This is a genomic window from Stenotrophomonas sp. MYb238 (assembly GCF_009496535.1).
Lineage (GTDB): Bacteria > Pseudomonadota > Gammaproteobacteria > Xanthomonadales > Xanthomonadaceae > Stenotrophomonas.
Genome location: NZ_WIDL01000007.1, coordinates 1 through 115,343, shown reverse-complemented (window position 1 = coordinate 115,343; position 115,343 = coordinate 1). Strand labels below are relative to the sequence as shown.

At 70.2% G+C, this 115,343-nt stretch carries 82 protein-coding genes, 1 tRNA gene and 2 pseudogenes (1 of these 85 running past the window's edge); 43 read left to right on the top strand and 42 right to left on the bottom strand.

The window, feature by feature from the left end:
- From queE to CQ393_RS06795, 5 genes are all read left to right on the top strand, one after another.
- Positions 1 to 286, top strand: partial view of a 7-carboxy-7-deazaguanine synthase QueE gene (gene queE / locus CQ393_RS06815; protein ID WP_153190804.1) — the 3' end only. 416 nt of this gene lie to the left of the window's left edge; 286 of the gene's 702 nt are visible here — the last part of the coding sequence; its start codon lies beyond the left edge, outside the window; it ends in the stop codon at positions 284 to 286.
- 192 nt (positions 287 to 478) lie between these two features.
- On the top strand, positions 479 to 1,144 hold the full coding sequence (gene queC / locus CQ393_RS06810; RefSeq protein WP_153190803.1) for a 7-cyano-7-deazaguanine synthase QueC: 666 nt from the start codon (positions 479 to 481) through the stop codon (positions 1,142 to 1,144).
- Positions 1,145 to 1,359: 215 nt separating this feature from the next.
- Positions 1,360 to 1,435: transfer RNA gene (locus CQ393_RS06805), tRNA-Lys, on the top strand.
- A gap of 140 nt (positions 1,436 to 1,575) precedes the next feature.
- The gene (locus CQ393_RS06800; RefSeq protein ID WP_194269602.1) at positions 1,576 to 2,127 is read left to right on the top strand and encodes an ECF-type sigma factor; all 552 of its coding nucleotides are present in this window, start codon (positions 1,576 to 1,578) and stop codon (positions 2,125 to 2,127) included.
- Complete coding sequence (locus tag CQ393_RS06795; RefSeq protein ID WP_153190801.1) at positions 2,127 to 4,886, top strand: tetratricopeptide repeat protein; 2,760 nt, start codon at positions 2,127 to 2,129, stop codon at positions 4,884 to 4,886. The genes CQ393_RS06800 and CQ393_RS06795 overlap by 1 nt, the downstream gene beginning before the upstream one ends.
- Here CQ393_RS06795 and CQ393_RS06790 read toward each other — a convergent pair.
- The 4 genes and pseudogenes from CQ393_RS06790 to CQ393_RS06775 all read right to left on the bottom strand — a co-directional run bounded on the left by CQ393_RS06790 (position 4,883) and on the right by CQ393_RS06775 (position 11,060).
- Positions 4,883 to 5,528: pseudogene (locus CQ393_RS06790) on the bottom strand (leucine zipper domain-containing protein). The gene CQ393_RS06795 and the pseudogene CQ393_RS06790 sit on opposite strands and share 4 nt — an antisense overlap.
- 85 nt (positions 5,529 to 5,613) lie before the next feature.
- On the bottom strand, positions 5,614 to 7,419 hold the full coding sequence (recQ, locus tag CQ393_RS06785; RefSeq protein WP_153190800.1) for a DNA helicase RecQ: 1,806 nt from the start codon (positions 7,417 to 7,419) through the stop codon (positions 5,614 to 5,616).
- A gap of 345 nt (positions 7,420 to 7,764) precedes the next feature.
- Entirely contained in the window at positions 7,765 to 9,765 is a 2,001-nt protein-coding gene (locus CQ393_RS06780) for a diguanylate cyclase (RefSeq protein WP_153190799.1), read from the bottom strand.
- A 746-nt stretch (positions 9,766 to 10,511) separates the two neighbouring features.
- Complete coding sequence (locus CQ393_RS06775) at positions 10,512 to 11,060, bottom strand: Dps family protein (protein ID WP_153190798.1); 549 nt, start codon at positions 11,058 to 11,060, stop codon at positions 10,512 to 10,514.
- 87 nt (positions 11,061 to 11,147) lie between these two features.
- Here CQ393_RS06775 and hrpA point away from each other — a divergent pair, with 87 nt between their 5' ends.
- Entirely contained in the window at positions 11,148 to 15,296 is a 4,149-nt protein-coding gene (gene hrpA, locus CQ393_RS06770; RefSeq protein WP_153190797.1) for an ATP-dependent RNA helicase HrpA, read from the top strand.
- A 67-nt stretch (positions 15,297 to 15,363) separates the two neighbouring features.
- On the opposite strand, the gene CQ393_RS06765 is transcribed toward hrpA, so the two are convergent.
- Positions 15,364 to 15,873 carry a DUF4124 domain-containing protein gene (locus CQ393_RS06765; RefSeq protein WP_153190796.1) on the bottom strand — a complete coding sequence of 170 codons (510 nt, stop codon included), beginning with the start codon at positions 15,871 to 15,873 and terminating at the stop codon, positions 15,364 to 15,366.
- A gap of 118 nt (positions 15,874 to 15,991) precedes the next feature.
- Positions 15,992 to 16,504 carry a hypothetical protein gene (locus CQ393_RS06760; protein WP_153190795.1) on the bottom strand — a complete coding sequence of 171 codons (513 nt, stop codon included), beginning with the start codon at positions 16,502 to 16,504 and terminating at the stop codon, positions 15,992 to 15,994.
- 63 nt (positions 16,505 to 16,567) lie between these two features.
- Between CQ393_RS06760 and CQ393_RS06755 the strand changes: the two genes are divergently transcribed.
- Both CQ393_RS06755 and CQ393_RS06750 read left to right on the top strand, forming a co-directional pair.
- Positions 16,568 to 18,730 carry a bifunctional (p)ppGpp synthetase/guanosine-3',5'-bis(diphosphate) 3'-pyrophosphohydrolase gene (locus CQ393_RS06755; RefSeq protein WP_343199749.1) on the top strand — a complete coding sequence of 721 codons (2,163 nt, stop codon included), beginning with the start codon at positions 16,568 to 16,570 and terminating at the stop codon, positions 18,728 to 18,730.
- A 47-nt stretch (positions 18,731 to 18,777) separates the two neighbouring features.
- Positions 18,778 to 20,325: a hypothetical protein gene (locus CQ393_RS06750; protein WP_228114331.1), complete on the top strand. Its 1,548-nt coding sequence runs from the start codon at positions 18,778 to 18,780 to the stop codon at positions 20,323 to 20,325.
- A gap of 251 nt (positions 20,326 to 20,576) precedes the next feature.
- Here the strand turns inward: CQ393_RS06750 and CQ393_RS06745 are convergent, their stop codons facing one another.
- Complete coding sequence (locus CQ393_RS06745) at positions 20,577 to 22,682, bottom strand: glycosyltransferase (protein WP_153190794.1); 2,106 nt, start codon at positions 22,680 to 22,682, stop codon at positions 20,577 to 20,579.
- A 96-nt stretch (positions 22,683 to 22,778) separates the two neighbouring features.
- Here CQ393_RS06745 and mrcB point away from each other — a divergent pair, with 96 nt between their 5' ends.
- The 4 genes from mrcB (at position 22,779) to tsaB (ending at position 28,711) form a co-directional block, all read left to right on the top strand.
- Complete coding sequence (gene mrcB, locus CQ393_RS06740) at positions 22,779 to 25,184, top strand: penicillin-binding protein 1B (RefSeq protein WP_343199745.1); 2,406 nt, start codon at positions 22,779 to 22,781, stop codon at positions 25,182 to 25,184.
- A gap of 8 nt (positions 25,185 to 25,192) precedes the next feature.
- Entirely contained in the window at positions 25,193 to 25,723 is a 531-nt protein-coding gene (locus tag CQ393_RS06735) for a hypothetical protein (RefSeq protein ID WP_153190792.1), read from the top strand.
- 120 nt (positions 25,724 to 25,843) lie between these two features.
- Positions 25,844 to 27,835: an ATP-dependent DNA helicase gene (locus tag CQ393_RS06730; RefSeq protein ID WP_153190791.1), complete on the top strand. Its 1,992-nt coding sequence runs from the start codon at positions 25,844 to 25,846 to the stop codon at positions 27,833 to 27,835.
- Between the two features lie 171 nt (positions 27,836 to 28,006).
- Positions 28,007 to 28,711 (top strand): tRNA (adenosine(37)-N6)-threonylcarbamoyltransferase complex dimerization subunit type 1 TsaB, encoded by a 705-nt coding sequence (gene tsaB, locus CQ393_RS06725; RefSeq protein ID WP_153190790.1) that lies wholly within the window; start codon positions 28,007 to 28,009, stop codon positions 28,709 to 28,711.
- 67 nt (positions 28,712 to 28,778) lie between these two features.
- Here tsaB and CQ393_RS06720 read toward each other — a convergent pair whose 3' ends face one another.
- The 3 genes from CQ393_RS06720 to CQ393_RS06710 form a co-directional block, all read right to left on the bottom strand.
- Entirely contained in the window at positions 28,779 to 29,594 is an 816-nt protein-coding gene (locus CQ393_RS06720; protein ID WP_153190789.1) for a hypothetical protein, read from the bottom strand.
- Positions 29,595 to 29,665: 71 nt separating this feature from the next.
- Entirely contained in the window at positions 29,666 to 30,541 is an 876-nt protein-coding gene (locus CQ393_RS06715) for a PhzF family phenazine biosynthesis protein (protein ID WP_153190788.1), read from the bottom strand.
- A 124-nt stretch (positions 30,542 to 30,665) separates the two neighbouring features.
- Positions 30,666 to 31,526 (bottom strand): PhzF family phenazine biosynthesis protein, encoded by an 861-nt coding sequence (locus tag CQ393_RS06710; protein ID WP_153190787.1) that lies wholly within the window; start codon positions 31,524 to 31,526, stop codon positions 30,666 to 30,668.
- Positions 31,527 to 31,741: 215 nt separating this feature from the next.
- Here CQ393_RS06710 and CQ393_RS06705 point away from each other — a divergent pair, with 215 nt between their 5' ends.
- The 4 genes from CQ393_RS06705 (at position 31,742) to CQ393_RS06690 (ending at position 38,265) form a co-directional block, all read left to right on the top strand.
- On the top strand, positions 31,742 to 34,351 hold the full coding sequence (locus tag CQ393_RS06705) for a bifunctional aspartate kinase/diaminopimelate decarboxylase (RefSeq protein ID WP_153190786.1): 2,610 nt from the start codon (positions 31,742 to 31,744) through the stop codon (positions 34,349 to 34,351).
- Positions 34,352 to 34,432: 81 nt separating this feature from the next.
- The gene (murL, locus tag CQ393_RS06700; protein WP_153190785.1) at positions 34,433 to 35,785 is read left to right on the top strand and encodes a UDP-N-acetyl-alpha-D-muramoyl-L-alanyl-L-glutamate epimerase; all 1,353 of its coding nucleotides are present in this window, start codon (positions 34,433 to 34,435) and stop codon (positions 35,783 to 35,785) included.
- Positions 35,766 to 37,172: a UDP-N-acetylmuramoyl-L-alanine--D-glutamate ligase gene (murD, locus tag CQ393_RS06695; RefSeq protein ID WP_343199740.1), complete on the top strand. Its 1,407-nt coding sequence runs from the start codon at positions 35,766 to 35,768 to the stop codon at positions 37,170 to 37,172. The genes murL and murD overlap by 20 nt, the downstream gene beginning before the upstream one ends.
- A 295-nt stretch (positions 37,173 to 37,467) precedes the next feature.
- Positions 37,468 to 38,265 carry a dienelactone hydrolase family protein gene (locus CQ393_RS06690; protein WP_153190784.1) on the top strand — a complete coding sequence of 266 codons (798 nt, stop codon included), beginning with the start codon at positions 37,468 to 37,470 and terminating at the stop codon, positions 38,263 to 38,265.
- A gap of 5 nt (positions 38,266 to 38,270) precedes the next feature.
- Here the strand turns inward: CQ393_RS06690 and fes are convergent, their stop codons facing one another.
- Both fes and CQ393_RS06680 read right to left on the bottom strand, forming a co-directional pair.
- Positions 38,271 to 39,620 (bottom strand): enterochelin esterase, encoded by a 1,350-nt coding sequence (fes, locus tag CQ393_RS06685; protein ID WP_153190783.1) that lies wholly within the window; start codon positions 39,618 to 39,620, stop codon positions 38,271 to 38,273.
- A gap of 10 nt (positions 39,621 to 39,630) precedes the next feature.
- The gene (locus tag CQ393_RS06680) at positions 39,631 to 41,604 is read right to left on the bottom strand and encodes a TonB-dependent receptor (protein ID WP_153190782.1); all 1,974 of its coding nucleotides are present in this window, start codon (positions 41,602 to 41,604) and stop codon (positions 39,631 to 39,633) included.
- Between the two features lie 171 nt (positions 41,605 to 41,775).
- Between CQ393_RS06680 and CQ393_RS18390 the strand changes: the two genes are divergently transcribed.
- Positions 41,776 to 42,750, top strand: coding sequence for a helix-turn-helix transcriptional regulator (locus CQ393_RS18390; RefSeq protein ID WP_194269600.1), 975 nt, complete (start codon positions 41,776 to 41,778; stop codon positions 42,748 to 42,750).
- A gap of 212 nt (positions 42,751 to 42,962) precedes the next feature.
- On the opposite strand, the gene CQ393_RS06670 is transcribed toward CQ393_RS18390, so the two are convergent.
- Together CQ393_RS06670 and CQ393_RS06665 are read right to left on the bottom strand one after the other, a co-directional pair.
- A complete protein-coding gene (locus CQ393_RS06670) occupies positions 42,963 to 43,211 on the bottom strand; it encodes a helix-hairpin-helix domain-containing protein (protein ID WP_153190780.1) in 249 nt (82 codons plus the stop codon).
- 133 nt (positions 43,212 to 43,344) lie between these two features.
- Positions 43,345 to 44,343, bottom strand: a complete 999-nt coding sequence (locus tag CQ393_RS06665) for a polyprenyl synthetase family protein (protein ID WP_153190779.1) — start codon at positions 44,341 to 44,343, stop codon at positions 43,345 to 43,347.
- A 176-nt stretch (positions 44,344 to 44,519) separates the two neighbouring features.
- On the opposite strand from CQ393_RS06665, the gene CQ393_RS06660 reads away from it, so the two are divergent.
- Positions 44,520 to 46,145, top strand: coding sequence for an alpha-amylase family glycosyl hydrolase (locus tag CQ393_RS06660; RefSeq protein WP_153190778.1), 1,626 nt, complete (start codon positions 44,520 to 44,522; stop codon positions 46,143 to 46,145).
- Between the two features lie 1,228 nt (positions 46,146 to 47,373).
- On the opposite strand, the gene CQ393_RS06655 is transcribed toward CQ393_RS06660, so the two are convergent.
- Both CQ393_RS06655 and CQ393_RS06650 read right to left on the bottom strand, forming a co-directional pair.
- On the bottom strand, positions 47,374 to 50,133 hold the full coding sequence (locus tag CQ393_RS06655) for a TonB-dependent receptor (protein ID WP_153190777.1): 2,760 nt from the start codon (positions 50,131 to 50,133) through the stop codon (positions 47,374 to 47,376).
- Positions 50,134 to 50,430: 297 nt separating this feature from the next.
- Positions 50,431 to 52,461 (bottom strand): glycoside hydrolase family 97 protein, encoded by a 2,031-nt coding sequence (locus CQ393_RS06650; RefSeq protein ID WP_228114328.1) that lies wholly within the window; start codon positions 52,459 to 52,461, stop codon positions 50,431 to 50,433.
- 233 nt (positions 52,462 to 52,694) lie between these two features.
- Between CQ393_RS06650 and CQ393_RS06645 the strand changes: the two genes are divergently transcribed.
- The 3 genes and pseudogenes from CQ393_RS06645 (at position 52,695) to CQ393_RS06635 (ending at position 56,451) form a co-directional block, all read left to right on the top strand.
- The gene (locus CQ393_RS06645; protein ID WP_153190775.1) at positions 52,695 to 54,176 is read left to right on the top strand and encodes an MFS transporter; all 1,482 of its coding nucleotides are present in this window, start codon (positions 52,695 to 52,697) and stop codon (positions 54,174 to 54,176) included.
- Positions 54,176 to 55,893: pseudogene (locus CQ393_RS06640) on the top strand (alpha-amylase family glycosyl hydrolase). The gene CQ393_RS06645 and the pseudogene CQ393_RS06640 overlap by 1 nt, the downstream one beginning before the upstream one ends.
- 177 nt (positions 55,894 to 56,070) lie before the next feature.
- Positions 56,071 to 56,451, top strand: coding sequence for an SseB family protein (locus tag CQ393_RS06635; RefSeq protein WP_153190773.1), 381 nt, complete (start codon positions 56,071 to 56,073; stop codon positions 56,449 to 56,451).
- A gap of 64 nt (positions 56,452 to 56,515) precedes the next feature.
- Here CQ393_RS06635 and CQ393_RS06630 read toward each other — a convergent pair whose 3' ends face one another.
- From CQ393_RS06630 to CQ393_RS06605, 6 genes are all read right to left on the bottom strand, one after another.
- The gene (locus CQ393_RS06630; protein ID WP_153190772.1) at positions 56,516 to 58,087 is read right to left on the bottom strand and encodes a PepSY-associated TM helix domain-containing protein; all 1,572 of its coding nucleotides are present in this window, start codon (positions 58,085 to 58,087) and stop codon (positions 56,516 to 56,518) included.
- Between the two features lie 10 nt (positions 58,088 to 58,097).
- On the bottom strand, positions 58,098 to 58,361 hold the full coding sequence (locus tag CQ393_RS06625) for a hypothetical protein (RefSeq protein WP_153190771.1): 264 nt from the start codon (positions 58,359 to 58,361) through the stop codon (positions 58,098 to 58,100).
- Positions 58,361 to 58,654, bottom strand: coding sequence for a hypothetical protein (locus CQ393_RS06620; protein ID WP_153190770.1), 294 nt, complete (start codon positions 58,652 to 58,654; stop codon positions 58,361 to 58,363). Before CQ393_RS06620 ends, CQ393_RS06625 begins: the two co-directional genes overlap by 1 nt.
- A 16-nt stretch (positions 58,655 to 58,670) precedes the next feature.
- Positions 58,671 to 60,788 (bottom strand): TonB-dependent siderophore receptor, encoded by a 2,118-nt coding sequence (locus CQ393_RS06615; protein ID WP_153190769.1) that lies wholly within the window; start codon positions 60,786 to 60,788, stop codon positions 58,671 to 58,673.
- A gap of 108 nt (positions 60,789 to 60,896) precedes the next feature.
- Positions 60,897 to 61,928 carry a LacI family DNA-binding transcriptional regulator gene (locus CQ393_RS06610; protein WP_153190846.1) on the bottom strand — a complete coding sequence of 344 codons (1,032 nt, stop codon included), beginning with the start codon at positions 61,926 to 61,928 and terminating at the stop codon, positions 60,897 to 60,899.
- 69 nt (positions 61,929 to 61,997) lie between these two features.
- Positions 61,998 to 62,342, bottom strand: a complete 345-nt coding sequence (locus tag CQ393_RS06605) for a GIY-YIG nuclease family protein (RefSeq protein WP_153190768.1) — start codon at positions 62,340 to 62,342, stop codon at positions 61,998 to 62,000.
- An 87-nt stretch (positions 62,343 to 62,429) separates the two neighbouring features.
- On the opposite strand from CQ393_RS06605, the gene CQ393_RS06600 reads away from it, so the two are divergent.
- The 4 genes from CQ393_RS06600 to bla all read left to right on the top strand — a co-directional run bounded on the left by CQ393_RS06600 (position 62,430) and on the right by bla (position 66,158).
- Complete coding sequence (locus tag CQ393_RS06600; protein WP_153190767.1) at positions 62,430 to 62,954, top strand: DUF2239 family protein; 525 nt, start codon at positions 62,430 to 62,432, stop codon at positions 62,952 to 62,954.
- 136 nt (positions 62,955 to 63,090) lie between these two features.
- Positions 63,091 to 63,630 carry a single-stranded DNA-binding protein gene (locus CQ393_RS06595; RefSeq protein WP_153190766.1) on the top strand — a complete coding sequence of 180 codons (540 nt, stop codon included), beginning with the start codon at positions 63,091 to 63,093 and terminating at the stop codon, positions 63,628 to 63,630.
- Between the two features lie 232 nt (positions 63,631 to 63,862).
- A complete protein-coding gene (locus CQ393_RS06590) occupies positions 63,863 to 65,026 on the top strand; it encodes a P1 family peptidase (protein WP_153190765.1) in 1,164 nt (387 codons plus the stop codon).
- Between the two features lie 85 nt (positions 65,027 to 65,111).
- Entirely contained in the window at positions 65,112 to 66,158 is a 1,047-nt protein-coding gene (gene bla / locus CQ393_RS06585; RefSeq protein ID WP_153190764.1) for a class A beta-lactamase, read from the top strand.
- A 26-nt stretch (positions 66,159 to 66,184) separates the two neighbouring features.
- Here bla and CQ393_RS18180 read toward each other — a convergent pair whose 3' ends face one another.
- Positions 66,185 to 67,297 (bottom strand): helix-turn-helix transcriptional regulator, encoded by a 1,113-nt coding sequence (locus tag CQ393_RS18180; RefSeq protein ID WP_228114326.1) that lies wholly within the window; start codon positions 67,295 to 67,297, stop codon positions 66,185 to 66,187.
- A gap of 284 nt (positions 67,298 to 67,581) precedes the next feature.
- Here CQ393_RS18180 and CQ393_RS06575 point away from each other — a divergent pair, with 284 nt between their 5' ends.
- Together CQ393_RS06575 and dgcA are read left to right on the top strand one after the other, a co-directional pair.
- Positions 67,582 to 68,604 (top strand): DUF1611 domain-containing protein, encoded by a 1,023-nt coding sequence (locus CQ393_RS06575; RefSeq protein WP_194269599.1) that lies wholly within the window; start codon positions 67,582 to 67,584, stop codon positions 68,602 to 68,604.
- Between the two features lie 7 nt (positions 68,605 to 68,611).
- Complete coding sequence (gene dgcA / locus CQ393_RS06570; RefSeq protein ID WP_153190763.1) at positions 68,612 to 69,595, top strand: N-acetyl-D-Glu racemase DgcA; 984 nt, start codon at positions 68,612 to 68,614, stop codon at positions 69,593 to 69,595.
- A gap of 66 nt (positions 69,596 to 69,661) precedes the next feature.
- On the opposite strand, the gene CQ393_RS06565 is transcribed toward dgcA, so the two are convergent.
- Positions 69,662 to 71,428, bottom strand: coding sequence for a serine hydrolase domain-containing protein (locus CQ393_RS06565; RefSeq protein ID WP_153190762.1), 1,767 nt, complete (start codon positions 71,426 to 71,428; stop codon positions 69,662 to 69,664).
- Here CQ393_RS06565 and CQ393_RS06560 point away from each other — a divergent pair.
- Positions 71,381 to 74,209 carry a TonB-dependent receptor gene (locus tag CQ393_RS06560; RefSeq protein WP_194269598.1) on the top strand — a complete coding sequence of 943 codons (2,829 nt, stop codon included), beginning with the start codon at positions 71,381 to 71,383 and terminating at the stop codon, positions 74,207 to 74,209. The genes CQ393_RS06565 and CQ393_RS06560 overlap by 48 nt on opposite strands.
- 69 nt (positions 74,210 to 74,278) lie before the next feature.
- On the opposite strand, the gene CQ393_RS06555 is transcribed toward CQ393_RS06560, so the two are convergent.
- Both CQ393_RS06555 and CQ393_RS06550 read right to left on the bottom strand, forming a co-directional pair.
- A complete protein-coding gene (locus CQ393_RS06555) occupies positions 74,279 to 76,045 on the bottom strand; it encodes an oligopeptide:H+ symporter (protein ID WP_153190760.1) in 1,767 nt (588 codons plus the stop codon).
- 50 nt (positions 76,046 to 76,095) lie between these two features.
- Complete coding sequence (locus tag CQ393_RS06550) at positions 76,096 to 76,359, bottom strand: hypothetical protein (RefSeq protein WP_153190759.1); 264 nt, start codon at positions 76,357 to 76,359, stop codon at positions 76,096 to 76,098.
- Between the two features lie 213 nt (positions 76,360 to 76,572).
- Here CQ393_RS06550 and CQ393_RS06545 point away from each other — a divergent pair, with 213 nt between their 5' ends.
- The 4 genes from CQ393_RS06545 (at position 76,573) to CQ393_RS06530 (ending at position 83,673) form a co-directional block, all read left to right on the top strand.
- The gene (locus tag CQ393_RS06545; protein WP_153190758.1) at positions 76,573 to 78,534 is read left to right on the top strand and encodes an oligopeptide transporter, OPT family; all 1,962 of its coding nucleotides are present in this window, start codon (positions 76,573 to 76,575) and stop codon (positions 78,532 to 78,534) included.
- A 151-nt stretch (positions 78,535 to 78,685) separates the two neighbouring features.
- Positions 78,686 to 80,752 carry a S9 family peptidase gene (locus CQ393_RS06540; RefSeq protein WP_153190757.1) on the top strand — a complete coding sequence of 689 codons (2,067 nt, stop codon included), beginning with the start codon at positions 78,686 to 78,688 and terminating at the stop codon, positions 80,750 to 80,752.
- A 211-nt stretch (positions 80,753 to 80,963) separates the two neighbouring features.
- Entirely contained in the window at positions 80,964 to 82,217 is a 1,254-nt protein-coding gene (locus CQ393_RS06535; RefSeq protein WP_153190756.1) for a DUF819 family protein, read from the top strand.
- A 205-nt stretch (positions 82,218 to 82,422) separates the two neighbouring features.
- Positions 82,423 to 83,673: a DUF819 family protein gene (locus CQ393_RS06530; protein WP_153190755.1), complete on the top strand. Its 1,251-nt coding sequence runs from the start codon at positions 82,423 to 82,425 to the stop codon at positions 83,671 to 83,673.
- A 146-nt stretch (positions 83,674 to 83,819) separates the two neighbouring features.
- On the opposite strand, the gene CQ393_RS06525 is transcribed toward CQ393_RS06530, so the two are convergent.
- Together CQ393_RS06525 and CQ393_RS06520 are read right to left on the bottom strand one after the other, a co-directional pair.
- Complete coding sequence (locus CQ393_RS06525) at positions 83,820 to 84,044, bottom strand: CstA-like transporter-associated (seleno)protein (protein WP_153190754.1); 225 nt, start codon at positions 84,042 to 84,044, stop codon at positions 83,820 to 83,822.
- Positions 84,044 to 86,110 carry a carbon starvation CstA family protein gene (locus tag CQ393_RS06520; RefSeq protein ID WP_153190753.1) on the bottom strand — a complete coding sequence of 689 codons (2,067 nt, stop codon included), beginning with the start codon at positions 86,108 to 86,110 and terminating at the stop codon, positions 84,044 to 84,046. Before CQ393_RS06520 ends, CQ393_RS06525 begins: the two co-directional genes overlap by 1 nt.
- 232 nt (positions 86,111 to 86,342) lie before the next feature.
- On the opposite strand from CQ393_RS06520, the gene CQ393_RS06515 reads away from it, so the two are divergent.
- On the top strand, positions 86,343 to 87,194 hold the full coding sequence (locus tag CQ393_RS06515; protein ID WP_153190752.1) for a pirin family protein: 852 nt from the start codon (positions 86,343 to 86,345) through the stop codon (positions 87,192 to 87,194).
- Positions 87,195 to 87,306: 112 nt separating this feature from the next.
- On the opposite strand, the gene CQ393_RS06510 is transcribed toward CQ393_RS06515, so the two are convergent.
- From CQ393_RS06510 to nfi, 4 genes are all read right to left on the bottom strand, one after another.
- On the bottom strand, positions 87,307 to 87,756 hold the full coding sequence (locus CQ393_RS06510) for a hypothetical protein (RefSeq protein ID WP_343199775.1): 450 nt from the start codon (positions 87,754 to 87,756) through the stop codon (positions 87,307 to 87,309).
- A 233-nt stretch (positions 87,757 to 87,989) separates the two neighbouring features.
- Positions 87,990 to 88,712 (bottom strand): aquaporin Z, encoded by a 723-nt coding sequence (gene aqpZ, locus CQ393_RS06505; RefSeq protein ID WP_153190750.1) that lies wholly within the window; start codon positions 88,710 to 88,712, stop codon positions 87,990 to 87,992.
- A 90-nt stretch (positions 88,713 to 88,802) separates the two neighbouring features.
- Complete coding sequence (locus tag CQ393_RS06500) at positions 88,803 to 89,663, bottom strand: pirin family protein (protein ID WP_153190749.1); 861 nt, start codon at positions 89,661 to 89,663, stop codon at positions 88,803 to 88,805.
- An 88-nt stretch (positions 89,664 to 89,751) separates the two neighbouring features.
- Complete coding sequence (nfi, locus tag CQ393_RS06495; RefSeq protein ID WP_153190748.1) at positions 89,752 to 90,432, bottom strand: deoxyribonuclease V; 681 nt, start codon at positions 90,430 to 90,432, stop codon at positions 89,752 to 89,754.
- 108 nt (positions 90,433 to 90,540) lie between these two features.
- On the opposite strand from nfi, the gene gpmA reads away from it, so the two are divergent.
- A complete protein-coding gene (gpmA, locus tag CQ393_RS06490) occupies positions 90,541 to 91,290 on the top strand; it encodes a 2,3-diphosphoglycerate-dependent phosphoglycerate mutase (RefSeq protein ID WP_343199716.1) in 750 nt (249 codons plus the stop codon).
- Between the two features lie 145 nt (positions 91,291 to 91,435).
- Here the strand turns inward: gpmA and CQ393_RS06485 are convergent, their stop codons facing one another.
- On the bottom strand, positions 91,436 to 91,810 hold the full coding sequence (locus CQ393_RS06485) for a helix-turn-helix transcriptional regulator (RefSeq protein WP_153190747.1): 375 nt from the start codon (positions 91,808 to 91,810) through the stop codon (positions 91,436 to 91,438).
- Positions 91,811 to 92,034: 224 nt separating this feature from the next.
- Here CQ393_RS06485 and CQ393_RS06480 point away from each other — a divergent pair, with 224 nt between their 5' ends.
- From CQ393_RS06480 to CQ393_RS06470, 3 genes are all read left to right on the top strand, one after another.
- On the top strand, positions 92,035 to 92,406 hold the full coding sequence (locus tag CQ393_RS06480; protein ID WP_153190746.1) for a PilZ domain-containing protein: 372 nt from the start codon (positions 92,035 to 92,037) through the stop codon (positions 92,404 to 92,406).
- A gap of 151 nt (positions 92,407 to 92,557) precedes the next feature.
- Positions 92,558 to 93,364 (top strand): AraC family transcriptional regulator, encoded by an 807-nt coding sequence (locus CQ393_RS06475; RefSeq protein WP_153190745.1) that lies wholly within the window; start codon positions 92,558 to 92,560, stop codon positions 93,362 to 93,364.
- A 73-nt stretch (positions 93,365 to 93,437) separates the two neighbouring features.
- Positions 93,438 to 94,961: a serine hydrolase domain-containing protein gene (locus tag CQ393_RS06470; RefSeq protein ID WP_194269597.1), complete on the top strand. Its 1,524-nt coding sequence runs from the start codon at positions 93,438 to 93,440 to the stop codon at positions 94,959 to 94,961.
- A 9-nt stretch (positions 94,962 to 94,970) separates the two neighbouring features.
- Here CQ393_RS06470 and CQ393_RS06465 read toward each other — a convergent pair whose 3' ends face one another.
- A complete protein-coding gene (locus CQ393_RS06465; protein ID WP_228114324.1) occupies positions 94,971 to 95,768 on the bottom strand; it encodes a helix-turn-helix transcriptional regulator in 798 nt (265 codons plus the stop codon).
- 72 nt (positions 95,769 to 95,840) lie between these two features.
- On the opposite strand from CQ393_RS06465, the gene CQ393_RS06460 reads away from it, so the two are divergent.
- From CQ393_RS06460 to CQ393_RS06450, 3 genes are all read left to right on the top strand, one after another.
- Entirely contained in the window at positions 95,841 to 97,064 is a 1,224-nt protein-coding gene (locus CQ393_RS06460) for an MFS transporter (protein ID WP_153190742.1), read from the top strand.
- A gap of 133 nt (positions 97,065 to 97,197) precedes the next feature.
- Positions 97,198 to 97,677, top strand: coding sequence for a VOC family protein (locus CQ393_RS06455; RefSeq protein ID WP_153190741.1), 480 nt, complete (start codon positions 97,198 to 97,200; stop codon positions 97,675 to 97,677).
- A gap of 129 nt (positions 97,678 to 97,806) precedes the next feature.
- Positions 97,807 to 99,900, top strand: a complete 2,094-nt coding sequence (locus CQ393_RS06450; protein WP_153190740.1) for a M13 family metallopeptidase — start codon at positions 97,807 to 97,809, stop codon at positions 99,898 to 99,900.
- 188 nt (positions 99,901 to 100,088) lie between these two features.
- Here the strand turns inward: CQ393_RS06450 and CQ393_RS06445 are convergent, their stop codons facing one another.
- The 3 genes from CQ393_RS06445 to CQ393_RS06435 form a co-directional block, all read right to left on the bottom strand.
- Positions 100,089 to 100,418: a DUF2834 domain-containing protein gene (locus CQ393_RS06445; RefSeq protein WP_343199711.1), complete on the bottom strand. Its 330-nt coding sequence runs from the start codon at positions 100,416 to 100,418 to the stop codon at positions 100,089 to 100,091.
- A 65-nt stretch (positions 100,419 to 100,483) separates the two neighbouring features.
- Complete coding sequence (locus CQ393_RS06440) at positions 100,484 to 100,843, bottom strand: hypothetical protein (protein ID WP_153190738.1); 360 nt, start codon at positions 100,841 to 100,843, stop codon at positions 100,484 to 100,486.
- On the bottom strand, positions 100,840 to 101,292 hold the full coding sequence (locus CQ393_RS06435) for a hypothetical protein (protein WP_153190737.1): 453 nt from the start codon (positions 101,290 to 101,292) through the stop codon (positions 100,840 to 100,842). Before CQ393_RS06435 ends, CQ393_RS06440 begins: the two co-directional genes overlap by 4 nt.
- Before the next feature lie 218 nt (positions 101,293 to 101,510).
- Between CQ393_RS06435 and cls the strand changes: the two genes are divergently transcribed.
- Positions 101,511 to 103,010 carry a cardiolipin synthase gene (cls, locus tag CQ393_RS06430; RefSeq protein WP_153190736.1) on the top strand — a complete coding sequence of 500 codons (1,500 nt, stop codon included), beginning with the start codon at positions 101,511 to 101,513 and terminating at the stop codon, positions 103,008 to 103,010.
- A gap of 12 nt (positions 103,011 to 103,022) precedes the next feature.
- Here cls and CQ393_RS06425 read toward each other — a convergent pair whose 3' ends face one another.
- From CQ393_RS06425 to rlmJ, 4 genes are all read right to left on the bottom strand, one after another.
- Positions 103,023 to 103,643, bottom strand: coding sequence for an HD domain-containing phosphohydrolase (locus tag CQ393_RS06425; RefSeq protein WP_153190735.1), 621 nt, complete (start codon positions 103,641 to 103,643; stop codon positions 103,023 to 103,025).
- 90 nt (positions 103,644 to 103,733) lie between these two features.
- Positions 103,734 to 107,204, bottom strand: a complete 3,471-nt coding sequence (gene mfd, locus CQ393_RS06420) for a transcription-repair coupling factor (protein WP_153190734.1) — start codon at positions 107,202 to 107,204, stop codon at positions 103,734 to 103,736.
- Between the two features lie 139 nt (positions 107,205 to 107,343).
- On the bottom strand, positions 107,344 to 107,889 hold the full coding sequence (locus CQ393_RS06415) for a GNAT family N-acetyltransferase (protein WP_153190733.1): 546 nt from the start codon (positions 107,887 to 107,889) through the stop codon (positions 107,344 to 107,346).
- 192 nt (positions 107,890 to 108,081) lie between these two features.
- Entirely contained in the window at positions 108,082 to 108,939 is an 858-nt protein-coding gene (gene rlmJ, locus CQ393_RS06410) for a 23S rRNA (adenine(2030)-N(6))-methyltransferase RlmJ (protein ID WP_153190732.1), read from the bottom strand.
- Between the two features lie 45 nt (positions 108,940 to 108,984).
- Between rlmJ and creB the strand changes: the two genes are divergently transcribed.
- Positions 108,985 to 109,677 (top strand): two-component system response regulator CreB, encoded by a 693-nt coding sequence (creB, locus tag CQ393_RS06405; RefSeq protein ID WP_153190731.1) that lies wholly within the window; start codon positions 108,985 to 108,987, stop codon positions 109,675 to 109,677.
- Positions 109,678 to 110,612: 935 nt separating this feature from the next.
- On the top strand, positions 110,613 to 112,049 hold the full coding sequence (creC, locus tag CQ393_RS06400; protein WP_153190730.1) for a two-component system sensor histidine kinase CreC: 1,437 nt from the start codon (positions 110,613 to 110,615) through the stop codon (positions 112,047 to 112,049).
- A gap of 66 nt (positions 112,050 to 112,115) precedes the next feature.
- Here the strand turns inward: creC and CQ393_RS06395 are convergent, their stop codons facing one another.
- Positions 112,116 to 115,130 (bottom strand): EAL domain-containing protein, encoded by a 3,015-nt coding sequence (locus CQ393_RS06395; RefSeq protein WP_153190729.1) that lies wholly within the window; start codon positions 115,128 to 115,130, stop codon positions 112,116 to 112,118.
- Positions 115,131 to 115,343: the final 213 nt, after the last annotated feature.

Sequence of the window (115,343 nt, the reverse complement as noted above, 5' to 3'; positions counted from 1 at the left end):
GACCCCCGGCTCGGGAGAGATGGCGCGCAACCGGCTGGAGAACCTGCCGCTGCTGAGCGCGCGCGACCAGGTCAAGTTCGTGCTGTGCGACCGCGCCGACTACGAGTGGGCCCGGGACATGGTCGCCGACCAGCGCCTGCACGAGCGCTGCATGGTGTTGTTCTCGCCATGCAAGGACCGGCTCGGCGCGCGCGAACTGGCGGACTGGATCGTCGCCGACCGCCTGCCGGTGCGCTTCCAGATGCAGCTGCACAAGATCCTCTGGAACGACGAGCCCGGCAGGTAACGCCGGCCGGTACACGCCGCCGCATGCCCGTGGGCGTGCTCGGAATCCGCCCGCGCGCCCTGTACACTCCGGCCCGGCGCGCCGCCGACCCCCGAGCCGATGGCCGCCCGTCATGCCCCGGATCGCTTCCGTGGGCCTGTCACCGGCGCGGGACAGCGTGCTGGCATTCCTTCCCCAACCGGACTCTCATACATGAAGAAGGCAGTCGTGCTTCTTTCCGGCGGCATGGATTCGGCCGCCGTCGTCGCCATGGCCCAGGAGCAGGGCTACACCGTGCACGCGCTCAGCGTGCGCTACGGCCAGCGTCACACCTCCGAGCTGGATGCCGCCGTGCGGGTGGCGCAGGCGCTGGGCGTGGCCGCGCACAAGGTCGTGGACGTGGACCTGCGCAGCATCGGCGGTTCGGCGCTGACCGCCGACATCGAGGTACCCGACGCCGGCGGCGAAGGCATCCCGGTCACCTACGTGCCGGCGCGCAACACCATCATGCTCTCGCTCGCCCTGGGCTGGGCCGAGGTGCTGGGCGCCAGCGACATCTTCTGCGGCGTCAACGCGGTCGATTACTCCGGCTACCCGGACTGCCGCCCCGAGTTCGTCGCCGCCTTCGAGGCGCTGGCCAACCTGGCGACCAAGGCCGGGGTCGAGGGCGCGGGCATACGCGTCCACGCGCCGCTGCAGTACCTGAGCAAGGCGCAGATCGCCAGCGAAGGCGCGCGGCTGGGCGTGGATTTCGCGTTGACCGTGTCCTGCTACCGCGCCGACGCGCAGGGGCGCGCCTGCGGCCACTGCGATGCGTGCCGCCTGCGCGCGGACGGCTTCGCCGCCGCCGGCCTGGCCGATCCGACCCGCTACGCCTGAGCCGTCGTCCTGCCGTGCGCCGTTCGCATGCGCATCGCGCCTGCTGCGGCACGCGCGGCGGGTGACGGCTTCGGCGCCTCCGCCGCGGCACGCCCACCTCATCCGCGGACGCCTGCCAGGCATTGCCGGCGGCGGCCGACGGGCCGCGGCCGAATTCTGTTTTCGGGCGTGTTGCGCTAGAATGCGCACCCCGGCGCCATGCCGGGTCTTTGTTTGGGCCGTTAGCTCAGTCGGTAGAGCAGAAGACTTTTAATCTTTTGGTCGAAGGTTCGAATCCTTCACGGCCCACCATGAACGCGCAGAGGCTCCGCATCGTCCGGAGCCTTTTCGTTTGCGGGCCTCGTGCGGATTCCGTGACCTGCTGCAGGTTGGCAGGGGGCCGGGCCGGTCCTACCATGGGGCCGCCCAGTTTTCGGCAGTACGGGGGACGTTTGAGCACCCAGATCACGCAACTCCTGCGCCGTTGGCAGGGTGGCGACGCGCAGGCGCGGGAACAGCTGTTCGAAGCGTTGTATTCGGACCTGATGCTGGTCGCCCGCAACCGCCTGTTCAACAACAGCGGCGGCACGCTGCAGCCGGCCGCGCTGGTCAACGAATCGCTGCTGCGGCTGCTGGGAGCGGAAGCGGACTACAAGGACCGCGCCCATTTCATCGCGGTGGCGGCGCTGAAGATGCGTTCGGTGCTGGTCGACCACCTGCGTGCGCGCGCGGCGGACAAGCGCGGCGGCAACCTGGTGCAGCTGACGCTGTCCCACGCCAGCGACATTCCCGACGACGACGGCAGCGCCTACGACGTGATGGCGCTGCACCAGGCGTTGAACCAGCTGGCCGAACTGGAGCCCAGGGCGGCGAGCATGGTCGAACTGACCTATTTCGGGGGCATGAGCCGCGACGAGATCGCCACGGTGATGGGCGTTTCCGCGCCCACCGTGGACCGCGACCTGCGCTTCGCCCGGGCCTGGCTCAACCGACAGCTGGCCTGATGGCGGACGCGCAGGAGGCAGCGGACGCGGCGCGCTGGCGCCAGATCCGCGAACTGTTCGACGCCGTCTGCGACCTGCCGCGCGCGCAGTGGCGGCAGGAAGTGCAGGCGCGCTGCAAAGATCCCGCGCTGGTCGAGGAGGTACTGCAGCTGCTGCAGTCGCAGACCCGCGGCCTGAGCCGGGTCAGCACCCGCCTGGACACCGCGCTGGCGCGCGCGCTCACCCCGGAACTGGCGGTGGGCGGGCGGCTGGGGCCGTGGCGGCTGACCGCGCGCATCGCCAGTGGCGGCATGGGCACCGTGTTCAAGGCCGAGCGCGACGACGGCGTCTACCGGCGCACGGTGGCGATCAAGCTGCTGCATGGCCTGCCGGGGCCCGGCGAGGTCGAGCGGCTGCAGGCCGAGCGGCAGGTGCTGGCCGGCCTGAACCTGCCCGACGTGGCCCGGCTCTACGACGGCGGCACGACGCCGGACGGCTATCCGTACCTGGTGATGGAATACGTCGAGGGCCTGCCGCTGGACCGCCATTGCGCCAGCCATGCGCCCGGCCTGGAGCAGCGGCTGCGCCTGTTCCTAGACATCTGCGCGATCGTGCGTTCGGCGCACGAGCGCCTGGTGCTGCACTGCGACCTCAAGCCGGGCAATGTGCTGGTGCGGCCCGATGGCCGTCCGGTGCTGCTGGACTTCGGCCTTGCGCGCCTGCTCAACGACGCGCGCGACCGCCAGGAGGCCGGCTACTGCACGCCGGCCTACGCCAGCCCGGAGCTGATGCACGGCGAGCCGGTGGGCGTGGCCAGCGATGTCTACAGCCTGGGCGTGCTGCTGGTGGAACTGCTGTCCACGCGCCCGTGCGCGCGCGGCGTGCAGGACAGCGAGGCGGCGGTGATCCTGCCCTCGGCCAACGCGCCGGCCGGGCTGCGCTGGCGCAGGGCGTTGGCGGGCGACCTGGACGCCATTGCCGCCAAGGCCTGCGCGCTGGAGGTCGGCGGCCGCTACCGCTCGGTGGAAACGCTGATGGCTGATGTCGCCCGCTACCTGGAGCGGCAGCCGGTGACGGCGCGCCAGGCTGGGCGCATGTACCGGCTGGCGCGCGGCATGCAGCGCAACTGGCGCGGGCTCGCGGCCGGCACGACCGCTTTCGCGCTGGCCGTGCTGTTCGTGACCGGGCTGATGCAGGCGCGGCGGCAGGCCGAGGAGGAAGCGGCCGTCGCCCGCCAGGTCGGCGACTTCATGGTGGGCGTGTTCGAGACCGCCGATCCGTTCCTGCGCACCGAGCGCGGGCAGGAGGAACGTTCGTCGCGGCAGCTGCTGGACCAGGCCGCGCTGCGCGTGGCGCGCGACCTCGCCGACGCCCCGGCGCAGCTGGCCAGGATGCGCGCGGTGCTGGGCACGGCCTACCGCAACTCCGGCGTCCCGCGGCAGGCCGAGGCGCTGCTGCAGCAGGCCTACGACGGGTTCATGGAGCCGCGGGTCAACCGCCCGGTGGACGCGGCGGCGGTGCTGGCGGAACTGTCCGTGCAGAAGACCCAGGGCGGCAACGGCATGCTGGGCCAGGCGCTGGCCGAGCGCGGGATGGCGCTGCTGCCGGCCCGCGGCGCCACCGCGATCCGGGCGCGGCTGCACGGCGCGCGCGGGTTGGCGCTGGTCAACCAGCAGCATTTCGACCACGCCGAAACCGCGTTCGATGCCGCCATGGCGCTGTATGCCAGGCTGCCGACCGACAGCGTCGCCACCGAAACCCTGACCCTGTCCTACAACAAGGGACTGATGTACCTGCGCTGGGGACGGCTGGCATCGGCCGAGCGCGAGTTCCGCCACGTGCTCGGCGGCGCGCAGGGGCGCGGCACCAGCATGGCGCTGGCCACGGAAATGCGCCTGGCGCAGATCCTGCGCGAGCAGGGGCGGTTCGCGCAGGCCCTGCCGCTGCTGCAGGCGGGCCTGCGCCATGCCGAGGAACTGTATGGGCCGGAGAGCAGTTTCGTGCTGATGCAGCACGACGGGCTTGCCGACCTGTACCGCGACTCGGGCGACTACGCCGCGGCCGAACGCCAGTACCGGCAGCGCCAGCGCCTGAGCGGGATCATCGACGGCACCGATTCGGTGGAGTACTCGATGGGGTTGTACAACTACGGCGACCTGCAGGAGCTGCGCGGCGACGTCGCGCAGGCCGAGCAGCTCTACCGGCAGGCATGGACGATCCGCCGCGAGCGGCTTGGCGGGCAGTCGCCCACCAGCCTGCGCGCCGAATCGGGGCTGGGTGCGCTGCTGATGCGCCAGGGGCACATGGACGAAGCGGGGTGGCTGCTGCTGCATGCCGACGAAGGCCTGGACGCGGCGTTGCCGCCGGACGCGCCGGGGCGCATCGAGGCGCGGCTCAACCGCATCGACTGGCACATCCTGCAGGGCGACGCCACGCAGGCGCAGGCGCTGCTGGAGAAACTCGGCGGCCGCGTTCCGACCCCGCTGCAGCTGCGCCTGCTGCGCACCCGCGCGGACCTGGCCGAACGCCGCGGCGAAGGCGCCGCCGCGCTGGCGCTGCGCAGGACCGCGCTGGAGCATGCGCGCTCGCTGCATGGCGACGGCAAGGTCGAAACGGCGACCTGCCGCATCGAACTGGCCGAAACCCTGCTCTGGCTGGGACACCGGCAACCGGCGCTGGAAGCGCTGCGGCAGGCGGCGCCAACGCTCGCGCGCCTGCAGGTCGAGGGCGCGCCCTGGCGGCGCCGGCTCGACGGCTTGCTGCTGCTGGCCCGTGGCTAGCTGCGTAAACCCGGCAGGTTGTTCAGTGGTATGCGGGAGATGGGAGGCTTGTAGCCGAGGCTGGCGTGAGGTCGGTGCCAGTTGTAGTGGTGCAGCCAGTCATGGAGGGCACAGGCCCGCTGCCCGGAGTTGTCGTAGGCGCGGGCATGGGCCCATTCGCGCAGGCTGGTCTGCACCAGGCGTTCGGCCTTGCCGTTGGTGCGCGGGGTGTAGGGGCGCGTGCGCAGGTGGCGCAGGCCGAGGCGACGGACCAGACGCTGGAAGCGACGCGGCCGGCAGTGCCGGCTCCAACTCGGCCAGGCGATGCAGCCCGGCGCGGCGCAGCAGCCGGGCGATGGTGCTTGGCGCCACGGCCAGCCGTTGGGCGATCTGGCGATAGGTCTGGCGCAAGCGACGCTGCTCCATCACCTGCGCCACGATGGCCGACGGTGTGGCATGGGGACAGGCATGCGGCCGGGAACTGCGGTCAACCAAGCCAGCAGGGCCTTCCTCCCGGTATCGCTTCAGTCACTTGTAGGCCGTGCGTACGCTCACGCCAGCTGCGTGGGCGGCCTCCTCGATGCGCAGGCCCTGCACGAGGAAGCGGTCCACAAGCAGGACTCGATCGCGCGGGCTCAAACGGGCATGTTCATGCAGGTTCATCCGGGGCTCCTGGGGTGCTGGTTGGGTCGCACCTCCAGTCTTCCGGGACCACCCCGGATGAACACAACCTGCTGAGAGATCGCAGTTAGCCCTGCTCGCGCACGATCTCCACCAGCCGCTGCCCGTAGCGGGCGAGCTTGCTGCCGCCGATGCCGCCGACCCGGCCCAGTGCGTCGAGGTTGGTCGGGCGCTGCTCGGCGATGTTGCGCAGGGTGCTGTCGTGGAAGATGACGAAGGCCGGCACGTTCTGCTCGCGCGCCAGTTCGGCGCGCAGGCCGCGCAGCGCGTTGAACAGCGCCAGGTCTTCCGGCTGCACCGCCACGCCGGTGCGCGGGGTGCCGCTGCGGTCGCGCTCGCCGCGCGTGGCCGGCGGTTCGCGCCGCATCATCACCTGGCGGCGGCCCTTGAGCACGTCGCGGCTGGCGTCGGTCAGGCGCAGGCCGCCATGCGCCTCCGGGTCCACTTCCAGCAGGCTGGCGGCGACCAGTTGCCGGAACACGCCGCGCCAGTTGCGCGCGTCCAGATCCTTGCCGATGCCGAAAGTGCTGAGCTTGTCGTGGCCGAGCTGGCGCACGCGCTCGCCGTCGCTGCCGCGCAGGATGTCGATCAGGTGGCCGACGCCGAAGCGCTGGCCGCTGCGGTAGACGCAGCTCAGTGCCTTCTGCGCGGCAACGGTGGCGTCCCATGCCGCCGGCGGGGTCAGGCAGTTGTCGCAATTGCCGCAGGGCTGCGGGTAGGTTTCGCCGAAGCCGGCCAGCAGCACCTGGCGGCGGCACTGCATGGATTCGCAGTAGCCGAGCAGGTGGTCGAGCTTGGCGCGCTCCAGGTGCTTGCGCTCGGCGCTGGCCTCGCCCTGTTCGATCATCTGCTTGAGCAGCACCACGTCGCCCAGCCCGTAGCACAGCCATGCCTCGGCAGGTTCGCCATCGCGGCCGGCGCGGCCGGTCTCCTGGTAATAGCCTTCCATCGACTTGGGCAGGTCGGTGTGCGCGACGAAACGCACGTCGGGTTTGTCGATGCCCATGCCGAAGGCGATGGTGGCGCACATGACGATGCCGTCCTCGCGCAGGAAGCGGCGCTGGTTGGCCGCGCGCACCTCGGCCGGCAGGCCGGCGTGGTAGGGCAGGGCGTCCAGTCCCTCGGCGCGCAGCACGTCGGCGGTTTCCTCGACCTTGCGCCGCGACATGCAGTAGACGATGCCGGCCTCGCCGCGGTGGCCGCGCAGGAAATCCAGCAGCTGGCGTCTGGCGTTGTCCTTCTGCACCACGGTGTAGCGGATGTTGGGGCGGTCGAAGGAACTGATGAAGTGCTCGGCCTGCGCCAGGTCCAGGCGCTCGGCGATCTCGCGCTGGGTGGGCGGGTCGGCGGTGGCGGTCAGGGCGATGCGCGGGATCTGCGGCCAGCGCTCGTGCAGCACCGTCAGCTGGCGGTATTCGGGACGGAAATCGTGGCCCCACTGCGACACGCAGTGCGCCTCGTCGATCGCGAACAGGGCGATGCGGCTGCGCTCGAGCAGCGACAGGAAACGCCCGGTCAGCAGCCGCTCGGGCGCGACGTAGAGCAGGTCCAGGGTGCCGGCCAGCAGCTCGCGCTCGACCCGGCCGGCGCTCTCGGCATCGAGCGTGGAATTGAGGAACTCGGCGCGCACGCCGAGCTGGCGCAGCGCCTCCACCTGGTCCTGCATCAGCGCGATCAGCGGCGAAACCACGATGCCGCACCCCTCGCGCAGCAGCGCCGGCACCTGGTAGCACAGCGATTTGCCGCCGCCGGTGGGCATCAGGACCAGGGCATCGTTGCCGGCGGTGACGTGTTCGACGATGGCCTGCTGGTTGCCGCGGAAGGCGTCGTAGCCGAAGACGCGCTTCAGCAGTTCGTGGGCGGGGGAAGACATGCCGCCTAGGATAACTGCCCGGTCAAGCCTCGCTGTCCGCCTGCTTCCCGCGAACGGGTCGGAAAAGCCTCGGTCGGGGGCGGTTGCGCCCTTGTTTTCCGGGTCGTCCGGATGGCCGGAACGAAAGTGCCACGGTCTTCTAGACGGGGCCGGAAACGACGGTCATCCCGATCTGACCGGCCTGCTGCGCGGCGGCCAGGTCGCGCGCCAGCGCTACCGGGTCCAGGCCCTCCTGCAGCGCGGTGATGCACAGCGTGCGGTTGTGGCCCGACGCCTTGGCCCGGTACAGCGCCAGGTCGGCTAGCTGGATCAGCGCATCGGTGAAAGTGCCCCGGTCCCGGTCTTCTAGACGGGGCCGGAAACGACGGTCATCCCGATCTGACCGGCCTGCTGCGCGGCGGCCAGGTCGCGCGCCAGCGCCACCGGGTCCAGGCCCTCCTGCAGCGCGGTGATGCACAGCGCGCGGTTGCGGCCCGACGCCTTGGCCCGGTACAGCGCCAGGTCGGCCAGCTGGATCAGCGCATCGGTATCGGTGCTGCCGGCGAACGGCGCGCCGATCGCGCCGATCGACGCGGTGAGCGTGATGTCCGCGCCCGGCAGGGCGATGGGCAGCGTGCCGATGGTGCGCAGCAGGCGATCGGCCAGCGCCGGCAGGGCGGTGGCCTGGAGGCCGGGCAGCAGGAGCAGGAATTCCTCGCCACCCCAGCGCACCACCGCGTCCTGTTCGCGGAGCAGGGCGCGCAGGCGGTGCGCGACCTCCACCAGCACCTTGTCGCCGGCCGGATGGCCGTGGTTGTCGTTGACCTGTTTGAAGAAGTCGATGTCCAGCAGCATCAGCCCCAGCAAGGGCGGATTCCCGGACGGGGCGTCTTCGACGCTGCGGCCGTAGCCGGCCAGCAGGGCTTGGCCGTGGCGGCGGTTGTGGACGCGGGTCAGCGGGTCGTGGATCGACTGCTCGGCCAGGTTGGCCACGTCGCGGGACAGCCGCCGGTTCGCGCGCCGGCTGCGGTGCAGCCACTGCACCAGCACTACCGCCAGCAGCACCAGGGCCAGCGAGAACGCGGCCCACATCTGCCGCCGCACCGCCTGCGTGGCCAGTTCGGCTTCCTTGAGGCGGTTGGCCGCGGCCAGCCGTTCGATTTCCCGCTGGCGGCTTTCGGAGGCGTATTTCTCCTGCAGGTCCAGCACCGCCTTCTCGCGCGCCTGGCGGGTGATCTCCTGCTGCAGGCCTTCGACGCGGCGCAGGGTGAGGAAGGCGTTGCGGTAATCGCCGGCGTGCTCGTGGATGTTGACCAGTTCCTGCAGCATGCCGATGTGGTCGGTCCTGGCGCCGATCCGGTCGGTCAGGGCGATGGCCTGGCGGGCATCGGCGACGCCGGCCTCGGCCTGCCCCAGCCCGGCCTGCGCCGCGCCGCGGTTGATCAGGGCATAGGCCAGGGTCAGCGGGTCGTCGATGCGCCGCGCCAACTCCACCGCCTGCTCCGAATACGCCAGCGCCCTGGCGTAATCGCGCTGGCTGAGCCAGTAGTCGGCCAGGTTGGAGACGGCGGTGCTCTGGATGATGGCCAGGCCCTCGTCGTCGCGGGTCAGGGCGAGCACGTCCTCGAGCAGTTTCAGCTGCAGGTCGCGGCGGCCGTCGCGCAGATGGGCGAACCCCATGTTGAGCTTGGATTCGGCCATGACCTGGGTGAAGCCCATCCGTTCGGCGCGGGCGTAGGTGCCCTGGCTGATCTCGATGGTGCGCGGGTAGTCGCCGAGGTAGACGTTGAGCACCGCCAGCAGGTTCTGCGCCATGAGCTGGTCCGCCGTGTGCTGCCCGGCCAGTTCGATGGCGAGCAGGGCCTCGCGGATGCCCATGTCCAGTCGGCTCTGCAGCTGGTACTGGCGCGCGCGCAGGTAGTGCAACTGCTGCTGTTGCGCCGGGCTGATGCGGCCGGGCAGGGTGTCGATCCGGTCCAGCGTGGCCTGCGCGCGGTCGGCAACGCGCTGGGTCAGCGCCCAGCGCGCCTGGATCAGATGCTGGTCGATGGCGCAGGCGCGGCACTGCTCGTCGCGGGCCATCTTCTCCAGCGCGGCACTGGCCTGCTGCGCCAGCGCGGCCATGGCCGGGCGGCGTTCCTGGGCGGCATAACGGCCCACGGCGGCCTGGTAGGCATGGCGCTGCGCCAGCGGCGCGTCGTCCGCGGGCCGGTCCTCGACGGCCTGTAGCCGGGTGACCGCCGCCAGTGGCGAGGAGTAGCCGCGCGCCAGCAGGCCGTCGATGGCTGCGCCCAGGCGTTCCCCGTGCGCGAGCGACGGGCAACAGAGCAATGCGGCCAGGAGAAGGACGGACGGACGCCGGATCATCCCGGCAGTATCGGCCAGAACCGGCAAAGAGTTGAACGAGACAATCTCCGGTTCCGGAGACAGGAAACCCCGCCACCGACCGGCACCGCGCCATGAACGCGTACTACATGCGCCCGGAAAAGAGCCACGTTGGTGAAGGATGCGCCGAAGGCGCCGCAGCCGGCCCGCAGATGGAGCAAGCCCCGAAGGCTCCGCCTGCGAAACTCTGGAAAACCAGAAGGCGAACGCCCGAAGGCCAACCTCGCGAGCCGCGCCAGCCCACACGCCGCAACGATCCACCTGGAGAAGAGCCCCCTTGAGTCAAGGGGGCGCGCCGAAGGCGGGGGGATCTGGCAGGCAGATGAAGCAGGGACCAAGGTTCCGCCGAGCGGAACCCTGGAAAACCAGGAGGCGAACGCCCGAAGGCCAACCTCGCGAGCCGCGCCAGCCCACACGCCGCAACGATCCACCCGGAGAAGAGCCCCCTTGAGTCAAGGGGGCGCCGAAGGCGGGGGGATATGGCAGGCAGATGAGGCAGGGTCCAGGGTTCCGCCAAGTGGAATCTCAAAACCAGAAGGCGAACGCCCGCAGGCGAACCTCGCGAGCCGCGCCAGTCCACACGTCGCAACGATCCACCTGGAGAAGAGCCCCCTTGAGTCAAGGGGGCGCGCCGAAGGCGGGGGGATCTGGCAGGCAGATGAGGCAGGGTCCAGGGTTCCGCCAAGCGGAACCCTGGAAAACCCGCAGGGGCGCAAGCCCCAAAGGGTTTACTGCAACAGCGAACGCAGCATCCAGGCGTACTTCTCGTGGGTCTGCAGGCGCTGTGTCAGCAGGTCCTCGCTGGGTGCGTCGCCGGCCTTTTCCGCCTGTTCCAGCACCTTGCGCGCGGTGCGGCACACCGCCTCGTTGCCCTGCACCAGCTGGCGCACCATCTCGCGCCAGTCGGCGCTGTCGGTCAGGCCCGGCTCCTCGGCGATGGAGGTCAGCGTCACGAACTCGCGGTAGGAGCCCGGCGCGTTGAAGCCCAGCGCGCGGATGCGCTCGGCGATCTCGTCCAGCGCCGTCCACTGTTCGGTGTACTGCGCCTCGAACATGGTGTGCAGCGAATTGAACATCGACCCGGTGACGTTCCAGTGGAAGTTGTGGGTCTTCAGGTACAGGGTGTAGGCGTCGGCGAGGAAGTGCGACAGGCCGTCGGCCACCTTCTTGCGATCGGCATCCTTGATCCCGATATCGATACCCGGTGCCGACGGCGCGGCGGCCGCCAGCTTCTTCCTGCCGGTCTCGGGTTTGCTGCTGTTCTTGGCCTTGGCCATGCTGCGTTCTCCTTGGCGGGTTGAATGGCTTCACAATAGCGCCATCGGGACCATACCGGTATTTCAAGTTTTCTCGTTGAACGATTGATGAGCGCTATCGAAAAGGACACTGCCGCGCGCCTGCGCGAGGCCCGCGAGGCCATCGACGGAGCCATGAGCCGCGACCGCGGGCGGTTGCTCGGGCTGTGGTCGCGCTGGCAGGGCAGGCCGGCCGACGCCACCGCCGAAACGGCTTTCCGGCAACTGCTGGAACCCTCGCGCGACCGGCGCCGGCAACGCGCGGCGCAGCCGGTCGCCGTCAGCATGGACGAGGCGTTGCCGATCGCGCGTGAAGCCGAACGCATCACCGCGCTGATCCGCGACCACCAGGTGGTGGTGATCGCCGGCGAGACCGGTTCGGGCAAGACCACGCAGTTGCCCAAGCTGTGCCTGGCCGCCGGCCGCGGCCAGGCCGGCATGATCGGCTGCACCCAGCCGCGCCGCATCGCCGCCCGCGCGGTGGCCACGCGCGTGGCCGAGGAACTGGGGAGCGAATTGGGCTCGGTGGTCGGCTACCAGGTGCGCTTCACCGACAAGGTGGGCGAGGACAGCCGCATCAAGTTCATGACCGACGGCATCCTGCTGGCCGAGATCGCCTCGGACCGCTGGCTGTCGCGCTACGACACGCTGATCATCGACGAGGCGCACGAACGCAGCCTCAACATCGATTTCCTGCTCGGCTACCTCAAGCAGCTGCTGCGCAGGCGCCCGGACCTGAAGCTGGTGGTGACCTCGGCCACCATCGACACCGAGCGCTTCTCCCGCCATTTCGACGACGCACCGGTGGTCAGCGTCGAGGGCCGCACCTATCCGGTGGAGGTGCGTTACCGGCCGCTGGACGAGGCGAGGTCCGCGCCGGCCGCCGATGGCAGGGGCGGCGGCCGTGGACGCGGCGACGCCGCCGAGTCGGACCCGGTGTCGGTCAACGACGCCATCGTCGCCGCGGTCGACGAGATCACCCGCACCGACCCGCGCGGCGACGTGCTGGTGTTCCTGCCCGGCGAGCGCGAGATCCGCGATGCGCACCAGGCGCTGGAACGGCGCAAGTACCGCGAGACCGAGGTGCTGCCGCTGTACGCGCGCCTGTCGGCCAAGGACCAGGACCGGGTGTTCAACCCGGGGCCGAAGCGGCGCCTGGTGCTGACCACCAACGTCGCCGAGACCTCGCTGACGGTGCCGCGCATCCGTTACGTGGTCGATCCCGGCTACGCGCGCGTCAAGCGCTACAGCCCGCGGCAGAAACTCGACCGGCTGCATATCGAACCGGTGTCGCAGGCCAGCGCCAACCAGCGCAAGGGCCGCTGCGGGCGCATCGCCGAGGGCGTGTGCTACCGCCTGTACGCCGAGGCCGATTTCCAGTCGCGCCCGGAGTTCACCGACCCGGAAATCCGCCGCTCCTCGCTGGCCGGGGTGATCCTGCGCATGCTGCAGCTGGGCCTGGGGCGGATCGAGGATTTCCCGTTCCTGGAGCCGCCGGACGAGCGCGCGGTCGCCGACGGCTGGCAGCAGCTGGCCGAGCTGGGCGCGATCGACACGGAGCGAAAACTCACCGCCATCGGCCGGCAGATGGCGCGGCTGCCGGTGGACGTGAAGCTGGCGCGCATGCTGGTGGCCGCGCAGAAGGCCTGCTGCCTGCACGAGATGCTGGTGATCGCCTCTTTCCTCGGCATCCAGGACCCGCGCGAGCGGCCGCCGGAAGCGCGCGAGGCCGCCGACAACGCGCACGCCGCCTTCGCCGACCCGCGCTCGGAATTCCTCGGCATCCTGCGCCTGTGGGAGGGCTACCGGGTCGCGCACGAGGACCTGACGCAGTCGAAGCTGCGCGACTGGTGCGGCCGCCATTTCCTCGGCTTCCTGCGCATGCGCGAGTGGCGCGAGCTGCACCGGCAGCTGCGCCTGCTGTGCGAGGAACTGGGCTGGGACAGCGCCGGCGACGGCGCGTTCGGCAAGGCGCTGCTGGCCGCGCCGCCCGCGCTGCCGGCAGGCGGCGATGGCGAAGCCAGGCGCAAGGCCACGCGCGGCGAACTGCACAAGGCGGCGCGGCTGGCGCGCGAAGGCGCCAGGCCGGAAGCCGCGCAGGCTTCCTCCAGCAAAAACGCAGCGACCCGGCAGGGCCGGGGGAAACCCGACTCCGATGCCGCCTCCATTCCCGAGAAGGCCCGCGTCGCCGCCTACCAGGCGCTGCACCGCGCCATCCTCGCCGGCCTGCCGACGCAGATCGGCCACCGCACCGACAAGGGCGATTTCCAGGCGCCGCGCCAGCGCCGTTTCCATCTCTTCCCCGGTTCGGGGCTGTCGAAAAAGCCGCCGCCGTGGGTGCTCAGCGCGACCCTGCTCGACACCCAGCGCGTATGGGGCCTGACCAACGCTGCCATCGAGCCGGACTGGGCGATCGCCGAACTGCCGCACCTGCTGGCGCGCAAGCATTTCGACCCGCACTGGTCGCGCGCGCAGGGGCAGGTGCTGGCCGCCGAGCAGATCAGCCTGTTCGGGCTGGTGCTGGCGCCCCGCAAGCCGGTGCACTACGGCCGCATCAATCCCGGCGAGGCGCACGACATCTTCGTGCGGCAGGCGCTGGTCACCGGCGAGATAAACACCCGCGCCGGCTTCGTCGCCGACAACCTCAAGGTGCTGGAACAGGCGCGCGAGGAAGAGGCCAAGCTGCGCCGCGCCGGCATCGTCGCCGACGAGGACTGGCAGGCGCGCTGGTACCTGGACCGCATCCCGGCGGAGATCCATTCGGCCAGCGGGCTGGATGCGTGGTGGAAGGCGCTGCCGGCCGAGCAGCACCGCGCGCTGCGCTGGTCGCTGGCCGACCTGCTGCCGGGCGAAGGCAGCGAGCAGGAGCGTTATCCGAAGTACTTCGCGCTGGGCGACGCGCGGCTGGCGATGCACTACCGCTTCGAGCCCGGCGCGCAGGACGACGGCGTCACCCTCGACGTGCCGCTGCACCTGCTGGGCGCGCTGGACCCGGCGCGGCTGTCGTGGCTGGCGCCGGGCTTCGTCGCCGACAAGGCGGCGGCGCTGATCCGCAGCCTGCCCAAGGCGATGCGCCGCAACTACGTGCCGGCGCCGGACTTCGGCCGCGCCTTCGCCGAGGCCTGGCCGCAGCCGTCGGCCGACGACATCCGCGGCGAACTGGCGCGGTTCCTGTCCAAGGCCACGGGCGCGGCGGTGGCGGCCACCGATTTCGACGAGACGGCGCTGGAACCGCACCTGCGCATGAACCTGCGCCTGGCCGAGGGCGACGGCAGGCTGCTGGAGATGTCGCGCGATCTGGACGCGCTGCGCGCGCGCTACGGCGAGCGCGCCGGCCAGGCGTTCGCCGCGCGCGCCGGCAAGGCGCTGGCGGCCGAGGGCCTGCGCGAATTCCCGGCCACCGCCATCCCCGAACAGGTGCCGGGCGAAGCCGGCGTGCCGGCGTACCCGGCGCTGGTCGACACCGGCGAGGCGGCGGCGCTGCGCATCTTCGCCGACCGCAACGCCGCGCGGCTGGCGCACCCGGGCGGCGTGCGGCGGCTGCTGGAAATCGCCCTGGCCGACAAGGTCAAGCAGGCCCGCAAGCAGCTGCCGGTGTCGCCCAAGACCGGGCTGCTGTACGCGGCGATAGAGTCGCAGGAAAGGCTGCGCGGCGACCTCGTCGATGCCGCCATGAACGCGGTGCTGGCCGAAGGGCTGGGCGATATCCGTGCGCCCGATGCGTTCGAGCAGCGCCGTGCCGATGCCGGCAAGCGCCTGTTCGGCGAGGCGATGGAACGGCTGCGGCTGGCCGAGACCATCCTCGGCCTGGCCGGCGAGCTCAAACCGCTGCTGGAAGCACCGCTGATGGGCTGGGCGCGCGGCAACCTCGACGACATGGAGCGGCAGCTGGCCTCGCTGATCCACGCCGGTTTCCTGCGCGAAACGCCGGCCGATGCGCTGGCGCAGTTCCCGCGCTACCTCAAGGCGATGATCCTGCGCACCGAGCGCGCCAAGCGCGATCCGCCGCGCGACCAGGCGCGCATGCTGGAACTGACGCCCTTCGTCGATGCGCTGGAGGAAGCGCGGCTGCAGGGGCGCGCGACGCAGCCGGAGTGGTCGGCGCTGCGCTGGGACATCGAGGAACTGCGGGTGTCGCTGTTCGCGCAGGAACTGGGCTTCCGCTCCGGCGTCTCGCCGAAGAAGCTGGCGCAGCGGGTCGCCGCGCTGCGCGGCTAGGCTGCTGGCGGCCGGGCCTGCCGGCGTTGGCTTCGCCCGGCGATGCCCGCGTGCGCCGGCACCGTGTCTACGGCATCGCGCGGTGCTGGTCGACGCAGCGCCGGCGCGCGGCGTTGACCTGTTCGTGGGCGTGCGCGTGTTCGCGGCCGATGGCCTGGCGCAGGTTGGCCATGCGCGCCCGCAGCGCCTGGCTGCGCTGCGCGTCCGGCGCGTTGGCTAGCTGCTCGTTGAGCATCGCCATCTGCTGCTGGAAGGTCGCCACGCGGTCGTTGGACGGGCCATAGATCGAGGCGGTCGCGTTGGCGATGCACTCGCGTTCGGCGGTGCGGTCCAGCTCCGCGGCGGGCGCCGGCGCGGTATCGCTCTCGCGCAGCGGAGAGGTTTCCTGTATGGCCGGTTCCATCGGCGGTGGCGGCGTGGCCGGGCGCTCCTCGCGCAGCTTCATCGGTTGCGCGCCGGCATCGCAGGGGTGTTCGGAGTAGGCCGTTTCGCCGGACTTCCCCTTGCATTTGTAGACCTGCGCCGACGCGGCGGCCGGCAGCAGGAGCAGCAATATGAGCAACACGATGGCGGGCATGGTGGACGGTCGTCGGGAGCAGGCGCGGCGGCCCGGGGCGGCAGGCCGCCGCGGATCGCGCTGGCCTGCCGGTCTGCATCCGCCCGCGGCCGGTGTGGACCGGGGCGGACGGTTCCTGTTACTTGATGCGGCGGACCTTGGCGCGGGTGTTGAGCCCTTCGACCTGCAGGTACCACACGTTCAGCAGGCCGGGCGCGATCTTGACCCCCGGCGCCTGCTTGCGCACGCCGGCGACGCTGGCATCGTCGGTCTGTTCCCATACCTGCGCATTGTCCAGCGTGTACTGGCGGCCCTTGCCGAAGCCGCGGAACTCGCCTTCCAGGCGTGCCTCGATGGGGTCCTTGGAACCGAAGTCGAAGAAGCCGCGGTTCTTCACGATCACTTCCTGGCGGCCTTCCTCGCGCGCCTGTTCCACCGCGGTGGCGGTGGCCTGCTGCACCTTGCCCTGCAGCCAGGCGTTGAGCGCGGCCAGTTCGCCGGCCGAGAGCTTGTCCAGGCCGGCGGCCTTGAATTCCTCGGCCGACATCTGCTGCTGCAGGTCGCCGTCGACGACGCGCTGCGCCTGCGCGGCGAAGACCGGGGCAAGCGCCAGGGCGGCGGTGAGCAGGACGGAAAGGCGCGAGGGCTTCATGGGCGATTGTTCCCGTGGATGGTTGGGCGCTAGTGTAGGGGCATCCGCCCGCGATCGACCGCTGTGAACCGTTCCTCCCTCTCCGGCCTGGAAGCCCTGCTGCAACGCCCGTCCTGCGGCGCCCTTTCCGATCCGCTGCGGCAGGCGCTGCTGGCCGCGTGGCAGCAGCCGGAGACCGGGGCGCAGCCGCGCCTGCCGTGGCCGGTGCTGGCCGACACGCTGGACTCGCTGGCGTTGCTGTCGGCCGACGAGGCGGTGATCGTCGCCGCGCTGCTGTTCGATCTGCCGGGCCTGCGCGCGCGGCTGCCGGAGCTGCCGCTGGGCCATGCGGCCGCGGCCTTGCGCGGCCTGCTCGACGGGCAGGACGCCGCCGACCAGGTATGGGCGCTGCATGCCGGGCGCGAGGCCGGGCGCAACAGCGAAGGCCTGCGCCGGCTGCTGCTGTCCATCGTGCACGACCTGCGCGTGGTGCCGATTCTGCTGGCGCGGCAGCTGGCCTGCATGCGCGCGGCCGACAAGCTGCCAGACGAACAGCGCCGCGCGCTGGCGCAGCTGACCCGCGACATCCATGCGCCGCTGGCCAACCGCCTGGGCATCTGGCAGCTGAAGTGGGAGCTGGAGGACCTGGCGTTCCGCTTCCTCGAACCAGAGACCTACCGCCACATCGCGCGCGAGGTCGACGAGACGCGGCTGGCGCGCGAGCGCTACGTCGAGGCGGTCAAGCGCCGCCTGTCCGCGGCGCTGGGCGAGCACGGCATCCGCGCCGAGGTCAGCGGCCGGCCCAAGCACATCTACAGCATCTGGCGGAAGATGCAGAAGAAGAAGCTGGCCTTCGACCAGCTCTACGATCTGCGCGCGGTGCGGGTGATGGTGGACGACATCGGCGCCTGCTACGCCACGCTGGGCGTGGTGCATGCGCTGTGGACGCCGATCCCCAGCGAGTTCGACGACTACATCGCCCGGCCCAAGGCCAACGACTACCGCTCGCTGCACACCGCGGTGATCGGCCCTGAGGGGCGCACGATCGAGGTGCAGATCCGCACCCACGAGATGCACGCGCAGGCCGAACTGGGCGTGGCCGCGCACTGGAAGTACAAGGAAGGCGGCAAGGGCGCGGAGAAGGCCTTCGACCGCAAGATCACCTGGATGCGGCAGCTGCTGGAGCAGGCGCAGGACGCGGCCCATCCCGAGGACCTGGCCGGCGCGCTGGACGCCGAGCTGATCGAGGACCGGGTCTACGCGCTCAGTCCCAAGGGCGAGGTGATGGACCTGCCGGCCGGCGCCACGCCGCTGGATTTCGCCTACCACGTGCACACCATGGTCGGGCACCGCTGCCGCGGCGCCAAGGTCAACGGCCGCATCGTGCCGCTGACCTACCGCCTGCGCAGCGGCGACCGCGTGGAGATCATGACCGCGCGCGAAGCCGACCCGCGCCGCGACTGGCTGCTGCCGGCCAACGGCTTCCTCGCCAGCAGTCGCTCGCGCGAGAAGGTGCGCACCTGGTTCCACAAGCTCGACCGCGCGCGCAACGTGCAGGCCGGGCGCGAGCTGCTGGACCGCGAGCTCAAGCGCCTGGGGCTGCAGCAGGCCGACCTGGCGGTGGCGGCGAAGCGTTTCCACGCCGACGGCATCGACGACCTGTACATCCAGGTCGCGCTCGGCGACACCGGGCCCAGCCAGGTCAGCCGCGCACTGCTGGAGGCGGAGAAGGAGAAGAGCCAGCCGGCGCCGGCGACACCGCCGCTGCCGCGGCCGACCGCGCGCCGCGAGAGCATCGGCCGCTCCGATTTCACCGTGCAGGGCGTGGGCAACCTGCTGGTGCAGCTGGCGCGCTGCTGCCAGCCGGTGGCCGGCGAACCCATCGCCGGTTACCTCACCCGCAGCCGCGGCGTCACTGTGCACCGCGCCGACTGCCCGGCGCTGGCGCGGCTGTCGGCCGCGCACCCCGAGCGCGTGCTGCCGGTGGAGTGGGGGCGCACGGGGTCGGGCTACGAAGTGGACGTGATGGTCCGCGCGATGGACCGGCGCTGGCTGCTGAAGGACATCACCAACCTGATCGCGCAGGAAGACGCCTACGTGCTCGACATCAACAGCGACCCGCTGCGCGACAGCGGCCGCATGCAGCTGCGCCTGCGCCTGAAGGTGAGCGACTACGGCCAGCTGTCCACGCTGCTGGGCAAGCTCGACGCCCTGCCGGGCGTGGACGAGGCGCGCCGCATGGGCTGAGGGCGGCGGCGACGCGCGGCGTCATGGCGGACTGCTAGGCTGGCCGCATGCACAACGGGCACCCCCACCTCCCGCGATGGCTGGCGCTGGCCGTCGGCCGCCTGCGCCTCTACGGGCGCTGGTGGGTGGCGCGTGGCTGGGACAGCCCGCGCGCCTGGCGCTCGATCGCCATCGGGGTCGCGGCGCTGGCGGTGCTGCTGACCCTGTTCCGGCAGCCGCTGGCCAACCTGCTGTGGCCGGAAACCCGGATCCAGCAACTGCTCGACGACGGCCGGCACGCATTGCGCCAGGGCCATCTGTCCGCTGCCGACGGCAGCGGCGCGCGCGAACTGTTCGAAGCGGCCGCCGCGCTGGACCCGGACCGCGGCGACGTGCGCGATGCCCTGGCCGACACCGGGAAGAAAGCGCTGGAGCAGGCGCGGCAGCGGCTGGCGGCGGGCGACGCCAACGCCGCGCGCGAGGCGCTGGAACTGGCCGGGCAGCTGCAGGTGCCGCAGGCCGAGCTGGAGGCCATCGCCGCGCGCCTGCGCCACCAGGGGCAGGAGCACGATGCCGTCGGCGACCTGCTGCGCCGCGCCGAGGACGCGCAGGCGCAAGGGCGCCTGGACGACGGGCCGGACAGCGCGCTGCCGCTGTACCAGCGCGTGCTCGCGGTGCGGCCCGACCACCTGCGGGCGCTGCAGGGCAAGGACGATGCCCTGTCCGATTTGCTGGCCGAGGCGGTGGCGGCGGCGCAGCGGAACGAGACGGACACGGCCGCACGCCTGCTGCGGCAGGTGGAGGGCTACGACGCCGGGCATTCCGAACTGCCGGCCGCCCGCGCCGCGCTGAACGCCGCGCTGGACCGCCGCCGCGCCCAGGCCGCGCGCGATCTGGCGCGCGGTCGCCTGCACAAGGCCGCGGATGGATACCGCCAGGTGCTGGCGGCGGCCGACGATCCCGCCGCCAGGCAGGGGCTGCAGCAGGTGGCGCGCGCCTGGGCCGGCGAAGCGGCGCGGCTGGCCGGCGATTTCCATTTCGAACAGGCCGGACAGGCGCTGGAGCAGGCGCGCGCGCTGGCGCCGGACAGCCCCGAGGTGGCGGCCGCGGCGCAGGCGCTGCAGCGCGCGCAGGGCGCGCGCCAGGCGCTGGAAACCCGGTTGCCGGCCGCCGAGCGCGAACGGCGGGTGCGCGCGCTGCTGGCGCAGGTGGAGAGCGCCGCCGCGCAGGGGCAGTGGCTGCTGCCGCCGGGCGCCAGCGCCTACGACCGCTTCAAGGCCGCGCAGGCGCTGGCGCCGCGCGATGCGCGGGTGAAGCGGGCCGGCGCCCGCATCCTGCCCGCCGCGCGCGACTGCCTGGAGGTGAACCTGCAGGGCAACCGCCTGCAGGCGGCGCGCACCTGCCTGGACGCCTGGCAGGCGCTGGCGCCGGGCGATCCGCTGCTGCCGGCGGCGCGGCGCCGGCTGGCGCAGCGCTGGCTGGCGGTCGGCAGCGAGCGGTTGGGCGCGGGCGACATTGCCTTCGCCAGCCGCGCGCTGGAGCAGGCGCGCGAACTGGATGCGGCCACCCCGGAGCTGCCGGCCTTCGCCGAGCGGCTGGGCAATGCGAAGCGCTAGGCAGGGGCGTGAGGGCCCTGCGCGCAGGCAGGCACCGGGCGCGGACCTCTTACATGTACGTGCTCTGCGTAGGAGCGACTTCAGTCGCGATGGGGCTTTCCCGTTGTTCTGCCTGGAGACATGGGTAAAACCCCATCGCGACTGAAGTCGCTCCTACGCAGGACTGGGGAACGCATTGCCCCGGCAGGGCATCGGTTCTTCCTGGCTCCGGCACCCCGGGACGCGTCCCCGGCTGGACGAAGTCTCCTCGCTTACTCCTGCTCCAGGAACACCCGCGCCACGGTCGCGCGTGCGGCGTCCATGGAGAAGTGCCGGGCGATGTTGCGCAGGCCGTTGCCGGACAGCTGCCGCCACAGGGCTTCGTCGTCGTGCAGCCGCACCACCGCCTCGGCGAAGGCCTCGGCGCCGTCGGCGACCAGCACGTCCTGGCCGTCGCGCAGGTGCATGCCTTCGGCCGCGCAGGAGGTCGCCACCACCGGCTGGCCGTGGGCCATGCTCAGGTTGATCTTGCCCTTCACTCCCGCGCCGAAGCGCAGCGGCGCCACCGCGATGCGGCCGCCGGCCATCCACGGCACCACGTCGGGCACGTAGCCGTGCACCTGCACGCCCGGCTGGCCGGCGGCCAGCGCCTGCAGGCTGTCGGGCACGTCGGCGCCGATGCAGTGGAACCGGACCTGCGGCAGGCGCTGCCGGATCCGCGGGAACACCTCGCCGATGAACCACTGCATCGCATCCAGGTTCGGCGGATGGCGGAAGCCGCCGACGAACACCAGGTCGTGCCGCTGCGCCCAGTCCAGCCCCTGCCCGGCGACTTCGTGCAGGTTGGACAGCAGCTCCACCTTCACCTGCGGCGCGTCGGCGGCCAGCTGCTCCTTCTCGGCGGCGCTGACCAGCAGGGTGACGTCGGTGGCGGCCATCACCGCCAGCTCGCTGGCGCGGGTGCGTTCGGCACTGCGCGCCAGACGCGGATCGCCGGCCAGTTCGGCGCCGCGGCGTTCGCGCAGGTAGTGCAGGTCCACCGTATCGAACACGGTGCACGCCTGCGGCGCATGGCGCCGCAGCAGCGGCAGGCACACGCCGGCGACGTGGTGGCGCACCAGCATCACCACCTGGAAGCGGGGGCCGTGCGTGCGCAGCCAGCCGCCAACGCCCTTCATCCAGGGCCCATGCCACACCTCCACGCCCAGCGCCTGCAACGCCTCGGTGGCCGCGCCGCCGTGGCCGCCGCGGGTCGGCAGGAACACCACGTGCGCGCCGCCGGCCAGCAGCATGCGGATCAGGTTGAACTGGCGCAGCGAGGCCGAGTCGCGGTCCGGCCGCGGCACCGCCTCGTCGACGATCAGGATCTGCCGCTGGCCGCGGTGCAGCAGCGCGGGGCCGGGAACGCTGCCGGCCGGCAGCTGCCGCGCCAGCGCGTCGCGCCACTTGTCCGCGAACACCTGCTGGTTGCGCACCTGCCAGGCCTTGATGCCGCTGCCGGTATCGGTGCCGTTGCTGGTGCCCTCGTCGTGCACCACGCGGCTGGCCGGCTGCACCAGCACGCGGCGGCCGGCGGCGCGCACCTTGAACGCCAGGTCGGTGTCTTCGTAGTAGGCCGGCGCATAGCGCGTGTCCAGCCCACCGAGCTGCTCGAACAGCGCGCGCGGGATGGCCAGCGCCGCGCCTGAGCAGTAGTCGGCATCGCGCAGGCTGGCGTAGCGCGGGTCCTCGGCCGACTCGAAGCGGCCGTAGCTCCAGCAGCTGCCGTCGTCGAACACCACGCCGCCCGATTCCTGCAGGCGACCATCGGGGTACAGCAGCTGCGCGCCGACCAGGCCGGCCTCGGGAACATGCGCGAAGGTGTCGAGCAGGGCGTCCAGCCAGCCCGGCTGCGGCACGGTGTCGTTGTTCAGCAGCACCACGTACTGCCCGCGCGCCAGCCGCAGGCCGTCGTTGCAGGCGGCGATGAAGCCGCCGTTCTCCTCCCGGCGGTAATAGCGCAGGCCGTCGATCCGCGCCATCCAGGCGGCGGTGTCGTCGCTGCTGCCGTCGTCGATCACCAGGATCTCGCAGGGCGTCGCCGGCGGATGCGCGGCCAGCGCGCGCAGGCAGGCCAGCGTGTGCCGGGCATGGTTGTAGACCGGGATGACGATGCTGGCCACCGGCTGCGCGGCGGCGGGCACGGCGAACGGCGCGAACGGCCCACCGGCGGGCGCGAACAGCGGTTCGCGTCGCGGCGGCGGCTGCCGCCGCAGGTGCACGCCGACGCGCTGCAGGGTCGCGCGCCAGCCGCGGGTGCGCAGGCTGGCCAGGCCGCGGCGGATCAGGCCGACGATGCGATCCAGGTGGTAGCGCGCATCGGTCGGGGACATCGACATTCGGTTGCAACTCCAGCTTAAGCAGGTGCGGGCCGGCAGCCGTGCCGTGGCGCAAGGCTGCGTTAGACTCGCCTGAACCTACATTCTCGCATCCCCGTGCCGCGACGCTACGATTCCGACGAACTGGACGACGATACCGACGATCTCGGCGCGCCCTGGCGCAGCCGCTTGATCACCTGGGGCCTGGCGGCAGTGGCCCTGGGCCTGGGTTTCCTGATCCCCTACACGCTGTACCTGAACTCGCAGGTGACCCAGCGTTTCGGCGAGCTGCGCTGGCAGATTCCGACCCGCGTCTACGCGCGGCCGCTGGTGCTGGCGCCGGGGCTGGCGATGGACGCGGACACGCTCAAGACCGAGCTGGCGGCTTCCAGCTACCGCGACGACGGCACCGGCAGCCAGCCGGGCACCTACAAGCTGCAGGGCGGCCGCTTCACCATTTCCAGCCGCGGCTACATCGACGTGGACGGGCGGGTGGCGCCGCGCCAGGTGGAAGTGGCCGTGTCCGGCGGGCAGGTGGCCTCGCTGCGCGACGCTGCCGCGCGCAAGGCGCTCAAGGCCGCGCGGCTGGACCCGGCGCGCATCGCCACGCTGTACGGGCAGAAGCAGGAAGAGCGGCGGCTGGTGCGCATCGCCGAGGCGCCCGAGCTGCTCGTCACCGGCCTGCAGGCGGTGGAGGACCGGGATTTCAACAGCCACCACGGCATCGACCTGAGCGGCATCGCGCGCGCGGTGTGGGTGACGGTGCGTTCCGGCGGCAAGGTGCGGCAGGGCGCCAGCACCCTGACCCAGCAGCTGGCGCGCAGCGGCCTGCTGGGCATCGGCAAGGAACAGACCCTCACCCGCAAGTTCAACGAAGTGCTGTACGCGCTGATCATGGAGGCACGCTACGACAAGCCGGTGATCCTGGAGGCCTACCTCAACCAGGTCTACCTGGGCCAGCGCGGCAGCCAGGCCATCCATGGCGTGGCCTCGGGCGCCGAGTTCTGGTTCGGGCGCGACCTCAATTCGCTGACCACCGAGCAGGTGGCGCTGCTGATCGGGCTGGTGAAGGGGCCGTCGTACTACGACCCGCGCCGCAACCCCGAGCGCGCGCGCGATCGGCGCGATTTCGTGCTCGGCAAGCTGCACGAGAACGGGCTGATCGACCAGGCCGAGTACCAGCGCGCGCTGAAGGCGCCGCTGGGCGTGCCGAAGGTGCCTGGGCTGGTGGCGGCCAACCGGTTCCCGGCCTACATCGACCTGGTGCGCCGCCAGCTCGGCCACGATTATCCGGAGAGCACCCTGCAGGGCGCCGGCCTGAACGTCTTCACCGGCATGTCGCCCTCGGCCCAGGCCTATGCCGAAGGCGCGGTGGCGCATACCGTCAAGTCGCTGGAGAGCAAGCGCCGGCCGGAACTGCAGGCCGGCATGGTGCTGACCGACGTGCACAACGGCGATGTGCTGGCGGTGGTCGGCAGCCGCGACGTGGCCGAACCGGGCTTCAACCGCGCCATCGACGCGCAGCGCCCGGTCGGGTCGCTGCTCAAGCCGTTCGTCTACCTGCTGGCGCTGGCGCAGCCGGACCGCTGGTCGCTGGCGACCTGGGTCGAGGACACCCCGGTCACGGTGCAGCTCAGCCGCGGGCGCAACTGGACGCCGGGCAACGCCGACAACCGCAGCCACGGCACGGTGCGCCTGATCGACGCGCTGGCCCGTTCCTACAACCAGGCCACCGTGCGCGTGGGCATGCAGGTCGGGCCGGAACGGCTGACCCAGCTGATCCACGTGCTGGCCGGGCTCAAGGCCGAGGCCAACCCGGCGGTGATCCTGGGCTCGACCGACCAGAGCCCCTACGGCATGGCCCAGCTGTACCAGTTCCTCGCCTCCGGCGGCGAGATCCAGCCGCTGCACGCCGTGCGCGGCGTGGTCGACGCCCAGGGCAAGCTGCTCAAGCGCTACGACAAGACCCCGGCGCCGGCGCAGGAGGGCGATTCGATCGCCGCCAACCTGATCAGCGTGGCGCTGCAGCAGGTGGTGGCCAGCGGCACCGCGGCCGGTCTCAACGCCGACGGCCTGGGCCGGCTGCAGCCGGCCGGCAAGACCGGCACCACCAACGACGGCCGCGACAGCTGGTACGCCGGCTATACCGGCGACCACCTGGCGGTGGTGTGGATGGGCAACGACCAGAACGAGCAGGCCGGCCTGTACGGCGCCACCGCCGCGATGCGGGTGTGGGCGGGCATCTTCCGCAACCTGCCGAGCAAGCCGCTGCGGGTGAACAGCAAGGGCCTGGACTGGCAGTACGTGGCGGCCGAAGGCAACGGCAGCACCGACGAAGGCTGTCCCGGCGCGCGCCGCCTGCCGTTCGTGGCCGGCTTCGCCCCGGCCTACGTGCCCTGTGCGCCGCAGGCGGTGCCGGAAGAGCAGACGCAGGAAGGCGGCGGCTGGCGCAGCTGGTTCGGGCTGGACCGCAAGGAACCGGCGCCGGCGTCCAGCACGCCTTCAGACGCGCCTGCGCGATAATGCCGCGCATGAACAGCCCGCTTCCGATCCGCCGCGCCCTGGCCGTCCTGGCCGCTTCCCTAGCCCTGGCCGCCTGCACAAGCACGCCGCCCCCGCCGCCGCCGGCGGTCGATACCACCACGCCCGCGCAGCGCATGGCCGCGGTGCAGGCCGCCGCCGGCGCCGACGACAAGGAACTGTCGGTGCAGCCGCTGCGCGACCCGCAGGTGGACGACCTGCGCCATGTCGCCACCGAGCGCCGCGAGGCCGGCGACCTGGCCGGCGCCGCCGAGGCGCTGGACCAGGCGCTGCCGCTGGTCGAGAGCGACCCGGGCATCCTGCAGGAACGCGCCGAGATCGCGCTGCTGCAGGGCGACTGGGCGCGCGCCGAGACGCTGGCGCGCAAGGCGGTCTCGCTCGGCTCGCGCACCGGCCCGCTGTGCCGCCGCCACTGGGCCACCGTCGAGCAGGCGCACCTGGCGCGCGGCGAAAAGGAAAACGCCACCTCGGCGCACGCGCAGATCGAAGGGTGCACCGTGCCCGGGATCAAGCGGTATTGATCGAAGGCGGGGAAGGGGGAACGGGGAGCGGGGAATGGACGCCTGGCTCGTCCCGTTGTCCCCTGCGGTTGCCGGCCATTTTCCATTTCCTGACCCCTTGTCCCTGTTCCCGGCTTCCGCATGCTTTCCCTAGCCGCCGCCAGTCGTGAAGCGCTCAGCCAGGACGGCGCGCTCGCGCGGCAGCTGGACGCCTTCGCTCCGCGTGCGGCGCAGCTGCGGCTGGCCGAGGCCATCGCCGACGCCTTCCAACAGCGCGACGTGCTGCTGGCCGAGGCCGGCACCGGCACCGGCAAGACCTTCGCCTACCTGGTGCCGGCGCTGCTGTCCGGGCTGAAGACCATCGTCAGCACCGGCACCCGCGCGCTGCAGGACCAGCTCTACCAGCGCGACCTGCCGCGCGTGCGCGCCGCGCTCGGCGTCGGCCACCGCAGCGCGCTGCTCAAGGGCCGCGCCAACTACCTGTGCCGCTACCGGCTTGACCAGGCGCGCGGCGAGCCGCGCTTCGCCTCGCCCGAACAGGCCGCGCAGTTCCAGCGCATCGTCGCCTGGGCCGGGCGCACGCAGTTCGGCGACGTGGCCGAACTGGACGGGTTGGCCGACGACTCGCCGCTGCTGCCGATGGTCACTTCCACCGTCGACAACTGCCTGGGCAGCGATTGCCCGTTCTGGGGCGAGTGCTTCGTGGTGCAGGCGCGGCAGCGCGCGCAGGAAGCCGACCTGGTGGTGGTCAACCACCATCTGCTGCTGGCCGACCTGGCGCTCAAGCAGGAAGGCTTCGGCGAGATCCTGCCGGGCGCGCAGGCGTTCGTGATCGACGAGGCGCACCAGCTGCCGGAACTGGCGGCCAACTTCTTCGGCGAAGGCTTCGGCATGCGCCCGTGGCAGGAGCTGGCGCGCGACTGCCTGGCCGAATGCCGCGGCGTGGCCGGCGCGCAGCCGGCGCTGCAGCAGCCGGTGGCGACGCTGGAAATGGCGCTGCGGCAACTGCGCGCGGCGATGGAACAGCTGCCGCCGCGCGGCACGCAATGGCGCGCGCTGGCGGTGCCCGAGGTGGCCGAAGGGTTCGACGTGCTGGGCGCGGCATTGGCGCAGCTGCGCGATGCGCTGGCGGGTGTGCGCGAAGCGTCGCCGGGGCTTGATGCCTGCCATGCCCGCGCCCGCGAAGGCGCCGCGCGGCTGGCGCGCTGGTTGGGCGAGGATGCGCCGCTGCCCGATTTCGAGTCCGACGACCCCGGGCAGGCCGCGGCCGACGGCAACGATGTGCTCTGGTACGAACTCACCCCGCGCGGCTTCCGCTGCCAGCGCACGCCGATGGATGTATCCGGGCCGCTGCGCGAGCACCGCCAGCGCTCGCACGCGGCCTGGGTATTCACCTCGGCCACGCTCACCGTCGATGGCGACTTCGGCCATCTCGCCGCGCGGCTGGGGCTGGACGACCCCGACACGCTGGTCCAGCCCAGTCCGTTCGACTGGCCGGTACAGGCGCTGTGCTACCTGCCCAGGCAGCTGCCCGATCCGGCCGCGCGCGGCTTCGGCGCGGCGCTGATCGCCACCCTGCGCCCGGTGCTGGAAGCCTCGCAGGGCCGCGCCTTCCTGCTGTTCGCCTCGCACCGCGCGCTGCGCGAGGCCGCCGATGCGCTGCGCGGCGGGCCGTGGCCGCTGTTCGTGCAGGGCGAGGCGCCGCGCGCCAGCCTGCTGCAGCGGTTCCGCGAATCGGGCAACGGCGTGCTGCTCGGCTCGGCCAGTTTCCGCGAAGGCGTGGACGTGGCCGGCGACGCGCTGAGCGTGGTGGTGATCGACAAGCTGCCCTTCGCCGCGCCGGACGACCCGGTGTACGAGGCGCGGCTGGACGCGATCCGCCGCGACGGCGGCAACCCGTTCCGCGACGAACAGCTGCCGCAGGCGGTGATCGCGCTCAAGCAGGGTGTGGGCCGGCTGATCCGCAGCGAGACCGATCGCGGCGTGCTGGTGCTGTGCGACCCGCGCCTGCTCAGCCGCGGCTACGGGCGCGTATTCCTCGATTCGCTGCCGCCGTTCCGCCGCACCCGCGAGCTGGCCGATGTGCAGGCCTTCTTCGAAGCCCCTCTCCTCGCGGGAGAGGGGTCGGGGTGAGGGCTGGGGCGAAGCCTTCCTGAGGCACGATCGCATGAGGCTGCGCCCTTGCCCTCATCCGGCGCTGCGCGCCGCCTTCTCCCGATGGGAGAAGGGAAGGGACCCGTCCGATCGAAAGGTGCGCATGGGCACAGTGCTACCCTTGCTCCCTGTTTTCTTGTCCTTTGCCCCATGAAGCTGCTCGCCCTGGAAACCGCCACCGAAGCCTGCTCCGTCGCTCTGCATGTCGATGGGCAGGTGCTGGAACGTTTCGAGATCGCGCCGCGTCGGCATGCCGAACTGACGCTGCCGTGGGCGGAACAACTGCTGGCCGAAGCCGGCATCGCCCGCGCGCAGCTGGATGCCATCGCCCTCGGCCGCGGCCCCGGCGCCTTCACCGGCGTGCGCCTGGCCATCGCCATCGCCCAGGGCATCGCGCTGGCGCTGGACCGCCCGCTGCTGCCGGTATCCACGCTGCAGGTGCTGGCGCTGCAGGCGCCGGACGACGCCCGCCACGCGCTGGCCAGCATCGACGCGCGCATGGGCGAGGTCTACGCCGCGCGCTGCGTGCGCGACGCCGAAGGCGTGATGCAGGTGCAGGGCGCCGAAGTGGTGATCGCACCGGACGCGCTGCAGCTGCCCGACAACGGCAGTCGCTGGGCCGGCGTCGGCACCGGTTTCGGCGCGGCCGAAGGCCTGCTCGCCACGCGCCTGCAGGCCCGGCTGTCGTCGGTCGATGCGCAGGCGCTACCGCGCGCCGCGGACGTGCTGAAGATCGCCGTGCCGGCTTTCGCCCGTGGCGAAGGCATCGCCCCGGAGCTGGTGCAGCCGGCCTACCTGCGCGACAACGTCGCGCTCACCCTGGTCGAACAGCAGGCGCTGCGCACTTCGCGTTGACCTGTCTGCAGGTGCCGGGCTTGCCCGGCAGGGACTGTGGCGGGAATGCCTTCGTTGGGGCCGGCAATCACTGGAATCGGTACGAAGCAGGCAGGCCCTGTCTCAGGGCGGTGCACCGCTCCCTGGCTTCCCAGGCCATATGCGATCGGATATCGCGAGCAGTTGAGTTCACGCCGTCGAGCCGCTCGTGCAGGCGGGAATCCGGAGGAACGAGCGCTCGCAGCGTGGTAGTCATGGGAATGGACCAGTTCTCCGTGGTGGCTGATGGAGGCTCTTCCCGTTCGCCGATGACCCAGGGAAGCATCAACGCTTTCTGCGAGTCGGAATGGAAAACCGTCCGGGTTCCATTCCTGTGGAATATCCGCACCAGCGCCTGGGGGTCGTCGTCAGTCCAGCGGAGGGTCTCTGCATAGAAGGCATCCAGGATTTCGACGGGACCGCTGTGTTTCATGTACTGCCCGGCCAGAACCCGTTGTTCTGCTTTGCCGCAGTCGGTTGACGTGTACCAGTCGCCCTCACTTCCGGGGAGCAATTGCCTGGCACTGATCCGCATGGCCAACTGATGCATGCTCTGCCGGCGCGTCCATGCAGACGCTTTGACGGCCGCAACGAGATCGCGAACCCTGGCGGCCGGTACGGTTCGCAAGTCGCCGCGCTGCACGTGGTTTCGACCTTCATAGCTGGAACGCAATACGAACGCTTCCCCGCGCGGCACGAGCGTGTAGTGTTCTTCGATGTTGTCCCAGCCCATGTGGCGGTATTCGATCTGGACGCGCTCGATACCGTTCACGTCCACGTTCGCATCAGCGTGATTGGCCGGTGCTTTGCAGGCACATCCCGCCAACAGGCCCAGCATCGCCAGCGGCAATGACCATTGCATCATCGACGATCTCCTCATCGGAGCGGAGGCGGGGAGGTCAAATGGATATGGCATGTCCAGAGCATTGGCGGACCTTACCAGTCGATGGTTCCGCGGATCACCGTCTGCACCTGCCCGCCGGACCACACGTCGCCGTGTTCGTCGATGCGCAGTTCCAGCAGCGCGTCGTGGCCGACCTCGCGGCCTTGGCTGGCGGTGTAGCGCTTGCCGCTGCCAGGCAGGGCGTCGCGTTCGTCCAGCCACGCGGCTAGCACGGCGTTGGCGGCGCCGGAGGCGGCGTCCTCGAAACGGCGGCCGTTGCCGACGAAGGCGCGCACGGCGAGATCGTAGGCCTGGTGGTTGGTGCGGGCGTAGGCGAACACGCCCATCGCGCCGGTGGCTTCGGCCAGCGTGGCGATGGCATCCCAGTCGGGCGCAAGGGCGCGCAGCGTGGCCTCGTCGGCCAGTTCCACCAGCCACCAGCGGCGGCCGCCGTCCATCAGCACCGGCGGCAGCGCGCCCAGCGCCCAGCCGGCGATAGCCGGACGCAGGCGTGCGTCCGTGGCGTCCACGACCTCGGCCACCGAGGCGCGCGGGGTGCGGATGGCGATGCGGCGCACGCCGTCGGCCTCGTCAACGCGCAGCGGCAGCTGGCCGGCGATGCCGTCCTGCACCAGCAGGCCGCCGACCGGCGTGGCGAGGCCGCATTCCAGCACCGCGTGCGCGCTGCCGACGCTGGGATGGCCGGCGAACGGCACTTCCTTCTGCGGCGCGAACATGCGGATGCGGTAGCTGCTGCCCGGCGCGGTAGGGGCGAAGACGAAGGTGGTTTCGGGCAGGCGGGTCCAGCGGGCGATGGCCTGCATGGCGGCATCGTCCAGGCCGTCGGCGTCGAGCACCACGGCCAGCGGGTTGCCGGTGCCGGGGCGCGGGGCGAAGACGTCCAGTTGCAGGAAGCGGCGGGTGGTCATGGAGGATTCCAACGGATGTGGGAGATATGTGTGTGTAGGAGCGCACTTCAGTGCGCGACGGGCTTCACCAAGAAGGCTTCATCGCGCACTGAAGTGCGCTCCTACAGAGGCGATGCCGGGGCTGTCACCAGGCGATATGACCGTCGATGACCGGTTGCACCTCGCCGCCGATCCAGACGTGGCCCTCGGCGTCCACCTGCACATGGACCTCGCCGTTGCGGCCGCGCTCGCGGCCCTGGCTGGCGCGGTACTGCTGCCCCGGCGCGAGCCGGCCCTGCGCCAGCAGGTGCGCGGCGACCAGCGCGTTGGCGCTGCCGGTCACCGGGTCCTCGTCCACGCCCACGCCGGGGGCGAAGGCGCGCACCGCGTACTGGTAGCCCACGTCCGGCCGCGCTGCGGCGGCGAACACGGCGAGCTTGCCGTTGCCGGGCAGGGCGGCGATGGCGCCCAGTTCCGGCCTGTAGCGGCGCAGCGCGGTTTCGTCGGCCGCTTCCAGCAGCCACCAGTCCGGGCCGTTGTTCCACAGCACCGGTTCCGCGCCCGGGTGCGCCAGCGCGGCCAGGCCGGGCGGCAGCGGCGGTGCGGCGGTGTCGCGCTGCACCGCCCGCGGGCTGCGCACATGCAGCAGGCGGAAACGGCCGCCGCCCTGCACGCGCACTGGCAGCAGGCCGGCGGCGCACTGCTGGACCAGCCGGCCTTCGTCGTCGGGCGTGGCCAGGCCCCGTTCCACCGCGGCCCAGGCCGCGCCGACGCTGGGGTGGCCGGCGAAGGGCAGTTCCATCTTCGGGGTGAAGATGCGGATGCGGTAGTCCGCGCCCGGCTGCGGCGGCAGGAAGAACACCGTCTCGGACAGGTTCAGCCACGCGGCGATGGCCTGCATGGCGGCATCGTCCAGGCCGTCGGCGTCGATCACGGCGGCCAGCGGGTTGCCGGCCCCCGGGTGGGCGGCGAAGACGTCCAGTTGCAGGTAACGGCGTGCGGTCATGGCGGCAGCAGAGGCGAGGGCGGGCCAGCATAGGCCGGGTGCGCCCGCATCGCGAGCGTTGCCGGGACGTGGGCATGCGCCGGCGGGCGGCGGCAGCGCCGGCAATGCCATGCTGTCGCCCGGAACCGGCGGCTCCGCGGGGCAGGGCATGGCTATAGAATCGACGGTTCCGCCCGCCCGTCGGGTCTTTCTCCCCAACGTGAACCTCCACGCCAATGTCCTCTTCCCCCCTCGTCGATCGCTGGATCGTTCTCAAGTTCGGTGGCACCTCGGTGTCGCGTCGTCATCGTTGGAACACGATCGGGGAACTGGCGAAAAAACGTGCGGACGAGACCGGTGGCCGGGTGCTGGTGGTGGTGTCCGCGCTGTCGGGCGTGACCAATGAACTGACCGCCATCGCCGATGGCGCCGCCGACAGCCGCGAGCGGATGGCCGCGCTGGTCGCGCGCCACAACGACTTCCTCGCCGAGCTGGAACTGGGCGCCGAGGTGCTGGCCGAGCGGCTGGCGGCGCTGCAGGCGCTGCTCGACGACCCGCGCGCGGCCGGCCGTCCGCTGGACTGGCAGGCCGAGGTGCTGGGCCAGGGCGAACTGCTGTCCTCGACCATCGGCGCGGCCTACCTGCGCGGCAACGGCCTGGATTTCGGCTGGATGGACGCGCGCCAGTGGCTGCACGCGCAGCCGCCGGCGCCGAACCAGACCGAGTGGTCGCAGCGCCTGTCGGTGAACTGCCAGTGGCAGGGCGACGCCGGCTTCCAGGAGCGCTTCAACGCCCAGCCCACGCGCATGCTGATCAGCCAGGGCTTCATCGCCCGCCACGGCGACGGCGGCACGGCGATCCTCGGCCGCGGCGGCTCGGACACCTCGGCCGCGTACTTCGGCGCGCTGCTGCGCGCCAGCCGCGTGGAGATCTGGACCGACGTGCCGGGCATGTTCAGCGCCAACCCGAAGGACGTGCCAGACGCGCGCCTGCTCACCCGGCTGGACTATTACGAGGCGCAGGAAATCGCCACCACCGGCGCCAAGGTGCTGCATCCGCGCTCGATCAAGCCGTGCCGCGACGCCGGCGTGCCGATGGCCATCCTCGACACCGAGCGCCCGCACATGCCCGGCACCAGCATCGACGGCAGCGCCGAGCCGGTGCCGGGGGTCAAGGCGATCAGCCGCCGCAACGGCATCGTGCTGGTGTCGATGGAAGGCATCGGCATGTGGCAGCAGGTCGGCTTCCTGGCCGACGTGTTCGACCTGTTCCGCAGGCATGGCCTGTCGGTGGACCTGATCGGTTCGGCCGAGACCAACGTCACCGTCTCGCTCGACCCGTCCGAGAACCTGGTCAGCACCGACGTGCTGGCGGCGCTGTCGGCCGACCTGTCGGAAATCTGCAAGGTCAAGGTGATCGTGCCGTGCGCGGCCATCACCCTGGTCGGCCGCGGCATGCGCTCGCTGCTGTACAAGCTCTCCGACGTGTGGGCCACGTTCGGCAAGGAGCGCGTGCACATGATCTCGCAGTCGTCCAACGACCTGAACCTGACCTTCGTGATCGACGAGGCCGACGCCGACGGCCTGCTGCCGATCCTGCACGACGAACTGATCGACAGCGGCGCCATGCCGGTATACGAGGAGCAGGTGTTCGGCCCGCGCTGGCGCGAGATCATCGGCCATGTGCGCCCGCGCGCGACGCCGTGGTGGCGCGCGCCGCAGCAGCGCCGGCAACTGCTGGAACTGGCCGCGCAGGGCACGCCGCGCTACGTCTACCACCTGCCGACGGTGCGCGAGCGCGCCCGCCAGCTCAAGGCGGTGGCGGCGCTGGACCGGCGCTACTACGCGATCAAGGCCAACCCGCACCCGGCCATCCTGCGTGCGCTGGTGGAGGAAGGCTTCGGCCTGGAATGCGTGTCGCTGGGCGAGGTCGAGCACGTGTTCGCCGCGCTGCCGGACCTGCCGCCGTCGCGCGTGCTGTTCACCCCGAGCTTCGCGCCGGTGTCCGAGTACGCGGCCGCGCTGGCGCGCGGCGTCACCGTCACCGTCGACAACGTCGAGCTGCTGCGGCGCTGGCCGGATGTTTTCCGCGATCGCGCGCTGTGGCTGCGCATCGACCTGGGCCATGGCGACGGCCACCACAAGAAGGTCAACACCGGCGGCAAGGAGGCCAAGTTCGGCCTGTCGGCGCAGCGCGTGGACGAGTTCCTCGACGTGGCGCGCGGCCTCGGCGTGCGCATCATCGGCATCCACGCGCACCTGGGCAGCGGCGTGGAGAACAGCGGCCACTGGAAGCAGATGGTCGACGAGCTGGCCGGTTTCGCGCGCCGCATCGGCAGCGTGGAGATCCTCGACATCGGCGGCGGCCTGCCGGTGCCCTACAGCGACGACGACGAACCGTTCGACCTCGACGCCTGGGCCACCGGCCTGGCCGAGATCAAGGCGGTGCACCCGGCTTTCCAGCTGGCGGTCGAACCGGGCCGTTTCCTGGTCGCCGAAGCCGGCGTGCTGCTGGCGCGGACCACGCAGGTGGTGGAGAAGGACGGCGTGCGCCGCATCGGCCTGGATGCCGGCATGAACGCGCTGCTGCGCCCGGCCCTGTACGACGCCTGGCACGACATCGCCAACCTGTCGCGGCTGGACGACGCGCGCGACGCGGATTTCAGCGTGGTCGGCCCGATCTGCGAATCCAGCGACGTGTTCGCGCAGCGGGTGAAGCTGCCGTCCACCACCGTGCCGGACGACGTGATGCTGATCGCCGACGCCGGCGCCTACGGCTTCAGCATGGCCAGCCACTACAACCACCGCGCGCTGCCGCGCGAGGACATCATCGACGATGCGCCATGATGTCCGTACCCCGCATGCCCCTTCATTCTGCCGCGCCAGCCCGCCACCGCACGCGGCGCCCCGCTTGATTCCGGATACGCCATGACAGCTTTCGACAAAGACCAGGTTTCCCGCTTCCGTTTCGTCCGCTGCGATTTCGCCGCGGATACCGGCGTGGCGCGGCTGGTGTACGCCTTCGACGACGGCCCGGAGATGACCGAAACCGTGACCGTGCCGGGCGCGCCGTTCCAGCTGGACGGCGAACGCGCGGCGGCGGTGCAGCGCGCCCTGCGCCTGCTGCACCTGATCGCCGGCGTGAGCTACTACAAGGCGGCGGTGCCGGCGCAGGTGTCCATCGACAGTTACGCCATCGACGCCGATACCGCGGCGCTGGTGGAAATGGTCTACCTCAACGGCCTGGGCGAATTCGCCTACCGCAACGGCCTGAACCTGCGCGGCCGCTTCAGGCTGCCGGCGGACGCGCAGGCCGAGCCGGCGCAACCGCTGGGCCTGCGCGAACACGCGCTGGTCGCCATCGGCGGCGGCAAGGACTCGCTGGTCAGCATCGAAGCGCTGCGCCACGCCGGCGTTGCCGAGACCGTCACCTGGATCGGCGGCTCGCAGCTGATCCGCGCCTGCGCCGAGCGCACCGGCCTGCCGATGCTCAACATCGGCCGCACGCTGGCGCCGGAGCTGTTCGAACTGAACCGGCAGGGCGCGTGGAACGGCCACATCCCGGTGACCGCGGTGAACTCGGCGATCATGGTGCTGGCCGCGCTGGTGCAGGGCGTGGACCAGGTGGTGTTCTCCAACGAGCGTTCGGCCAGCTACGGCAGCCAGATCGCCGGTACCGGCGAGGTCAACCACCAGTGGTCCAAGGGCTGGGCGTTCGAGAAGGCGTTCGGCGAACACGTGCAGCGGCATATCGCCGCCGACCTGCACTACTACTCGCTGCTGCGCCCGCTGTCCGAGCTGGCGGTGGCGCGGCAGTTCGCCAGGACCGATTACTACGACGCGCATTTCTCCAGCTGCAACCGCAACTTCCACATCCTCGGCGAGCGCCCGGTGAACCGCTGGTGCGGCGTCTGCCCGAAGTGCCATTTCGTGTTCCTGGCGCTGGCGCCGTTCATGCCCAAGACCCGGCTGGTGCGCATCTTCGGCCGTAACCTGCTCGACGACGGCGACCAGGCCGGTGGTTTCGACGCGCTGCTGGAATTCCAGGACCACAAGCCGTTCGAGTGCGTGGGCGAGGGCAGGGAATCGCGCGCGGCGATGGCCACGCTGGCCGCGCGCCCGGAGTGGAAGGAGGACGCGCTGGTCAAGCGGTTCGCCAGCCTGATCCAGCCGACGCTGGCGACCGACGAGCTGAAGATCGACCCGCTGCTGGTGATCGACGGTGAGCACCGCATCCCGGCCGCCCTGTGGGAGCGCCTGCGTGCGGATTTCGCAGCTTGAGGGCAGGCGCGTCGCGCTGTGGGGCTGGGGCCGCGAAGGCCGCGCCGCCTTCCACGCGCTGCGCGAGCGCCTGCCGGGCCTGCCGCTGACGCTGTTCTGCCCCGAGGCCGAAGCCGAAGGCGCGCGCGCCGAGAGCGGCGGTGCGCTGCAGGTGGAAACCGACGCGACCGGCGCCGCCTTGTCGCGTTTCGACGTGGTGGTGAAATCGCCGGGCATCAGCCCGTACAAGCCCGAGGCATTGGCTGCCACCGCGTGCGGCACGCAGTTCATCGGCGGCACCTCGCTGTGGTTCGGCGAGCACGCGCGCGCCGACGGCATGCTGCCCGACACGGTGTGCGTGACCGGCACCAAGGGCAAGAGCACCACCACCTCGCTGCTGGCGCACCTGCTGCGCGCGGCCGGGCACCGTACCGGGCTGGCCGGCAACATCGGCCTGCCGCTGCTGGAAGTCCTGGACCCGCAACCGGCGCCGGAATACTGGGCGGTGGAGCTGTCCAGCTACCAGACCGGCGAAGTCGCGCGCAGCGGCGCGCGGCCGGACGTGGCCATCGTGCTGAACATCTTCCCGGAACACCTGGACTGGCACGGCAGCGAGCAGCGCTACATCGATGACAAGCTGTCGCTGGTGACCGGCGGCCATCCGCGCGTGGCGGTGCTCAATGCCGCCGACGCGCATCTGCGCGCGTTGCGGCTGCCGCACAGCCAGGTCGTGTGGTTCAACCAGCCCGAGGGCTGGCACATGGTCGGCGAGGTGGTGCACCGCGGCGCGCAGCCGGTATTCGACACCTCGGATACGCCTCTGCCGGGCCGGCATAACCGCGGCAACCTGTGCGCGGTGCTGGCGGCGCTGGAGGCGCTGGGGCTGGACGCGGTGGCGCTGGCGCCGGCGGTGCGCAGCTTCCGCCCGCTGCCCAACCGCCTGCAGCTGCTGGGCGAGCGCGACGGCCTGCGCTGGGTCAACGATTCGATCAGCACCACGCCGCACGCCTCGCTGGCGGCGCTGGACTGCTTCGCCGGGCAGCGCATCGCGCTGCTGGTCGGCGGCCACGACCGCGGCCTGGACTGGCACGACTTCGCCGAACACATGCGCGGCGACGCGCCGGTGGAAATCGTCACCATGGGCAGCAACGGCCCGCGCATCCACGCCCTGCTGCAGCCGCTGGCCGAAGAAGGCCGGTTCGACCTGCATGCCGCCGGCGACCTGCCGCATGCGGTCGCGCTGGCGCGCGCCGCGCTGGGCGCGCAGGGCGGGGTGGTGCTGCTGTCGCCGGGCGCGCCCAGCTTCGGCGCCTACCGCGACTACGTGGCGCGTGGCCGCCATTTCGCTGCGTTGGCCGGGTTCGATCCGGACAGCATCAGCGCGATCCCGGGATTGGGCATCGCCTGATGGCACCGGCCGGGGCGGCATCCCGAACCCCTGCCATGTCTGCGCCACAAGCCGCAGGTGCGGCGATCCCCGGTACGCACGGTTGCCGGGGAGTGCAGGCTCTGTAGCGCCGGGCAGCGCCCGGCGGGCGTTCCGGTAAAGCTCCAGCGGGGCGTTGCCCCGCTCTACAGAGGCCGCAGGGGTTATAGCGCCGGGCATCGCCCGGCGGGGCATTCCTGGAGAAGTCTCCGCAGCGCTGTCCCCTTCATGCCGCATGAGGCATAGACTCGCGGCATTCCCCAACCGGAGTGGCCCCATGCGAACCGTTCGGCAGTGGCAGGTGGCGTTACTGGTGGTGTGCGCGTCGGCGGCGATGCCGGCGCTGGCGAAGATGCAGCAGCGGCCGGTGGAATGGCAGCTGGACGGCACCCGCTACAGCGGCGTGCTGGTCTATGACGACAAGGGCGATGCGCGGCGCCCGGGCGTGGTGATGGTGCCGAACTGGCGTGGCGTGAATGCTTCGGCGATCGAGAAGGCCGGGCGCATCGCCGGCGACGACTACGTGGTGCTGGTGGCCGATGTCTATGGCAGCAGCGTGCGGCCGAAGGACAACACCGAGGCCGCCGCCGCGGCGCAGCCGCTGCTCAAGGACCGCGCCCGCCTGCGCGCCCGCGCCCAGGCGGCGCTGGAAGCACTGAAGGCGCAGGCCGGCAAGGCGCCGCTGGACGCCTCGCGCATCGCCGCGGTCGGCTTCTGCTTCGGGGGCAGCACGGTGCTGGAAATGGCGCGCGCGGGCATGCCGCTGGCCGGCGTGGTGAGCCTGCACGGCGGGCTGGCGTCGCCGGCGCCGGCCGCCGCGCACAGCGGCAAGGTGCCGATGCTGGTGCTCAACGGCGCCGCCGACCAGGGCGTGACGGCCGCGGACATTGCCGGTTTCGGCAGGGAAATGGACGCGGCCGGCGCCGACTGGCAGTTCGTCAATTTCAGCGGCGCGGTGCACTGCTTCGCCGAATCCGACGCCAACAGCCCGCCGGGCTGCGTGTACGACCCGCGTGCGGCGAAGCGGGCGTGGAAGATGCTGGGCAACTTCCTGGAAGAACGCCTCGGCGATTGAGCGGCTCAGTCGCCGAGCAGGTCGATCAGGCCCTCGGCGATGCCCTCGCGCCAGATGGCGAAGTCGTGGCCGCCGGCGTATTCGTCCAGCTGCACGCGGTAGCCGCGCGCCCGCAGCGTGCGCGCCAGCGTGCGGGTGGATTCGAGGATGCCGTCGGTCGCGTCGCCGGGCAGGCGGGTTTCCAGCACGCCTGCCTGGAGGTGGAAGGCCAGTTCGCTGCGCGGGGAGTGCGCGAATTGCCGTGCCAGCCAGCCGCCGTCGTTCTTCGCCGGGTCCGGGTCGAAGGCGTTCGGTCCCCACCAGAACGAACCGGATTGCGCCAGCACGCGGCCGAATTCCTTCGGGTGTCGCCAGGCGGTGCAGGCGGCGGCCAGGCCGCCGTAGCTGCTGCCGGCAAGCACCACCTGCCGCGGGTCCGTGCTCAAGGACCAACGCCGGTGCAGCCAGGTCAACAGTTCATCGGCCATGAAGTCGGCGAACACGGGGTTGCAGGGCAGCTCGCGCGAGCGGGTTTCGGCCGAGGGATTGTCGACCAGCACCGCCACCAGCGGCGGGATGGCGCCGGCGGCGATCAGGCGGTCCAGCGTGGCCGGCAGCGAGGCTTCGTGCAGGTAGGCGCCGCCATCGAACACCAGCAGCAACGGGTAACTGCGTCCGCGGGAATGGCCGGGCGGCAGGTAGACATCGAGGCGGCGGCGGTTGTGCAGGCGCTGGCTTTCGATCCAGTGCTGTTCGATGCGGCCTGCCGGCGTGGCCGGCGGGCCACTGCTCCAGCGCTGTACTGGCGCGTCGGGCAGTTCCAGCAGGGAATCGATCTCGGGCTTGCCTTCGTGCGAGGCATGCTGCCAGCGCAGTGGGTTCAGCGGGTCGGCCTGCGCGTTGTCGAGCAGCGCCTGCCGCATCAGGCTCCGGTCGCCGGCCGGTACGTTGGGGGCGATGCGGTAGGAGGCGCGGGTGGCGGCCGGGACTTCCAGCTCCAGGAACCACGCATCGGTACCGGGCACCGGTGTGAACGCCTGCAGGTGGGCCGATTGCGCCGGCCATGACAGGCGCACGTTGTGGGTATCGGCCTGCCCGCGCCACAGGAAGGTCAGGCGTGTCGTGCCGGCGGGCAGCGGCGTGCGCAGTGGCGTGCCGAGGTCGCGCAGTTCTTCCCAGAAGCGGGGCATGCGTGCCGCGCGCGCGTCCTCCGGCGTCGCCAGCAGTGCCTGCAGCCGTGGGTCGGCGGGCACGGCGCTGGCGACGGGGTAGTCCGCCGCCAGCGCGCCGGCGGCGCCCAGGCATGACAGCAAGGCCAGCAGCCAGCGGCCGGCAGGACGAACTCGGGCCGGTTGCCGTGGGTTCGATCGGGACATGGGCGGGCCGTCAGAAGTCGTAGCTCAGGCCGAGGTAGTAATTGCGGCCCAGTTCCTTGCCGTTGTAGGTCACGCCGGCACCGGCTCCCTTCTTCTCCAGATCGACGTCGGTCAGGTTGCGTACGCCGGCACTCACGGTGAATTTGTCCCGCATGACGGACATGCCGAGGTTGACGAGCGTGTAATCGGGCAGTTGCCTGCCGCCGTACACTTGGTCGTGCAGGTGGCTTGTACCGAGGGTGAAGCCGAGCCGGTCGTTGGGTCGGAAGTTGAGGCTGGCGTTGGCCTGCAGCCGCGGTCGTTCTTCCAGCCGCAGGCCGGTCTGCCGATTCTTCGCATCCAGCCAGGTGGCGTTCGCATCGAGCGACAGCGCCGGCAGGATCTCCACGCCGGCAGTGGCCTCCAGGCCGCGGATCCTCACCTTGTCGAGGTTGGCCCATTCGGCGGCGACCGGGTTGTCGTTCGCATCCCAGGTGATGGTGCGGCTGATCATGTCCTCGATCTCGTTCTGGAACACGGTGGCCCCGGCATTCCACGAGCGCTTGCGCAGGATGATGCCCAGTTCGTAGTTCTCGCTGGTCTCCGGCTTCAGCCCGGGGTTGCCCCACAGCGTGCAGCCGCCGCCGCAGCTGACGATGCCGTAGTCCCGGGTCATCTGCGCCAGCGACGGTGCCTTGAAGGCCTGGCCGTAGCCGCCCTTCACGACGATGGAAGGGCCGATTTCATGCACCAGGTAGGCCTTGGGGCTGAAATGGCCGCCGAAGACCTCGTGGTCGTCGTAGCGGCCGGCCAGCGACAGCGTCCAGCGCTCGGCCAGGTGCATGTCGTCCTGCGCGAACACCGAGGTGGTATCGACCGATGCGCTGCCCGAGTTCTGGTAGGACACCGCGTCCTTCACTTCCTGGCGGTTGGTTTCCATGCCGACGACCAGGCCGTGCATGCCGGCGTCGAGGTTGGCATGGACGCGCAGGTTGGTGTTCTTCTCACCGAGCGTGCGCTGCTGCGGCGCGTCGAAATCGGAGTCGTAGTCGTGGATGTCGCTGTCTTCCTGCTGCGCCGACACCGTGGTGTTGCCCCAGCCCCAGTGGCCGTAGTGGGTCAGGCCGTAGCTGCGGCGCTCGATGCGCTGGCTGGCGAAGGCCTGGTACAGGTAGTCCCAGGCGGGGTAGTACTGGTAGTCGGTCACGCCGTAGGGGCGTTTGTCCCTGTTGTAGCCCAGGTCGAGATCCAGGCTCTGGCGTTCGCTCGGCGCCCAGCTCAGGGTCGAGCGCAGGTTGCCGGTCTTCTTGCCTTCGATGTAATAGGCAGGACTGGCGTCCTTGCCGTGCGAGAACCAGGCGTCGCGGTCGTACTGTTCGGCCGCGACCGACAGGCCCAGCGTATCGCCCAGGGCACCGGAGGCCGCCGCGCCGATGCGGTACTGGCCCTTGCCGTCGCCGCGGTCGAGGTGGTGGTAGTCGGCGTTGAGCATGCCGTGCCACTCGCGGGTCGGCTTCCTGGTGATGATGTTGATGACGCCGCCGATGGCGTCCGAGCCGTACAGCGCGGACATCGGGCCGCGGATGATCTCCACCCGCTCGATGCTGGCGAGCGGGATGGAACTGATGTCCAGGTCCGAATCGCGCCACAGCGCGCCGGTGGAGGAAATGCGTTTCCCGTTCACCATGAGCAGGGTGTAGATGCCGTTGGATTCGCGCACCCCGCGGATGGTCAGCTTCTCGCGGCCGCCGCCGTTGTAGTTCTGCACGCCGGCGGTCCTGCCCAGCACCTCGGCCAGGCTGGTGGCCGCCGATTGCTCGATCTGCTCGCCGGTCACCACCGTGATGGAGGCCGGCGCGGTGTCGGCGCGTTCCTCGCCCAGGCTCGCGGTGACCACGACGGCGTCCAGCAACCGGGTCTGGTCGTCGCGGGATTGGGCCAGGGCGGGGGCGGTGCAGGCCAGGCAGGCCAGCGCCAGCGGGGTGAGGCGGAGGGTGTGCTTCATCGGGAGATTCGGTTGGTTTCCGGGAAAATTTCCGACATGTCCAAATGATTTTGATTCGCATTTGGTGCCGGGGCCGGCTACTCTAGCCACCGCGGGCAACCGGTGGTTTTGCCGGAAGCAGGAAATTCTTTGCGCAAGACAATGGATCGGGATGGGGACGAAGGCGACGTCGTGCGCCGCGACGACCTGCTGACAGGCATGGACCTGCTCGGCAGCGGCTACCTGTTCAGCCGCGAGCCCGAGGACGACCTGCCGCTGCTGGCCGGGCGCATGCGCACCCGCGAACTGCGCAACGGCCTGGTACTGCATTGCACCGAGGCGCACGACCTGCAGACCCTGGAGACCGAGGCGGAGAACTGGCCGGGGATCAAGATCGCGTTGCTGGTCGATGGCGCCAGCGAACTGGGCTATGGCAGCCACCGTTTCCGCCTGGGCCCCTGCGACGATGCCGGGCGGCCGCGCGGCGGCAACGCCGGGGCGCTGGTGAATTTCGCCGAGCCGGACCGATTCCGCCGCCGCTGGCAGGCGGGCAGGGCCGAGCGCAAGGTGGTCATCACGCTCAAGCCGGAGTGGATAGCGTCCAGCGGCCTGCTGTCCGCCGACGCGGGCAAGGCGCTGCAGCGTTTCCTGCGCGAGCACATGGCCACGACGCCGTGGACGCCCAGCGCCCATGCGCTGTCCGCCGCCGAGGCCATCCTGCGCCCGCCGCCGCTGCTGCCCTGCCTGCTGGACATGCACCGCGAGGCGCGCTGCCTGGACATCGTGACCGAGGCATGTTCGGTCATTGCCGGCGAGGCACCGGCCGCGGCCGCTCCCGGCCCGGGCCAGCGGCGGCGCCTGCAGGCCCTGCGCGCCCTGCTCGACAGCGGGCAAGCCGATGGCTGGAGCCTGCAGCGCATGGCGCGTCACGTCGGCAGCAATCCGACCTCGTTGCAGCAGGCGTTCCGCGCCACCTTCGGCATCACGGTGGTGGCCTACCTGCGCGAGCGCAGGTTGCAGCAGGCCCACGAGCGGTTGCTGCGGGGCAGGGACAGCCTCGCGTGGGTGGCGCAGCATGCCGGCTATACCAGCAGCGCGAATTTCTGCACGGCCTTCAAGCGGCGGTTCGGGATCACGCCCGGGCAGGTGATGCGGCAGATGGGGTGAAGTGGGTTAGGAGCGGGTTAGGAGCGGGTTAGGAGCGAGCTGACCTGCAAAGCCCGGTGCCGGAGAGCGGCGTCCGTGATGCCTTGGGCATCGGCGGATCGTTATCCCCCATCCCGATTCCTCTACCGGCAGGAGACAGGCCTCATGGCGAAAGGTTGAGCCTGCGCCGACGGGGCGCTGGCAGGCTTTTGCCGTTGCGACCGATGGCGCTCTTACCGGCAGGCGTGGCGGCGGGCGGCTTCTATCGCGCCTTCGATCGCGGCGCGCGCCTGCGGGCTGTTGCGCCAGCAGCTGCTGCCGAGCATCGCCGAGGCCTGGCTGACGATATCCGCCGCCTCGGCGCCGGCCAGCTGCGCCAGCGAGGCGAAGCCCAGTTGTTCCAGCCGGGCGACCACAGTGGCGCCGACGCCTTTCACCGCCAGCAGTACCGCACGCTCGTCGTCGCTGAAGCCATTGGACATGATCGATGCTTCCCGTGGGAGTTCCCGTAGGAGCGGCTTCAGCCGCGAAGGGGCTTTCTCGACAAAACCCGGCTCTCGGGAAGTATCCGGGGAAAGCCTCTTCGCGGCTGAAGCCGCTCCTACGGAAGCGGGGTCAGTGGCTGCGTTCGACTGCGTAGCGGGCCAGGCCGCGCAGGGCGGCGACCGCGTCGCTTTCGGGCAGGCCGTCGAGCGCGCGCTCGGCAGCATCGGCGTATTCCACCGCGCGCTGGCGGCTGTATTCCAGGCCGCCGGTCGCGCGGATCGCGGCCAGCACTTCGGGCATCGCCTCGGCATCGCCGTCCTGCACGATTTCGCGCAGGCGCCCGCGCACGGCGGCATCCGAGTGCGCCATCGCGTGGATCAGCGGCAGCGTGGCCTTGCCCTCGGCCAGGTCGTCGCCCAGGTTCTTGCCCAGCTCCTCGGCGTTGGCCGAGTAGTCCAGCACGTCGTCGGCGATCTGGAACGCATAGCCCAGGGCCATGCCGTAGTCGTACAGCTGCTGCTGCACGGCCTCGCCGGCGCCGCTGGCCAGCGCGCCCAGGCGGGTGCCGGCGGCGAACAGCACCGCGGTCTTGCGCTCGATCACGCGCAGGTAGGCGGCCTCGTCGGTGTCCGGGTTGTGGACGTGCAGCAGCTGCAGCACCTCGCCTTCGGCGATGCGGTTGGTGGTGTCGGCCAGGATGCGCATCACCGGCATGCGGTCCAGTTCGACCATCAGCTGGAAGCTGCGCGAATACAGGAAATCGCCGACCAGCACGCTGGGCGCGTTGCCCCACAGCGCGTTGGCGGTGCTGCGCCCGCGGCGCAGGTCCGACTCGTCCACCACGTCGTCGTGCAGCAGGGTGGAGGTGTGGATGAACTCGATGATCGCCGCCAGCTGGTGGTGCTCGGGGCCGGCGCCGCCGGCGGCGTGACCGGCCAGCATCACCAGCATCGGCCGCAGGCGCTTGCCGCCGGCGGAGGTGATGTGGTCGGCGATCTGGTTGATCAGCACCACGTCCGAGGACAGGCGATGGCGGATCAGGGCATCGACGGCGGCCATGTCCGGAGCGGCCAGGGTCTGGATGGCGGGCAGGCCCAGCGCGGGGCGGAGGTCTTCGGCGATGCTCATGCGGTAGCGTCGGGGGGCGTGGGGGAATTATAGGCGGTGCCGCCGACGACCGGGCGTGAGCGCCCGCGCGGCCGTGAATACGTATGCACAGCGCTCCATGGCTCCGGTGCCGCAGCTAAGCTGGCCGGGTTCATCCATGCCCCGCCGCGGGCACGCACAGCCCGGAGGGGCGCTCGATGTCGAACACTCCCTGGTGGCGGGGCGCCGTCATCTACCAGATCTACCCGCGCAGCTTCCTGGACACCGACGGCGACGGCGTCGGCGACCTGCCGGGCATCATCGACCGGCTCGACTATGTCGCCTCGCTGGGCGTGGATGCGATCTGGGTATCGCCATTCTTCCGCTCGCCGATGGCCGATTTCGGCTACGACATCGCCGACCAGCGCGACGTCGATCCGCTGTTCGGCACCCTGGACGACTTCGACCGCCTGCTGGCGAAGGCGCATGCGCTGGGCCTGAAGGTGATGATCGACCAGGTGTTCAGCCACACCTCCGACCAGCACGACTGGTTCCGCGAAAGCCGGCAGAACCGCGACAACCCCAGGGCCGACTGGTACGTGTGGGCCGACGCGCGCGCCGATGGCACGCCGCCCAACAACTGGCTGTCGATCTTCGGCGGCGTGGCCTGGAAGTGGGAGCCGCGCCGGCGCCAGTACTACCTGCACAACTTCCTGTCCTCGCAACCGGACCTGAACTTCCACAACCCGGCGGTGCAGCAGGCCACGCTGGACTACGTGACGTTCTGGCTGGACCGCGGCGTCGATGGCTTCCGCCTGGATTCGATCAACTTCTGTTTCCACGACGCGCAGCTGCGCGACAACCCGGCCAAGCCGGAGAGCGAGCGCGTCGGCCGCGGCTTCAGCCCGGACAACCCGTATGCGTTCCAGTACCACTACTACAACAACACCCGGCCGGAGAACGTCGGCTTCCTCGAGCGCCTGCGCGCGCTGCTGGACCAGTACCCCGGCGCGGTGACGCTGGGCGAGATTTCCTCGGAGGATTCGCTGGCGACCACCGCCGAATACACCGCGCCGGGCCGCCTGCACATGGGCTACAGCTTCGAGCTGCTGGTGGACGACTACAGCGCCGGCTACATCCGCGCCACGGTGGAGAAGCTGGAAGCGACGATGCGCGATGGCTGGCCGTGCTGGGCCGTGTCCAACCACGACGTGCAGCGCGCGGTGACGCGCTGGGGCAACCGCCCGGCCGGCACCTCGGCCGAGCCGGCGATGGCCAAGATGCTGGCCGCGCTGGTGTGCTCGTTGCGCGGTTCGGTCTGCATCTACCAGGGCGAGGAACTGGGCCTGGGTGAAGCCGACGTGCCGTTCGAGGCGCTGCGCGATCCCTACGGCATCACCTTCTGGCCGAACTTCAAGGGCCGCGACGGCTGCCGCACGCCGATGCCATGGACCGGCGACGAACTGGCCGGTTTCAGCAGCGGCCGGCCATGGCTGCCGATCCCGGCCGAGCACCGCGCGCTGTCGGTTCAGGCGCAGGAAGCCGACCCGGATTCGGTGCTCAATGCCTTCCGCGCGTTCCTGGCCTGGCGCCACACGCAGCCCGCCCTAACGGGCGGCGCGATCCGTTTCCTCGACAGCGCAGAACCGGTGCTGCTGTTCGAGCGCTCGCTGGACGGCGAGACCCTGCTGCTGGCCTTCAACCTGTCGTCCGCACCGGTGCGGCACGCGCTGCCGGCCGGCCGATGGCAGGCGCTGCACGTGCCCGGCCCCGTCTCTGGTCGTGCCGATGGCGGCGAACTGGTGTTGCCGGCGCACGCGGTGTACTGCGCACGGCGAGGCTGACCGGTTCGATAGACGACGCGGTGGAGCAGGGCGAAGAGCGATCTCCGCCCATTTTGCTGGGCGTCGCTTGGAACGCACGTGGGTGCACGGATGGCACGCTCTTCGTAGGAGCGACTTAAGTCGCGACCGGGGATTGTGTGGAAGGCTCCTTCGCGACTGAAGTCGCTCCTACGAACGCAGGAAGGGCGAAGCCGGGCGCTGCTCTGTCTGCCGCGTCTTGTCGTTGGATATTGCGGTGTTAAGTCCAAGACACTCTCCGTGCCCAGCACCCCACGCACGAAAGGCCTGCTGCCTTCATGGCAGTCACGAATAGGGCCAGTGCAGGTGATTGCGCTCTTCGTAGGAGCGACTTCAGTCGCGACCGAGGATTGCGCGGAAGGCCCCTTCGCGACTGAAGTCGCTCCTACGAGAGCAGGGAGGGTGAGCCGGGTGCTGCTCTGTGTGCCGCATCTTGTCGTTGGATATCGCGGTGTCCAATCCAAGGCATTCTCCGCATCCAGCACTCCACGCACGAAAGGTCTGCTGCCTGCGCGTCGGTCACGGATAAGACCCGTGCAGGCGATGGCGCTCTTCGTAGGAGCGACTTCAGTCGCGACCGGGGGATTGCGCGGAAGGCTCCTTCGCGACTGAAGTCGCTCCTACGAGGGCAGGGAGGGTGAGCCGGTTGCTGCTCTATCTGATGGCATCTTCGTTGGAAATTGCGGTGTCCAATCCAAGGTACTCTCCGTACCCAGCACCCACGCACGAATGGTCTACTGCCTGCGCGTCGGCCATGGATAGGAGCGGTGCAGGCGGTGGCGCTCTTCGTAGGAGCGACTTCAGTCGCGACCAAGGCATTGCGTGGAAGGCTCCTTCGCGACTGAAGTCGTTCCTACGAGGGCAGGGAAGGTGAGCCAGTTGCTGCTCTATCTGCTGGCATCTTCGTTGGATATTGCGGCGTCCAATCCAAGGCATTCTCCGCATCCAGCACTCCACGCACAAAAGGTCTGCTGCCTGCGCGTCGGCCACGGATAGGACCCGTGCAGGCAATGGTGCTCTTCGTAGGAGCGACTTCAGTCGCGACCGGGGCATCGCGCGGAAGGCTCTTTCGCGACTGAAGTCGCTCCTACGGAAGAACATGGGGCGACGGTTCGCATCCGTTCGATGGCTCGATGGCACACACACCGGGCACGAAAAAGCCCGCTGCTTGCGCAGCGGGCCGTGGTGTCGCGGAACAGCCGGCGGCGGATCAGAACTTGTAGTTCACGCCGATCTGGTAGCTGCGGCCCCATTCCACGGTTTCCAGCGGGCGGTCCTTGCTGCCGGCATAGGTCTCGTATCTGGAGTTGGTCAGGTTGCTGGCCTGCAGGAACAGGCTCAGGCCCCTGAACATCGTGCCGTCGCCGAAGCTGTAGCCGATCTGCGCGTCCAGCACGTTCTCGCCCTTGACGTAGCGCAGGGTGCGGTTGCCGTTGAAGTTGCCGATCTCGCCGATGAAGTCCGAGCGCCTGCGCTGGTTCAGGCGCACTTCGAAGCCGTCGTTCTCGTAGTAGGCGGTGAAGTTGTACACGCGCTTGGACAGGCCCGGCAGCATGATCGGATCGCTGCCGACGCTGGAGACTGTGCCCGGATCCGGCGGGATGGTGATGTCGCTGTCGTTGAAGCTGGCGCTGGCCACCATGCCGAAGCCGCGCAGGGCATCGGTGAACAGGTCCAGCGGCAGCGAAGCGGTCAGTTCCGCGCCGCGCAGGCTGCCGCCGCTGCCGTTGAACGGCGCGGTGTAGTAGCCGGTCTTGTCCACCACGATGCCCGGCGGCAGGGTGACGCCGTTGGCTTCCAGCCACGCGTCGACCTGCTGGGTGAAGTCGTAGCCGTCGCGTTTCTCGGTGTAGATGTAGGTCTTCAGGTCCTTGTAGAACACCGCGGCGGCCACATAGGCCTTGTTGCCGAAGTATTTTTCCCAGGACAGGTCGACCGCGTTGGCCACCCACGGGTCCAGGTTGGGGTTGCCGCCGCTGGCGCCAGGCTTGCCGGTGTTGGTATCCACGCCGAATTCCATCGACGCGCGCAGTTCGTCCACGCGCGGGCGCGCGACCTGGCGGGCCATCGCGAAGCGGACCGTGTTCTCGGCCGGCAGCTCGAAGGCAAGGTTCAGGCTGGGCAGGAAGTCGAGGTAGCTCTTGCCTTCGTTGATCGGGATGACCTGGCTGCCGACCGGCTGCCCGCCATCCCAGTAGTTCGAGCTGGACGACTGGCGCACGTGCTGCGCCTGGATGCCGATGTTGCCGCGCACCGGGACCGAGCCGATCTGCGTGCTGATGTTGGCGCGCAGGAAGGTGGTGGTGATCTCCTCGTCCACCGTCCACTGCTTGGGAATCAGGTAGCTCTCGGTGGTGGTCGGATTGAACACCATGTATTTGGCGACGGCGGCCGGTACGTTCCAGGCCGGAATGTAGCCGGCGCCGGCGAAGCCCAGGTTGACCGGCTTGTACTGGAATTCGGATGCGATGCTGGTCACGCCCTGCGCGCCGAGGTTGATGTTGCCCTCGGCCTGGGTCTTGTCCTTGCTGCGGTCGGCGTAATTGACGCCTGCATCGACGTCGGTGAACCAGCTCAAGCCTGCCGGTGCCGGGAAGTTGACCGCCAGCTTGAAGCCCTTCAGTTCGTCGTCCACATGCGGTGTCTTGCCATAGCCCGAACCGTAGATGGTGTTGGTCAGGTACAGCTTGCTGGCGTCGGAATAGTCCAGGCCCGGGGTGAACTGCGGGAAGCTGCCGCCGGCGAAGTTCAGCTTCACCGAATCCAGCTGTGGCGCCGGCAGCAACTGCAGGTTGTTTTCCAGGTTGATCTCGTCGCGCTCGGCCTTGGACCAGCTGACATCGGCCACCAGGCGCACCTCGCCGAAGGTGAATTCGTTGTTCCAGCCGAAGGCCTTGATGCTGTCCTCGCGGTGGTTGTACATGCCGCGCACCAGCGGATAGACGTTGTGCGCGGTGCCGCCGACGAAGGTGCCGTCCTTGATCAGGGCGTCGCTGACCTGCAGGCGGTCATAGCCGCCGTTGTAGTCGCCCAGGTGGATTTCCATCTGGTTGGCGGTGTCGTATTCCTTGGCCTTGGTGTAGAAGGCGTCGAGCGTGCTGGTCCAGGCGTTGTTCGGGCGGAACTGCACGGTGGCCATCACCCCGTCGCGCCTGGCGTTGCCGGTGCGGCGCAGCGCCTTGATGCCGTCGGAATAGAACGTGCCGGCAGCCACGCCCGGACGCCAGTTGTCGCCAATGGCCTGCCAGGGCTCGTACAGGCCGACCTGGTTCTCCTGCTTGGCCATGTCCGAATGCGAATAGCCGACGGCCAGTCCGAGGGTGTCGTCGGCGAACTTGTCCACGAAGCTGACGTTGAAGCGGTTGCCGTAAGGGTCGACGCCGGCGGCTTTGCCCAGCGAGTTCTTCTGGTAGCGGCCGCTGACGGCGATCACGCGCTCGCCGTAGCTGAGCGGGCGCACGGTCTGCATGTCCAGCGTGCCGGACAGGCCCTGGCCGACCAGGCCGGCGTCGGGGGTCTTGTACACGGTGACGCCGCTGATCAGCTCGGACGGGTACTGGTCGAATTCGACGCTGCGGTTGTCGCCGGTGCTGACCATCTCGCGGCCGTTGAGCAGGGTGGTGGCGAAGTCCGGCGACAGGCCGCGCACGCTGATCACCTGGGCGCGGCCGGCCACGCGCTGGGCGGCCAGGCCGGGCAGGCGGGCGATGGACTCGGCGATGCTCACGTCCGGCAGCTTGCCGATGTCCTCGGCCGAGACGGCCTCGACGATCGAGGTGGAATCGCGCTTGACCGAGATCGCGCTCTCGATGCCGCGGCGGATGCCGGTAACGGTGACGGTGTCCAGGTCGACGGCGTCGGCCTTCTTCTGGCCATCGTCGGTGGTGCTCTGCGCGTAGGCGCCGCTGGCCTGCAGGGCCAGCGCGGACGCGAGCGCCACGCTCAGCAGGTTGCGCTTGGTGTTCAACATTCTCCCCTCTCCCAGGTGATGTCGTTTGGTTGTTGCGTGCGTGCGCCGGATTGGATTCCGGTCGTTCGTCGCCGATGCGATGCGGCCTGATTGCGACTGTCATGCATGGTAATCAGCAGGCAACGGCGTGGAATCGGCCTGCATACGTATTCAATGCGCCGGTCTGCGCCGCATGCGCCGGGTTTTCGCATGACAACGATGGCAACGGCGCCTCGAGGGCGCCGTTGGTGGTGGGACGGTCATGGGATTGGTGTGTTTAGGAGCGCGCCGACGTGCGCTCCTGCGCGGCAGTGCGCATCAGTCCAGCGGCACGAAGCGGATCGCGGCGCCGCCGCCGGGCGCGAGGTTCAAGGTGATGCGGTCGCCGCTGGCGACTTCCCGGGTCTCGCGCACGAAGGCGAACGGCTTGTCGCGCCAGTTGGCGCCGTCGCCGTCGCGGTAGATCTCGGCACGGTAGCGGCGGCCCGGTTCGAGGAAGGACAGCGGCGTGTCCAGTGTGTGCGGGTGATCGTCGCCGACGCTGCCGATGAACCATTCGCCGCTGCCGCGCGCCTTGCGCGCGAAGGTCACGTACTGGCCGACCTCGCCGTCCAGTACATGGCTTTCCTCCCAGTCCACCGCCACATCCCTGATGAACCGGAAGGCGTCCGGGTGCTGCGCGTAGTGCTCGGGCAGGTCGGCCACCATCTGGATCGGGCTGTACAGCACCACGTACAGCGCCAGCTGCTTGGCCAGGGTGCTGCGCAGCGGCAGGCCGTTGCGGCCCTTCAGGCTGAGGATGCCGGGGGTGTAGTCCATCGGCCCGGCCAGCATGCGGGTGAACGCCAGCGTGGCCTCGTGGCCCGGCGGATTCGGCGGATCGCCCCAGGCGTTGAACTCCATGCCGCGCGCGCCCTCGCGCGACACCCAGTTCGGCCAGGTGCGGCGCAGGCCGGTGTCCTTGATCGGCTCGTGCGCGTTGATGGCGATGTGCCGCTGCGCCGCCTGCTGGACCACGCGCAGGTGGTGGTTGCTCATCCACTGGCCTTCGTGCCACTCGCGCACGACCGGGCCGCCTGCGCGGTCCTGGCGCTGGATGTCGCCGGCATCGCAGACATAGCCGGTCTTGACCACGTCCACGCCGTTGCGCGCGTACAGGTCGAGCGCGGCCGGCAGCTGGCGCTCGTAATGGCTCACCGCGCAGGCGGTTTCGTGGTGGCCGATCAGGTGCACGCCCTTGCCGGCGGCGTACGTCGCCAGCCCCGGCAGGTCGAAGTCGGCGGTGGGGCGGGTGAAGTCGAAGCCCCAGCCATTGGCGAACCAGTTGCCGTCCCAGCCGGGGTTCCAGCCTTCCACCAGCACGCCGCGGAAGCCATTGGCGGCGGCGAAGTCGATGTAGCGCCGGGTGTTGGCGGTGGTGGCGCCGTGTTTCGGGCCGGTCGCCCAGGTCTCGGTCTCCAGGTGCAGCGACCACCACACGCCCACATACTTGGCCGGCGTGAACCAGCTCACGTCGCCGATGGCATTGGGCTCGTTGAGGTTGAGGATCAGGCTGGATTCGGCCAGGTCGCCGGCGCGTTCGCCGATCTGGATCGTGCGCCATGGGGTTTCGAACGGCAGCGCACGCACCACCGCTGCATCGCCGCTGCCGGGCGTGAGCGCGGCGCGCAGCACGTCGCCATCGCCGCGGGCCAGGTTCATGCCGGCGTAGTCCACCAGCGCCGCTTCGTGCAGGGAGACGTGCAGGCCGCTGTCGTCGCGCAGGGTGAGCGGCGTCTGCGCCGTGCCCACTTCCTTCAACGGCGTGCGCTGGTACAGGTATTCCTCGCGGTTCCACTCGAAGGCGGGAATCCACCAGGCGGTGGCCGGGCGGGCGAGCGCGAACTCAGTCAACTCCGCGCGGATGTGCGCTTCCCGCATCGCCGGCTGCTGCGGGAATTCGTAGCGGAAGCCGACGCCGTCGTCGTAGACGCGGAACACCACGTCGAAGCGGCGCCCGGGATGGGCCGCATCCAGCGGCTTCTCGGCGAAGCGGGCGCGCAGTTCGTTGTAGTGGTTGCGGGTCAGGCGGCGCTCGCCCCAGGGCTGTTCCCAGGTTTCGTCGACGCTGCGGCGGGATTGCCCGACCAGTTCGAGGTTGCGCTCCAGCCGCCCGTCGCCGAGCAGGAAGCCCAGCCGCGACGGCGCGATCACCGCCTGGCCCCTGCGTTCGACGCGGTAGGCGATGCGCCCTTCGTGCTGCGATTCGAGCGCGACCGCGAGCACCTCCCCGGGCGAACCGACGCGGGCCAGATCGGCTGCATGCGCGGCGGGAAGGCCGGCCAGCAGCAGGACGGAGGCGAGTTTCATGCGGAAAAGACGGGAGGACGGGCTTGGCGCGGCCATGACGGGTAGCGACTCCGGAATGCAGGAACGGGAAGCAGGTGCCGCCACTATTCCAGTTGGTGCGGAGCGTCATTGACGGTAGCGGCACTGAATACGTATGCACCGGCAGTGCGCATCCGCCGGGCGGCCTCTACCATGGCCCGGGCGCATCGGCGCCGCACATCGCATCCGTGATTCCCGGAGGGGGGAAGCGCTTGATGAAAAGCAAACCGCAGCTGTCGTTCTGGCAGATCTGGAACATGTGTTTCGGGTTCCTCGGCATCCAGTTCGGCTTCGCGCTGCAGAACGCCAATGCCAGCCGCATCTTCGAAACGCTGGGCGCATCGATGGAGGCGGTGCCGGGACTGTGGATCGCCGCGCCGCTGACCGGGTTGCTGGTGCAGCCGGTGGTCGGCTACCTGTCCGACCGCACCTGGACCCGCTGGGGTCGGCGCCGGCCGTTCTTCATGGCCGGCGCGGTGTTGACCACGCTGGCGCTGCTGCTGATGCCCAATTCGCCGACGCTGTGGATCGCCGCCGGCACGCTGTGGGTGCTGGACGCCTCGATCAACGTGTCGATGGAGCCGTTCCGCGCCTTCGTCGGCGACCAGCTGGCGCCGCGCCAGCGCCCGGCCGGCTATGCGATGCAGAGCTTCTTCATCGGCGTCGGCGCCATCGTCGCCAGCCTGCTGCCCTACCTGCTGGCGCACCGGGGCGTGGCCAACACCGCCGCGCCGGGCGAAGTGCCGGACACGGTGCGCTACGCGTTCTACTTCGGCTCGGCGGTACTGCTGGCGGCGATCGCGTGGACGGTGTTCAGCACGCGCGAATATTCGCCGGCCGAGCTGGCCGCGTTCGACGATGCCGAGCCTGCCGCCGAACACCGCGCGGTTGCCGCGGAGGGCGTACCGTCGTGGGTACAGGCCGGTTTCTGGCTGCTGCTGGGCGTGGTGCTGGCAGTGCTGATCGCATGGCGGCAGGGCGACAGGATGCTCTACGTGCTGGCTGGCCTGTGCGCCGCCTACGGCGTGCTGCTGATGCTGGCGCGGGTGCTGCCGGGCACGCACATGCTGGCGGCCATCGTCGGCGACCTGCGCGCGATGCCGCTGACGATGCGGCGGCTGGCATGGGTGCAGTTCTTCTCGTGGTTCGCGCTGTTCGCGATGTGGATCTACACCACCGCTGCGGTGGCCGGCACCCACTTCGGTTCCATCGATCCGCAGTCGGCGGCCTACAACGAGGGCGCCAACTGGGTGGGCGTGCTGTTCGGTGCCTACAACGGTTTTGCCGCGCTGGCGGCGCTGCTGATTCCGCTGATGGTGCGGGCGCTTGGCTTGCGCTGGAGCCACCTGCTCAACCTGTGGCTGGGCGGCATCGGGCTGGTGTCGCTGATGTTCATCCGTGATCCGCAGTGGCTGCTGCTGTCGATGCTCGGCGTCGGTTTCGCCTGGGCCTCGATCCTGTCGCTGCCGTATGCACTGCTGTCCGACAGCGTGCCGGCGAAGAAGATGGGCGTGTACATGGGCATCTTCAATTTCTTCATCGTGATCCCGCAGCTGGTGGCCGCCAGTGCGCTTGGCTTCGCGCTGCGCGCGTGGCTGGGCGGCGTGCCGATGCACGTGCTGGTGCTGGGCGGGTGCAGCCTGTTCGTCGCCGGCCTGTGCGTGCTGCGGGTTCCGTCGCGTCCGGAGGTGGTGTGATGCGTGTGCGTCTGTCCGTTGCAGTCTCCCTTGCGTTGCTCGCCGGCTCGACCTTCGCCGGCCAGCGCCCCGATTACGTCGGCACCACCGAGCCGTTCGCCGGCGACGCGGTGTATTTTGTCGTCACCGACCGCTTCGTCAATGGCGACGAAAGCAACGATCATCGCGACCAGGGCGGCGAACACCGCACCTTCGACATCCCGGTGCATTGCGCGGACGGCATCGACGGCAACATCGGCTACCTCGGCGGCGATTTCAAAGGCGTGCTCGACAACGCCGCCTATATTCGCAAGCTCGGCTTCGGCGCGGTGTGGATCACGCCGATCATCGACAATCCGGACGAGGCGTTCACCGGCAGCAAGGAGATCAGCTGCAACAGCAGCCTGACCGATCGCGGCAAGACCGGCTACCACGGTTACTGGGGCATCAATTTCTATAAGCTCGACGAACACCTGCCGAGCAGGGATCTGGATTTTTCCGGTCTCACCCGCGGCCTGCACGCGACCGGGCTGAAGGTGGTGCTGGACATCGTCGGCAACCACGGCTCGCCGGCGTGGACGATGCCGGTCGCCCAGCCGCAGTTCGGCCAGCTGTTCGACAAGGATGGCAAATTGGTGGCCGACCATCAGAACCTGCCGCCGCAGCAGCTGGACCCACAGCACAACCCGCTGCACGCCTTCTACAACACCATCGGCCCGGTCGATGGCGAAAAAGGCTCGATCTTCGACGGCAACCTCGCCGAGCTGTCCGACTTCAACCAGCACAACCCGGCGGTGATGGATTACCTGGTCAGTGCCTACCTGCAATGGACCGCGCAGGGCGTGGACGCGCTGCGCATCGACACCATCGGCTGGCTGCCGCACCCGTGGTGGCACGAGTTCGTCGGCCGTATCCGCGCCGAGCATCCGGGCATGTTCATGTTCGGCGAGGCCTTCGACTACGACGCCGGCAGGATCGCCGAGCACACCTGGCCGGCCAACGCCAACGTCAGCGTGCTGGATTTCCCGCTGCGTGGCGCATTGTCGGCGGCGTTCGGCAAGGAACAGAAGGGCTTCGAGACGCTGGCCGAACCGTTGCACCTGAGCGGCGGCCCGTATGCCAACCCGTACGAACTGATGACGTTCTACGACAACCACGACATGGCGCGGCTGGACGCCAGCGACACCGGCTTCATCGACGCGCACAACTGGCTGTTCACCGCACGCGGCATTCCGGTGATCTACTACGGCTCGGAAACCGGCTTCATGCGCGGCCGCGCCGAGCACGCCGGCAACCGCGCCTACTTCGGCCAGCAACGCATCGACGCGGCGCCGCGCAGTCCGGTCTTCGCGCCGCTGCAGCGTATCGCCCGCCTGCGCGAGGCCACCCCGGCGCTGCAGCGCGGCCTGCAGGTCAACGAGCGCCTGCACGGCGACCAGGCGGTGTTCTACCGCGTGCTGCAGCATGGCGGCACCGCGCAGACCGCGCTGGTGCTGCTGAACAAGGGCGACGCGGCGCGGACCTTCGAGGTGCGCCGCTACCTGCAGCCCGGTACCTGGCGCGACGCGCTGGATGGCGGCTCGCGTACGGTGCGCGACGTGCTGACGGCGACGGTGCCCGCGCATGGCGCGAAGGTGTTCGTGCTCGACGCCGACGTGCGGCAGCCGGCGCTGCAGGCGCAGCTGGACGCGGTGCGATGGCCGGCCAGGCGGCCCGCGCCGCGCGCCTGCAGCGCTGACGCACCGGCTTGGTAGGAGCGGCTTCAGCCGCGAAGGGGCCTGCCCGCGGATCCTCCCGGCCCGCATGTCCACGCGTGGGGATTCAGATGGGAAAGCCCCATCGCGGCTGAAGCCGCTCCTACGGTTGCCGTGCGGCACCGACGGTACAATCCTCGCCCCGCCGGATACCGCACGCCATGGATACGCTTCCCCCGCAGACCCCGCTCGAAACGCTGCTGAAGGCGGCCATGGACGGTGCGGTGCCGATCAAGGCCTTCATGCAGGCCTTCGTCGCCTCCGAGGTGGTGCTGCTGACCGGCAGCCTGGTCACGCCCGACGGCAGCGGTTTCGACCCGCTGCTGTTCGACAAGCGGGGCGTGCTGCACGTGGCGGTGTTCACCGACAGGGCGCGTGTCGGCTTCCACACCCAGCAGGCGCCGCACACGCTGCGCTGGCCGATGCTGGACGTATTGCGCCGCGTACCGGGCGGTTACGGCGTGGCGGTCAACCCCGGCACCACGTTGGGGTTTGAAATTTCACCGTCGGGTGTGGGCGAAATCCTCAAGGACTTCACCTGAAATCCGCGCTCCCGGAAAAAAACTCCGGGCAGGCGGACCGGAAGCGGACCGACGTGGTGCGGTCTCAGCCCGGCCTCACCCGGTCGGCCCAGACGCTATGCGGATCGCCCATGTGCGCCCGTCGCGCGGTGGCCCGCGCCAGCGCGGCAAAGCCCAGCGCCATCGCCAGGGCCACGCCATCCACCCAGAACAATGCCCACTGGCCGGATGCGGCGGTAGCCCATAGCCAGCGCCCGGTCATCAGCCCGTGGCCGAGCGGCACCAGTGCAGTGACCGCCGCCGCGAGCCACAGCAGTTCGCGCGCAGCCTGCGCAGGCGTGCGCAGTGCCGCCCACAACACGCAGCCGCCCCAGACCAGGAAGCAGGCCCAGCGCGTGCCGCGGTCGGCCAGTTCCGGCGCATAGGTCTTCAACACCTGCGCAGCAACGAACGCTGCCGACACCGCCACGCACAGGCCGATGCACACGCCGACCGTGGCCAGCGCCATGTTCACCTGCGCGCGTCCCTGCTGGACCTGCCGGCGCTTGCGCCGCGACTCGATCCACAGCAGGTTGCCCGAATAGAACAGGAAGCTGCCGCCCAGACCGAGCAGGAAATACAGCCACGGCACCAGCGCGTTGCCGTATTCGCCGAAGTGCAGGGCATAGGCGGCAGTGAGCGTGGCGTGGTTGGCGTCGCGCCGGCCCGGCAACTGGCTGGCGAGCACGTCCCCGGTGTTGGCGTCCAGCGCCACCGCGCCCAGCGGCCCCAGCGCGCGCGGCGATTCTCCGGTGATTTCGACGATAGCGTTGGTGTCCCCGGCATTGGCCAGTTTCAGGTAGGCCGGCTCGAAGGAGGCGATGCCCTGTTCGGCGGCTGCCTCGGCCGCGCGTTGGTGCCACATCGCCAGCGAACCGGAGATGGCCGGGGTGCCGGTGCCGGCGCGTACCGGGGCCGTGTCCAGCGCGGCCGGCAATGCCTGCATCAGCCGGTTGTCGAACACCAAAGGGTTGAGCACGGCCAGTTGCAGCGACAGCAGGCACAGCAGCGCGCCGGTGACGGCGAACAGCAGGTGGAACGGCAGGCTGAGTACGCCGACGAGGTTGTGCGCGTCCTGCCACAGCTGTTTGGTGTTGCGGCCCGGCCGCAGCGCGAACAGGTCCTTGAACAGGCGCGGCAGGTGGATCACCAGCCCGGACAGGATCGCCACGCCGTACAGCAGGCTGACCAGCCCCATCAGCTGGATACCGGCTACCGGCAGGCCCAGCGAGTAGTGCAGTTCGTTGACCAGTTCGGCCAGTCCGGCCTGCGGTGGCGTCGGGCTGCCTTCGAGCTGGCCGCTCCAGGCGTAGCGCCAGCCACCGCCGGCGTCCTGCCAGTAGGCCAGCGCCTGCGGCATTTCCGCGCCGGGGAAGGTCATGCCGAGGTGGTTGCGCGCTTCGGGATGACGCGCGAGCACGCCGTCGAGCAGGTGCTGCGCATCGTCCAGCGATTGCGGCGCGGCATCGGCCTGCGTGCCCTGCCACGCCGGCAGGTCGTGGTGGAACACGGTGATCGCGCCGGCGTAGAACGCCACGAACAGCGCCAGCCCGGCCACCAGCCCGACCCAAGTGTGCAGCGTGGTGAAGGTGCGCAGCGTCTGCGAACTGAACTTCATCGGAGTGTGCTCACTGTGCCAGCCCGCTGCCGCGCAGCAGCCACAGCAGCGCGAAACCGGTCACGGCCGCCAGCCCCAACCCGGCCCAGGCGCGACGCCCATTGCCGAACGCAAACGCAGCCGTGGCCGCGGCTATCCACAGCGGGATGAAGGCGACCAGCGAAGGCACCAGTGCCTGCTGCCACGGGCCGGGGGCCAGCCAGCAGCCCAGCCCGGTCAGCGCGGCGGCGAGGAAAAAGCCGGCGACGATCCCGGCCAGCGCCCGCGCCCACATCAGCCTTTCCCTTCCGGCAGGCGGGCCGGCGCACCGCCCAGCACGGCCAGCGCCGGCAGGGCGATGGCCGCCAGCGACCAACTGGCCAGCATCACGCACAGCCCGGCACCGACGCCGAGCGCGCCGATCCACAGCGCCAGTGCCGCTGCGGCGACCAGCAGGCCGAGGCCGGTGCCGGCCCTGTGCAGTGGGAGCGGCAACGACCAGCGGCAGTGGCGCGAGCCGGCGTACAGCAGCGCCGCCGAAAGCAGCGACGCGGCCGTGCCGAACAGGCCGGGCAGGAACGGACTCATGCGGTGCGCTCGTGGCTCACCACTGGTAACGCGCGCTGGCGGTGATCGAACGCGGGTAACCGTAGTAGCACCAGAACGCCGAATCGCAGGTGCTGACATATTCCTTGTCGGCCAGGTTCTGCGCGTTCAGCTGCAAGCGCCAGTTGCCGAGGTCGTAGTGCACCGCGGCGTCGAACAGGGTGTAGGACGGCGTGCGCCACAGGTTGGCGCTGTCGCCGTAGTGCGCGCCGACGTAGCGCACGCCCAGCCCAAAGCCCAGCCCGGCCAGCGCGCCGGCGGTGACGGTGTAGTCGCCGCCCAGCGAGGCGGTGTGTTTGGGCTGCAGCGGGATTTCCCGGCCCAGCGTGGCCGCGTCGGTGGTGCGGGTCACTTCCGAGTCGATGTAGGCGTAGGCACCGTGCACGCTGAAGTTGCGGGCGATGTTCCAGCGGCCTTCCAGCTCGACGCCGCGCGAGCGGACCTCGCCCTGCTGGATCGAATACAGGGTGTGGTCGGGATCAACCACCAGCACGTTGTTCTGGGTGATCTCGTAGGCGGCCAGCGTGACCAGCACATTGCCGTTGGCCGGCTGGTACTTGATGCCGGCCTCGACCTGCTCGCCGGTGGTCGGGTCGAAGGCGCGGCCGCCGCGGTCCGGGTGCTCGCTGCCGACCGCGGCCTGGAACGACTGCGACCAGCTCACGTACGGCGCGAAGCCGTTGTCGAACACGTAGTTGACGCCGACACGGCCGGACAGCTTGTCGTCGCTCTGGTGCGCGCCATTGGTGTCGGTGCCGACCCAGTCCTGGCGTCCGCCGAGGGTGAACACCCAGCGGTCCAGCTTGATCTGGTCCTGCATGTACAGGCCCAGCTGCGACTGCCGCTGGTCGGTGAAGCTGGTGAACGCCGGCCGCAGATTTGGCATGCTGCCGTACACAGGTGCGTAAGCATCCAGCGAGGTGGCGGTGAAGGCGAAGTCAGAGGCGTAGTCGCGGTTGGAGCGGCGGTAGTCCAGGCCGGCCAGCAGCACGTGCTCGGCGCGGCCGGCGTCGAAGCGCCATTGCAGGTTGTTGTCGATGCCGAAGGTCTTCTCGTCCTCGCGGGTGGAGAACAGGTAGCGGGTCAGCGTGCGCTTGTCGGCCTGCAGGCCGAAGGTGCCGACCACCACGTTTGGCTCCAGCGTGGCATCGACCACGCGCGCGCTCTGCCGGAACGAGGTGCCGCCGCCGAAGTCGTGGCTGAACTCGTAGCCCAGCGAGGCGACGGTCTTGACGTAGTCGTTGGAGTTCGGCTCGCCGGTGTAGAGGCTGGGCGAAATCCTGCCGTTGGGGTTGGGCAGCAGCGTGCCTTCCGGCGGCAGGAAGCCGGCACCGGCCTTGGTGTCGGCCTTCTGCCAGCGCGCCAGCACGGTCAGCTCGTTGGCCTCGTCCGGCTTCCAGGTCAGCGCCGGGGCGAAGTAGTAGCGGTCGTCGTGGATCTGATCGACGAAGGTGTCGCTGTTGCGCGCCAGGCCGGTGAGGCGGTACAGCAGCGTGCCTTCATCGTTGAGCTTGCCGCCCAGGTCGAACGCGGCCTGCTTCAGGTTGTCGCTGCCGACCTGCACCTCGACCTCGCGCAGCATGTCTTCGCGCGGGCGCTTGCTGACGTAGTTGAGCAGGCCGCCGGGCGGCATCGCACCGTAGTTGACCGAGGCCGGCCCCTTCAGCACTTCGATGCGCTCCAGCCCGTACGGCTCGACGCGGGTGGCGCCGGTCCAGGTACCTTCCGGCAGCGCCAGCCCGTCGAGGTAGCGCGCCGGGGTGAAGCCGCGCACCAGCAGCCAGTCGCTGCGGGTGTCCGGCCCGTAGCCGCCGCCCTGGGTGCCGGCGGTGTACCACACCGCTTCTTCGACGCCGTGCTGGCCGCGGTCCTGGATGTCGCGTGCGGTCACGATCGAGATCGACTGCGGCACCTCGACCAGCGGCGTGGCGGTCTTGGTCGCGGTGCCGGTGGCCTTGGGAATGGGCGCGGTGACCTGCACCGCGTCCAGGGTGCGGGCGTCCTGCTGGGCCAGGGCCAGGCCCGGGGCGGCCAGCAGGGCCAGATGGACGGCGACGGCAAGGCGGTGGCCGGGGCCGCGGGTGGGCCGGCGCAGGGAGCGGGGAAGGGCGTGCATGGGGTTTCTCTGGGAATGGGGTCGGCGGGCGCGGAAGCCGCCCGTCATGGCGCGTAGATGGTAATCATTCCCGTTTGAGGGCGCCATGCCGCCGTTGCCGGCCCGGGGTCAGGCCGCGACCGAGGAGCCGCGGATGGCCAGCCGGACCGGAATGCTGTGGCTCTCTGCCGGCTGGCCGTGGATCAGCGCGATCAGGCTGTCCACCAGCATCGCCCCGGCCAGCTTGGTGTCCTGCTGCACCGTGGACAGCGGCGGCACCGCCGAGCCGGCGATGGGGATGTCGTCGAAGCCGGCCACCGCCACGTCCTGCGGGATGCGCAGGCCATGCTCGCGCAAGGCCCGCATCGCGCCGATGGCGATCAGGTCGCTGGCCGCGAACACCGCATCGAACTGCCCGGCGCGCTGCAGCAACGCGTTGGCCGCCTCGTGGCCGGATTGCTCGGTGGTGATGGCATCGGCCTGCAGTGCCGTGACGGGCTCGATCCCGGCCTGGCGCAGCGCCTGCGCGTGGCCGCGGTAGCGTTCCAGGAATTCGGGGTAATGCTCCGAGGCGTGGCCGAGGAAGGCGATCCGCCGCCGTCCCTGCTCGAGCAGGTGGGTGGTGATGTCGAACCCGCCCTGGAAGTTGTCGCAGCCGATCGACACCCCCGGTTGGCCGGGCAGCGCCGCGCCCCAGCGCACGAAGTGGGTGCCCTGTTCGACCAGCCGCTGCAGCCGCTGCTCGGCCTCGAGGTAGTCGCCGTAGCCCAGCAGGATCAGCCCATCGGCCTTGTTGCTGTCCTCGAAATCGGCATGCCAGTCGCTGGACAGCTGCTGGAACGACACCAGCAGGTCGTAGCCCTTCAGCGCGCAGGCGCGGGTGATCGAGCCGAGCATCGAGTGGAAGAACGGGTTGATCAGCGAGTCGTCCGGGGTCGGGTCCTCGAAGAACAGCAGCGCCAGCGTGCCGGACTGCTGGCAGCGCAGGCTGGAGGCGTTCTTGTCGACCTTGTAGTTCAGCTGCCGCGCGATCTCGAGGATGCGCTTGCGGGTTTCGGCGTTGACCATCGGGCTGCCGCGCAGCGCGCGCGACACCGTCGGCTGCGAAACGCCGGCCATGTGCGCGATGTCCAGTGACGTGGCTTTGCCCTTGATGACCATCATGACCGGCAGCGTGAAGGTGCCGGCCATCATGCCACGCGGCGGCAGCGAGGGCGCCGGCCCGTGGGGTCAGCGCAGCGGCGTGGCGCCGGTCTGCCGGCACACCTCGGCCAGTGCGTCCTGCAGCAGGCGCGCGCGCTCGAAGTCGTGCAGCTCCGGGTCGTGCTCCAGCACGCGCGCGTCGTGGCACTCGAACGCATCGGCGCCGTGCAGGTTCCAGGCCTGCTGCAGTTGCCGGTGCGGGTGGTTGCCCAGGCGCAGGGTGAACCACAGCCGGTTGCCGATGGTGGACAGGTCGCTGGCCGGCCCGGCCCAACTCTCGCCGCTGGCGGTGCAGCGCACGCGGTAGATGCCGCTGCGGATCGCGCGGCGCTTGTAGTCGGCGATCTGCTGCCGGCGTTGATGCTTGTCCATGGGAAGACGGTCCTGAAAGGAAAGTTACATATTGCCCGGGTAAAAATATGATGGCAATATTACCCGGGTCAAATATGGAGCCGATGCATGAACGATCCCCTGAAGGCGCCCCACGCCCTGTTCGATGGCAGCCGCCTGCTGGCCCGCGGCGAACTGCGGGAGGTGGTACGGGAAGCCGCCGTGCGCGCGGGCGTGGCCGCGGACGGGCGTCCCCTGCTGTTGCTGGACGACCGCACCGGGCAGAGCCTGGACCTGGACCTGCGCGGCGATGCCGCGCAGGTGCTGCAGCGGCTGGGCGTGGTGGCGCGCGAGGTGACCCTGTTGCCGCGCCACTGGGAATGGCTGGCGGCGCAGCCCGGTGGGGCCTCGTCGGCCCTGCGCAGGCTGGTGGAGGAGGCGCGCCGGCGCGATGGCGGGGCCGGCGACCTGCGCCAGCGCCGCGAGGCGCAGTACCGGGCGATGCTGGCGCTGGCCGGCGACCTGCCGGGCTTCGAGGAGGCCAGCCGCGCCCTGTTTGCCGGCGACGCGGCCGGCTTCGCCGAGCGCCTCCGGCAATGGCCGGCCGACGTGAGGGATTACCTCGCCAGCCTGTCGGCGCACGACGCGGGTTGAAGGCGGGCAGCGGGCATCGCGGAGGGCGATGCTACTATCTCCCGTCCCGTCCTCTGGCGCCTGCGCCGGGGACCACGGGCGCCGGTCCGCAGCGGAGCCGGCGCATTCCCGGCACACAACGCAAAGAGCGAATCCCATGGCCCGCGGCATCAACAAAGTCATCCTGGTCGGCAACCTCGGCAACGATCCGGACGTGAAGTACACCCAGAGCGGCATGGCCGTGACCCGCATCAGCCTGGCCACCACCAGCGTGCGCAAGGACCGCGACGGCAACAACCAGGAGCGCACCGAATGGCACCGCGTGGTATTCTTCGGCAAGCTCGGCGAGATCGCCGGCGAGTACCTGCGCAAGGGCTCGCAGGTCTACGTGGAAGGCGAGATCCGCTACGACAAGTTCACCGGCCAGGACGGCGTGGAGAAGTACACCACCGACATCGTCGCCAACGAGATGCAGATGCTCGGCGGCCGTGGCGAGGGTGGCGGCGGTGGTGGCGGTTACGGCGGCGGCGAGCGCCCGCAGCGCCAGTCGGCACCGCGCCCGCAGGGCGGTGGCGGCGGCTACGGCAACCAGGACCAGGGCGGCGGCTACGGCCAGCGCCCGCAGCGCCAGGCGCCCGCCCAGCAGCCGGCCGCGCCGCCGATGGACGACTTCGCCGACGACGACATCCCGTTCTGACGGACAGCGCCTTCAGTCTCGACGTCCAGGAGCCCCGATTCTTCGGGGCTCTTTGTTTTTGCGTTGATCACCGAGGCAGGAATGGGGATTTCTCCCGATGCGCCGGCAACGCATCCGCGGCAGCATCGCAGGCGATGGGGCCGGCGCGCCGGGCCCGTATCGCGCTGTGGGGCGGGAAGAGCTTCCTGTACCTTGCCGCCATGTCCCGTGCCCTGCTGGAGGTCGTCGAATGATGAAGCGCTGGTCCATCCTGCTGTTCGCCCTGGTTGCCGGTGGCGCGGCGTCGGCCACGGTCGCGGCCGAGCAGCGGCCGCGCGCGCGCGAGGCCGGCGTGGTGATCGGCACGCTGCCGACCGGGCCGCGCAATGCGATCACCGACGTGGCCGGGGTTGGCGTCGGCCATGCCACGCTGCGCGAGGGCACGCGCCTGCATACGGGCGTCACCGCGATCCTGCCGCATGCCGGCAACCTGTACCGGCAGCGGGTGCCGGCCGCGATCGTCGTCGGCAACGGCTACGGCAAGCTGGCCGGCATCACCCAGGTGCAGGAACTGGGCGAACTGGAAACGCCGATCCTGCTGACCGGGACGCTGAGCACCTGGAAGGTCGCCGACGCGACGGTGGACTGGCTGCTGCGCCAGTCGGGCATGGAGCAGGTGCGTTCGATCAATCCGGTGGTCGGCGAGACCAACGACGGCTATCTCAGCGACATCCGCGCGCGTCCGCTGACGCCGGCGCTGGTGGAGCGCGCCCTGACCACGCCGTCCTATGCCGAGGTCGAGGAAGGCGATGTCGGTGCCGGCGCGGGCACGGTCGCCTTCGGCTGGAAGGGCGGCATCGGCACCAGTTCGCGGCACCTGCCCGCGGCCGATGGCGGCTACACGGTCGGGGTGCTGGTGCAGAGCAATTTCGGCGGCGAACTCACCATCGCCGGCGTGCCGGTCTGGAAGGCGCTGCCGGAGCCGGCGGCCTACGCGCGCAGCCTGGCGGTACCGCCGCCGAGTACCGGCGACGGCAGCATCATGATGGTGGTGGCCACCGATGCCCCGCTTGACGCGGCGCAGCTGCAGCGGCTGGCGAAGCGGGCGCTGGTGGGGCTGGCGCGTACCGGTTCGGTGATGTCCAACGGCTCGGGCGATTACGTCATCGCCTTCTCCACCGCGAAGGGAAACCGGCGCGATCCGGAGGTGGCGGCGCAGCCGGCGCGCAGTGTCGCCGGCGAGGCGATGTCGCCGCTGTTCCAGGCCGCCGCCGAGGCGACCGAGGAAGCCATCGTCAATTCGCTGTTCCGCGCCCATACCGTGCAGGGACACCGCGGCACCGCGGCGGCGTTGCCGCTGGAGCCGGTGCTGGAGGCGGTGCGGCGCGCGAAGGTCGCGGTACCGGCGTCGCCCTGACACCCCCGATGTACGCGGCCGCGGCGCATCGCAGGGGCGCGGCGATGCCGCCGTTACCGCGGTCGCCCCGGCCGATGGAGAAACCATGCACGTGTTGATCGCCGCCTTGCCGCCCTTCCGCCGGTTCCCGTGGGCAGCCGTCCTGTTCGCCTTCGCACTGCTGCCGGCATGCGTGGCGCCAGCCTCCGCCGCGTCCACGTCGGTGGAGGCCGGTGGCCTGCAGCGGGAACTGGAGCGCCTCGTCGCGCCGTTTGATGGAAAGGTCGGCGCCTACGTGCTGGACCTGCGCAGTGGCCGCCACGCGCAGGTGAACGGCGATGCCGGTTTCCCGATGGCCAGCACGGTCAAGGTCCCGGTGGCGGTGCACATCCTCGCCGTGGTCGACGAGGGCCGGCTCGACCTGCGCCAGCAGGTCGTGCTGCAGGCGTCCGACATCTACCCGGCGATGGGCGGGCCGATGGATACCCATCTGACCGCGGGTTCGGCCATCACCGTGCGCGACCTGCTGCACATGATGCTGGCCGTCAGCGACAACAACGCCACCGACATCCTGATCCGCCTCGGCGGCGGCCCGGCCGCGGTGGACGCACGCATGCGCGCGCTGGGCATCGACGGCATCCGCGTCGACCGCTACATCTGGGAGATGCTCGCGCACTCCATGGGCGAGCTCGAGGTGTCGGCCGACAGGCCGATCAGCCACGCCGGCTATGCCGCCCTCGACGCGACCGTCAGGAGCGTCGAGGAACAACGGCGCTTCACCCGCCTGTACAACGCGGACCCGCGCGACACCAGCACGCCGGCGGGCATGGCCGCGCTGCTGCGGCGCATCTGGGAGGGCAGGGCATTGCGCCCGGATACCACCGCCGTGCTCAAGGCGATCCTGCTGGACTGCCGCACCGGGCAGGCACGGCTCAAGGGCATGCTGCCCGACGCCACGCCGGTCGCGCACAAGACCGGCACGGTCGACGAGGTGATCAACGACGTGGGGGTGATCGTGTTGCCGGGCGGCAGGGGCGAGGTGGTCGTGGCGGTGTACCTCGTCTCCGGCGCCAGCGACCAGGCCCGGGACCGGATGATCGCGCAGGTCGCGCGCGCGGCCTACGACTACTTCCTGTTCGTTCCGCAGGAGTGAGGCGAACGTCCGCGCGCCTCATGCGCTCAGTTCAGCAGCCGCGCCAGCTGCGTGCGGTTGGCCACGTTCAACTTGCGGAAGATCGAGCTGATCTGGGATTCGATGGTCTTGCGCGAACGGCACAGGCGTTCGGCGATGGCGTCATTGCGCAGTCCGGACGCGACCAGCCCGGCGACCTTGCGTTCGCTGGGCGAGAGGCACTGGAGCAGCGGCAGGGCGCGTGCCGGGAGGGCGTCGGCCGCGTCCTGCGCCTCGCCGTCGGGCACGAGGATCAGCAGGTGCTGCGCATGGCGGAACGAATTGCCCGGCGCCGAGCTGATCTCCACCCGCAACGTTTCGCCCGGGCGCTGCGGGTGCGCGATGGCGAAGGTGGCGCGGTTGCCGGGAGACGGGGCCGCGCCGGCCGCATCGGCCATCCAGCGGCGCAACGGCGCCTCGATCGCGTGCGGCAGCCGCCCGCTGCGCTCTGCATCGGCGCTCCAGCGCCGGCACAGGCGCTTGGCTTCGCGCGACATGTAGGACGGCGCCAGGGTCTGGTCCACCAGCACCGCCGCCAGCGGCAGCTCATATAGCAGGTCTTCCACGGCCTTGTGCCGCAGGCGGTCGGATTCGAGCATGCGCACGCGTTGCAGGCTGGCGTCCAGCAGGGGATACAGGTCGGCCAGGAAGGCCAGTTCGGCGTCGGACAGCTCGGCGTGCGCGGTGAGGATGCGGATGCTCAGCACCGCTTCCAGGCGCGTGCCCTCCCAGAACGCCAGGTGGATGAACTCACGCCAGCCCGGCGTGGGGTTCTGCGCCTTGAGCCGTTCCGGCGCGTGCGCGTCCTGCGAGGCGATCTGCGAGAACGTATACCAGCGGATCCGCGGGTTCGCGTCCAGGTAGGGCGCCGCCACCTCGAGGCTGGTGACCAGGCGGCTGCCGTCGTCGCCGCCGTCGGCCAGGTGATGGCGGCCCTGCAGCGGCTGGTAGCCGTCGATGTCGAACAGCAGGCTGCACGAGTGGCAGGGCAGGGCCTTGTTGATCAGCGCCGCGCAGGCCTGCCACAGCGATGCCATGTCCAGCGCCTTGACCACGGCCGCGCGTTCGACGGCCAGGCCGTCCGACGCGGCGGATGCGCAGGTGGCATCGAGCATCAACATGGGCATCTCCCGGAAGCGGCGGACATCGCGATGGACGGCATGCAGGCGACGACCCGCGTTCGCCGTTATGTAGCAGCGACCCCGCGTACTGGCAAGTAGCGCGGGCGATGACCGGCATGCCGCCGGCCGTTGCCGGCGCGGGCCGCCGATATCCGGGTTTTTCCCGATTCGCGGGCGATGCACGGTATGGTCGAATGACTTCGGTTCAGACCGGCTCGGGCAAAGGTGAGGGCAGCCATGCGACATGCGAAAGAACAGCGGCAGATGGGACCGGAGGCGAGGCCATGAGCGCAGCGGCCGGCAGGCTGGTCCTGCGCATGCCCTACCTGTTGTTCCTGGGCGAGGAGACCAACCCGCTGAAGGCCAAGACCGCCTTCGGCCTGCGCGACTGGAGCGCACCGGACTGCATCGGCCAGACGCGGCTGCCCGGCGGCAGCATCGACCTGGGCCTGCCGGAGATGGACCCCGCCGCCGCGGCCGCCGCTGGCGCGCGTTCGCTGGTGATCGGCGTCACTCCGGTCGGCGGACGCATTCCCGCACACTGGAGTCCGTTGCTGATCGCCGCGGTCGAAGCCGGCCTGGACATCGTCAGCGGCCTGCACACGCCGCTGGAATCGGTGCCCGGCCTCGCGTCGGCGGCGACGCGTTCGGGCGCGCGGCTGGTGGACGTGCGCCGTCCGCCGGACAACCTGCCGCGCGCCACCGGCAAGCGGCGCAGCGGCAAGCGCGTGGCCATGGTCGGCACCGACTGCGCGCTGGGCAAGAAATACACCGCGCTGGCGCTGGCGCGGGCGATGCGCGGGCAGGGCGTGGACGCCGATTTCCGCGCCACCGGCCAGACCGGGATCATGATCGCCGGCGCCGGCATCGCCGTTGACGCGGTGATCGCCGATTTCATCGCCGGCGCGGCCGAGTGCATCTCGCCCGATGCGGCGCCCGGGCACTGGGACCTGATCGAAGGCCAGGGCTCGCTGTTCCATCCGGCCTACGCCGGCGTCACCCTCGGCCTGCTGCACGGCTCGCAGGCCGACGGCCTGGTCCTGTGCCACGACCCGCTGCGCACGCACCTGGTCAGCTGGCCGGATTACCCGGTGCCGGGCCTGGCGGTGGCGCGCGACCTGTACCTGCAGGCGGCGCGCCTGACCAATCCCGGCGCGCGCCTGGTGGGGGTGAGCCTGAATACCTCGGCGATGGACGATGCCGCCGCGCAGGAAGCGCTGGAACGCGCCGGGCGCGAACTGGGCGTGCCCGCCTTCGATCCGATGCGCAGCCGCCTGGACCAGGTGGTCGCCTCGATCATGGGTTGAGGCGGCCATGGCGCGCACGCTGCACGCCAGGCCGCATGCCTGGAAACTGAGGGAACCGTTCGCCATCGCCCGCGGCGTGCGCAGCGAGGCGCGCGTGGTCATCGTCGAGCTGCACGAAGATGGCCTGGTCGGCCGTGGCGAGGCCGGCGGCATCGCCTACCAGGGCGAGACGCCGGAAAGCATGCTCGCGCAGATCGAGCAGGTGCGCATGGAAATGGAGCAGGGCTGCGACCGCCGTGACCTGCTGCGGCTGCTGCCGGCCGGCGGTGCGCGGCATGCGCTGGACGCGGCGCTGTGGGACCTGGAGGCCCGGCGCAGCGGCGTGCCGGCGTGGACGCTTGCCGGCATCCGCCAATGGCAGCCGGTCGACAGCGCGGTGACCATCGGCATCCGCGACATCGCCGCCTACGAAGCCACCGCGCGCGCGCATGCCGATTACCCGTGGCTCAAGGTGAAGGTGGGCACGGGCTCGCCGCTGGATGCGGTGGCCGCGGTGCGTCGCGGCGCGCCGCGGGCGCGGCTGATCGTCGATGCCAACCAGTCGTGGAGCGTGGACGAACTGCGGGCGTACGCGCCGGCCCTGCGGCCCCACGGCGTGGACCTGCTCGAACAGCCGGTGCCGGTAGCGCAGAGCGAGGGCCTGCGCGGCTACGACGGCGCGATTCCGGTCTGCGCCGACGAAGCGCTGTCTACCTTGGACGATCTTCCCGGGCTGGTCGGGTGCTACCAGTACGTCAACATCAAGCTGGACAAGACCGGCGGCCTGACCGCTGCGTTGGAACTGGCCGCGGCGGCGCGCGCGGCGGGCTTCCGGCTGATGGTGGGCTGCATGCTCGGCGGCTCGGTGTCGGTCGCGCCGGGCATGGTGCTGGCGCAGCTGTGCGAGGTCTGCGACCTGGACGGCCCCTGGCTGCAGGCCGAGGACTGGCCAGGCGGCATCGTCTACCTGCGCGGACGCATGGCGATGCCGGAACCGGCGGTATGGGGCTGAGCGCGACCTGATCGCAACGACCGGGCCGGTTGCGGCGTCTCCGCGACCGGCCTTTCGCCGGCGGCTTCAGTCCTGCGCACTGGACCAGTCGACCGCCGGGTAGCTGCCCGGGCCCATGAACATGCGCAGCACCTGCTTGTAGGCGGCCGGCCCGTTCTCGCTGTTGGTGAACAGCACCAGGCTCTCGCCGCTGGCCGGATCGAGCATGAAGAAGGCCTTGAAGCCGGGGTTGTCGCCCCAGTGCCAGACCAGCCGCCGGCCGTCGGCCTCCTGCAGGCCGACGCCCAGGCCCCAGGCGATGAACGGATCGGCCGGGCTGGGCGAGGCCGGGTCGTCGGCATCGCTGGAAGGCGCGGACATCAGCGCGTGCGTGGCCGGCGTCAGTCCTTCGCCGCGGTACAGCGCGCCCTGGATGAAGTTGTCGTAGTCGTGGGCATTGGTGACCAGCGTCCATGCGGTGTTCTCCCACGCGAACACCCGGTCCGCTTCGGGCGTGCCGTCCTTGCCGTGGCCTGACGCGTTGCGCACGTCGAAGGCGGGGTCGGTGAGGTAACTGCTGCTGGGCATGTCGAACCGCGAGAACACCTCGCGCGCGGCCAGCGCGTTCCAGCTTGACCCGGTGATGTGTTCGAGCGTGCGCTGCAGCAGGTAGAAGCCTTCGCCGGAATAAGCGTAGTGCTCGCCGGGCGCGAATCTGCTTTCCAGCGGCGTGCGGTCGATTGCCGGGTCCGATGGCGATATCTGCCAGTTGCGCAGCCCGCTGGTGTGGTTGAGCGCCATGCGAGCGGTGATCCTGCGCGCCAGCGGGTTGTCCTTCGTCCTCTGCGAATGCCAGTAGTCCCACAGCGGCGTGTCGAGATCGAGTTTTCCTTCGTCCATCAGGCGCAGCGCGATATAGGCGGCGACGACCTTGGACAGCGAAGCGGCCTGGAAAACGGTGTCGTCGCCGACCTTCGCCGCCGCGCCGTTCTTCAGTACGCCATGGCAATACGCTTCGGAGACTCCCGCGCGGGTGTGGATCAGCTGTGCGCCGGGAATGCCGTTCGCGCGCATCGCCGCATCGAACGCTTCGCGGCAGGCGCGCGCATCGCCCGTCTCCGCTGCCGCCGACGCGCTGCAGCCATGGTGGGCGATGGACATTGGAGCGGCGGGCTGCGCATGCGCCTCGCCCATGGAAAACAGCGCGAGCGCAAGAACGGCCGTGCGAGGTGCCTGGATCTTCATCTTTTCCCCGGTCTGTTCGGAAAGGCGGTGACTGGCGCGCATCGCGGCGCCTGCATGTGCGGAGCGATCCGCAGGCGCGACGCGCAGGGTGTCATGGACGAATCGCGTGACTCTGCGATGCACGCCGGCCGCGGCAACCATAGCGCATCCGCGCGTGCATGAAAGCGGTTTGAAGATGCTTTTTTCAAGCTGTTTTCCATCGTTTCCGATGTGACGGAACGGCGCCGGAAAAAGCCGCCCGCACGCACGAAGAATCGGGGTTTTTCCCGATGCGTGGCGGGTCCGGCCGCGCCTAGGATCGATGGCATGTTCCGGGAAAGCGCGCCCGCAGGGCCGCCACGCGACCGGAACGCTTCCGGGTACGGCATCACGCCCGGCGTTGCCCCGCGCACCGCCGACGGCCGTCGCCGCGCCCGGAAAAGGACAGGGCCGTCCTTCGCCACATATCGCCATCGCCGCAGTGCCATCCAGCCGATCCATGCCGAGCAACCGGGGAGACGAACCATGACGTGCCTTCGCCACCAGCAACCGCAGCGCAGCCGCCTGGGCGCGGCTCTCCTCATGGCCCTGGCGGCTGCGCTCGTGGCAACGGCGGCCGATGCCGCGCATGCGCAGGAGGCAGGACAGGCCGCGACGCGCGAGGATGGCGACGGCGGCGCTGCCGCGCGCACCCTGGACAAGGTCGAGGTCACCGGCTCGCGCATCAAGCGCGCCGAGGTCGAAGGCCCGTCGCCGGTGGTGGTGATCACCAGCGAGGACATCCGCAAGCAGGGCTACAGCACCGTGGCCGAAACCCTGCAGACCCTCACCCAGTTCAACGGCGATGTCGTCGGTGGCGAATTCAATGCCAGTTCCTCGCAACCCGACGCCGCGTTCCTCAACCTGCGCGGCCTGGGCGTGGGCTACCAGCTGATCCTGCTCAACGGCAAGCGCATGACCGAGTACGCGGCCAGTTCCGGCGCCGCCTCCACCGGCGTCAGCGTCGGCAGCATCCCGGCGGTGGTGGTCGAGCGCATCGAAGTGCTCAACGGCGGCGCGTCGGCGATCTACGGCTCCGACGCGGTCGCCGGCGTGGTCAACATCGTCACCCGCGACAACTGGGAAGGCGACCACCTGCGCGTGCGCGGCGGCACCACGACCCGCGGTGGCGGCGATACCGGGCAGTTCCAGTTCAGCGGCGGCAAGGCCTGGGACCGCGGCAGCGTCACCTATGCGTTCGAGCAGCTCAACCGCGAGCCGATCTTCTCCTGGCAGCGCGGCAACATCATCCGCACCGGCATGAACGCGCCGGGCAACGCCGGAACCAGCCGCCCCACCTTCGGGCTGGATAGCGCGCTGATGGACGCCGGCTACAACGACTACTACTGGCTGGGCCAGGACGGCCGGCTGCTTTACGCCGGCGACGTCGATGCCGATTCGGCCGCGGCGGCGCTGGAACGCACCTGCCGCACCATGGGCCGCAACTACTTCCCGATGTACGGCTCGGCCAGCGCCGAGCGGCCCTATGCCTGCGGCAACGCCAACTATTACGACGGCGACACGCTGGCCAACAAGTACGACAAGACCTCGGCCTACGTGTCGGGCAGTTTCCGCTTCAACGACGCCGTGGAGGCCTACGGGCAGCTGCTGGTGCAGCGCTCGCGCAGCGAGGCCGCGCACCGCACCAGCATGTACCTGTACAACGCAGGCAACGCGCATGACGTGGAGATCGGCCAGTTCGAATACTGGCGCGCGCTCGATCCCAACGACATCGGCGGCGCACCGATGCGGGTGTGGGACGAGACCACGATCAGCGCCAACGCCGGCGTGCGCGGCACCCTGGGCAGCCGTTTCGACTGGGATGCCAGCCTCAGCCTGTCGCGCGACGAGATGAAGAGCAGCTGGAAGCAGCTGATCACCGACCGCGTGCACCGCTACCTGTTCGGCCAGGCGCTGGGCGAGGTCGATGGCGCGCCGCTGTACCGCATCGATCCTGCGGTGCTGTTCGGGCCGATCACGCCGCAGCAGTACGCGTCGATGGTGGACACCATCCGCAACCGCAACCTGTCGCAGACCGCGCAGGCGCAGTTCGTCCTCGGTGGCGCGCTGTTCGCGCTGCCGGCCGGCGACGTGGAGATGGCCTCGGTGTTCGAAGCCTCGCACTCGAAGTACGAGCTGCGCCCGGACCGGCGCAGCCTGAGCACCTACACCGGCGCCGACAAGACCTTCAACCACACCGGCGTATCCGGTGGCGGGCCGCGCGACCGCTACGGCGCCGGCGTCGAGTTCCGCATCCCGCTGCTGCAGCGGCTGGTGGCGAACGTGGCCGGGCGCTGGGACAAGTACGACGACATCTCCGACGTGGGCGATGCGACCACCTGGCAGGCCAGCCTGGAGTGGCGGCCGTTCGACAACCTGCTGCTGCGCGCCAGCCGCCAGACCAGCTTCATGGCGCCGAACATCATGTGGCTGTACGGCGAGCCGGTGACCAACTACGACGACTACATCACCAACTACTACCTGTGCCGCGTCGACGGCCTGGACCTGACCACCACCGCCGGGCTGGCCCAGTGCGCCACCGACCACCACGAGAGCGCCTGGTACGTGGAAGGCGGCAACAACAGCCGCCTGCACGAGGAGACCGCCACCTCCAACGGCCTGGGCATCGTCTGGGACGTCACCGACAGGCTGTCGCTCAGCGCCGACTACTGGGAGATCACGCTCAAGGGCAAGAGCCAGTACCTGGACACCGCGACCCTGATGAGCGAGAACGCAAGCTGCCTGCTGGGACGGCGCGTGGACGGAACCCCGGTCGACCCCAATTCCGGCGCATGCGCGATCTACCTGAGCTATGTGCAGCGCGACGCGGCGGGCGGCGTCACCGAATACTTCCTCGACGCGATCAACCAGGCCGGCGTGCGCACCAAGGGCGTGGACGCGAGCCTGAAGTACGCCTGGAGCTGGGACAGGTTCGGCGATTTCAGCCTGAACGCCGGCTACAGCCGCACGCTGGGCTACGACGTGCAGATCGCCGCCGGCGACCCGTGGCAGGACTACATGGGCTGCTCCTACGCGGCGACCTACAGCTGCGGCGACCAGCCGCTGGCCTTCCGCTCGCGCACCAACTGGACGCTGGGCTGGAACCGCGGCGACTGGTCGGCCAGCATGTACGGCTACCGCAACGGCGCGCGGGTGAACTACCAGGCCAGCGCCCACCTGCCGGCGTACGTACAGTGGAACGCCAGCCTGTCGAAGAAGATCACCGACCACCTGCGCCTGGGCGTGGACGTGACCAACCTGTTCGACCGCTACGGGCCGAAGGACACGAGCATGACCTGGTACCCGTTCTACCAGAACATCTACGGCATCCAGGGCCGCGCGGTCTACGTGAACCTCGACGTCGATTTCTGATCCGAAGCATGGCCGGAAAAACGACGGCGCCTTCCGGCGCCGTCGTCGTTTCCACCGCTGGCCGGCGGCTCAGCGCACCCCGTGCATCATCCGCTTCAGCAGCGGCGAGGCGAGCAGGGCGATCAGGGCGCAGCCCAGGCCGATCCACATCAGCAGCCAGAACAGGTGCTCATAGCGGGCGGCGGCCTGGACGATGTCCATCGCCTCGCCTTCGGGCACGTCGATGGCGGCGAGCTTGCCGAACAGCGCGGCCAGCGTTTCCGAGAAGGCGGTGGCCAGGAACCAGGTGCCCATCATCAGGCTGACCACGCGCGGCGCGGCCAGCTGGGTGACGGCCGACAGGCCCACCGGCGACAGGCACATTTCGCCGATCTCCAGGACCAGGTAGGCCAGCACCAGCCACCACACGCTGGCCATCTGCCCGGTGGCGCCGACATGCTGCGCGGCCAGCGCCAGCGGCACGAACGACAACGCGCCGAACACCAGCCCGAACGAGGATTTGACCGGCTTGGACGGATCCAGCCCGCGCCGGTCCAGCCATGCCCACAGCGCGGCGAACAGCGGCGCCAGCAGCACCAGGAACAGCGCGCCCAGGTAGGTCAGCGAACCGGCGGTCTGCGGCAGCACCAGGCAGTCGCGCACCAGCATCACCAGCATCGCCGCGACGATGACGGCGAACAGCACGCGCGGCGCGTTCGAGGCCGCATCGCACTCGGACAGGCGCGCGGCGACCACGAAACCCAGCGGCGCCAGCAGCAGCGAGGCGATCGACCACGGCAGCGGCGTGCCTTCGCGCACCACCAGCGACGGCACCAGGTCCTTGCTCAGCAGGCGGTCGGTGAAGGTGACCCACGAGCCGTAGGTCTGCTCGTACATCGTGAAGAACACCAGCGCCATGAAGATCAGCGCCATCAGCGCGATCATCTGCTGGCGCTGCACCGGCGTGCAGCGGGTGCCGGTGAACCAGGCGAACCACAGCAGCACCCCGCCCAGCACCACGATCATCAGCATCAGCGCCAGGCTGATCTCGCCGCCCAGGGCGAACGCGCCATTGGCCGCGGCCCACATCAGCGCCGCCACCGGCAGCACGCCGGCGATGGCGACGGCGTAGATCAGCCACTCGCGCGGCAGTCCGGCCACGCGCTCGCGCAGCGCCGCCGGCTGCGGCGGTTCGGCGTGGCCCTGCAGGTATTTCTGGCCCCACAGGAACATCGCCAGGCCGACCAGCATGCCGATGCCGGCGGCGCCGAAGCCGTATTTCCAGCCGTAGGCCTCGCCGAGGAAGCCGCACACCAGCGAGGCGAACAGCGCGCCAAGGTTGATGCCGGCGTAGAACAGCGAGAAGCCCGAATCGCGGCGCGGGTCGTTCTCCGGGTAGAGCCGTCCGACGATGGTGGAGATGTTGGGCTTGAGGAAGCCCACGCCCATGACGATCAGCGCCAGCGACAGGTAGGTCGCGCCCAGCGCGGTGTCGTCGCGCACCACCTCGCCGCCGACACGGTGCGCGGCGTGGCCTTCGAAGGCCATGCCCAGGTGGCCCAGCACCAGCAGGATGCCGCCGAACACCACCGCCTTGCGCATGCCCAGCCAGCGGTCGGCGAGCAGGCCGCCGAACACCGGCACGCAGTACACCAGCCCGCCGTAGGCGCCGAGCAGGTCCAGCCCGGCCTTGTCGCCGAACAGGTGGTACTTGGTCAGGTAGAGCAGCAGCAGCGCCTTCATCCCGTAGAAGGAAAAGCGCTCCCACATCTCGGTGAAGAAGCAGACGTAGACGCCCTTGGGGTGGCCGAGGAAGTCGCTGGACGGGGAAGCCGCGGGAACGGTGGACGCGTGCATCGGGACGCCGGTTGTGAGCGGCGGCCAGTATACGGAGCGCGGTGGCGCGTTCAGTCCCCGGCGCGGGCGATCACCTTCAGCCCGTCGCCCTCGGCACGCATCCGCCAGCGCTTGCCGGCGATGGCGGTGCCGCGCGCGGTGCGGTACGCCGCCACGTCCAGTTCCCAGCTCTCGCCGGCGCGGTGCAGGGCGGCCGGCACCCGCGTGCCGTCGCTGAACTCCACCGTGCAGGGGCCGGCGGCCAGCGTCCCGGCCTCGTGCAGGCTGGCCTTCGCGCCCGGGTAGGCGTGGGTGTGGGTGAAGCCGATGATCATGGTGGTGCCCTCTTGGACAGGGGAAAGCGACCCGGCTGGCGCCCGGTAGGAGCGGCTTCAGCCGCGATGGAGCTTTCCCGGTAAAACCCCTTCGCGGCTGAAGCCGCTCCTACGGGGTCTGCCCGCGCCGCCGGCCGCATGCTGCAACATGACTGGACTTGCCGTTAAGCGGACGTTAGCGTTGCAGCGTTTTTTGCCAGCGGGAAACCTTCAATGAACAATGCTGCACCTCCGCAGCTCACCTTCCGCGCGGTGGTCCTGGCCATCGTGCTGGCGGTGGTGCTGTCCGCCGCCAACGCCTACCTGGGCCTGTTCGCGGGCCTGACCGTGGCCACGGCCATTCCCGCGGCCGTCGTCTCGATGGGCGTGCTGCGCCTGCTCGGCGGCGGCACCATCCTGGAGAACAACATCGTCCAGACCGGCGCCTCGGCCGGTTCGTCGATCGCCGCGGGCGTGATCTTCACCATCCCGGCGCTGATCCTGATGGGCTACTGGCCGGACTTCAAATACTGGTGGGTGCTGGGCATCGCCGGCCTCGGCGGCCTGCTGGGCGTGCTGTTCTCGGTGCCGCTGCGGCGCTCGATGATCGTCGAGGACCCGCTGCCGTTCCCCGAGGGCAAGGCCGCGGCCGAAGTGCTCAAGGCCGGCGAGAACCCAGGGCCGGGGCTGAAGATCCTCGGCATTTCCGCCGCCATCGGCGGCGTGGTCAAGCTGGCGGCCGCCAACGGCCTGAAGTTCATTCCCGACAGCTGGGCGGTCGCCGGTTATTTCGCCAACAACAAGGTGATCGGCTACCTCGGCACCGGGCTGTCGCCGGCGCTGCTGGGCGTGGGCTACATCGTCGGCCTGAACGTGGGCATCGTGGTGCTGTCCGGCGCGATCCTGTCCTGGCACATCGCCATCCCGCTGTACCACGGCCTGTTCCTGGGCAGCGACCCGCAGCTGGCCGCCGGCATCGCCGGCGCGCCGGCAGCCGACGCGGCCTTCGCCATCTGGTCGTCCAAGATCCGCTTCCTCGGCGTCGGCGCGATGCTGGTGGGCGGGGTGTGGACGCTGTTCTCGCTGCGCAAGTCGCTGCTGGCCGGCATCAGGAGCGGCTTCGCCGCCGCGCGCAAGAGCGCCGGCGCCATGCCGCTGGCCGAGACCGAGCGCGACCTGCCGATGAAGTGGATGCTGGCGGCGCTGGTGCTGTTTGTGCTGCCGCTGCTGGCCCTGTACCAGGCCATCGTCGGTCAGTGGCTGGTCAGCGTGCCGATGACGATCATCATGATCGTGGCCGGCTTCCTGTTCGTCTCGGTGTCCGGCTACCTGGCCGGCCTGGTCGGCTCGTCCAACAACCCGGTTTCGGGCATCACCATCGCCACCATCCTGTTCGCCTCGGTGGTGCTGCTGATGCTGCTGGGCGAGGGCGGCAAGGTGCAGGTCGGCGGCGCGCCGCTGGGCGCGGTGGCGGCGATCATGATCGGCGCGGTGGTGTGCTGCGCGGCCGCGGTCGGCGGCGACAACCTGCAGGACCTCAAGACCGGTTACCTGGTCGGCGCCACGCCGTGGAAGCAGCAGCTGATGCTGGGCATCGGCGCGTTCTCCTGCGCGCTGATCATGGCGCCGGTGCTGAACCTGCTGCAGGAGGCCTACGGCATCGGCTCCAAGACCCTGCCGGCGCCGCAGGCCAACCTGATGGCCTCGGTGGCCAAGGGCCTGTTCGGCGGTGATCTGCCCTGGACCATGATCATCATCGGCGGCGTCATCGGCGCGGTGGTGATCGCCATCGACGGCTGGCTGAAGAAGACCGGCAAGCGCTTCCGCGTGCCGGTGCTGGCGGCGGCCATCGGCATCTACCTGCCGCTGGAGCTGATGGTGCCGATCTTCCTCGGCGGCCTGCTGGCCCACCTGGTCGCGCGCTTCCACAAGGTGCATCCCGACGACGAGGCCGGCCTGGACCGCGTGCATCGTCCCGGCGTGCTGTTCTCCGCCGGCCTGATCACCGGCGAGGCGCTGATGGGCATCGCCATCGCCCTGCCGATCGTCATCACCCAGAACCCGGACGTGCTGGCGCTGCCGTTCAGCCTGGGCGCCGCGGCGCAGTGGGTGGGCCTGGCGGTGCTGTTCCTGGTCGGCTGGCTGCTGTACCGGGTCGGGAAGAAGGGCGAACAGGCCGCTCCGGACCAGGGCTGATTCCGGCCCGCCCCTCCGGTTCCACGCGCAAAGCCCCGCTCCGGCGGGGCTTTGCCTTTGCGGGCGGCAGGCGGGGCATGACTTCAAGCCTTTGCACCGCGCAGCCGGCCCCGCCTACCATCCGTGGTTTGCCTTGTTCCGGGAGAATCCCATGAAGCTCCGTCACGCCCTGCTGCCGTTGTGCCTGCTCGCCGCGCTGCCCTCGCTGGCCAGCGCGCGCGGCTTCGAAGTCCGCGACATGGTGAAGCTGGACCGCGTGTCCGCGCCGCTGCTCACCGCCGACGGCGCGCAGGTGGTCTTCGCCAAGCGCGTGGTCGACGCCGACCTGAAGGCCAGCAGCAGCCTGTGGATCGGCGACCTGCGCAGCGGCGACATGGCGCCGCCGAAGCAGCTCTCGCCGGAAGGCTGGAACGTCAACTCGGCCGCGCTGTCGGCCGATGGCCGCACCGTGTATTTCCTCAGCGCCAAGAACGGCAGCCAGCAGCTGTACGCGATGCCGGTGGCCGGCGGCGCGCCGCGCCAGCTGACCGATTTCGCGCTGGACGTGGACAGCTACCGCATCTCGCCGCAGGGCGACCGCGTGCTGTTCAGCACCGGCGCGTTCCAGGACTGCGGCTCGGACCTGGCCTGCACCGCGACGCGGTTGAAGGCGCGCGAGACGGCGAAGAACAGCGGCGTCGTGTTCGACGGCATGTTCGTGCGCCACTGGGACACCTGGGCCGACGGCCGCCGCAATACCCTGTTCGTCGCGCCGCTGCCGGCGGCGGGTGCCGCCGCGGTGAAGGGCGCCTCGGCGATCAGCGCCACCCTGGCTGGCGATGCGCCGTCCAAGCCGTTCGGCGGCAATGACGACTTCGTCTGGTCGCCCGACGGCAAGTCGGTGGTGGCCAGCATCCGCGTGCAGGGCAGGCAGGAGCCGTGGTCGACCAACTTCGACCTGTACCGGCTCGACGCCGCCGGCAAGGCCGCACCGGTCAACCTGACCGCCGGCAATCCCGCCTGGGACGCCGGCCCGGTGTTCAGCGCCGACGGCAAGACCCTGTACTACCGCGCGATGAAGCGCCCGGGCTTCGAGGCCGACCGCTTCGGCCTGATGGCGCTGGATTTGGACAATGGCAAAGTCCGCGAGATCGCGCCCGATTGGGATAGAAGCGCCGATGGCATCGTGCTTTCGGATGACGGCGAAAGGATCTACACCACCGCGCAGGACATGGGCGAACACCCGTTGTTCACGATCGAGATCCAGAGCGGCGAAACGCGCAAGATCGTCGGAGACGGCAGCGTTTCGGCGTTCGATATGGTCGGTCGGACGCTGGTGCTGTCGCGAAATACATTGAAGTCCGGTGACGTGATTTATGCCACTGCCGATGACGTCGGGGCGACATTGCGCGCGATCACTCCCAGCGCGGGCGAAATGCTGCCGGAGGTGAAATTCGGCGCCTTCGAGCAGTTCTCGTTCAAGGGCTGGAACGACGAAACCGTGCACGGCTACGTGGTCAAGCCGCACGACTACCAGGAAGGCAAAAAGTATCCGGTCGCGTTCCTGATCCATGGCGGCCCGCAGGGCAGCTTCGGCAACGGCTGGAGCTACCGCTGGAACCCGCAGACCTACGCCGGCCAGGGCTATGCGGTGGTGATGATCGATTTCCACGGCTCCACCGGCTACGGCCAGGCCTTCACCGACGCGATCAGCCAGCACTGGGGCGACCGCCCGCTGGAAGACCTGCAGAAGGGCTGGGCCGCCGCGCAGCAGAAGTACGGCTTCCTCGACGGCGGCAAGGCCTGCGCGCTGGGCGCCAGCTATGGCGGTTTCATGGTCAACTGGATCGCCGGCAACTGGAACGAGCCGTGGAAGTGCCTGGTCAACCACGACGGCGTGTTCGATCAGCGCGCCATGGGCTACGCCACCGAGGAACTGTGGTTCACCGAGTGGGAGCAGGGCGGCACCCCGTACGACGTCCCGCAGAACTACGAGAAGTTCAACCCGGTCAACCACGTCGCCAACTGGAGCAAGCCGATGCTGGTGGTGCAGGGTCAGCAGGACTTCCGCATCCCGGTGGAACAGGGCCTGGCCACCTTCACCGCGCTGCAGCGCAAGGGCATCGAATCGAAGCTGCTGTATTTCCCGGACGAGAACCACTGGGTGCTCAAGCCGCACAACAGCGTGCAGTGGCACGACACGGTCAACGCCTGGCTGAAGCAGCACATCGGCCAGTGATGCAGGGCAAGGGCATGCCACCGGCATGCCCTTGGCGTTTCGGAGCGGCGGCGGGGATGCCGCCGCTCTCCGGTTTCCGGCCCTCTTTCCCGCACGGGCTAAGGGGGCGATCCAAGCTGGCTGCGATCGCGCGCGTCCGCGTTCCGTTTCCGGAACAGGGGCAGGGCCGGAGGCAGCCATTCCCGGCACTCACGCATCAAGGGGAGAGACGATGACCGCAGCCGCCTCCGGCGCCCTCATCAGCAACGACATCATCGTGTTCGGCCTGATCGCCGCCACGCTGGGCGCCATTTTCTGGACCTCGACCAGCAGCAACCGGCTGCTGAAGAAGTTCTACGGCTTCGTGCCGGCGCTGCTGCTGTGCTACTTCATCCCGGGCATCTACAACACCTTCGGCCTGATCGACGGGGAGACCACCCGGCTCTACAACCCGATCGCGCGCGACGTGTTCCTGCCGGCGGCGCTGGTGCTGCTGACCCTGTCCATCGACCTGAAGGGCATTCTCGGCCTGGGCTGGAAGATGCTGGCCATGTACGTGGCGGCGGTGCTGAGCATCATGTTCGGCGCGGTGGCGGCGTTCTGGCTGATGGGCTTCATCCACCCGGAAACGGTGACCGGCAGTACCTGGGGCGGCATGGCCGCGCTGGCCGGCAGCTGGATCGGCGGCGGCGCCAACATGTTGGCGATGAAGGAGATCTTCGAGGTCGATGCGACCACCTTCGGCCAGTTCGCGGTGGTCGATGTCGGCGTGGGCTACGTATGGATGGCGGTGCTTATCTTCTTCGCCTCGCGCGCGCCGGCGATGGACAGGCGCAGCGGCGCCGATACGACCGCGCTGGACGAGCTGCGCGACCGCGTCGCCAGCTACCAGGCGCAGCACGCGCGCATCCCGGCGCTGGGCGACCTGATGGTGATGGCCGGCGTGGCGTTCGGCGCGGTGGCGATCTCGCATGCGCTGGCCGGGCCGTTGTCCGGATGGTTCGGCGCGCATTTCAGCTGGTCCTCGTCCGTCAGCCTGGACAAGCCGTTCGTCTGGGTGGTGCTGCTGGCCACCTTCATCGGCCTGGGCCTGAGCTTCACCCGCGCGCGCGAACTGGAAGGCGTGGGTGCCTCCAAGTGGGGCTCGATGTTCCTGTACTTCCTGATCGCCTGCATCGGCATGCAGATGGACCTGCTGGCGCTGCTGGAGAAGCCCTGGCTGTTCCTGCTCGGGGTGCTGTGGATCGGCGTGCACATCGTGCTGCTGTGGCTGGCCGGCAAGCTGCTGCGCGTGCCGTTCTTCTATTTCGCCATCGCCTCGCAGAGCAACATCGGCGGCCCGGCCTCCGCGCCGGTGCTGGCCTCGGCATTCCACCCGGCGCTGGCGCCGGTGGGCGTGCTGCTGGGCACGCTGGGCTATGCGGTGGGCACGGGCGCGGCCTACGTGGTCGGCATCACCCTGCGGGCGATGGCCGGCGCGGGGTAACAGCGCCCCCGTAGGAGCGGCTTCAGCCGCGAAACCGCGCTCCCCCGACATGGCGCTTTTCGCGGCTGAAGCCGCTCCTACAGGCAGGTTGCCCGCGCGACCGGGCCCGCCCCTTCGCCTGCCGGCCCATGCTAGGCTTCGTCTTCCCACGCCACGTCACCAACGTGGCGTTTTTGTTTCCCTTCGATCGACAGGAACGGGCCCTATGCCGACCGAACGCACCACCGCTCTGATCACCAACGACATCGTCGGCCTCGGCCTGATCGCCGCGACGCTGGCACTGATCTTCTGGCTGGCCAGCGGGCCGACCCCGTTCTGGAAGAAGGTTTTCGCCTGGGTGCCGGCCCTGCTGCTGTGCTATTTCGTGCCGGCGATCTACAACACCACCGGCCTGATCGACGGTCATGGCACGAAGCTCTACAACCCCATCGCCCGCGACGTGCTGCTGCCGGCCGCGCTGGTGCTGCTGACCCTGTCGATCGACCTGAAGGGCATCGCCCGGCTCGGCCCCAAGCTGCTGGTCATGTTCGTCACCGGCACCGTCGGCGTCGTGCTCGGCGCGGCGGTGGCGTTCCAGATCATGCGGCTGGTCCATCCCGAGACCGTGGCCGGCGATACCTGGGCCGGCATGGCGGCGCTGGCCGGCAGCTGGATCGGCGGCGGCGCCAACATGGCCGCCATGCGCGAGACCTTCAACGTCGATGCCACCACCTTCGGCCAGTTCGCGGTGGTGGACGTGGCCTGCGCCAGCCTGTGGATGGCGGTGCTGTTGTGGCTGGCCGGACGCTCGCAGGCCATCGATGCTCGCACCGGCGCCGACACTGCGGCCATCGACGACATGAAGCGCCGCATCGCCGAGTACGAGGCCAGGAGCGCGCGCAACCCCAGCCTGACCGACCTGATGGTCATCGTCGGCGTCGGCCTGGGCGTGGTGGGACTGGCGCATGCGCTGGCGACGCCGCTGGCGACGTGGTTCGAGGCGAACGTGAGCTGGGCAGGCAAGGCCTCGCTCAACTCGTCCTTCGTCTGGGTGGTGATGCTGTCCACCGTCGCCGGCCTGCTGCTGAGCTTCACCCGCGCGCGCAACCTGGAGGCGGCCGGCGCGTCGAAGGTCGGCACGCTGTTCCTGTACTTCCTGATCGCCTGCATCGGCATGCAGATGGACCTGCTGTCGCTGGTCGACCGTCCGTGGCTGTTCCTGCTGGGCGTGATCTGGATGGGCGTGCACATCGGCCTGCTGTACTTGGTCGGGCGGCTGCTGCGGGTGCCGCTGTTCTTCTTCGCCATCGGTTCGCAGGGCAACATCGGCGCGGCGGCCTCGGCGCCGGTGGTCGCCGCGGCGTTCCACCCGACGCTGGCGCCGGTGGGCGTGCTGTTGGGCACCGTGGGCTATGCGACCGGCACGGTCATCGCCTACATGACCGGGCTGATGCTCAAGTGGATGGCCGGCGCCTGAGCGCCCGCCATCCTCGTAGGAGCGCACCTCGGTGCGCGATGGGGCATCACCGGGAAAGCCTCCCACGCACCAAGGTGCGCTCCTACATGACATCAAGCAGAAGGCCGCCTTTCGGCGGCCTTCTGCGTTCCTGCACCGTCGCCGGCTCAACAGCAGCGGAATCCCTTGCCGCCGCCGAAGCGCGCCTCCTGCCGCTCGCGGAAGAAGGTCCGGTAGTCCATGACCTCGCGTTCGGGATGCTTCTCGCGCATGTGCCGCACGTAGTTGTCGTAGTCCGGCACGCCGCAGCACAGCCGCGCGGTCTGCACCAAGCGCCGCCAGGTACGGCGGAACGCCTGGTGCTGGCCGACCGGGACCAGGGCGGTGCCCATTACAGGTCCACCTCGTGCGGCTTGAGCGCCACGTACGGCGTTTCATGGTCGGTGCGCACCGGCGAGCGGCGGGCCGCGGCGATCGTCCTGACCGAATACACCAGCACCGCGAACACCACGAACAGGAACAGCGCGGTGAGCCCGGCATTGATGTAGTTGTTGACCATCACCTGCTGCATCTGCCCGAAATCCTTGGACGGCGGCAGCAGGTTGCCGGCGGCGATGGCGTCGCGGTACTTGTGCGCCTGCGCCAGGAAGCCCACCGCCGGCTCGCTGGAGAAGATCTTGATGAAGCCGGCGGCGGTAGTGCACACCAGCAGCCAGATCGCCGGGATGACCGGCACCCATGCGTACTGCTGCTTCTTGGCCTTGAACAGCACCACCGTGCACAGCATCAGGGCGACGCCGGCGAGCATCTGGTTGGCGATGCCGAACAGCGGCCACAGCATGTTGATGCCGCCCAGCGGGTCGGTCACGCCCTGGTACAGGAAGTAGCCCCACAGCGCCACGCAGCCGCCGGTGGCGATGAAGCTGGCCACCCACGAATCGGTGCGGCGCAGCGCCGGCACGAAGTTGCCGAGCAGGTCCTGCAGCATGAAGCGGCCCGAGCGGGTGCCGGCGTCCACCGCGGTAAGGATGAACAGCGCCTCGAACAGGATCGCGAAGTGGTACCAGAACGCCATCATGCCGTCGCCCGGCAGCACCGCGTGCAGGATCTGCGCGATGCCCACCGCCAGCGTCGGCGCGCCGCCGGCGCGCGAGAGGATGGTGTTCTCGCCGATTTCCTTCGCGGTGGCGGTCAGCTGTTCGGGCGAGATCGCAAAGCCCCAGTTGCTGACCACCTGCGCGGCGTTGGCCACGTCGGTGCCGATCACCGCCGCCGGGCTGTTCATCGCGAAGTAGATGCCCGGCTCGATGATCGAGGCGGCGACCATCGCCATGATCGCCACGAACGATTCCATCAGCATGCCGCCGTAGCCGATGTAGGCGGCGTGGCCCTCGTTGGCCAGCAGCTTGGGCGTGGTGCCGGAGGAGATCAGCGCGTGGAAGCCGGACACCGCGCCGCAGGCGATGGTGATGAACAGGAACGGGAACATGCCGCCCTTCCACACCGGGCCGGTGCCGTCGGTGAACTGGGTCAGCGCCGGCATCTTCAGCTCCGGCATGACGATCAGGATACCGATCGCCAGGCCGACGATCGTGCCGATCTTGAGGAAGGTGGACAGGTAGTCGCGCGGTGCCAGCAGCAGCCATACCGGCAGCACCGCGGCGACGAAGCCGTAGCCGATCAGCATCCAGGTGATCTGGGTGCCGGTGAAGGTGAACATCGGCCCCAGCACCGGGTCGGCGGCGACCCTGCCGCCGTACCAGATCGCCGCCAGCAGCAGCACCAGGCCGACGATGGAGATCTCGCCGATCTTGCCCGGGCGGATGTAGCGCATGTACAGGCCCATCAGGATGGCGATGGGCATCGTCGCGATGACGGTGAACATGCCCCAGGGGCTGTCGGCCAGCGCCTTGACCACGATCATCGCCAGCACCGCGAGGATGATGATCATGATCATGAACACGCCGAACAGGGCGATGGTGCCGGGCACCGGGCCCATTTCCTCGCGCACCAGGTCGCCGAGCGAGCGGCCGTTGCGGCGGCTGGAGATGAACAGGATCATGAAGTCCTGCACCGCGCCGGCCAGCACCACGCCGGCGATCAGCCACAGCGTGCCGGGCAGGTAGCCCATCTGCGCCGCCAGCACCGGGCCGACCAGCGGGCCGGCGCCGGCGATCGCCGCGAAGTGGTGGCCGAACAGCACGTGCTTGTTGGTCGGCACGTAGTCCAGGCCGTCGTTGTGGATCACCGCCGGGGTGGCGCGGGTCGGGTCCACGCCCAGCACCTTGTTGGCGATGAACAGCCCGTAGTAGCGGAACGCGACCAGGTACAGCGAGACCGCCGCGGCCACGATCCACAGTGCATTGATGTGTTCGCCGCGGCGCAGCGCCACGACACCCAGGCAGAACGCGCCGATCAGGGACAGCAACGCCCATCCGGCCTTGGAGAAACCTTTCATCGAGTCACCTCGCGGGAAGACCGTTGCAAGAGTCCTCCCGCGGCGGCCGGGGGTCAACGCTCCGGCGGGCCGGAAACGTGCGACTTTGGTCTTAGGCCGGCGCGCCGCCGACGCGTCCGGGCATGGGCGACACGACGCCGACACCGGCGCTGGAACGATCGGTTGCGGCGGTGGCGATTGGCGCGACCGCGCGTGGCACCCATTGTCCATGCATTCCAAGGGAGGCTTGACCATGAGCGACCAGAACCTCGCGCGCGTGCTGCGTACCATCGGCGGCATGCCCACGTCCGACGGCGCCGGCGTGCGCCTGACCCGGGTGATCGGCACCCCGGCGCTGCCCGACCTCGATCCGTTCCTGATGCTCGACGAGTTCGGCACCGACCGCGCCGAGGACTACATCGCCGGTTTCCCGGAGCATCCGCACCGTGGCTTCGAGACCGTCACCTACATGCTCGACGGGCGCATGCGCCACCGCGACAACCACGGCAACGAGGGCCTGCTCACGCCCGGCAGCGTGCAGTGGATGACCGCCGGCCGCGGCCTGGTGCATTCGGAGATGCCCGAGCAGGAGTCCGGGCGCATGCGCGGTTTCCAGCTGTGGGTGAACCTGCCGGCGCGCGACAAGATGACCGAGCCGAAATACCAGGAATTCGCCCCGGACCGCATCCCGCAGGTCGCGCCGGCCGAGGGCGTCACCGTCAGGGTGATCGCCGGGCAGGTGGGCGAGGTTCACGGCCCGATCGTGCAGCCGGCCACCGATCCGCTGTACCTGGACGTGGAACTGGCGCCGGGGCGCGGGTGGTCGTACGAACTGCCGGACGGGCACAACGCCTTCGCCTACGTGTTCGAGGGCGGGCTGGCGCTGGGCGGCGGCGAGGCCGCGCGCGAGGTGGCGCGGCAGGAACTGGCGGTGCTGGGCGGCGGCCGCGGGCTGCGCCTGCAGGCCGGCGCGGAGGGCGCGCGCCTGATCGTGGTGGCCGGACGCCCGCTGCACGAACCGGTGGCGCGCCACGGGCCGTTCGTGATGAACACCCGCGAACAGCTGATGCAGGCTTTCATCGACTACCAGGAAGGGCGCTTCTGATATTCGTGTAGGAGCGCACTTCAGTGCGCGATGGGGCCTTTCCGGCAAAGCCTCATCGCGCACTGAAGTGCGCTCCTACGGCGTTCTTGCGGCGCTCCTGCGGTAGGACGCGCTACTTCCCGGCGAAGTTGGCCGTGGCATCGTCCAGGCCGCCGGTCAGCTGCTGCAGGCTGGCCAGTTCGGCGACGTCGCCGGCGTCGATCCAGATCTGCGCGAAGCGGTTCTTTGCCAGTTTCACCGTGGTGATGCGCCGCGCCTCCAGCCCGGGCAGGTCGCGTCCGCCCATGTCCAGCCTGTACCAGTACAGGTCCTCGCCGGCGAAACGGCCCTTCTCCGCGCGCAGGGCGCGGGTCAGGGCCAGCGCCGGGTCGCGCGCGGTCAGCATCACGTTCAGGACCGTGCGGCCGTCGGCGGTGGTGGCCTTGCACACGATGAAGTCGTTCTGCGCCTGCTCCTGCCATTGCAGGCCGCTGCCCGGCGGCAGCGACGGACATTGCGCGGCTTGCTGCGCGGACGCGGCGGCGCTGCCGGACAGCAGCAGTACACAGGCGACCCTACGGATGTGTTTGAGCATGCGTTCCCCCGGAACGTCGGCCCCGGCGGGCGCGACGGCAGTGTTGTCGGTAACGGATTCCACCTGCGGGCGTTGTTGCCCCTGCCCGATGCGCGCGTCCCCGTTGCGCGCCAGCTGTGTTTCCACGGTATTACAAAAATGCCGGGCGCGGCAAACCGGGCGGCGGCGCAAAAGGCGACGGCCCCGCGAGGGGGCCGTCGCTGGAACGCGGTGCGGGCGGGTCAGCGTTGCCCGCTGCCGATCCACTTGTAGGCCAGGCCGCCCATCAGCGCGCCCAGGAACGGCGCCACCCAGAACAGCCACAGCTGGCCGATCGCGCCGGGACCGGCGAACAGCGCCACCGCGGTCGAGCGCGCCGGGTTCACCGAGGTGTTGGTGACCGGGATGCTGATCAGGTGGATCAGGGTCAGCGCCAGACCAATGGCGATCGGCGCGAAGCCGGTCGGCGCGTTGCCGTGGGTGGAGCCCATGATCACCACCAGGAACATCGCGGTCATCACCACCTCGCACAGGAACGCGGCGGCCACGCTGTAGCCGCCGGGCGACAGCGCGCCGTAGCCGTTGCTGGCGAACGCGCCGGCCTGGCTGCCGTCGATGGCGAACCCGGCCTGGCCCTGCGCGATCTGCAGCAGGATGAAGGCGGCGAGGATGCCGCCCAGCACCTGCGCCACGATGTAGGGCACCAGGTCCCTGCCGGCGAAGCGGCCGCCGGCCCACAGGCCGAGGCTGACCGCCGGGTTGAAGTGCGCGCCGGAGATGTGCCCGAACGCGTAGGCGCCGGTCAGCACGGTCAGGCCGAAGGCCAGCGCGACGCCGTGGAAACCGATCCCCAGTGGATTGCCGTCGCCGCCGAACTTGGCCGCCAGCACGGCGCTGCCGCAGCCGCCCAGCACCAGCCAGAAGGTGCCGAGAAACTCGGCCGCCAGTCGCTTCCCCATGCTCATGGTGTATTCCCCGTAGTGGCCCGGAACGGGCACAGGGGAAAATAACCAAGAACCGTGACGGCGACGTATCGAAATCGTTAACCGGCCGCCTCAGCCCGGCAGCGGGATGAATTCCTTGTCATCGCCCGGGATGGCGCCGAAGCGGCCTTCGCGCCAGTCGTCCTTGGCCTGCTCGATGCGCTCCTTGGAACTGGAGACGAAGTTCCACCACAGGTGGCGCGGGCCGTCGAGCGGCTCGCCGCCCATCAGCATCGCCTTGAGCGGGGTCCTGGCGCGCAGGCGTCCGCGCGCGCCCGGCTCCGGGATCACCAGGTGCTGCACCGGGATGTCCACGCCGTCGAGCTGGGCCTGGCCTTCCAGCACGTAGAGCGCGCGCTCCACGTGCGAGGTGTCCAGGTCGATCTCCGCGTCCGGTTCCAGGTCGATGGCGACGTTGAGTGTGTCGGCGAACACCCGTACCGGCGATTCCTCGCCATAGGCACGGCCGGCGATCACCCGCAGCCAGGCGCCGCCGCGGCGCTGCTGCGGCAGCTGCGCGGCGCTGAAGTGGTGGAACGCGGGCGCGGTTTCCTCGTGCGCCTTCGGCAGCGCCACCCAGGTCTGCATGCCGTGCAGCGGGTGGTCGTGCTCGCGTTCGGGCGGCGGCGTGCGCTCGGAATGGGCGATGCCGCGGCCGGCGGTCATCCAGTTGACGTCGCCGGGACGGATGACCTGTTCCGAGCCGAGCGTGTCGCGGTGGCCGATGGCGCCGGACCACAGGAAGGTGACGGTCGCCAGGCCGATATGCGGATGCGGCCTCACGTCGATGCCCTGGCCGGGCGCGAACACCGCCGGGCCCATGTGGTCGACGAACACGAACGGCCCGACGCTGCGCGCCTGCAGCGTCGGCACGGCGCGGCGCACCTGGAAGCCGCCCAGGTCGTGGACGCGGGGGCTGATGATCGTGGTCATGGGCGGGCTCCAGTGCGGGAGGGCAGGATGGCATGCGTCGCGCGCCTGTGCCGGCGGCCGCGCCGTAACGGACTGTTGCCGCGTGGGATCAGGCGCTTCCGTCGCGGCGCGAGGCGATGCGGTCGGCCAGGCGCGTGGGCTCGGGTAGGCGGTAGCGGGTTAGGCAGGCCAGCACCAGCGGCAGGCAGGCCTCCACGGAGACATGGTTGCCCGGCGAGATGAACAGCGGATTGCAGCGCGGCTTGCTGCGCAGCACCCAGCCGACCTGGCGGCCCTTGTGGAACAGCGGCGTGTGGTCGCCGCGTTCCGGACCGGGTTCGGCGTAGTCGCCGACCAGCCGGCTCTTGCCCACGCCGATGCTGGGCAGCCCGGTCAGCACGCCCAGGTGCGCGGCGATGCCGAGCCCGCGCGGATGGGCGATGCCGTGGCCATCGACCAAAACCAGCTGCGGCGCCTCGCGCAGTTGCTGCAGGGCCTGCAGCACCGCCGGCAGTTCGCGGAAGCTGAGCAGGCCGGGGATGTAGGGCAGGGCGGTGGGCAGGCGCGCCAGCGTCGATTCGACGGGCTGCAGGCTGAAGCCATCCACGCTCACCGCCACCGAGCGGGTGATGCGGCCTTCGTCCTCGAAGCCGCTGTCCACGCCGGCCACGCGCGCCGGCAGCGCGGACAGGCGGTCGTCCAGCTCCACGCGCGCGGCCAGTTCGACCTGTTGGCGGCGCAGCTCGGCCAGGGTGGCGGGGGCGATATCGGCAGGGGGCAGGAAGCGCATGGGGCAAGCCTGCCATTTCCGTTGTGGGCGCGCAGTGCAGGCGGGGGCGCGGAGAGATGCGGCTACAATCGGCCGGTTCCCTTTCCCCCCGATCCGGAGACTTTCGCAGTGACCCGCAAACTCGTGCTGTTGCGCCATGGCCAGAGCCAGTGGAACCTCGACAACCGCTTCACCGGCTGGGTGGACGTGGAACTGACCGAGCAGGGCCGCCGCGAGGCCGCCGCCGCCGGCCGGCTGATGAAGGAAGAAGGGCTGCAGTTCGACGTCGCCCACACCTCGGTGCTCAAGCGCGCCATCCACACCCTGCAGGGCGCGCTGGCCGAACTGGGCCAGGACTGGCTGCCGGTCGCCAAGTCCTGGCGCCTCAACGAGCGCCATTACGGCGGCCTGCAGGGCCTGGACAAGGCCGAGACCGCCGCCAAGCACGGCGAGGAGCAGGTCAAGGTGTGGCGCCGTTCCTACGACATCCCGCCGCCGCCGATGGACCTGGAAGACCCGGGCCACCCGATCCACGACCGCCGCTACGCCGGCTTGGACCGCAACGCGCTGCCGGCTACCGAATCGCTGGCCACCACCCTGGACCGCGTGCTGCCGTACTGGTTCGACGCCATCGCCCCGCAGCTCAAGGACGGCAAGACCGTGCTGGTCACCGCCCACGGCAACTCGCTGCGCGCGCTGTACAAGTACCTCAACAACGTCGGCCGCGAGGAGATCCTCGAGCTCAACATCCCCACTGGCATCCCGCTGCTGTTCGAGTTGAACGACGACCTGACCGTGCAGTCGTTCCGCTACCTGGGCGACCCGGAAGCGGCGAAGAAGGCGGCCGAGGCCGTGGCCAACCAGGGCAAGGCGAAGTAACGCCGGCTTGCTTGAAGCATCGAAACACCCGGCTTCGGCCGGGTGTTTTCGTTTTGGGCTCCCACTTTTGCCGGCTATCCAACGTCCCCGCGGCCCGGCGATGAACCATCAGCTTCGACACAGGGCGAGCGGTGCCGCATGCAGCTCAGCGTCTGCACTGGACCGGGCTGTCGGCGCAGCGCGCGTTGTCGCGCAGGGCCATGTCCTTGCCGATGTTGTAGCCGAACCAGGCCAATGCCAGCAGAAGCAGCATGACCTGGGGGAGGATCTTGGCAAGATGGTTCGCGTTCTGGATTGAAGCAGGCGCTGCTTGTGCCGGAACCGTATCGGCTTCGAGCAATCGCTCCGGTTCCATGCCCAGCGCCGCGGCCACCGCCATGCGCGATTCGTGCGAGGCCTTGCCCTCGGCTTCCAGCCGCTGCACGGTGCGCGGGCTGAGCCCGGTCACGGCCGCCAGGTGTTCCTGCGACCAGCCGCGCGCCTCGCGCAAGGTCCTGATCCGGTTGGCGTCGATCTTCATCGGTTCCTCGTGCACTGTGTCCGCTCCGCGATGGTAAGGGAGCCGGCACGTTGCCGCGATGCCCCGCGTTGGACCACGACAGCGACACGCCACAATCACGACAGGCCTTGCCGATCAATGCCTTGCAGGGCGGGTGACCGGCCGCCGTGCCGGTGCCCGCCGGCCGGGCTATGCTTCGGCCACGGCTGCGCGGCCGGCTTCCATCCAACGCACAGGGGAACCGCATGAACACGTCCACGGAGCGACGCCATTTCTGGCGCGCGCCCTTCCATTCGCCGGCCCGCCTGGTCCGTCCCGACGGCAGCGTGCATGCCGGGCAGGTGCACGATGTGTCGCTGAAGGGGGCGCTGTTCGAGGTGGACGCCGGCGGCGACTGCCGGCTGGACGAGCGCTGCCACCTGCAGGTCGAGCTGTCCGAGGACACGCCGATCCGCATGCAGGCCACCGTGGTGCACGTGGAAGGGCGCAACATCGGGCTGCGCTGCGACGAGATCGACCTGGACAGCATCACCGCGCTGCGCCGCCTGATCGAACTCAATGCCGCCGATCCGGCCCTGCTGGAACGCGAACTGGGCGCGTTGATGCGGCACGGCTGACCGGCCCCGAGCGTCCGGGCCGCGAAGCGGACCGGCACGGCGGCAGGTGGCTCCATGCCGCTCGCGGTACCGCCATCGACACCCCCACCAATGGCAGGCGTCGCAGCCGGCGTAGCCGCTAGACTGCCTTGAACCCCCAGGCGGATCGCCGATGCCTCCCACGCCAGCCGGTGGACCCGGACCAGCGCGCACGGCGCGCGGCCGCATCCTGTTCGCCGGCGAGCGGCTGTCGGCGCGGGTGGCGTGGTATGCGCCGGGCTCGCGCATGCAGCGGCATGCGCACGACTGCCACCAGGTGTCGCTGCTGCTGACCGGCACGCTGGCCGAGCGTGGGGACGGCGACGAGGTGCGGCTGCGCCTGCCGGCGGTCGGGGTGAAGCCGGCGGGGCTCGCGCATGCCAACGACTACGGGCCGGCCGGTGCGCTGGTGCTCGGCATCGACCTGCCGGCCGACATCGACCTGTCGCGCGAGCTGGGGCTGGCGCAGGCCTGGCGCTGGCGTACGCGGCCGGCGCCGCCGCTGCTGGCGCAGGGGCGGCTGCTGCTGTCGGCGCTGGCGGCCGGCGACGGCGCACCCGACGGCATCGAAGGTCAGTCATGGGAGTTGCTCGCGGCGATGGCCGGCTGCGCCGACGGTCGCGCCGGGACGCCCCCGCGCTGGGTCGTGCGCGCCTGCGAGCGCCTGCACGAGGAAGCGGCGCCACTGGCGCGGCTGGCGGCGGAGCAGGGCGTGCATCCGGTGTATTTCGCCCGGGCGTTCGCGCGCTGGGTGGGCTGCCCGCCCTCGGTGTTCCGTGCGCGCGCCCAACTGCAGCGCGCGCTGGCGCAGGTGGCGGCGGGCGCGCCGCTGGCCGCGGCGGCGCTGCATGGCGGATTCGCCGACCAAGCGCATTTCAGCCGCGTCGCCCGCCAGCACTGCGGCGCGGCGCCGGCACGGTTGCGCGCGCTGCTGGCGTGAGCAGGTTCAATCCGTGCAAGAAGCGCGGCTGCGCCCGCGCGAGCATGGCCGCTCCTCCCTCCGGAACCGCGCCATGCGCCTGATCGTGCCCGGCCTGCTGCTCGCCCTCGTCCTGCCCTTGTCCGCGGCGCACGCCGCCACCGCCGAGCAGGCGGCGCGGCAATTGCGGCAGTTCCTCGACGGCGTTCCCGGGCTGGGGCCGGGCTACGCGGTGGTGGTCGTGGACCGCGACCGGCAACTGCTCGGCTACACGCGCGGCGAGCGCAATGCCGCCAGCGGCGAACCGCTGACGATGCACACGCCGATGTACATCGCCTCGCAGACCAAGTCGTACATCGGCCTGCTGGCGCACCTGCTGGACCGGCGCGGGGTGCTGCGCCTGGACGGCACTCTGGCCGACCACTGGCCGCAGCTGCGCCTGCCCGGCGGCGTCGATCCGGCCGCCTGGACCCTGGCCGACCTGCTCAACCATCGCGTGCCGCTGAGCGCCGATGCCCTCACCACGCTGGACGCCTACATCGGCGCTCCCGACCCGGCGCTGTACCCGCAGCTGCTCGGCACGCTGGCGAGCGCGCGCCCGGCGGGTTTCGACTACGACAACCTGGGCTACACGATCTACGCCGCCATCCTCCAGCAGCGCACCGGCCGTTCCTGGCGCGACTGGCTGCGCGACGAGCTGTTCGTCCCGCTGCGCATGGGCGACACCGCCGCGCGCACCTCCGCCTTCGATCCGGCGCAGCTGGCCTACAACCATCAATGGCTGGGGCCGGAACAGGGCTGGCGGGTGGTGGCGCCCAAGCCCGACGCGATCATGCACGCGGCCGGCGGCATGATGACCTCGCCGCGCGATCTCGGCCGCTGGCTGCGCCTGCAGCTGGGCGGCGCGGCGCCGGCGGGGTTCGATGCAGTGGCCGTCGAGGCGGCGCACGCCATCGGCGTGCAGCTGGACCGCGGCGCGCGCAATGCCTACGAGCTGCCGTGCGTGGGTTATGCCTTCGGCTGGAACGTCTGCGACTTCGAAGGGCATACGCTCTACATCCACGGCGGCAGCTACACCGGCGCGCGCAGCATGATGGCGTTCTCGCCGGACCTGGGCGTGGGCATCGGCGTATTCGCCAACGCCGACAACGCCACCGGCTGGCTCACCTCGCGCACGGTGGTGCAGTACTTCCAGTACCTGGTGGACCACCCCGACGCAGCGTCGTGGGCGGCCACGCGGCAGCGCGTCTACCCGCAGCGGGTGGCCGGGCAGCTGGCAGACCAGCGCACGCGCCAGGCGCAGGTGCGCGCGCAGCCGCTCTGGCAGGGATGGGCGTGGCATCCCGATGGCGCGGCGCGCGCGGCCTACGCGGGCCGCTTCCGCGGCGAACGGCTGCCGGTGGAGGCGCTCGTGGCCGAGGGCGCGGACGGGCTGCGGCTGCGGATCGGCGTGCTGGAACGCGGGCTGCAGCCGGCGGCGGTCGATCTGTTCGGCGCGCAGGCCGGGCCGCTGGATGCCGCCGAGCCGCTGCGCTTCCAGCGCGGTGCGGACGGGCGGGTGCTCGGTTTCGAGTTCGACGGCGAGCGCTACGTGCGGATTCCCGCGGCGGAAGGTTGAGCGCGGCGCTCAGCGGAAGAAGCGGCTCGGGGTGAGCCCGAAGCGGCGCTTGAACATGGTGGCGAACGCGCTGGGGCTTTCGTAGCCCAGCGCCAGCGCCACGTCGATGACCTTCTCGCCGACCGCCAGCCGTTCCAGTGCGCGCAGCAGCCGCGCCTGCTGCCGCCACTGGCCGAAGGTCATGCCCAGTTCGCGTGCGCACAGGCGCTGGATCGTCTTCACGTCCACCCGCAGGCGCGCGGCCCAGTCCTGCAGGGTGGAGGCATCGTCCGGGTGCCGCTCGAGTTGCCGGCCGATCGCGCGCAGGCGCGGGTCGGCGGGGTCGGGCAGGTGCAGCGGCAGCACCGGCAGGGTCTGCATCTCGTCCAGGACCAGGCGCATCAGGCGGCCGTCGCGCGAGTCCTCGCGGTAGGGCTGGACGACGCCGGCGGCGGCGCGGATCAGCGCCGCCAGCAGCGGCGTGACCGATACCGCCGAGGCGCCGGCCGGCGCCTGCGGCATGGCGGCCGGCGCGACGTAGAGGCTGCGCATGCGCACCAGGCCGATGCAGTGCACCACGTGGCCGGTGCCGGCGGGAATCCAGATCGCGCGCGTGCTGGGCACCACCCAGCGGCCCATGCCGGCGCGCACGACCAGCACGCCGCTTTCGGCATACACCAGCTGGTGGCGGTCGGGGTGGTGGTGCAGCGGAATCAGCGTGTCGGGCGCGTAGTCCCGGGCCTTGCAGTACACCGCCGTCTCCGGGCCGGCGGGCAGCGGCAGGCGCCGGCCCCTGCGGCCGCCGATGTCCTTTTCGAGAGGGTGCATGACCGGATCGCGCAGGAAGGGCGTGGCCGGCGACTCTACCATGCGCGCCGCTCCCCTCCGCCCGGTACCGCCATGTCCTCCGCAGCTCCCGTTGCCGTCACCGCCACGCCCCCACGCCGCCCGGTGGCGGTGGGCGTGCTGGCCGCGATCAGCGGCTCGCACCTGGTCAACGACATGATGCAGTCGCTGATCCTGGCGCTGTATCCGATCTTCAAGGGCCAGTTCCACCTGAGCTTCGCCCAGATCGGCCTGATCACCCTTACCTACCAGCTCACCGCCTCGCTGTTCCAGCCGCTGATCGGCCTGCGCACCGACCGCCGCCCGGCGCCGTATTCGTTGCCGATGGGCATGGCCTCGACCCTGTGCGGCCTGCTGCTGCTGGCCTACGCGCCGAACTTCGCCACGGTGCTGGCGGCGGCGATGCTGGTGGGCATCGGTTCGGCCATCTTCCATCCCGAATCCTCGCGCATCGCGCGGCTGGCCTCGGGCGGGCGCCACGGCCTGTCGCAGTCGGTGTTCCAGCTCGGCGGCAACGCCGGCACCGCCATTGGCCCGCTGCTGGCGGCGGCGGTGATCGCGCCCAACGGCCAGCGCAGCGTGGCGTGGTTCGGCGGCGCGGCGCTGCTGGGCATCGGCCTGCTGTGCTACGTGGGGCGCTGGTACCAGCAGCACCTGCGTGCCGTCGCCGCCAGTCCGGTGCCGCGCGCGGCCGCCGCCGAGGCGCGGCTGCCGTCGCGCACCGTGGCCTGGGTGATCGCGGTGCTGCTGGTGCTGATCTTCAGCAAGTATTTCTACATCGCCGGCCTGAGCAGCTTCTACACGTTCTATCTGATGCAGAAGTTCGGGGTGTCGGTGCAGGGCGCGCAGCTGCACCTGTTCGGTTTCCTGCTGGCCTCGGCGGCGGGCACGCTGATCGGCGGTCCGGTGGGCGACCGCATCGGCCGCAAGCCGGTGATCTGGGCCTCGATCCTGGGCGTGGCGCCGTTCGCGCTGATCCTGCCCTACGCCAACCTGGAATGGACGACGCTGCTGACCCTGGTCATCGGCTTCGTCCTGTCCTCGGCGTTCTCGGCCATCCTGGTCTACGCGCAGGAGCTGATGCCGCACCGCATCGGCACCGTGTCGGGCCTGTTCTTCGGCTTCGCCTTCGGCATGGGCGGACTGGGCGCGGCGGTGCTGGGCGTGCTGGCCGACCACACCAGCATCGTGTGGGTCTACAAGGCGATCTCGTTCCTGCCGCTGCTGGGCATGGTGGCGGCGCTGCTGCCCGGCCCGCGCGCCCGGCCGGCAGCCTGAACCCGCGGGCGGCAGCCGGCGCGGTCGCCGTGACGGCGGCTGGGCGGGTGCCGCGCTACGATCCCCCGCGCCCGGCGCCGTGGCGCGTACGCGTTCTTCCGCCGGCGTGCCTTCCCGAACGAGGACAAGCGCGATGACCAGCAGGAACACGATCTGTCTCTGGTACGACGGCACCGCCCTGGAGGCGGCCACTTTCTACGCCGCGACCTTTCCCGACAGCCGGGTGGGGGCCGTGCAGCGCGCGCCCGGCGACTATCCCGCCGGCCGGCAGGGCGACGTGCTGACGGTCGAATTCACCGTGATGGGCATCCCGTGCCTGGGCCTGAACGGCGGTCCCGCGTTCCGGCACAGCGAGGCGTTCTCGTTCCAGGTCGCCACCGATGACCAGGCCGAAACCGACCGGCTGTGGGACGCGATCGTCGGCAACGGCGGCGAGGAAAGCGCCTGCGGCTGGTGCCGCGACAAATGGGGTTTGTCGTGGCAGATCACGCCGCGCGCGCTGACCGAGGCGATCGCCGATCCCGATCCGGCCGCGGCCAGGCGCGCGTTCGAGGCGATGATGGGCATGCGCAGGATCGACATCGCCGCGATCGAGGCGGCGCGCCGCGGTTGACCCAGCGGGCCGTGCGCCGGCGCATGCCGGCGCATGACCTTCGGCCTATCCGGCACGGTGCGGCATCGCCTACGCTCGGGGATTGGCCGCGCGCCTGCGCGGTGTTCCCTGCAAGGCCGGAGATTCCGCATGACCCTTTCCAAGCTCGTCCCGCTGTCCCTGACCGTCGCCATCGCCGCCTCGCTGGCCGCCTGCGGCAAGACCGAAGCCCCGGCCGCGCAGGCCGAGGCCGCCAAGCCGGCCTTCGACCTGTCCAGGATCACCACGCCGTCGGTGGCCTTCAACGCCGCCGACGTGGACCCGGCCGTATCCGCCTGTACCGACCTCAACGGCTTCGTCAACGGCAAGTGGCTCAAGGCCAACCCGGTGCCGGGCGACCAGGTGACCTGGGGCAGCTTCGAGATCCTGCGCGAGCGCTCGCTGGAAGTGCAGCACGCGCTGGTCGAGCAGGCCGCCGCGGCCGACGCCAAGGCCGGCACGGTGCAGGCGCAGATCGGCGACATCTGGAAGACCGGTTCGGACGAGGCCGCCATCGAGGCCGCCGGCATTGCGCCGCTGCAGCCCGAACTGGACAGGATCGCCGCGTTGCAGAACGGCGCCGCCATCGCCGCCTACCTGCGCCAGGCCTATGCGCAGGGCCAGGGTTTCCTGTTCTCGCTGTATGCCAGCCCGGACTTCAAGGATTCGGCCAACGTCATCGCCTACGTCGGCCAGGGCGGCCTGGGCCTGCCGGAGAAGGGCTATTACTTCGACGAATCGCAGGCCAAGGTCCGCGAGGCCTACGTGGCCTACATCGAGCAGCTGTTGACCCTGTCCGGCGTCGATGCCGCCCAGGCCAAGGAGCAGGCCAGGGCGGTGATGGAATTCGAGACGCGCCTGGCCAAGGCTTCGCTGTCGCGCATCGAACTGCGCGACCCGGCCAAGCGCTACAACCCGGTCAGCGCCGCCGACGCCGACAAGCAGACCCCGAACTTCAGCTGGACCGCGCTGTTCGACACGCTGAAGGTGCCGGCCAAGGACAGGTTCTCGCTGGCGCAGCCGGGCTTCTTCGGCGAAGTGGACAAGATGCTCGCCGACGTGCCGGCCGCGACCTGGCAGGCCTACCTGCGCTTCCACACCGTGGACAACGCCGCGCCGTACCTGAGCAAGGCCTTCGAGCAGGCCAACTTCGACTTCTTCAGCAAGACCCTGCGCGGCCAGCAGGAAATGCAGCCGCGCTGGAAGCGCGTGCTCGAATCGGTGAACGGCGCGATGGGCGAGGCGCTGGGCCAGCTGTACGTGGACGCGGTGTTCCCGGCCGAATCCAAGGTGGCCATGCAGCACCTGGTGGAGAACCTGTCGGTCGCACTGAAGGCGCGCCTTGAGAACCTGCCGTGGATGGGCGAGGAGACCAGGAAGAAGGCGCTGGAGAAGTGGGCCAGCTTCACCCCGAAGATCGGCTACCCGGACAAGTGGCGCGACTGGTCGGGCCTGGCCACCAGCGGCGACAGCTACCTGGGCAACATGCAGGCCGCGCGCGCGTTCAACTATCGCTACATGCTCGACAAGATCGGCAAGCCGGTGGACCGCACCGAGTGGGGCATGACCCCGCAGACGGTCAACGCCTACTACAACGCCACCAAGAACGAGATCGTGTTCCCGGCCGCGATCCTGCAGCCGCCGTTCTTCGACGCCAAGGCCGACCCGGCGCTGAACTACGGCGGCATCGGCGCGGTGATCGGCCACGAGATGATGCACGGCTACGACGATTCGGGCAGCCAGTTCGCCGCCAACGGCAACTTCGACAACTGGTGGACCGACGCCGACCGCAGCGCGTTCACCGGCCGCACCGACCAGCTGGTCGCGCAGTTCGACGGCTACGAGGCGCTGCCGGGCGTGAACGTGAAGGGCAAGCTGACCCTGGGCGAGAACATCGGCGACCTCGGCGGCCTGACCGTGGCCTATGACGCGCTGCAGATGGCGCTCAAGGAAGATCCCTCGAAGAACGTGGCCGTCGACGGTTACAGCGAGGACCAGCGCTTCTTCATGAACTGGGCCACGGTGTGGCGCCGCAACTTCACCGAGGGCGAACTGCGCGTGCGCCTGAACACCGATCCGCATGCGCCGGCCAACTTCCGCGCCAACGGCGCGCCGTCGAACATGCCGTCCTTCGCCGCGGCGTTCCAGTGCAAGGCGGGCGATGCGATGGTGCGCGGCGACGACAAGCGCGTGGTCATCTGGTAACGGGCTGGCACCACGGCCGGCGACAAGCGGAAAGCCCGGCCGATGCCGGGCTTTTCGTTTCCGCCACTGTGCGGCGCGCGCGTACCGGTCCAGCCAACGGGATCACGGGTGTCCGACCGACGGGCCGGTGGATCGGCCGATGGTTTCCGGCAGCCTCCACTCAGGCGCTGGCGCGTGCCGTCGGCGCATCACGCCGATGCGCGAAGCCCCGCCGCTGCGAGATGCCGCTCCCGGAGAAGCAGGAAAAAAGGCAGCGCCAGTGAGGGGCCCACCACGAGGCACGAAAGTGGCAGCCACAGCCGCGGCATCGCCAGCTTGCGTCCTTCGGCGATTACGAATGCCGCGACGACGATGCCTGAAACCAGCACGTCCGACCACGCGAATGCGGCGATGTGGCCGGATGTGGCCTGCTGCACCAGGCGCGGCACGTCGAGGCCGTGCGCGCAAAGCCACGGAACGAACTGCCAGAGGGGCAGGGCCGTACCGGCGATGCAGAGAAGGAGGTAGATGATTCGCACGTTGTCTCCGCTCTGGAACTGCTGGCGCCGGACGATGGAGCCGGTCCAGCGTGAAGGGATGGCGCTCAGGGGGCGGGTGTCCGGCCTGCCTTGTCCTGGAAGGCGCGAACCGCCGGACTGAAGACCAGGTACGCGGCGAACGCCGCCAGCAGCCCCGCGATGATCGTGAAAAGAACAGCGCCAAGGGCGGCCGTCGGGAAGGTGGCAACAGCGGCAACCAGCAGAACGATGGCGCTCATGGCGCTCAGCACGGCCAGGATGTTTCCCGCCGTCCTGCTGCCGCGGAACAGGAAGAAGAACAGGAGGGCAGAGAGGGCGAAACGCCCTGCGACGACAGCGGTGAAACCGGTTGCCAGCAGCCCTGCCAGATAGGCCAGATAGACGATCGCGATGATGACCAGGGGCAGCGGTGGCTTGCTTTTCATGGGCTCCGGGACCTGGATTGGAGCGCGCCGCGAAGCGGCGCCGGCACGGATGCGTTGCCGGGCCGTGTGCCGGCCGTGTCCGCGCATCTGTAACGTACCAGTTCCCGTCCCGGCACGGTCGTGTTGTCGATGAGCCGGCGCCCGTCTGGCGAAAGCGTGAACTTCACGGTGGAAAGCCAGGTCTCGCCCTCGCCCGACAGCTCGCAGATCAGTGCCATCTCCGAATGCCCGCGCACCACGACGGCCTTGATCGGGCCCTCGCTCTCCCAGTGCGTGATGTGGCGCGGAGCGATGCGCAGGATCAGATCGTCCGCTTCCGACGCGCAGGATTCCGGGCTCCCTGCCCAGTGCCCGAGAAAACGATCCGGCACCGCGGTCGCGCCGTCACCCGCGCAGGCCGCGAGCGGCAACAGCGACAGGGACACGGACAGGAAAATTCTGGTCTTCATGGTTCTCCCTCAAGGTCCGACAGCCTGGTGGCGGGGCCGGATGCGGCCATCAGCTCCTGACGGCACGTTCCATTGATGTTCCCCCATTGTGCGGCGGGAACACGCCAATGGGGCGCCGGGCAGGATGCGTTCGTTCGCCGGGGATGCCGGAAACGGGCGGCCGTGCTATTGATCCGCCACGCCGCGGGACGGCGGATCGTCGATCACCGGGAGGCCGCATGGGGCCGGAAGTGGGCGGGGCGCATGCTCCGCTGCAGTGGGGAATCACCGCCGTCGCGTTCGTCGCGCACCTGCTGGTCGCCGCGCGCGCGCTGACCCGCGCCAACCGCACGCCGGCCTCGCGCGCGGCGTGGGTGGCGGTGGTGATGCTCGCGCCGGTGGTGGGCATGGTCGCCTACCTGCTGCTGGGCGAAACCAGCATCGGCCGCGCGCGTTTCCGCCGCGTGGAGCAGGCGCTGCGGCGGATGGGAGCGGCGGCGGCCGCGATGGCGCCGGCCGCCCCCGTCGCGGTGGCGGACAGCGCGGTGCCGCTGCTGGAACTGGCGCGCACCATCAACGGCCTGCCGGCGGTGGGCGGGAACCGCGTGACGCTGCTGGGCGACGCCGACAGCCCCGCCGACGCGCCGGAAGCCGACTGCCGCCGCGCGCTGGACGCGCTGGTGGCCGACATCGAGCAGGCCCGCGAGAGCGTGCACATCGCCTTCTACATCTGGCTGGACGACGGCGCAGGCGGGCGCGTGGCCGACGCGCTGGCCGCCGCCGCGAGGCGCGGCGTGGCGTGCCGGGTGATGGTCGATGCGCTGGGCTCGCGCGCCTTCATCGAAGGGTCGCGCTGGAAGCAGCTGGGCCAGGCCGGGGTGAAGCGGCTGAAGACGCTGGACGACATCAACCGCCTGCAGCACATGGCGTTCAGCCGCATGGATCTGCGCGACCACCGCAAGATCGCGGTGATCGACAACCGCATCGCCTACAGCGGCAGCCAGAACTGCGCCGATCCGGAGTTCCGGGTGAAGTCCGCCTACGCGCCGTGGATCGACCTGCTGCTGCGCTGCGAGGGGCCGGTGGTGGCGCAGATCCAGTTCCTGTTCCTCAGCGGCTGGATCCCGGAGACCGGCGAGACCGGGCTGGACGGCTACGCCGCCGCGGCCGCGCCGGCATGGCACGACGGCGGATGCGTCGCCGCCGCGTTCGAGACCGGCCCGATCGCGCGGCACAACGCCATGGCCGACATGTTCGTGGCCTGCATCTACGCCGCGCGGCGCGAGCTGGTGATCACCACGCCGTACTTCGTGCCGGACGAATCGATCCTGCGCGCGATCTGCGCGGCGCCGCGGCGCGGCGTGCGCACGGCGCTGGTCCTGCCGCGCCGCAACGACTCGTGGCTGGTGGGCCAGGCCAGCCGCAGCACCTATGCCGACCTGCTGCAATGCGGCGTCGAGGTCCACGAGTACCCGCTGGGCCTGCTGCACGCCAAGTCGATGACCATCGATGGCCAGATCAGCCTGGTGGGCTCGGCCAACATCGACCGGCGCAGCCTGGAGCTCAACTTCGAGAACAGCCTGCTGGTCGCCGACGCGGGCGTCACCGCCGCCCTCCGCCGGCGCCAGGAGAAATACCTGTCCGTGTCGGCGCGGGTGACACCGGAACAGGTCGGGGGCTGGTCGTTCGCCACGCGGCTGGTGCAGAACGCGGTGGCGATGATGTCGCCGGTGCTGTGAGCGCGCCGTCGGTCAGGCGACGGGCAGGGCGCGCCCGCGCAGCAGGCCGCGGAACTCGCCGAACAGGCGCGCATCGACCAGCCGGTTCTTCTCGCGGTTGAGGATGGCCAGCGCATCGTCCGCCTCCAGCGGGCCGCGGTAGGGACGGTGCGAGGTCAGCGCGTCGTAGCCGTCGGCGATGGCCAGGATGCGCGCGCCCAGCGGGATGTCCTCGCCCTGCAGGCCATGCGGATAGCCGCTGCCGTCCCAGGCTTCGTGGTGATGCAGGATCAGCCGCGCCACGGCGGCGGCATCGTCGCGGCCGGTGGCCGCGAACAGGCGCGCGCCGCGCTCCGGGTGCGTGCGCATCTTTTCCATGCGCGGTTCGTCCAGGCGGCCGGGATGCAGCAGCACGTCGTCGCGGATGCCGATCTTGCCGACATCGTGGAAACGCGCGGCCAGCGCCAGCTGCTCCAGCTGCGTGCCGGACAGGCCGCAGCGCTCGCCCAGGCCATGGGCAAGCAGCGAAACACGGTCGCAGTGCTGGTCGGTGTAGCTGTCCCGCTCGTCCAGCGCGGCGGCGAGCACGGCGATGCCGCAGGTTTCGTTTTCAGGCGGGATGGACAGGCCCGGGGACGTTGGAATCGAGAACATGGAGCGCCGCACCGCGGGAAAGACGGCCAGGCCGGGAGAAGGACGGCCATTGTCCCCGCCGCCTTCTTTCCTGGCAAACCTCACGCCCGCTCACGCCGGCCGCAAGGTGGTCAGCAGCGCGCGCGCGGCGTTGAAGCGGTCCGCGCCTTCCGGCAGCGGGTGCTTGATGCGCAGCTTGTCCGGGCCGTCCATCTGGTACAGCCTGGGCTGCTTCTGGATCAGCTGGATCACCGCCATCGGGTCGATGTCCGGCTTGCTCTCGAACACGATGCGGCCGCCGTTCTCGCCCAGCTCCAACTTGCGGATGCCAAGTGCGTTGGCCTGCAGCTTGAGTTCGGCGATGGCGAACAGGTGCTTGGCCGCATCCGGCAACAGGCCGAAGCGGTCGATCATCTCCACCTGCAGTTCGCGCAGGGCGGCGCCGTCGCGCGCGGAGCTGATGCGCTTGTACAGGGTCAGGCGGGTGTGCACGTCGGGCAGGTAATCCTCCGGGATCAGCGCCGGCACGTGCAGTTCGACCTCGGCGCCGCGCGCTTCCTCGCCGGCATCCAGGTCGGGCAGCTTGCCGGAACGGATCGAACGCACCGCGCGTTCCAGCAGTTCGGTGTAGAGGCTGAAACCGACCTCGGCCATCTGCCCGCTCTGGTCCTCGCCGAGCAGTTCGCCGGCGCCGCGGATTTCCAGGTCGTGGGTGGCCAGGGTGAAACCGGCGCCGAGCTCGTCCATCGAGGCGATGGCGTCCAGCCGCTTCTGCGCGTCGGGCGTGATCGAACGCTTGTCCGGCACCAGCAGGTAGGCATAGGCGCGGTGGTGCGAGCGGCCGACGCGGCCACGCAGCTGGTGCAGCTGGGCCAGGCCGAAGCGATCGGCGCGGTTGATGACGATGGTGTTGGCGTTGGGGATGTCGATGCCCGATTCGATGATGGTGCTGGCCAGCAGCACGTTGAAGCGCTGCTTCTGGAAATCCAGCATCACCTTTTCCAGCTCGCGCTCGGGCATCTGCCCGTGGGCCATGCCGATGCGCGCCTCGGGCACCAGCTCGGACAGCTCGCGCTGCATGCGGCCCATGCTCTCCACGTCGTTGTGCAGGAAGTACAGCTGGCCGCCGCGCGCGAGCTCGCGCTGGAACGCCTCGCGCAGCTGCGCGTTGTCCCACTGGGTGACGAAGGTCTGCACCGCCAGCCGGTTCGGCGGCGGGGTGGCGATGATCGACAGGTCGCGCAGCCCGGCCATGGCCATGTTGAGCGTGCGCGGGATCGGCGTGGCGGTGAGCGTGAGCAGGTGCACGTTGGCACGCATGGCCTTGAGCGCTTCCTTCTGGCGCACGCCGAAGCGCTGCTCCTCGTCGACGATGACCAGGCCCAGGTCCTTGAACTTCACGTCCGGCTGCAGCAGGCGGTGGGTGCCGACGATCACGTCGATGCCGCCCTCGGCGACCTTGTCCAGCTCGGCCTTGATCTCCTTGGTGCTCTTGAAGCGCGACAGCACCTCCACCTTGAGCGGATAGTCGGCGAAGCGATCGCGGAAATTGCGGTAGTGCTGCTCGGCCAGCAGCGTGGTCGGCACCAGCACGGCGACCTGCTTGCCGCCGCTGGCGGCGGCGAAGGCGGCGCGCACGGCGACCTCGGTTTTGCCGAAGCCGACGTCGCCGCAGACCACGCGGTCCATCGGCTGCGACGACTGCAGGTCGCGCAGCGTGGCCTCGATCGCGGCCAGCTGGTCGGGCGTTTCCTCGAACGGGAAGCCGGCGGCGAACGGCTCGTACATCGCGCGGTCGATGTCCAGCGCCAGGCCGGCGCGGGCCTGGCGCCGTGCCTGGATCTCCAGCAGCTCGGCGGCGACGTCGCGCACCTTCTCGGCGGCCTTGCGCTTGGCCTTGGCCCATTGCTCGCCACCCAGCGAATGCAGCGGCGCGGTTTCCGGCGAGGCGCCGGAGTAGCGGCTGATCAGGTGCAGCTGCGCGACCGGCACGTACAGGCGGTCGCCCTTGGCGTATTCGATTTCGAGGAACTCGCCGGGCATGCCGCCGACGTCCATCGCGATCAGCCCGCGGTAGCGGCCGACGCCATGGTCCTCGTGCACGATGGGCGCGCCCTCGGTCAGCTCGCCGAGGTCGCGGATGATCGCTTCCGGCTCGCGCCCGGCGCGGCGCGTGCGGCGCGTCTGGCCCGCGCGTTCGGGGAACAGCTGGCGCTCGGTGAGCACCGCCAGCGGCGGTTCGGCCAGGGCGAAGCCGTCGTCCAGCGGCGCCACGGTGATGGCCAGGCGCGGCGCATCGTCGGCCAGGAAGGCCGGCAGGCTCTGCACCACCGGCGGCCGCAGCTCCGCCGCCTGCAGCACCTCGAGCAGCGCCTCGCGGCGGCCCGGCGAATCGGCGGCGATCAGCACCCGGCCCGGGTAGTGGTCGAGGAACGACTTGAGCGCCTGCCCGGCCGGCGCGTCCTTGGCCGCCACCGGCAACGGCGGCAGCGGCTGGTCGCCCAGCGCCTGCGCCTCGGCGATGCGCGGATGTTCGGCCGGCCACACGTCCACGCGCGGCTGCCGGTTGAACTGCTCGCGCAGGCTGTCCGGCGACTGGTAGATCTCCTCCGGCGGCAGCAGCGGCCGTTCGATGTCGTGGCGGCGCTGCTCGTAGCGGCCGCGGGTCTGCTCCCAGAACGCGTCGGCCGCTTCGCCCACGCCAGGCGCGACCACGGTCAGGAAGCCCTCGGGCAGGTAGTCGAACAGCGTCGCCGTTCTGGCGAAGAACAGCGGCAGGAAATACTCGCTGCCCGACGGCAGCACGCCGGCCTTCAGGTCCTGGTAGAGCGGGCTGCGGCGGGTATCGACGTCGAAGCGCTCGCGCAGCGTGGCCATCACCTTCGACAGGCTGGCCTCGTCCACCGGTACCTCGCGGCCGGGCAGCATCTTCACCGCGCTCACCTTGTCCAGCGAGCGCTGCGATTCGGGATCGAATTCGCGGATCGAGTCGATGTCCTCGTCCAGCAGTTCGATGCGCAGCGGCGCGCCGGCGCCCATCGGATAGACGTCGAGCAGGCCGCCGCGCACGGCGAAATCGCCCGGGTCCATCACCTGCGGCACGTTGCGGTAGCCGGCGCTTTCCAGCCGGCGTTTCTCCGCGTCCATGTCCAGGCGCTGGCCGACCTGCAGGTCGAAGCTGCCGCCGACGATGTGGCTCAGCGGCGCCAGCCGCTGCAGCAGGGTCTGCACCGGCACCACGACGATGCCGCGCGCCAGCGTGGGCAGGCGGTGCAGCGCGGCCAGGCGCTGGGAAATGATGTCCGGGTGCGGGCTGAACTGGTCGTAGGGCAGGGTCTCCCAGTCGGGAAACGGCAGCACCGGCAGCGTGGTTTCGCTGCCCAGCAGGGTCTGCAGGTCCGCGACCAGCTGCTGCGCGCCGTGGTTGTCGCGGGCGACCAGCAGCAGTGGTTTGCCATGCGCCTGCGCGGCGCGGGCCACGTGCCAGGCCAGCGCGCTGGTCGATGCGGGGGCGCGCCACCAGGCGCGGAGCTGGCCCGCACGGGGCAGCGGCGGAACGGGGTAGGGGGCGTGATGCGGCATGAGACCGCCGATTTTAAGGTAGGAGCGCACCTGGGTGCGCGACGGGGCTTTCATGCAGCCCCATCTGCGGCGGCATCCGTGTCCCTGTCCGGGAATCCGGAGTGCAAAGCCCTGTCGCGCACCGGGGCGCGCGCCTGCCTCAGCTGCCCAGTTCCAGCACCATGCGCACCAGGCCCGGCGTGCCGGACGGGTGCGGCACCTGCTTGAAGCCCAGCGAGGCGGCCAACTGCAGCATCGGTTCGTTGTCCTGGGCGATGTCGCCGTACATGCGGTCCAGGTACTTGCCGCGCGCCCACTTGACCAGCTTGCGCATCAGCTGCCGGCCCAGGCCCTGGCCGGCGAGGAAGCGGCTGACCAGGATGGCGTATTCGGCGTCGCGGGTGCCGGGGATGATCGAGGCCCGCGCCACCGCGCCGACCACGGCTTCGCCCGGCGGCAGCGGTTCGGCGGCGACCAGCGAGATCTCGGTCTTCGGGTTCGGGTGGGTCAGGCGCTGGGCGGTTTCGTCCGAAAGCACGTCCACGGCCTGCAGGAAGCGGTCGCGCACTTCCTCCGGCCCGAACAGCGCGAACGCGCCCTGCAGCGGTGCGCCGTCCTCGGGGCGGATGGGACGGATGAGCAGTTCCCGGCCGCTGGGAGCCTTGAAGTTTTCATGCCACGGGGGCATGCGGTTGCGGGTAGCCATGACTGCGGTCCTCCAGAGTCCACCGATTCTTGCACCTGCAGCGTGAGGTTCTGTGAACGCGATTCAACCGTGGCGACAGGCCGGGAGCAGCGGTTTTCCGCTGCGGGAACGCTGTCCAGCGCGATCGGCCACGCCGGAAGAGGCCCAGGCGCGGGCCGTCTCGCCTCCTGCGGCGAGCCATGGCCGGCGGGCTCAATCCCCGCTCTTGAGCCACTCCAGCCGTGTCGATGCCCCGGCCTGGCCCAGTTCGCGCTGCAGCACCGGCAGCGCCGGAGCCAGCACCTGGTCGAACTGCCAGGGAGGATTGAGCAGCAGCATGCCGCTGCCGTTCAGGCGCAGCGGCGAGTCGTCCGGGCGCACCATCAGTTCGGCCACCAGCGCCGACTTGGCCGGCAGAGCGGCGGCCTTGCGGAAGAACGGCAGCAGGCTGCGCCGCTGCTTGATCGGGTACCACACCGCGCACTGGGCCTGCGGCATGCGCGTCAGGATCTCGCGCAGGGCGGCGACGATCCGCGGGTATTCGGCGTCCTGCGCCTCGTAGGGCGGGTCGATCAGCACCAGGGCGCGGCCGATCTTGCTGCCGCCGGCCTTGGGCGGCAGCAGGGCACGGATGCTGTCGTAGCCGTCGGCGGCCAGCACCTGCACGCGACGGTCGCGGGCGAACAGCTCCTTCAGCGCCGCCGCCTCTTCCGGCTGCAGCTCGCAGGCGGCCAGGCGGTCCTGCTCGCGCATGGCCTGGGCGGCCAGCAGCGGCGAACCGGGGTAGGCGATCAGCCCGCCGACGGGATTGTTGGCCTGGATCGCGCGCAGATAGCGCTCGATCACTTCCGGCAGGGTCGGCGAGGCCATCAGCTGCCCGATGCCTTCGTCGGCCTCGGCGGTCTTGCGGCTTTCCTCGGTCGACAGCAGGTAGCGGCCGCGGCCGGCATGGGTGTCGAGCACGAAGAACGGCGCGTCCTTGCGCCTGAGCGCGTCGATCAGGGCGAGCAGGACGGTGTGCTTGAGCACGTCGGCATGGTTGCCGGCGTGGAAGGCGTGGCGGTAGTTCATCGGCGCAGTGTACGGGCGCCGCCCGGGGGCGGCTATGCTGGCGCCATGTCCGAACAGCCCGCCCGCGTGCTCGTCGTCGAAGACGAGGCCGCCATCGCCGATACCGTCCTGTACGCGCTGCGCAGCGAGGGCCATGCGGCCGAGCACTGCGCGCTGGGGCGGCAGGCGCTGGACCGCCTGCGCGAGGGCGGCATCGACGTGGTGGTGCTGGACGTGGGCCTGCCCGACCTGGGCGGGTTCGAGGTCTGCCGCCAGCTGCGCACGTTCAGCCAGGTGCCGGTGATCTTCCTCACCGCGCGCAACGACGAGTTCGACCGCGTGCTGGGCCTGGAACTGGGCGCGGACGATTACGTGGGCAAGCCGTTCTCGCCGCGCGAGCTGGTGGCGCGGGTGCGCGCGCGCCTGCGGCGGCCACCGCAGGCGGCGCCGGCCGAGGCCGGCTGGGTACGGCAGGGCGCGTTCGCGATCGACCGCGAGGGGCGGCGGGTGCGCTTCCGCGACGCGCCGCTGGACCTGACCCGTTACGAATATGCGCTGCTGGCGGCGCTGCTGCAGCGGCCGGGGGCGATCCTCAGCCGCGCGCAGCTGATGGAGCGCGGCTGGGACCATGCCAGCGACAGCGCCGACCGCACGGTGGATACGCACGTGAAGACGTTGCGCGCGAAGCTGCGCGCGGCGGGTGCGCAGGACGATCCGATCCGCACGCACCGGGGCGTGGGGTATGCGCTGGATGTTTGAGGTTTCCATGGGCTGGAGGCGCTGCTTTCAACGCCCCTCTCCCTGTGGGAGAGGGGTTGGGGAGAGGGACGACGGAGTCCGAATGTGGGATTGATAGGTACATCAAAGGCTTTCGCTCCCCTTCGGGGCGCGAGTTACTTCTCTTTGCTCGTGCAAAGAGAAGTAACCAAGAGAAGCGCTTTTCCAACAGCCGAACGGCTGGTCAAGCACGCGCCGGACGCGAGCCGATGCGGCTGTGCCGCATCGGTCCCCTGCGCTCCTCGCGTGTCGAGGGGACGGCGCACAACTCGCTTCGCTCAGACACGTGCGCCTCTTCGCCCCTCGACCCGCTGCGGTGCTCGGCTCGCTCTACGGCCGTTGGAAGTCAGAAGCCAAGAGCAAAAGCACAATCACGACAACGGCCCGAAGGTAATGCTGATCGACTGCAGCCGAAAACGGCGGAGTAGCGGTAGTTGCTTTTGCCTTTCAGAATCCCCTTCCGCAGCGACGGAGCTGGCGGGAAAAACCCGAAGGGCGACGTGCATGGGTTCGGCGGAAATAGGCGAAACACTGCTTAGCCCCGCCGGACGGGCAGGCGACGCACGGCACCTGCCCCGGACTCGACCGCGAAGCGGACGAGCATGTCGTTTTTCTACGCGACAGGGGCGAACCGGAAAGAGGCGAAGCACTGCTTCGCCCCGGTGCGTGGGCAGGCGCCGTGAGGCGGTTGCACCGGCCCCAGCTGCATCGCGGCTGTGTCGCGTAGAAAAATCCCGCCGGCGGAGTGGACCCGATGCGCTTGCGCATCGGGCGCGGAGGCAGGGGCGTGTTGACCAGCCATTCGGCTGTTGGGAAAGCGCTTCTCTTGGTTACTTCTCTTTGCACGAGCAAAGAGAAGTAACTCGCTCCCCGCAGGGCAGCGAAAGCTTTGCTCCAGGAAACGAAGGCAGCAATAAATGCGCCTCGGCCTGAAACTCTTCCTCGGCTTCTTCCTGATCGTCGGCATCGCCGCGTTCTTCGTGATGCGCGTGTTCGTCGACGAGGTCAAGCCGGGCGTGCGCCAGGCGATGGAGTCCACCCTGGTGGACGCGGCCAACGTGCTGGCGGTGATGGCCGGGCCGGACCTGAAGGCCGGGCGCATCGCCGATGGCCGCTTCGCCGCGCAGGTGGCCACCGCGCAGCGCCGCGATCCGCGCGCGATGGTGTGGCGCTTCCCCAAGCGCAGCATCGATTACCGGGTCACCGTGACCGATGCGCGCGGCATCGTCGTCTACGACTCGCGCGGGCAGGACGTGGGCCGCGACAACTCGCGCTGGAACGATGTCTACCGCACCCTGCGCGGCCAGTACGGCGCGCGCTCCAGCCCGGGGACGCCGGGCGATGCGGACAGCACGGTCATGCACGTGGCCGCGCCGGTCTACGATCCGGCCGACGGGCGCACCCTGATCGGCGTGCTGACCCTGGCCCAGCCCAACGACAGCATCGATCCGTTCATCACCGCCAGCCAGCGCGCCATCGTCGCGCGCGGCGCCTGGCTGATCGGTTCGGCGGCGCTGATCGGGCTGCTGATGACCTGGTGGCTGGCGCGCGGCATCGGCGGGTTGAGCCGTTATGCCAAGGCGGTCAGCGCGGGCGAGCCGGTATTGCCGCCGAAGCCGCGCAGCGACGAGATCGGCGATCTCGGCCGGGCGCTGGAGACCATGCGCCGCAAGCTCGAGGGCAAGGCCTACGTCGAGCAGTACGTGCAGTCGCTCACGCACGAGATGAAGAGCCCGCTGGCGGCGATCCGCGGCGCGGCCGAGCTGCTGCAGGAACCCCTGCCCGAAGCCGACAGGCAGCGCTTCGCCGCCAACATCGCCCAGCAGGAGCGGCGCCTGACCGAGACCATCGACCAGCTGCTGCGGCTGGCGGAAGTGGAACAGCACGGCTGGCTGCAGCGCCGCACCACGGTGGACCTGTGCGCGTTGTGCCGGCAACTGGGCGAGGACGCCGGGCCGCGGCTGCAGGCGGCGCGGCTGTCGCTGCACTGCGAACTGCCCGATCGGGCGCCAGTGCAGGGCGACGCGTTCCTGCTGCGGCAGGCGCTGGGCAACCTGCTGGACAACGCCATCGCGTTCTCGCCGGAGGGCGGGCGGATCGCGCTGCGGCTGCGCGCCGAGCAGGAGGGGTGGCAGGTGGCTTTGCTCGACCAGGGCCCGGGCGTGCCGGATTACGCGCTGGAACGGGTATTCGAGCGTTTCTATTCGCTGGCCCGCCCGGGCAGCGGGCAGCGCAGCTCGGGGCTGGGCCTGCCGTTCGTGGCCGAGGTGGCGCGCCTGCACGGCGGCCATGCGCGCCTGGAGAACCGCGAAGGCGGCGGCGCGCGCGCCGCGCTCTGGCTGCCGGCGTTGTAGCACGGCGTTCGCCGCGAAGGCTTCAGGGAAAGGCCGCATGCGGGGCGGGGCCCGCATCTGCCAAGGTCAATCGGCCAGGGCCGGATGGTCGGCGCGCGGCCGGCCCAGGTGGTAGCCCTGCACCATGTCCACGCCCATGCCGCGCAGCATCTGCAAGGTGGCCTCGTCCTCGACGAATTCGGCCACGGTGAGTTTGCCCATGCCGCGCGCCACTTCGATGATGGCGCGCACGAACACCTGGTTGTCGCGCTCGCTGGGCAGGTTGCGGATGAACATGCCGTCGATCTTGAGCACGTCGGCCTGCAGGTTCTTGAGGTAGGCGAACGAGGAGAAGCCGGTGCCGAAGTCGTCCAGGCAGATCGGGCAGCCGGTGTCGCGCAGCGCGGCGATGAAGCGCGCCGCATCGCCCATGTCCGACACCGCCGAGGTCTCGGTCAGTTCCACCAGCAGGCGCCGCGGGGCGACGTGCTGCTGGCGCAGCTGGCCGCCGATCCAGGCCGGCAGCTCGGGGTCGTCGAAGGAGCGCCCGGAAATGTTGACGGCGATGGCCGGCAGGTTCGGGTGGCTGGCCAGCAGGCGGATGCTCCGGGCGATCACCCAGCGGTCGATCTCCAGGATCTTGCCGCTCTTCTCGGCCGGCTCGATGAACTGCGCCGGCATGATGAGCTGCCCGGGATTGGCCTCGTCCTCCATGCGGATCAGCGCTTCCAGGTGCGCCAGCCGGCCGTCGCCGGCATGGTGCACGCCCTGGAAATGCAGGCGCAGCAGGTCGTGCTCGAGCGCGCGCGCGATGCGGTCGTTCCACGCCAGCCGGGTCGCCATCTCGCGCGAGCTGTCGCGGTCCGGGCGGTAGACGTTGCAGCGGTTCTTGCCGGTGTGCTTGGCCTGGTACATCGCCGCGTCGGCGTGGGCGACCAGGTCCTCGGCATTGTCGGCGTGGGTGGGGAAATGGGCGATGCCCAGGCTGGTGGTCAGGCGCACGGTCTGTTCGTGCAGGCACAGCGGCGTCTGCGAGATCCGCTGCACCACGCGCTCGGCCAGGTGCTGGGCGTCGTCCAGGCTGGCATGCGGCATGAGCACGGCGAATTCGTCGCCGCCGAGCCGGAACAGGGTCTCGTCGGAACGGATCAGGGTGCGGATCTCGATCGCCATGCGGTTGAGCACCGTGTCGCCGGCGCGGTGGCCGAAGGTGTCGTTGATGTACTTGAACTCGTCCAGGTCGAAGAACAGCAGCGCGGCCTGGCTGGGCGTGCGTTCGGCGGCATGGAAGAAGCGCGCCAGGTCGTCCTCGAAGCGGCGCCGGTTGTACAGGCTGGTCAACGGATCGTGCTGGGCCAGCCGCACCAGCTGCTCGGCGGTCTGGCGCTCGTGGGTGACGTCCTCCTGCACCCACAGGCGGCCGATGTGGTGGCCCTGGGCGTCGCAGACCGGATAGGCGTCGTGCATGACGATGCGGCCGTCGTGCAGGCGGATCTCCAGCCGCTTGTGCAGGTCCGGCGAGACGATGGCTTCGTCCAGGTGGCGACGGAAGCCCTGCGGATCGAGCATCAGCCGCTGCGAGGTCTCCAGCCACTGGTGGGTGCTGCTGCCGACGACGGTGCCGTCCTCGGGAAAATCCCACATGGCCAGGAAGGCGGCGTTGCAGTAGGTCGCGCGGTTCTCGTCGCTGACGAACAGGATGCCCAGGTTCATCGCGCCGAGCAGCGCCAGCAGGCGCGCGCGTTCTTCCTCCAGCCGGGTCATGAACTGGCGGCGTTCGTCGATCTCGGTCTGCAGCGCCTGCGCGTGCGCGAACTGCAGGGCGCGCTGCTGCACCAGTTCCTCGACCATGTCGTCGAAGGCGCCGGCCAAGCGGCCCAGCTCGTCGTCGCCGCGCATGGCGATCGGCGTGGGCGCGCCGCCCTGGCCCAGTTCGTCCACCGCCTGGGTGAGGCGCCGCAGCGGCACCGCGAACAGCGAGCCGACCCGGCGGCGCAGCAGCCACATCGCCGGCAGCAGGCCGAGGATGCCGAAGCCGGACACGGCCAGCAGGCCCCACATCAATACGTGGTTCACCCGCGCCTGCGGCAGCAGGAAGATCTGGTACCAGCCGGGGCCGTGGATCTTCGACCATGCCACCCAGTGGGTACCGTCCGGCGAGCGCGCCACGCCGTTGTCGGCGTGGCCATAGGTGATCATGCCGTGCACCTGCGCCAGCAGCGGATCGTCCAGCGCCGAAAGCTTCAGCTGGCCATCGGCCGCGGCGATGCGCCGGCGGAACTGCGGGTGCGCGATCAGCGCGCCGTCGGCGCCCATGACCAGCTGCACGCCTTCGCCGTCGGCATTGGCGGTCCGGTCGATCAGGCTCTGGACCGAGACGTCGTGGCCGAGCGTGCCCACCCATCGCCCCTGCCAGTCCAGCGGCTTGATCACCGACACCATCCAGGTATCGGCCTGCCGGTCCAGGTAGACCGGCGTCCAGAACACCTTGCGCTGCGGGTTGCGGCGCGGGTCCGAGCCCTGCATCGTCGGGTAGCCGGCGTTGGTCGCGGTCGCATCCGCGTTGCTGCCCCAGTCCATGCCGTGGGCATAGACCATCAGCCCATCCTCGACGAAGTCCATGTAGACCGAGAAGAACGGCGGCGCCAGCGCCGGTCCCTGTTCGCGCAGCAGGTCGTAGGCGACCACGGCGCGCAGGCGGGTGGATTCGTCCAGTCCCTGCGGCGGCTGGTGCAGGTACAGGGTGGGCGCGCGCTCGGTATCCACCTGGTCGGCGCGCAAGCGCCACAGGCCGTCGGCGCTGCGCGCGAACAGCGTGTCGAAACGGGCCAGGGTGGTTTCGCGGTCGGCACGGTCCAGCCGCCACAGCAGTTCGCGCTGCAGGCGCAGCACGCTCTGCTCGGCCTGCAGGAACTGCCCTTCGTTGGCCCGCGCGCGCAGGTCGACCGTACGCTGCGCCACCATCGGCACCACCCGGTCGGTCACCACCCGCATGGCCAGGTAGCCGAGCGCGGAAAGCAGCAGGAGGAGGGCGAGGAACAGTCCCCATATGCTCAGGGACAGCCGGTGGATCAGCGAAGTACGCGACCGGGCGTGCAGCACGTAGTGTTCCTTCGGGGGAATGGCACGGCGCTGCCGGTGGACGCCGGGCCGCGGATGAACACGGATTCATACTATGCCGCGGCATGCGTCCGCAACTGGCCGGTGCGACGCAAGGGCGTCGGGATGGCGGGCGCGGGGCGACCGTGCGCGTCCGGCGTTGGCGCCGCCGCTTCACCCCCGCTTCAAATTCGCCACAAACCCCGCCCACCCGCC

Bases quoted from the DNA above. Each gene is read 5' to 3' on its own strand.
- queC (WP_153190803.1), top strand. From the start codon at position 479: ATGAAGAAGGCAGTCGTGCTTCTTTCCGGCGGCATGGATTCGGCCGCC.
- CQ393_RS06795 (WP_153190801.1), top strand. From the start codon at position 2,127: ATGGCGGACGCGCAGGAGGCAGCGGACGCGGCGCGCTGGCGCCAGATC.
- recQ (WP_153190800.1), bottom strand. From the start codon at position 7,419: ATGTCTTCCCCCGCCCACGAACTGCTGAAGCGCGTCTTCGGCTACGAC.
- CQ393_RS06780 (WP_153190799.1), bottom strand. From the start codon at position 9,765: ATGATCCGGCGTCCGTCCGTCCTTCTCCTGGCCGCATTGCTCTGTTGC.
- CQ393_RS06775 (WP_153190798.1), bottom strand. From the start codon at position 11,060: ATGGCCAAGGCCAAGAACAGCAGCAAACCCGAGACCGGCAGGAAGAAG.
- hrpA (WP_153190797.1), top strand. From the start codon at position 11,148: ATGAGCGCTATCGAAAAGGACACTGCCGCGCGCCTGCGCGAGGCCCGC.
- CQ393_RS06765 (WP_153190796.1), bottom strand. From the start codon at position 15,873: ATGCCCGCCATCGTGTTGCTCATATTGCTGCTCCTGCTGCCGGCCGCC.
- CQ393_RS06760 (WP_153190795.1), bottom strand. From the start codon at position 16,504: ATGAAGCCCTCGCGCCTTTCCGTCCTGCTCACCGCCGCCCTGGCGCTT.
- CQ393_RS06750 (WP_228114331.1), top strand. From the start codon at position 18,778: ATGCACAACGGGCACCCCCACCTCCCGCGATGGCTGGCGCTGGCCGTC.
- CQ393_RS06745 (WP_153190794.1), bottom strand. From the start codon at position 22,682: ATGTCGATGTCCCCGACCGATGCGCGCTACCACCTGGATCGCATCGTC.
- CQ393_RS06735 (WP_153190792.1), top strand. From the start codon at position 25,193: ATGAACAGCCCGCTTCCGATCCGCCGCGCCCTGGCCGTCCTGGCCGCT.
- CQ393_RS06730 (WP_153190791.1), top strand. From the start codon at position 25,844: ATGCTTTCCCTAGCCGCCGCCAGTCGTGAAGCGCTCAGCCAGGACGGC.
- tsaB (WP_153190790.1), top strand. From the start codon at position 28,007: ATGAAGCTGCTCGCCCTGGAAACCGCCACCGAAGCCTGCTCCGTCGCT.
- CQ393_RS06720 (WP_153190789.1), bottom strand. From the start codon at position 29,594: ATGATGCAATGGTCATTGCCGCTGGCGATGCTGGGCCTGTTGGCGGGA.
- CQ393_RS06715 (WP_153190788.1), bottom strand. From the start codon at position 30,541: ATGACCACCCGCCGCTTCCTGCAACTGGACGTCTTCGCCCCGCGCCCC.
- CQ393_RS06710 (WP_153190787.1), bottom strand. From the start codon at position 31,526: ATGACCGCACGCCGTTACCTGCAACTGGACGTCTTCGCCGCCCACCCG.
- CQ393_RS06705 (WP_153190786.1), top strand. From the start codon at position 31,742: ATGTCCTCTTCCCCCCTCGTCGATCGCTGGATCGTTCTCAAGTTCGGT.
- murL (WP_153190785.1), top strand. From the start codon at position 34,433: ATGACAGCTTTCGACAAAGACCAGGTTTCCCGCTTCCGTTTCGTCCGC.
- CQ393_RS06690 (WP_153190784.1), top strand. From the start codon at position 37,468: ATGCGAACCGTTCGGCAGTGGCAGGTGGCGTTACTGGTGGTGTGCGCG.
- fes (WP_153190783.1), bottom strand. From the start codon at position 39,620: ATGTCCCGATCGAACCCACGGCAACCGGCCCGAGTTCGTCCTGCCGGC.
- CQ393_RS06680 (WP_153190782.1), bottom strand. From the start codon at position 41,604: ATGAAGCACACCCTCCGCCTCACCCCGCTGGCGCTGGCCTGCCTGGCC.
- CQ393_RS06670 (WP_153190780.1), bottom strand. From the start codon at position 43,211: ATGTCCAATGGCTTCAGCGACGACGAGCGTGCGGTACTGCTGGCGGTG.
- CQ393_RS06665 (WP_153190779.1), bottom strand. From the start codon at position 44,343: ATGAGCATCGCCGAAGACCTCCGCCCCGCGCTGGGCCTGCCCGCCATC.
- CQ393_RS06660 (WP_153190778.1), top strand. From the start codon at position 44,520: ATGTCGAACACTCCCTGGTGGCGGGGCGCCGTCATCTACCAGATCTAC.
- CQ393_RS06655 (WP_153190777.1), bottom strand. From the start codon at position 50,133: ATGTTGAACACCAAGCGCAACCTGCTGAGCGTGGCGCTCGCGTCCGCG.
- CQ393_RS06650 (WP_228114328.1), bottom strand. From the start codon at position 52,461: ATGAAACTCGCCTCCGTCCTGCTGCTGGCCGGCCTTCCCGCCGCGCAT.
- CQ393_RS06645 (WP_153190775.1), top strand. From the start codon at position 52,695: ATGAAAAGCAAACCGCAGCTGTCGTTCTGGCAGATCTGGAACATGTGT.
- CQ393_RS06635 (WP_153190773.1), top strand. From the start codon at position 56,071: ATGGATACGCTTCCCCCGCAGACCCCGCTCGAAACGCTGCTGAAGGCG.
- CQ393_RS06630 (WP_153190772.1), bottom strand. From the start codon at position 58,087: ATGAAGTTCAGTTCGCAGACGCTGCGCACCTTCACCACGCTGCACACT.
- CQ393_RS06625 (WP_153190771.1), bottom strand. From the start codon at position 58,361: ATGTGGGCGCGGGCGCTGGCCGGGATCGTCGCCGGCTTTTTCCTCGCC.
- CQ393_RS06620 (WP_153190770.1), bottom strand. From the start codon at position 58,654: ATGAGTCCGTTCCTGCCCGGCCTGTTCGGCACGGCCGCGTCGCTGCTT.
- CQ393_RS06615 (WP_153190769.1), bottom strand. From the start codon at position 60,788: ATGCACGCCCTTCCCCGCTCCCTGCGCCGGCCCACCCGCGGCCCCGGC.
- CQ393_RS06610 (WP_153190846.1), bottom strand. From the start codon at position 61,928: ATGGTCATCAAGGGCAAAGCCACGTCACTGGACATCGCGCACATGGCC.
- CQ393_RS06605 (WP_153190768.1), bottom strand. From the start codon at position 62,342: ATGGACAAGCATCAACGCCGGCAGCAGATCGCCGACTACAAGCGCCGC.
- CQ393_RS06600 (WP_153190767.1), top strand. From the start codon at position 62,430: ATGAACGATCCCCTGAAGGCGCCCCACGCCCTGTTCGATGGCAGCCGC.
- CQ393_RS06595 (WP_153190766.1), top strand. From the start codon at position 63,091: ATGGCCCGCGGCATCAACAAAGTCATCCTGGTCGGCAACCTCGGCAAC.
- CQ393_RS06590 (WP_153190765.1), top strand. From the start codon at position 63,863: ATGAAGCGCTGGTCCATCCTGCTGTTCGCCCTGGTTGCCGGTGGCGCG.
- bla (WP_153190764.1), top strand. From the start codon at position 65,112: ATGCACGTGTTGATCGCCGCCTTGCCGCCCTTCCGCCGGTTCCCGTGG.
- CQ393_RS18180 (WP_228114326.1), bottom strand. From the start codon at position 67,297: ATGTTGATGCTCGATGCCACCTGCGCATCCGCCGCGTCGGACGGCCTG.
- CQ393_RS06575 (WP_194269599.1), top strand. From the start codon at position 67,582: ATGAGCGCAGCGGCCGGCAGGCTGGTCCTGCGCATGCCCTACCTGTTG.
- dgcA (WP_153190763.1), top strand. From the start codon at position 68,612: ATGGCGCGCACGCTGCACGCCAGGCCGCATGCCTGGAAACTGAGGGAA.
- CQ393_RS06560 (WP_194269598.1), top strand. From the start codon at position 71,381: ATGGCCCTGGCGGCTGCGCTCGTGGCAACGGCGGCCGATGCCGCGCAT.
- CQ393_RS06565 (WP_153190762.1), bottom strand. From the start codon at position 71,428: ATGCGCGGCATCGGCCGCCGTTGCCACGAGCGCAGCCGCCAGGGCCAT.
- CQ393_RS06555 (WP_153190760.1), bottom strand. From the start codon at position 76,045: ATGCACGCGTCCACCGTTCCCGCGGCTTCCCCGTCCAGCGACTTCCTC.
- CQ393_RS06550 (WP_153190759.1), bottom strand. From the start codon at position 76,359: ATGATCATCGGCTTCACCCACACCCACGCCTACCCGGGCGCGAAGGCC.
- CQ393_RS06545 (WP_153190758.1), top strand. From the start codon at position 76,573: ATGAACAATGCTGCACCTCCGCAGCTCACCTTCCGCGCGGTGGTCCTG.
- CQ393_RS06540 (WP_153190757.1), top strand. From the start codon at position 78,686: ATGAAGCTCCGTCACGCCCTGCTGCCGTTGTGCCTGCTCGCCGCGCTG.
- CQ393_RS06535 (WP_153190756.1), top strand. From the start codon at position 80,964: ATGACCGCAGCCGCCTCCGGCGCCCTCATCAGCAACGACATCATCGTG.
- CQ393_RS06530 (WP_153190755.1), top strand. From the start codon at position 82,423: ATGCCGACCGAACGCACCACCGCTCTGATCACCAACGACATCGTCGGC.
- CQ393_RS06525 (WP_153190754.1), bottom strand. From the start codon at position 84,044: ATGGGCACCGCCCTGGTCCCGGTCGGCCAGCACCAGGCGTTCCGCCGT.
- CQ393_RS06520 (WP_153190753.1), bottom strand. From the start codon at position 86,110: ATGAAAGGTTTCTCCAAGGCCGGATGGGCGTTGCTGTCCCTGATCGGC.
- CQ393_RS06515 (WP_153190752.1), top strand. From the start codon at position 86,343: ATGAGCGACCAGAACCTCGCGCGCGTGCTGCGTACCATCGGCGGCATG.
- aqpZ (WP_153190750.1), bottom strand. From the start codon at position 88,712: ATGAGCATGGGGAAGCGACTGGCGGCCGAGTTTCTCGGCACCTTCTGG.
- CQ393_RS06500 (WP_153190749.1), bottom strand. From the start codon at position 89,663: ATGACCACGATCATCAGCCCCCGCGTCCACGACCTGGGCGGCTTCCAG.
- nfi (WP_153190748.1), bottom strand. From the start codon at position 90,432: ATGCGCTTCCTGCCCCCTGCCGATATCGCCCCCGCCACCCTGGCCGAG.
- CQ393_RS06485 (WP_153190747.1), bottom strand. From the start codon at position 91,810: ATGAAGATCGACGCCAACCGGATCAGGACCTTGCGCGAGGCGCGCGGC.
- CQ393_RS06480 (WP_153190746.1), top strand. From the start codon at position 92,035: ATGAACACGTCCACGGAGCGACGCCATTTCTGGCGCGCGCCCTTCCAT.
- CQ393_RS06475 (WP_153190745.1), top strand. From the start codon at position 92,558: ATGCCTCCCACGCCAGCCGGTGGACCCGGACCAGCGCGCACGGCGCGC.
- CQ393_RS06470 (WP_194269597.1), top strand. From the start codon at position 93,438: ATGCGCCTGATCGTGCCCGGCCTGCTGCTCGCCCTCGTCCTGCCCTTG.
- CQ393_RS06465 (WP_228114324.1), bottom strand. From the start codon at position 95,768: ATGCACCCTCTCGAAAAGGACATCGGCGGCCGCAGGGGCCGGCGCCTG.
- CQ393_RS06460 (WP_153190742.1), top strand. From the start codon at position 95,841: ATGTCCTCCGCAGCTCCCGTTGCCGTCACCGCCACGCCCCCACGCCGC.
- CQ393_RS06455 (WP_153190741.1), top strand. From the start codon at position 97,198: ATGACCAGCAGGAACACGATCTGTCTCTGGTACGACGGCACCGCCCTG.
- CQ393_RS06450 (WP_153190740.1), top strand. From the start codon at position 97,807: ATGACCCTTTCCAAGCTCGTCCCGCTGTCCCTGACCGTCGCCATCGCC.
- CQ393_RS06440 (WP_153190738.1), bottom strand. From the start codon at position 100,843: ATGAAAAGCAAGCCACCGCTGCCCCTGGTCATCATCGCGATCGTCTAT.
- CQ393_RS06435 (WP_153190737.1), bottom strand. From the start codon at position 101,292: ATGAAGACCAGAATTTTCCTGTCCGTGTCCCTGTCGCTGTTGCCGCTC.
- cls (WP_153190736.1), top strand. From the start codon at position 101,511: ATGGGGCCGGAAGTGGGCGGGGCGCATGCTCCGCTGCAGTGGGGAATC.
- CQ393_RS06425 (WP_153190735.1), bottom strand. From the start codon at position 103,643: ATGTTCTCGATTCCAACGTCCCCGGGCCTGTCCATCCCGCCTGAAAAC.
- mfd (WP_153190734.1), bottom strand. From the start codon at position 107,204: ATGCCGCATCACGCCCCCTACCCCGTTCCGCCGCTGCCCCGTGCGGGC.
- CQ393_RS06415 (WP_153190733.1), bottom strand. From the start codon at position 107,889: ATGGCTACCCGCAACCGCATGCCCCCGTGGCATGAAAACTTCAAGGCT.
- rlmJ (WP_153190732.1), bottom strand. From the start codon at position 108,939: ATGAACTACCGCCACGCCTTCCACGCCGGCAACCATGCCGACGTGCTC.
- creB (WP_153190731.1), top strand. From the start codon at position 108,985: ATGTCCGAACAGCCCGCCCGCGTGCTCGTCGTCGAAGACGAGGCCGCC.
- creC (WP_153190730.1), top strand. From the start codon at position 110,613: ATGCGCCTCGGCCTGAAACTCTTCCTCGGCTTCTTCCTGATCGTCGGC.